Source organism: Burkholderia arboris, from assembly GCF_038723655.1.
Classification (GTDB): Bacteria; Pseudomonadota; Gammaproteobacteria; order Burkholderiales; family Burkholderiaceae; genus Burkholderia; species Burkholderia arboris.
Window position 1 is genome coordinate 282306 of sequence record NZ_CP109821.1, and the last position, 113501, is coordinate 395806.

Annotated in this window: 104 protein-coding genes, 6 tRNA genes and 3 rRNA genes (1 of these 113 only partly in view); 85 read left to right on the forward strand and 28 right to left on the reverse strand. The window is 64.2% G+C overall.

Annotated features, from left to right (window positions below; translation table 11 throughout):
* Positions 1-268, reverse strand: the start of a protein-coding gene (locus OHZ10_RS01320) for a Mut7-C RNAse domain-containing protein (protein ID WP_174994519.1). 503 nt of this gene lie to the left of the window's left edge; 268 of the gene's 771 nt are visible here — the first part of the coding sequence; it begins with the start codon at positions 266-268; the stop codon falls past the left edge of the window.
* 96 nt (positions 269-364) lie between these two features.
* Here OHZ10_RS01320 and OHZ10_RS01325 point away from each other — a divergent pair, with 96 nt between their 5' ends.
* Both OHZ10_RS01325 and OHZ10_RS01330 read left to right on the forward strand, forming a co-directional pair.
* Positions 365-1234, forward strand: coding sequence for an NAD(P)-dependent oxidoreductase (locus OHZ10_RS01325; RefSeq protein ID WP_059232646.1), 870 nt, complete (start codon positions 365-367; stop codon positions 1232-1234).
* Between the two features lie 71 nt (positions 1235-1305).
* Positions 1306-1944, forward strand: coding sequence for a LysE family translocator (locus OHZ10_RS01330; RefSeq protein WP_256085467.1), 639 nt, complete (start codon positions 1306-1308; stop codon positions 1942-1944).
* Positions 1945-2034: 90 nt separating this feature from the next.
* Here OHZ10_RS01330 and OHZ10_RS01335 read toward each other — a convergent pair whose 3' ends face one another.
* Positions 2035-3318 (reverse strand): MFS transporter, encoded by a 1284-nt coding sequence (locus tag OHZ10_RS01335; RefSeq protein WP_342703412.1) that lies wholly within the window; start codon positions 3316-3318, stop codon positions 2035-2037.
* Positions 3319-3415: 97 nt separating this feature from the next.
* Here OHZ10_RS01335 and OHZ10_RS01340 point away from each other — a divergent pair, with 97 nt between their 5' ends.
* Positions 3416-4345, forward strand: a complete 930-nt coding sequence (locus OHZ10_RS01340; protein ID WP_174994518.1) for a LysR family transcriptional regulator — start codon at positions 3416-3418, stop codon at positions 4343-4345.
* Positions 4346-4529: 184 nt separating this feature from the next.
* Here OHZ10_RS01340 and OHZ10_RS01345 read toward each other — a convergent pair whose 3' ends face one another.
* From OHZ10_RS01345 to OHZ10_RS01375, 7 genes are all read right to left on the reverse strand, one after another.
* A complete protein-coding gene (locus OHZ10_RS01345; protein ID WP_059232642.1) occupies positions 4530-5363 on the reverse strand; it encodes an OmpW/AlkL family protein in 834 nt (277 codons plus the stop codon).
* A gap of 18 nt (positions 5364-5381) precedes the next feature.
* Positions 5382-6623: a DUF2957 domain-containing protein gene (locus tag OHZ10_RS01350; RefSeq protein ID WP_059232641.1), complete on the reverse strand. Its 1242-nt coding sequence runs from the start codon at positions 6621-6623 to the stop codon at positions 5382-5384.
* 155 nt (positions 6624-6778) lie between these two features.
* Positions 6779-8194 (reverse strand): DUF2957 domain-containing protein, encoded by a 1416-nt coding sequence (locus OHZ10_RS01355; protein WP_059232640.1) that lies wholly within the window; start codon positions 8192-8194, stop codon positions 6779-6781.
* Between the two features lie 435 nt (positions 8195-8629).
* Positions 8630-9580, reverse strand: coding sequence for an N-acetyl-gamma-glutamyl-phosphate reductase (gene argC / locus OHZ10_RS01360; RefSeq protein WP_174994517.1), 951 nt, complete (start codon positions 9578-9580; stop codon positions 8630-8632).
* Between the two features lie 163 nt (positions 9581-9743).
* Positions 9744-10316, reverse strand: a complete 573-nt coding sequence (locus OHZ10_RS01365; RefSeq protein WP_059232638.1) for a flavodoxin family protein — start codon at positions 10314-10316, stop codon at positions 9744-9746.
* Between the two features lie 220 nt (positions 10317-10536).
* The gene (locus OHZ10_RS01370) at positions 10537-11133 is read right to left on the reverse strand and encodes a YbhB/YbcL family Raf kinase inhibitor-like protein (RefSeq protein ID WP_256085469.1); all 597 of its coding nucleotides are present in this window, start codon (positions 11131-11133) and stop codon (positions 10537-10539) included.
* Between the two features lie 252 nt (positions 11134-11385).
* Positions 11386-12072, reverse strand: coding sequence for an orotate phosphoribosyltransferase (locus tag OHZ10_RS01375; RefSeq protein ID WP_059232636.1), 687 nt, complete (start codon positions 12070-12072; stop codon positions 11386-11388).
* A gap of 460 nt (positions 12073-12532) precedes the next feature.
* On the opposite strand from OHZ10_RS01375, the gene OHZ10_RS01380 reads away from it, so the two are divergent.
* Positions 12533-14803: an NADP-dependent malic enzyme gene (locus tag OHZ10_RS01380; RefSeq protein ID WP_059232635.1), complete on the forward strand. Its 2271-nt coding sequence runs from the start codon at positions 12533-12535 to the stop codon at positions 14801-14803.
* Between the two features lie 148 nt (positions 14804-14951).
* Here OHZ10_RS01380 and OHZ10_RS01385 read toward each other — a convergent pair whose 3' ends face one another.
* Complete coding sequence (locus tag OHZ10_RS01385; protein WP_340623732.1) at positions 14952-18542, reverse strand: indolepyruvate ferredoxin oxidoreductase family protein; 3591 nt, start codon at positions 18540-18542, stop codon at positions 14952-14954.
* A gap of 330 nt (positions 18543-18872) precedes the next feature.
* On the opposite strand from OHZ10_RS01385, the gene OHZ10_RS01390 reads away from it, so the two are divergent.
* Positions 18873-19067 carry a hypothetical protein gene (locus tag OHZ10_RS01390; RefSeq protein ID WP_342703414.1) on the forward strand — a complete coding sequence of 65 codons (195 nt, stop codon included), beginning with the start codon at positions 18873-18875 and terminating at the stop codon, positions 19065-19067.
* Positions 19068-19200: 133 nt separating this feature from the next.
* Here the strand turns inward: OHZ10_RS01390 and hppD are convergent, their stop codons facing one another.
* On the reverse strand, positions 19201-20298 hold the full coding sequence (hppD, locus tag OHZ10_RS01395) for a 4-hydroxyphenylpyruvate dioxygenase (protein WP_059232632.1): 1098 nt from the start codon (positions 20296-20298) through the stop codon (positions 19201-19203).
* 203 nt (positions 20299-20501) lie between these two features.
* On the opposite strand from hppD, the gene OHZ10_RS01400 reads away from it, so the two are divergent.
* Positions 20502-21026 carry an Lrp/AsnC family transcriptional regulator gene (locus tag OHZ10_RS01400; RefSeq protein WP_059528294.1) on the forward strand — a complete coding sequence of 175 codons (525 nt, stop codon included), beginning with the start codon at positions 20502-20504 and terminating at the stop codon, positions 21024-21026.
* Between the two features lie 56 nt (positions 21027-21082).
* On the opposite strand, the gene OHZ10_RS01405 is transcribed toward OHZ10_RS01400, so the two are convergent.
* From OHZ10_RS01405 to paaA, 8 genes are all read right to left on the reverse strand, one after another.
* The gene (locus tag OHZ10_RS01405; protein WP_059232630.1) at positions 21083-21730 is read right to left on the reverse strand and encodes a GNAT family N-acetyltransferase; all 648 of its coding nucleotides are present in this window, start codon (positions 21728-21730) and stop codon (positions 21083-21085) included.
* Positions 21731-21964: 234 nt separating this feature from the next.
* Positions 21965-22570 carry a TetR/AcrR family transcriptional regulator gene (locus tag OHZ10_RS01410; RefSeq protein WP_006482923.1) on the reverse strand — a complete coding sequence of 202 codons (606 nt, stop codon included), beginning with the start codon at positions 22568-22570 and terminating at the stop codon, positions 21965-21967.
* Positions 22571-22586: 16 nt separating this feature from the next.
* The gene (locus OHZ10_RS01415) at positions 22587-23411 is read right to left on the reverse strand and encodes a DUF1835 domain-containing protein (RefSeq protein ID WP_059232629.1); all 825 of its coding nucleotides are present in this window, start codon (positions 23409-23411) and stop codon (positions 22587-22589) included.
* Positions 23412-23539: 128 nt separating this feature from the next.
* Complete coding sequence (paaE, locus tag OHZ10_RS01420; RefSeq protein ID WP_059232628.1) at positions 23540-24628, reverse strand: 1,2-phenylacetyl-CoA epoxidase subunit PaaE; 1089 nt, start codon at positions 24626-24628, stop codon at positions 23540-23542.
* Between the two features lie 2 nt (positions 24629-24630).
* On the reverse strand, positions 24631-25194 hold the full coding sequence (gene paaD, locus OHZ10_RS01425; protein ID WP_174994513.1) for a 1,2-phenylacetyl-CoA epoxidase subunit PaaD: 564 nt from the start codon (positions 25192-25194) through the stop codon (positions 24631-24633).
* Positions 25195-25219: 25 nt separating this feature from the next.
* Entirely contained in the window at positions 25220-26023 is an 804-nt protein-coding gene (paaC, locus tag OHZ10_RS01430) for a 1,2-phenylacetyl-CoA epoxidase subunit PaaC (protein ID WP_059232626.1), read from the reverse strand.
* Between the two features lie 10 nt (positions 26024-26033).
* Positions 26034-26318, reverse strand: coding sequence for a 1,2-phenylacetyl-CoA epoxidase subunit PaaB (gene paaB / locus OHZ10_RS01435; protein WP_034188015.1), 285 nt, complete (start codon positions 26316-26318; stop codon positions 26034-26036).
* Positions 26319-26354: 36 nt separating this feature from the next.
* Complete coding sequence (gene paaA / locus OHZ10_RS01440; protein ID WP_059232625.1) at positions 26355-27353, reverse strand: 1,2-phenylacetyl-CoA epoxidase subunit PaaA; 999 nt, start codon at positions 27351-27353, stop codon at positions 26355-26357.
* A 199-nt stretch (positions 27354-27552) separates the two neighbouring features.
* Between paaA and OHZ10_RS01445 the strand changes: the two genes are divergently transcribed.
* The 6 genes from OHZ10_RS01445 to rrf all read left to right on the forward strand — a co-directional run bounded on the left by OHZ10_RS01445 (position 27553) and on the right by rrf (position 34608).
* Positions 27553-28818, forward strand: a complete 1266-nt coding sequence (locus OHZ10_RS01445) for an SGNH/GDSL hydrolase family protein (RefSeq protein WP_342703424.1) — start codon at positions 27553-27555, stop codon at positions 28816-28818.
* Positions 28819-29385: 567 nt separating this feature from the next.
* A 16S ribosomal RNA gene (locus OHZ10_RS01450) occupies positions 29386-30918 on the forward strand.
* Between the two features lie 64 nt (positions 30919-30982).
* A tRNA-Ile gene (locus tag OHZ10_RS01455) sits at positions 30983-31059 on the forward strand.
* A 41-nt stretch (positions 31060-31100) separates the two neighbouring features.
* A tRNA-Ala gene (locus OHZ10_RS01460) sits at positions 31101-31176 on the forward strand.
* A 285-nt stretch (positions 31177-31461) separates the two neighbouring features.
* Positions 31462-34343, forward strand: a 23S ribosomal RNA gene (locus tag OHZ10_RS01465).
* 152 nt (positions 34344-34495) lie between these two features.
* Positions 34496-34608, forward strand: a 5S ribosomal RNA gene (rrf, locus tag OHZ10_RS01470).
* Together the 16S, 23S and 5S rRNA genes with 2 tRNA genes alongside form the textbook arrangement of a ribosomal RNA operon.
* A gap of 741 nt (positions 34609-35349) precedes the next feature.
* Here rrf and OHZ10_RS01475 read toward each other — a convergent pair.
* Positions 35350-36306 carry a hypothetical protein gene (locus tag OHZ10_RS01475; RefSeq protein ID WP_342703426.1) on the reverse strand — a complete coding sequence of 319 codons (957 nt, stop codon included), beginning with the start codon at positions 36304-36306 and terminating at the stop codon, positions 35350-35352.
* 548 nt (positions 36307-36854) lie between these two features.
* Here OHZ10_RS01475 and OHZ10_RS01480 point away from each other — a divergent pair.
* From OHZ10_RS01480 to dsbD, 49 genes are all read left to right on the forward strand, one after another.
* Positions 36855-36940 (forward strand) — tRNA-Tyr (locus tag OHZ10_RS01480).
* A gap of 43 nt (positions 36941-36983) precedes the next feature.
* Positions 36984-37057 (forward strand) — tRNA-Gly (locus OHZ10_RS01485).
* Positions 37058-37081: 24 nt separating this feature from the next.
* A tRNA-Thr gene (locus OHZ10_RS01490) sits at positions 37082-37156 on the forward strand.
* A gap of 66 nt (positions 37157-37222) precedes the next feature.
* Positions 37223-38413 (forward strand): elongation factor Tu, encoded by a 1191-nt coding sequence (gene tuf / locus OHZ10_RS01495; RefSeq protein ID WP_011350666.1) that lies wholly within the window; start codon positions 37223-37225, stop codon positions 38411-38413.
* A 59-nt stretch (positions 38414-38472) separates the two neighbouring features.
* Positions 38473-38548, forward strand: a tRNA-Trp gene (locus tag OHZ10_RS01500).
* A gap of 43 nt (positions 38549-38591) precedes the next feature.
* Positions 38592-38972, forward strand: a complete 381-nt coding sequence (gene secE, locus OHZ10_RS01505; RefSeq protein ID WP_006482892.1) for a preprotein translocase subunit SecE — start codon at positions 38592-38594, stop codon at positions 38970-38972.
* A 1-nt stretch (position 38973) separates the two neighbouring features.
* The gene (nusG, locus tag OHZ10_RS01510; RefSeq protein WP_006400672.1) at positions 38974-39531 is read left to right on the forward strand and encodes a transcription termination/antitermination protein NusG; all 558 of its coding nucleotides are present in this window, start codon (positions 38974-38976) and stop codon (positions 39529-39531) included.
* Positions 39532-39673: 142 nt separating this feature from the next.
* A complete protein-coding gene (rplK, locus tag OHZ10_RS01515; RefSeq protein WP_006477201.1) occupies positions 39674-40105 on the forward strand; it encodes a 50S ribosomal protein L11 in 432 nt (143 codons plus the stop codon).
* Positions 40106-40804: a 50S ribosomal protein L1 gene (gene rplA / locus OHZ10_RS01520; RefSeq protein ID WP_006482906.1), complete on the forward strand. Its 699-nt coding sequence runs from the start codon at positions 40106-40108 to the stop codon at positions 40802-40804.
* A gap of 295 nt (positions 40805-41099) precedes the next feature.
* Entirely contained in the window at positions 41100-41597 is a 498-nt protein-coding gene (rplJ, locus tag OHZ10_RS01525) for a 50S ribosomal protein L10 (protein ID WP_059232621.1), read from the forward strand.
* Between the two features lie 63 nt (positions 41598-41660).
* On the forward strand, positions 41661-42035 hold the full coding sequence (rplL, locus tag OHZ10_RS01530; RefSeq protein ID WP_006477198.1) for a 50S ribosomal protein L7/L12: 375 nt from the start codon (positions 41661-41663) through the stop codon (positions 42033-42035).
* A 381-nt stretch (positions 42036-42416) separates the two neighbouring features.
* Complete coding sequence (rpoB, locus tag OHZ10_RS01535) at positions 42417-46523, forward strand: DNA-directed RNA polymerase subunit beta (RefSeq protein ID WP_174994248.1); 4107 nt, start codon at positions 42417-42419, stop codon at positions 46521-46523.
* Between the two features lie 21 nt (positions 46524-46544).
* The gene (rpoC, locus tag OHZ10_RS01540) at positions 46545-50789 is read left to right on the forward strand and encodes a DNA-directed RNA polymerase subunit beta' (RefSeq protein WP_059232618.1); all 4245 of its coding nucleotides are present in this window, start codon (positions 46545-46547) and stop codon (positions 50787-50789) included.
* Between the two features lie 275 nt (positions 50790-51064).
* Complete coding sequence (recQ, locus tag OHZ10_RS01545; RefSeq protein ID WP_059232617.1) at positions 51065-52912, forward strand: DNA helicase RecQ; 1848 nt, start codon at positions 51065-51067, stop codon at positions 52910-52912.
* Positions 52913-53139: 227 nt separating this feature from the next.
* The gene (gene rpsL, locus OHZ10_RS01550; protein ID WP_006400662.1) at positions 53140-53520 is read left to right on the forward strand and encodes a 30S ribosomal protein S12; all 381 of its coding nucleotides are present in this window, start codon (positions 53140-53142) and stop codon (positions 53518-53520) included.
* A 172-nt stretch (positions 53521-53692) separates the two neighbouring features.
* The gene (gene rpsG, locus OHZ10_RS01555; RefSeq protein WP_006477195.1) at positions 53693-54163 is read left to right on the forward strand and encodes a 30S ribosomal protein S7; all 471 of its coding nucleotides are present in this window, start codon (positions 53693-53695) and stop codon (positions 54161-54163) included.
* A 123-nt stretch (positions 54164-54286) separates the two neighbouring features.
* On the forward strand, positions 54287-56389 hold the full coding sequence (gene fusA, locus OHZ10_RS01560) for an elongation factor G (RefSeq protein ID WP_059232616.1): 2103 nt from the start codon (positions 54287-54289) through the stop codon (positions 56387-56389).
* Between the two features lie 39 nt (positions 56390-56428).
* A complete protein-coding gene (gene tuf, locus OHZ10_RS01565) occupies positions 56429-57619 on the forward strand; it encodes an elongation factor Tu (RefSeq protein ID WP_011350666.1) in 1191 nt (396 codons plus the stop codon).
* 285 nt (positions 57620-57904) lie between these two features.
* On the forward strand, positions 57905-58216 hold the full coding sequence (gene rpsJ, locus OHZ10_RS01570; RefSeq protein ID WP_004199280.1) for a 30S ribosomal protein S10: 312 nt from the start codon (positions 57905-57907) through the stop codon (positions 58214-58216).
* A gap of 177 nt (positions 58217-58393) precedes the next feature.
* A complete protein-coding gene (gene rplC, locus OHZ10_RS01575) occupies positions 58394-59044 on the forward strand; it encodes a 50S ribosomal protein L3 (RefSeq protein WP_006482922.1) in 651 nt (216 codons plus the stop codon).
* The gene (gene rplD / locus OHZ10_RS01580; RefSeq protein ID WP_011350675.1) at positions 59044-59664 is read left to right on the forward strand and encodes a 50S ribosomal protein L4; all 621 of its coding nucleotides are present in this window, start codon (positions 59044-59046) and stop codon (positions 59662-59664) included. Before rplC ends, rplD begins: the two co-directional genes overlap by 1 nt.
* Entirely contained in the window at positions 59661-59975 is a 315-nt protein-coding gene (gene rplW / locus OHZ10_RS01585) for a 50S ribosomal protein L23 (RefSeq protein WP_004199275.1), read from the forward strand. Before rplD ends, rplW begins: the two co-directional genes overlap by 4 nt.
* A 2-nt stretch (positions 59976-59977) precedes the next feature.
* Positions 59978-60805 carry a 50S ribosomal protein L2 gene (gene rplB, locus OHZ10_RS01590; protein ID WP_006482900.1) on the forward strand — a complete coding sequence of 276 codons (828 nt, stop codon included), beginning with the start codon at positions 59978-59980 and terminating at the stop codon, positions 60803-60805.
* Between the two features lie 10 nt (positions 60806-60815).
* Positions 60816-61091, forward strand: a complete 276-nt coding sequence (gene rpsS / locus OHZ10_RS01595) for a 30S ribosomal protein S19 (RefSeq protein WP_004199273.1) — start codon at positions 60816-60818, stop codon at positions 61089-61091.
* A gap of 12 nt (positions 61092-61103) precedes the next feature.
* Complete coding sequence (gene rplV, locus OHZ10_RS01600) at positions 61104-61433, forward strand: 50S ribosomal protein L22 (RefSeq protein WP_004199272.1); 330 nt, start codon at positions 61104-61106, stop codon at positions 61431-61433.
* An 11-nt stretch (positions 61434-61444) separates the two neighbouring features.
* Positions 61445-62245, forward strand: coding sequence for a 30S ribosomal protein S3 (gene rpsC / locus OHZ10_RS01605; protein WP_006482899.1), 801 nt, complete (start codon positions 61445-61447; stop codon positions 62243-62245).
* 2 nt (positions 62246-62247) lie between these two features.
* The gene (rplP, locus tag OHZ10_RS01610; RefSeq protein WP_006752927.1) at positions 62248-62664 is read left to right on the forward strand and encodes a 50S ribosomal protein L16; all 417 of its coding nucleotides are present in this window, start codon (positions 62248-62250) and stop codon (positions 62662-62664) included.
* A 9-nt stretch (positions 62665-62673) separates the two neighbouring features.
* Complete coding sequence (gene rpmC, locus OHZ10_RS01615; protein ID WP_006400652.1) at positions 62674-62868, forward strand: 50S ribosomal protein L29; 195 nt, start codon at positions 62674-62676, stop codon at positions 62866-62868.
* Positions 62865-63137: a 30S ribosomal protein S17 gene (rpsQ, locus tag OHZ10_RS01620; RefSeq protein ID WP_006477189.1), complete on the forward strand. Its 273-nt coding sequence runs from the start codon at positions 62865-62867 to the stop codon at positions 63135-63137. Before rpmC ends, rpsQ begins: the two co-directional genes overlap by 4 nt.
* Before the next feature lie 309 nt (positions 63138-63446).
* Positions 63447-63815, forward strand: coding sequence for a 50S ribosomal protein L14 (gene rplN, locus OHZ10_RS01625; RefSeq protein WP_006482918.1), 369 nt, complete (start codon positions 63447-63449; stop codon positions 63813-63815).
* 9 nt (positions 63816-63824) lie between these two features.
* Entirely contained in the window at positions 63825-64133 is a 309-nt protein-coding gene (rplX, locus tag OHZ10_RS01630; RefSeq protein ID WP_006477187.1) for a 50S ribosomal protein L24, read from the forward strand.
* Between the two features lie 16 nt (positions 64134-64149).
* Entirely contained in the window at positions 64150-64689 is a 540-nt protein-coding gene (rplE, locus tag OHZ10_RS01635; RefSeq protein ID WP_006477186.1) for a 50S ribosomal protein L5, read from the forward strand.
* Between the two features lie 7 nt (positions 64690-64696).
* A complete protein-coding gene (rpsN, locus tag OHZ10_RS01640) occupies positions 64697-65002 on the forward strand; it encodes a 30S ribosomal protein S14 (RefSeq protein WP_059232615.1) in 306 nt (101 codons plus the stop codon).
* Between the two features lie 14 nt (positions 65003-65016).
* The gene (gene rpsH / locus OHZ10_RS01645; protein WP_006477185.1) at positions 65017-65412 is read left to right on the forward strand and encodes a 30S ribosomal protein S8; all 396 of its coding nucleotides are present in this window, start codon (positions 65017-65019) and stop codon (positions 65410-65412) included.
* An 18-nt stretch (positions 65413-65430) separates the two neighbouring features.
* A complete protein-coding gene (gene rplF, locus OHZ10_RS01650) occupies positions 65431-65961 on the forward strand; it encodes a 50S ribosomal protein L6 (protein ID WP_006477184.1) in 531 nt (176 codons plus the stop codon).
* A 12-nt stretch (positions 65962-65973) separates the two neighbouring features.
* Positions 65974-66339, forward strand: coding sequence for a 50S ribosomal protein L18 (rplR, locus tag OHZ10_RS01655; RefSeq protein ID WP_006477183.1), 366 nt, complete (start codon positions 65974-65976; stop codon positions 66337-66339).
* 14 nt (positions 66340-66353) lie between these two features.
* Positions 66354-66872, forward strand: coding sequence for a 30S ribosomal protein S5 (rpsE, locus tag OHZ10_RS01660; protein WP_006752931.1), 519 nt, complete (start codon positions 66354-66356; stop codon positions 66870-66872).
* A 15-nt stretch (positions 66873-66887) separates the two neighbouring features.
* Positions 66888-67070: a 50S ribosomal protein L30 gene (rpmD, locus tag OHZ10_RS01665; protein ID WP_050454145.1), complete on the forward strand. Its 183-nt coding sequence runs from the start codon at positions 66888-66890 to the stop codon at positions 67068-67070.
* 26 nt (positions 67071-67096) lie between these two features.
* Positions 67097-67531, forward strand: a complete 435-nt coding sequence (gene rplO, locus OHZ10_RS01670; RefSeq protein ID WP_006482880.1) for a 50S ribosomal protein L15 — start codon at positions 67097-67099, stop codon at positions 67529-67531.
* 42 nt (positions 67532-67573) lie between these two features.
* A complete protein-coding gene (gene secY / locus OHZ10_RS01675) occupies positions 67574-68923 on the forward strand; it encodes a preprotein translocase subunit SecY (RefSeq protein WP_006482915.1) in 1350 nt (449 codons plus the stop codon).
* Between the two features lie 5 nt (positions 68924-68928).
* On the forward strand, positions 68929-69147 hold the full coding sequence (infA, locus tag OHZ10_RS01680) for a translation initiation factor IF-1 (RefSeq protein WP_004521905.1): 219 nt from the start codon (positions 68929-68931) through the stop codon (positions 69145-69147).
* A gap of 20 nt (positions 69148-69167) precedes the next feature.
* Positions 69168-69284, forward strand: coding sequence for a 50S ribosomal protein L36 (gene rpmJ / locus OHZ10_RS01685; RefSeq protein ID WP_004199844.1), 117 nt, complete (start codon positions 69168-69170; stop codon positions 69282-69284).
* A gap of 38 nt (positions 69285-69322) precedes the next feature.
* Positions 69323-69688, forward strand: a complete 366-nt coding sequence (gene rpsM / locus OHZ10_RS01690) for a 30S ribosomal protein S13 (protein ID WP_006477178.1) — start codon at positions 69323-69325, stop codon at positions 69686-69688.
* 28 nt (positions 69689-69716) lie between these two features.
* Positions 69717-70118, forward strand: a complete 402-nt coding sequence (rpsK, locus tag OHZ10_RS01695) for a 30S ribosomal protein S11 (protein ID WP_004197937.1) — start codon at positions 69717-69719, stop codon at positions 70116-70118.
* Between the two features lie 154 nt (positions 70119-70272).
* Positions 70273-70896, forward strand: coding sequence for a 30S ribosomal protein S4 (rpsD, locus tag OHZ10_RS01700; protein ID WP_047899585.1), 624 nt, complete (start codon positions 70273-70275; stop codon positions 70894-70896).
* A 124-nt stretch (positions 70897-71020) separates the two neighbouring features.
* Positions 71021-71998 (forward strand): DNA-directed RNA polymerase subunit alpha, encoded by a 978-nt coding sequence (locus tag OHZ10_RS01705; protein ID WP_006477176.1) that lies wholly within the window; start codon positions 71021-71023, stop codon positions 71996-71998.
* A 137-nt stretch (positions 71999-72135) separates the two neighbouring features.
* On the forward strand, positions 72136-72531 hold the full coding sequence (gene rplQ / locus OHZ10_RS01710; RefSeq protein ID WP_006477175.1) for a 50S ribosomal protein L17: 396 nt from the start codon (positions 72136-72138) through the stop codon (positions 72529-72531).
* A gap of 201 nt (positions 72532-72732) precedes the next feature.
* Complete coding sequence (cutA, locus tag OHZ10_RS01715; RefSeq protein ID WP_059232614.1) at positions 72733-73059, forward strand: divalent-cation tolerance protein CutA; 327 nt, start codon at positions 72733-72735, stop codon at positions 73057-73059.
* Positions 73052-74902: a protein-disulfide reductase DsbD gene (dsbD, locus tag OHZ10_RS01720; protein ID WP_342703449.1), complete on the forward strand. Its 1851-nt coding sequence runs from the start codon at positions 73052-73054 to the stop codon at positions 74900-74902. The genes cutA and dsbD overlap by 8 nt, the downstream gene beginning before the upstream one ends.
* A 107-nt stretch (positions 74903-75009) precedes the next feature.
* Here the strand turns inward: dsbD and hemB are convergent, their stop codons facing one another.
* Together hemB and yihA are read right to left on the reverse strand one after the other, a co-directional pair.
* Positions 75010-76008 (reverse strand): porphobilinogen synthase, encoded by a 999-nt coding sequence (gene hemB / locus OHZ10_RS01725; protein WP_174994250.1) that lies wholly within the window; start codon positions 76006-76008, stop codon positions 75010-75012.
* A gap of 254 nt (positions 76009-76262) precedes the next feature.
* Positions 76263-76922 carry a ribosome biogenesis GTP-binding protein YihA/YsxC gene (gene yihA / locus OHZ10_RS01730; protein WP_059232611.1) on the reverse strand — a complete coding sequence of 220 codons (660 nt, stop codon included), beginning with the start codon at positions 76920-76922 and terminating at the stop codon, positions 76263-76265.
* 214 nt (positions 76923-77136) lie between these two features.
* Between yihA and OHZ10_RS01735 the strand changes: the two genes are divergently transcribed.
* From OHZ10_RS01735 to msrQ, 5 genes are all read left to right on the forward strand, one after another.
* Positions 77137-77790, forward strand: coding sequence for a c-type cytochrome (locus OHZ10_RS01735; RefSeq protein ID WP_059232610.1), 654 nt, complete (start codon positions 77137-77139; stop codon positions 77788-77790).
* A gap of 202 nt (positions 77791-77992) precedes the next feature.
* Positions 77993-80209 (forward strand): cytochrome c biogenesis protein ResB, encoded by a 2217-nt coding sequence (locus tag OHZ10_RS01740; RefSeq protein WP_174994251.1) that lies wholly within the window; start codon positions 77993-77995, stop codon positions 80207-80209.
* Between the two features lie 4 nt (positions 80210-80213).
* Entirely contained in the window at positions 80214-81404 is a 1191-nt protein-coding gene (ccsB, locus tag OHZ10_RS01745) for a c-type cytochrome biogenesis protein CcsB (protein WP_059232608.1), read from the forward strand.
* 159 nt (positions 81405-81563) lie between these two features.
* Complete coding sequence (msrP, locus tag OHZ10_RS01750; protein ID WP_059232607.1) at positions 81564-82559, forward strand: protein-methionine-sulfoxide reductase catalytic subunit MsrP; 996 nt, start codon at positions 81564-81566, stop codon at positions 82557-82559.
* 20 nt (positions 82560-82579) lie between these two features.
* On the forward strand, positions 82580-83266 hold the full coding sequence (msrQ, locus tag OHZ10_RS01755) for a protein-methionine-sulfoxide reductase heme-binding subunit MsrQ (protein WP_174994253.1): 687 nt from the start codon (positions 82580-82582) through the stop codon (positions 83264-83266).
* An 81-nt stretch (positions 83267-83347) separates the two neighbouring features.
* On the opposite strand, the gene lptM is transcribed toward msrQ, so the two are convergent.
* Positions 83348-83623 (reverse strand): LPS translocon maturation chaperone LptM, encoded by a 276-nt coding sequence (gene lptM, locus OHZ10_RS01760; RefSeq protein WP_059232605.1) that lies wholly within the window; start codon positions 83621-83623, stop codon positions 83348-83350.
* 36 nt (positions 83624-83659) lie between these two features.
* Here lptM and cyaY point away from each other — a divergent pair, with 36 nt between their 5' ends.
* Positions 83660-83986 (forward strand): iron donor protein CyaY, encoded by a 327-nt coding sequence (gene cyaY / locus OHZ10_RS01765; RefSeq protein WP_059232604.1) that lies wholly within the window; start codon positions 83660-83662, stop codon positions 83984-83986.
* A gap of 82 nt (positions 83987-84068) precedes the next feature.
* Here cyaY and OHZ10_RS01770 read toward each other — a convergent pair whose 3' ends face one another.
* Positions 84069-86462 carry a penicillin-binding protein 1A gene (locus OHZ10_RS01770; RefSeq protein ID WP_059232603.1) on the reverse strand — a complete coding sequence of 798 codons (2394 nt, stop codon included), beginning with the start codon at positions 86460-86462 and terminating at the stop codon, positions 84069-84071.
* Between the two features lie 220 nt (positions 86463-86682).
* On the opposite strand from OHZ10_RS01770, the gene OHZ10_RS01775 reads away from it, so the two are divergent.
* From OHZ10_RS01775 to ugpQ, 12 genes are all read left to right on the forward strand, one after another.
* The gene (locus OHZ10_RS01775; RefSeq protein WP_342704357.1) at positions 86683-87606 is read left to right on the forward strand and encodes a competence protein ComA; all 924 of its coding nucleotides are present in this window, start codon (positions 86683-86685) and stop codon (positions 87604-87606) included.
* Positions 87606-88253 carry a fimbrial protein gene (locus OHZ10_RS01780; RefSeq protein WP_342704358.1) on the forward strand — a complete coding sequence of 216 codons (648 nt, stop codon included), beginning with the start codon at positions 87606-87608 and terminating at the stop codon, positions 88251-88253. The genes OHZ10_RS01775 and OHZ10_RS01780 overlap by 1 nt, the downstream gene beginning before the upstream one ends.
* On the forward strand, positions 88250-89116 hold the full coding sequence (locus OHZ10_RS01785) for a pilus assembly protein (protein ID WP_342703452.1): 867 nt from the start codon (positions 88250-88252) through the stop codon (positions 89114-89116). The genes OHZ10_RS01780 and OHZ10_RS01785 overlap by 4 nt, the downstream gene beginning before the upstream one ends.
* Positions 89113-90741, forward strand: coding sequence for a type IV pilus secretin PilQ (locus OHZ10_RS01790; RefSeq protein ID WP_342703453.1), 1629 nt, complete (start codon positions 89113-89115; stop codon positions 90739-90741). Before OHZ10_RS01785 ends, OHZ10_RS01790 begins: the two co-directional genes overlap by 4 nt.
* A gap of 40 nt (positions 90742-90781) precedes the next feature.
* Positions 90782-91336 carry a shikimate kinase AroK gene (gene aroK, locus OHZ10_RS01795; RefSeq protein ID WP_059232598.1) on the forward strand — a complete coding sequence of 185 codons (555 nt, stop codon included), beginning with the start codon at positions 90782-90784 and terminating at the stop codon, positions 91334-91336.
* A complete protein-coding gene (aroB, locus tag OHZ10_RS01800; RefSeq protein ID WP_059232597.1) occupies positions 91333-92412 on the forward strand; it encodes a 3-dehydroquinate synthase in 1080 nt (359 codons plus the stop codon). Before aroK ends, aroB begins: the two co-directional genes overlap by 4 nt.
* 41 nt (positions 92413-92453) lie before the next feature.
* Positions 92454-93662, forward strand: coding sequence for a deoxyguanosinetriphosphate triphosphohydrolase (locus OHZ10_RS01805; protein ID WP_059232596.1), 1209 nt, complete (start codon positions 92454-92456; stop codon positions 93660-93662).
* Between the two features lie 90 nt (positions 93663-93752).
* A complete protein-coding gene (ugpB, locus tag OHZ10_RS01810; protein ID WP_059232595.1) occupies positions 93753-95087 on the forward strand; it encodes a sn-glycerol-3-phosphate ABC transporter substrate-binding protein UgpB in 1335 nt (444 codons plus the stop codon).
* 96 nt (positions 95088-95183) lie between these two features.
* Positions 95184-96068, forward strand: a complete 885-nt coding sequence (gene ugpA / locus OHZ10_RS01815; RefSeq protein WP_059232594.1) for a sn-glycerol-3-phosphate ABC transporter permease UgpA — start codon at positions 95184-95186, stop codon at positions 96066-96068.
* Positions 96065-96910: a sn-glycerol-3-phosphate ABC transporter permease UgpE gene (gene ugpE / locus OHZ10_RS01820; protein ID WP_059232593.1), complete on the forward strand. Its 846-nt coding sequence runs from the start codon at positions 96065-96067 to the stop codon at positions 96908-96910. Before ugpA ends, ugpE begins: the two co-directional genes overlap by 4 nt.
* 32 nt (positions 96911-96942) lie before the next feature.
* Complete coding sequence (locus tag OHZ10_RS01825; protein WP_059232592.1) at positions 96943-98028, forward strand: sn-glycerol-3-phosphate import ATP-binding protein UgpC; 1086 nt, start codon at positions 96943-96945, stop codon at positions 98026-98028.
* 28 nt (positions 98029-98056) lie between these two features.
* Positions 98057-98827, forward strand: a complete 771-nt coding sequence (gene ugpQ, locus OHZ10_RS01830) for a glycerophosphodiester phosphodiesterase (protein ID WP_059232591.1) — start codon at positions 98057-98059, stop codon at positions 98825-98827.
* A gap of 169 nt (positions 98828-98996) precedes the next feature.
* Here ugpQ and OHZ10_RS01835 read toward each other — a convergent pair whose 3' ends face one another.
* Positions 98997-99728 (reverse strand): OmpW/AlkL family protein, encoded by a 732-nt coding sequence (locus OHZ10_RS01835; protein WP_059232590.1) that lies wholly within the window; start codon positions 99726-99728, stop codon positions 98997-98999.
* Positions 99729-99921: 193 nt separating this feature from the next.
* Here OHZ10_RS01835 and OHZ10_RS01840 point away from each other — a divergent pair, with 193 nt between their 5' ends.
* The 4 genes from OHZ10_RS01840 to OHZ10_RS01855 all read left to right on the forward strand — a co-directional run bounded on the left by OHZ10_RS01840 (position 99922) and on the right by OHZ10_RS01855 (position 107884).
* Positions 99922-100635, forward strand: a complete 714-nt coding sequence (locus OHZ10_RS01840) for a transposase (protein WP_034189835.1) — start codon at positions 99922-99924, stop codon at positions 100633-100635.
* Between the two features lie 289 nt (positions 100636-100924).
* Positions 100925-105628: a glutamate synthase-related protein gene (locus OHZ10_RS01845; RefSeq protein WP_059232589.1), complete on the forward strand. Its 4704-nt coding sequence runs from the start codon at positions 100925-100927 to the stop codon at positions 105626-105628.
* Positions 105629-105713: 85 nt separating this feature from the next.
* Positions 105714-107180 carry a glutamate synthase subunit beta gene (locus tag OHZ10_RS01850; protein ID WP_174994257.1) on the forward strand — a complete coding sequence of 489 codons (1467 nt, stop codon included), beginning with the start codon at positions 105714-105716 and terminating at the stop codon, positions 107178-107180.
* Between the two features lie 161 nt (positions 107181-107341).
* The gene (locus OHZ10_RS01855; RefSeq protein ID WP_155627088.1) at positions 107342-107884 is read left to right on the forward strand and encodes a hypothetical protein; all 543 of its coding nucleotides are present in this window, start codon (positions 107342-107344) and stop codon (positions 107882-107884) included.
* Between the two features lie 42 nt (positions 107885-107926).
* Here OHZ10_RS01855 and OHZ10_RS01860 read toward each other — a convergent pair whose 3' ends face one another.
* Positions 107927-108322, reverse strand: a complete 396-nt coding sequence (locus OHZ10_RS01860; protein ID WP_342703457.1) for a hypothetical protein — start codon at positions 108320-108322, stop codon at positions 107927-107929.
* A 446-nt stretch (positions 108323-108768) separates the two neighbouring features.
* Between OHZ10_RS01860 and OHZ10_RS01865 the strand changes: the two genes are divergently transcribed.
* Together OHZ10_RS01865 and thpR are read left to right on the forward strand one after the other, a co-directional pair.
* Positions 108769-110262, forward strand: coding sequence for an alanine/glycine:cation symporter family protein (locus OHZ10_RS01865; RefSeq protein ID WP_174994260.1), 1494 nt, complete (start codon positions 108769-108771; stop codon positions 110260-110262).
* Complete coding sequence (thpR, locus tag OHZ10_RS01870; RefSeq protein WP_342703459.1) at positions 110259-110825, forward strand: RNA 2',3'-cyclic phosphodiesterase; 567 nt, start codon at positions 110259-110261, stop codon at positions 110823-110825. Before OHZ10_RS01865 ends, thpR begins: the two co-directional genes overlap by 4 nt.
* Positions 110826-110909: 84 nt before the next feature.
* On the opposite strand, the gene OHZ10_RS01875 is transcribed toward thpR, so the two are convergent.
* Both OHZ10_RS01875 and OHZ10_RS01880 read right to left on the reverse strand, forming a co-directional pair.
* Positions 110910-112193: a D-amino acid dehydrogenase gene (locus OHZ10_RS01875; protein WP_342703461.1), complete on the reverse strand. Its 1284-nt coding sequence runs from the start codon at positions 112191-112193 to the stop codon at positions 110910-110912.
* A gap of 31 nt (positions 112194-112224) precedes the next feature.
* The gene (locus OHZ10_RS01880; RefSeq protein ID WP_342703462.1) at positions 112225-113487 is read right to left on the reverse strand and encodes an MFS transporter; all 1263 of its coding nucleotides are present in this window, start codon (positions 113485-113487) and stop codon (positions 112225-112227) included.
* Between the last annotated feature and the right edge of the window lie 14 nt (positions 113488-113501).

The following is a 113501-nucleotide window of genomic DNA, read 5'->3' on the forward strand; positions in this document are numbered from 1 at the left end:
GTTGCGGCGCGGCTGCGCCGTTCGCCGCCGGCTGAGAGCGCTCCGGAAACGCTTCGACGCGGTCGCCGTCGCCGAGCGGCCGGTCGAGTGCGGCCGGCGCGTCGTTCACGCAAAGCCGGCCGATTTCGGTATGCGGGACCCCGAGCGCCTCGATCGCATGCTTCACCGTCGCGTCGCGCGCACACGCATGCCCGAACGCGCGGTCACGCTGCGCGCGCGGGAGAAAGGCGTTCAGTTCGCCGTGAAAGCGGAAGGTCGCGGTCGCCATCCGTCCAGTATCGCACCGCGCCCGGCCGGCGGCAGGCGCTGCAGGCGGCCGTCATCTGTGGTTAACTCGCGGCTTCATGGAGCGAAGGAGCAGGCAATGGATCTCGGGTTTATCGGGCTGGGCGAAATGGGGCAGGCGATCGCAACGAACTTGCTGAAGGCGGGCCACTCGGTGCGGGTCTGGAACCGCTCGCGCGAGCGTGCCGAGCCGCTCGCGGCGTTCGGCGCGCAGATCGTCGACACGCCGGCCGATGCGTTTCGCGGTGACGCGGTGTTTTCGATGCTCGGCGACGATGCCGCCGCACGCGCCGTGTTCGACGATGCGCTGCTCGCGCAGGCGCCGCGCGGGTTGATTCACGTGAACATGGCGACGGTGTCGGTCGCGCTCGCCGAATCGCTCGCGCACGCGCATGCGTCGCGCGGCATCGACTATGTCGCCGCGCCGGTGATGGGGCGGCCCGACGTGGCGGCCGCCGCGCGCCTGACGATCATGGCGGGCGGCCCGGCCGAGGCGATCGACCGCGTGCAGCCGCTGTTCGACGCGATCGGCCAGAAGACCTGGCGGTTCGGTTCGCTGCCGCAGCACGCGAACGTTGCGAAGATCGCCGCGAACTTCACGCTCGCGTCGGCAATCGAGACGCTCGGCGAGGCGTCGGCGCTGCTGGGTGCGCACGGCGTCGCGATGCGCGACTTCCTCGACGTGATCACCAACAGCGTGTTTCCGGGGCCCGTCTATGAAGGCTACGGCTCGATGATCGCCGAGCGTCGCTACGAGCCCGCGCGCTTCAAGGCGCGGCTCGGGCTGAAGGACGTCCGGCTCGCGCTGGAAGCCGGCGACGCGACGTCGGTGCCGCTGCCGGTGGCGAGCGTCGTGCGCGACAGCCTGCTCGATGCGCTCGCGCACGGCGGCGGCGACCAGGATTTCGCGGTGCTCGGCGAGGTGGCGCTGCGCCGCGCCGGCCGCTGACGCGCGACAGAAGCGCCGCGCTCACGGCATAATCGGCGTTTGGTTTTCCCGACATTCAGGCAGAGGCGGTCATGAACTTGCATACGTGGTGGCTTTTCGTGGCGACGGTGTTCGTCGTATCGGCGATTCCGGGCCCGAACATGCTGCTCGTGATGACGCACGGCGCGCGGCACGGGTTGCGGCGCTCGTCGTCGACGATGGCCGGCTGCCTGACCGCGATGGTGCTGATGCTGTCGGTGTCGGCGGCAGGCCTCGGCGCGGTGCTCGAAGCGTGGCCGGCGATGTTCAACTCGCTGCGCTTCGCGGGTGCGGCCTATCTGGTCTACCTCGGCGTGAAGGCGTGGCGCTCGGGTGCCGACGAGGTCCCGGCGGGCGACGCCGAGCCGGCCGCACGCCAGGCGGCCGCCACGTCGCGCTGGGCGCTGTACCGCAACGGCTTCCTGGTGTCGGGCAGCAACCCGAAGGCGATCCTGTTCGCGGCCGCGCTGCTGCCGCAGTTCATCAACGCGGCCGAGCCGACGCTGCCGCAGTTCGGCATCCTCGTCGTCACGTTCGCGGTGATCGAGGTGAGCTGGTATCTCGTCTACGCGTCGTTCGGCACGCGCATTGGCGCAACGCTGAAGAGCCAGAGCGTCGCAAAGGTCTTCAACCGGCTGACGGGCGGGCTGTTCGTTGGCTTCGGCGCGATGATGGCGCTGGTCCGTCACTGATTTCACGCTGACTCCGGCGCGCCGAACGCCCCGTCCCTCGCAAGCGGGCGGGGCGTTCGGTTTTGAGCGGCTGCTTCACGACGCGGCCGCTTACGCCCGCGGGCGCGTCAACGCCGCCGCGCCAATCCGGCGTCCGGCCGCCACCCCGAACACGGCGGCCGCACCTGCGAATGCGAAGCCGACGCCGCACACCGCACTCCATCCGCCCCATGCCCATGCGCTGCCCGCGAGCACCGCGCCGAGTGCGCCGCCGACGAAGAACAGTCCGACGAACAGCCCGTTCAGGCGGCCGCGCGCGGCCGGGTTCAGCAGGTTGATCTCGCGGCGGCCGATCGTCTGGTCGACGATGACGCCCGCATCGAGCAGCGCTGCGCCGCCCGCCAGCAGCGCGAGCGCGACACCGCGATGCACATGCGCGTCGAAGCCGAACCAGCCCGCACCGGCGATGCCGAGCACGACGAGCGCGGCGAGCATCGTGCCGTGCGCGATCCGCTGCGCGGCCGGGCCGTGGCCACGGTCGCCGGCGCGGCCGGCGAGCGGCGTGACGATTGCGCCGCTGGCGCCGGCGAAGGCGAACAGCGCGATGCCGTGCAGGTCGAGCCCGAACGGCGGTTGCGCGAGCCGCAGCCCGACGGCGGTCCAGAACGCACTGAACGCAGCCATCGCGAGCGCGGCCGACAGCGCATGCCGGCGCAGCACCGGCTCGTCGGAGATCAGGCGCCCCATTGACGCGAGCAGCGCGCGGTAGCCGGCCGTGATCGACGGCGTACGCGCCGGCAGGCGCAGCGCGAGGACGACGGCAATCGCCGTGTTCGCGACCGCGGCCAGCAGGTAGAACGCGCGCCAGCCGGCCGAGCCCGCGATCAGGCTCGCGAGCGGCCGCGACAGCAGGATGCCGAGCATCAGCCCGCTCATCACGTTGCCGACCGCGCGGCCGCGCTGCGCTTCGGGGGCCATCGACGCGGCCATCGGCACGAGCATCTGGATCACGCTCGACGCGGCGCCGGCGGCCAGCGTCGCCAGCAGGAATACGGTGCCGGATCGCGTGAACGCGGGCAGCGCGAGCGCGGCCGCACATGCGGCGAGCGTCGCGACGATCAGGCGGCGGTTCTCGAGCAGGTCGACCAGCGGCACGAGCAATACGAGCCCGGCGGCGTAGCCGAGCTGCGGCAGCATCGCGACGAGGCCGGCGAGACCGGGCGGCAGGTGCAGGTCCGCGCTGATCGGGCCCGTCAGCGGTTGCGCGGCGAACAGGTCCATCACGATCACGCCGACCGTCGCGGCGAAGAACAGCGTCATCCCGGCGCTCAGCGCGGGCGGCGCGGCGACAGGCGCGGGAACGGAGGCGGGGCAACGGTTGGCAGGGCAGTTCATCGGAAGCCTGGGAGACGGGTCGAAGGAATCCCCATCGTAGGTGCCCGATGTTTATGCGACAATTGAAATATGTCTAACATGATTATGCGAGTTTGTTTTGAATACGCGTGATCTCCTGGCGTTCGTCGCGGTGGTCGACAGCGGGTCGATGGTCGCCGCGGCCACGAAGCTCCACCTGACGCAGCCGGGCCTGACGCGGCGCGTGCAGAACCTCGAAACGTTGCTCGGCGTGCCGCTGCTCGAACGGCAAAGCAAGCCGCTGAAGCCGACCGCCGCCGGGCGCGACGTCTACACGCTTGCGCGCAACGTGCTGGGCGCGGTCGACGAACTGATGGCGGCGGGCGCGCCGGACAGCGAGCCGTCCGGCGAGCTGCGCATCGGCGTCCCGCCGTTCCTGTCCGAGCTGGCGCTCGAGCGGCCGATCGACCGGCTGCGCGACGCGTTCCCGCGCCTCACGCTGCGCGTGACGGCCGGCTGGTCGCCGGCACTGATGCAGGGCATCGAGCGCGGCGCGCTCGACGTCGCGGCCGTGATGGTGCCAGCCAGTTCGGTGCTGCCCGACGCGTTCACCGCGACGCTGCTCGCCACGCAGCCGACGGTGCTCGTCGCCGCGCGCGATTTCCCGCTGCCGGACGGTCCGCTGTCGCTCGACATGCTGTCGGGCTTTCCGTGGGTGCTGAGCCAGGACGGCTGCGGGATGCGTTCGGCGCTGAGCCGTGCGCTCGGCGCGGCCGGGCTGCCGTTCGACGTCGCGGTCGAGGCGTTCGGCTCGGAGTTGCAGTTGTCGCTGGTCGCGCGCGGCGCCGGCATCGGCATCGCCGCGCCGAATGCGCTGGCGCGCAGCGCGCATCGCGAGGCACTGCGGGTGGTGGAAACGGCCGGGCTGGAAACGCGGATCAACGTGTGGATCGTGCACGGCTCGTTGCCGGGCCGGCTGGTGCGGCCCGTCGCGCTGCTGCGCGACGCGCTGGGTGAGGTGCTCGAGCGGGAGAACGGGAGGGGGTCAGATGCGGTAATGGCGAACTAGAGGCAGCATTCGAGGGAAAATCCTTATTTTCTCTACGGAAATGTTGCATTGCGGAAATCGATTCGCTATAGTTGCACCTGTCTCCTCCATGTCTCCTCTGATATGGATTCAGCCCGCCTCTTAGGCGGGCTTTTTTTTGCCTGCGATTTTGTCGTGGCTGTCCATTCGCCTGCGCTCGCCGGCGTCAGAACTTGTACGTCATCCCGACGTAGCTGATGATCGGGTCCGCCTTCAGGTCCGATTTCGACTCGGCGAGCACCGAACCGTCGGCCGCCTTGATCGTTACCGTCGACGTCGTCTTCAGCGGAATGTAGGTTACCGACGCAACCAGCCCGAAGTGCTCCGTCATGTTGTACTGCAGGCCCGCGTTGAACACCGGCTGCCATGACGACGACGCCTTCGCCTCCACCGATGTCGTACCCGGCTTGCCCGCGCCCGCCGCGAGGATCGCGCCGAGGTTGTCCTGCGTCTGCTTGATGAAGTTCGTGTTGAGCTGCAGGTCGCTGAACCAGTTGTACGACACGCCGAGACCGAGGAACGGCCGGAACTTCGCGGTGGCCTGCCCGAAGTAGTACTGCAGGATCACCGCAGGGCTCCACTGCCGCACGCTCTTCACGATCGGGTTGACCGACCCCAGCCCGATGTTCTGCGTGCCGAGCGCGCCGGCAGGGCCTGGCGGCTTGATCGTGCCCTGGCCCGACACCTTGAACACCGGCGGCACGCCGGCCACCGACGTGACCGCGATGTGGTCGGTCAGGAAGTGGCTGACCGTCAGGCCGACGGTATCGGCGCCGCTCGTGCGCAGCCCGGTGCCCGGCGACGTGAATGACGGCGGCAGCCGCAGCGGCGTGTTGATCGGCGTCGGCGCGACGTTGGTCGTCATCGGCGTGCTGCTCTGCTGCGGCATCACGTGAAACCAGCCGAGCGTGACGACGTTGCTGCCGGCGCTCTGTGCGTGCGCCGCGAGCGGCGCCAGCACGGCGGCGCCGGCCGCCGCGCAGAGAAGGGTTTTCTTCATCACGGCTTTCCCCTCCGCTTACTGGACGAATGCGCCGATCGTGAAATACGGCGTCGATCCCGCGTTGTCGAGGAAACCGAACACGCCACCCGTGAAGATGAACTTGCCGGTCGGCGACGTGCTGCCCGAACCCGTGTGGATCGTCGTGACCACGCCCGGCACCTTCTGCGTGTAGTCGAGGTCGAGCGCGGTCGCGAGCGATGCCTGCGACGGCTGGAACGGATCGAGCAGCGTGGCCTGGTTGTTGATCAGCGCGGTGGTCCGGTAATTGAACTGGCTGTCGACGCCCACGTACTCGCCGTTCTGCGAACCGGCCGCGATGGCCGTCTGCGGCGCGAGGATCGAGATGCTCGATTCGTCGTCGGCGGTGAGGCCCGGCACGCCGTTGCTGTCGGGCGTCGGGTTCGGGTTCGCGACACCCGTGCGCACGAGGATCGGCACGAGCTGGTTGCGCAGCTTGCCGACGATCATGAAGCCCTTGCCCTGCGGCGTCGCCGACAGCGTCGGCTTCAGCTGGCTCGTGTAGTTGTTCGACTGGAACGCGCCGCTGCCGTCCGCGGACTGCGCGAAGTTCGAGCCCTGCTGCGTGCACGCGCCGCCGGCGAACTGGCCGGTCGAGTCGCACTTGGTCCACGAGCCGTCCGCGTTGATCGTCACCTTCGCGTCGATCGACGCCGGTGCGAAGTTCTGCGACGGCACTTCGCCGAAGCCGACATGGCTGTACGTACCCGCGACCTTCGTGATGTCGGTTTCGATCGACGAGAAGCCGATGAACGGGTAATACGGGAATTTCGTGTCGGGCACCGCGGCCTGGCCGAGCACGCCGTTGAACTGGATTTCCTTGCCGGGGATCGTGCCGCCCGCGACACCTTCGCCGACGAAGATCCGCGCCGGACGCGACGGATCGAGACTCGCGCCGTTCAGCCGGAATGCGCACTGGTTCAGCTTGTTGGTCGGCAGCAGCGTTTCCTGCGTGAGCGTGCCGCTGTCGACGGTGCCCGCGCGGGTCGGCGTGACGGTGCCGGTCGTGCGCGGCACGGCCGATTCCACGTACGTCACCTGCCAGGTCATCTTGGTCGTGTCGAGCTGCACCTTCGCGAGTTCGCCGCTGCCCGCACCGCCCGTAAACACGGTGCTGTAGTCGAGCGAGGCGGGACAGAGCCGGTCTTCGACGAGCGGAGGTGGGTTGTCGCTGCCGCCGCCGCAAGCGGAAAGAAGGGGGGCGGCAAGGGCCGCCGCCAGAATGAGGTTGCGCTTCATGTTGCTCCTCCAGATTTGTCTTGTGCGGCGGCCAGCTCCCTGTCGGCCGCTTCTGTTCGTTGTGCTCGTGCTGCCCGCGCCGTGCCGGACGCCGTCGTTTCGAGCCTTCCCTGCATGCCGCGGCGGCGCATCGTTCGCCGCCGCGTCCTCGACCGTTACTTGCTGATCTGTGCGCCCACGCCGAAGTACGGTGTCGACGAAGTCGTCGAGTTCGCCGACGTCGACGTGACGCCGCCGTTCACCGTGCCCTGGATCAGCGCCGCATAAAGCCCGCCCGTCGCGATCACTACGCCCGATGCCGCCGTGCCGCTCTTCGGTATCGTCGTCGCGTTCAGCAGGCCCGGCGTCGTCTGGCCGTAGTCGAGCGTGAAGCCGTCTTCCTCGGCCTGCGTGGTCGGGTTGATGAACGACGCGTTGCTGCCGCGGATCAGCGCAGCCGTGTACTTGAAGTTCGAGTCCGCGCCCGCGTAGCCGCCGTCGACCGCACCCGACTGGATCGCCGTCGCCGCGCCGAGCACCGCGATGCCCGATTCGTCGTCGACCTTTGCGTCGGCATGCAGCGGCGCCGTGCCGAGGTTCACGTCGCCCGTGCGCACGATCACCGGCACCGTCGCGCCGTTGAGCTGGCCGATCACCATGTGCGCGGTCGCCGACTTGCCGGTCGTGCCGATGAGCGGCAGCGACGTCTGCGGCAGGATCTGCGGTGCCTGCGTGCTGTTGAGATAGCCGCCCGCGGCATTCACCGTCCACGGATTGCCGGTCGTCTGGCAGCTGCCGGAGGTCGACGTGCACGCACCGTTCGCGTCGAACGTCTCGCTCGAGTTGACGCCCTTCGTCGCATAGTTGCCCGACGGCACGAGGTGATAGAGCAGCGCGTTGTACGTGCCCGGCAGCTTCGTGAGGTCGGTCGTCGTGTTCGCGAAGCCGAGGAACGGGTAGAAATCGAAGTGGCGGTTCGGTACCTGACCGACGTTCTTGTACAGCGTGACCGGGCCGAGGGCGATCGTCAGTCCATCGAACTGAACCGTCGCGCCGGGAATGCCGCCGCCCGCGACGCCCATGCCGACCAGCAGCATCGGCGGGTTCGCCGGGTTGAAGTCGGCGGCGGTCGAATACGTCGAGCCGTTCGGCGCGGTACCCGTGCCCGGCGTGAGCACGAACGCGCAGCGCGTCTGTTCGGCGGTCGGCAGCGTGCCGGTCGGCGGATGCATGACCTTGCCGGCGATCGTCGTGCCGACGCGGCTCGGCGTGACCGTGCCGGTCGCGAGCGGAATCGGCGATTCGAGCCACTTGAGCGTGTACGTCATCGCGACCGCGTCGATGTTGACGCTGACGATCTCGCCGCTACCTGCGCCGCCGAGATACGTGCTCTTCACGATGTCGGCATCGGCCGGGCACAGCGCGCCGTTGACGGGCTGCGACGGCGGCGGCCCTTGCGTGCCGCAACTCGATCCGGAACATTGGGGCGCATTGATCGGCGCGGGTGCGCCGCCGTCCCCTCCACCACATGCAACCAGGAAAGGGGCAATGGCAAAGGCCGTTGCCACCCCCTTCGATAAGGCGTGCGACATGCCGCTGTCTCCAATCGTTTAATTGTGCGAGCTAATGTCGCCGCCTTGATTTTTGCTGTCAATTGATGAACCCGTCTAAAAAAGGCGATTGAAACGGGAATCGTGTTTTGAATCCTTGCCGGATAAGGCATTCGGTAAGAATTTAAACGTACGGCAGGCGGCCGGAAGCTGCCGGAGTGGGGGATGTGCGACGCCCGGCACGCTCTCGGAGCGCCTTCCTGCGTATAACGGCAGCGTTTAAAGCGACGGTATCCGGTTTATCCCTATTCGGGATTCACTGGATAAAGGAGGGGTGGGATTAATTCACTGGTAATCGCGCAATGGAAAGCTTGTAAATAATTGTAAATGCGCGATGCGGCCTTTTTTATATATTGCCTGATACGGGTAAATAAAAAGCCGGCCAGTGGCCGGCTTTGCATTGCATGCGATGCTGAATCAGCGTTTGAGACCTGCGTCCTCGGCCGCGCCGATGCTCAGGTTCATGCACTGGATCGCGGCGCCCGATGCACCCTTGCCGAGGTTGTCGAGGCGCGCGACCGTGACGAAGCGCTCGGCGTTGCCGAACACGAACAGGTCGACACGGTTCGTATCGTTGTTCGCCTGCACGTCGAAAAAGCCGCCGTCGAGGTTCGCGTCCGCGTCGAACGGGGCGACGCGCACGAAGGCTTCGTCCGCGTAGTACTCGGCGAACACGCGCTGCACGTCCTGCGGCGTTGCGCGCTTCGCGAGCTGCTCGGGCGTGAAGTAGGTCGTCACCGCGAGCCCCTTCAGGAACGGGCCGACGATCGGCGTGAAGATCGGTGCGTTCGCGAGGCCCGTGTGTGCGGCCATTTCCGGCAGGTGCTTGTGCGTGAGGCCGAGCGCATACGGACGCGGGCTCGCGAGCTTGCCGCCCGGCGCCGCATTCTCGTAGTCGGCGATCATTGACTTGCCGCCGCCGCTGTAGCCGGTGATCGAGTAGCTGTGCGCGGCGAACGTCGGCGCGACGATGCCGGCATCGACGAGCGGACGCATCGCGAGCACGAACGCCGATGCGTGGCAGCCCGGCACCGCGATGCGCTTCGACGTACGAATCTTCTCGCGTTGTGCGCGGGTCAGCTCCGGCAGGCCGTAGGCCCAGTCGGCGCTCGTGCGGAACGCGGTGCTCGCGTCGATCAGGATCGTGTTCGGGTTCTCGACGAGCGAGGCGGATTCGCGCGACGCGACATCCGGCAGGCACAGGAACGTGACGTCCGACGCGTTGATCAGGCGGCGGCGCTCTTCGACGTCCTTGCGCTTCGCTTCATCGATGCGCAGGATCTCGATGTCGCTGCGTGCCGACAGGTATTCGAAGATCTTGAGGCCGGTCGTGCCTTCCTGGCCGTCGACAAAAACTTTGGTGCTCATTTCGCTCTCACTGAATGAAACGCGGGCCCGCGCCCGGAAACCGCCATTTTAAGACGTCATCCGGCGGGCCTGCACCGCGCGCGGCGAAAAAAAGGACGGCCGGCGGGCCGTCTTGTGTCCCTTTGACGCCCGCCGGTGCGAGCGCGCGGGCGCAGGGGCGGGCTCAGCGGGCGCCGGCGTCCCAGCGTGCGGCTGCTTCGGCCACGCGCCGGCCGAACGCCTTGCCGGTCTCGAGGTCGCCCGGCAGCGGGCCTTCGTCGGGCGTCGCATCGGCCGGCGATTGCGCGAGCAGGCCCGTGGAGCCGCCGAGGTAGTTGATGTCGTTGCGCGTGGCCGCCTTCGAGTTGGCCGGCATCAGGCTCGTGCCGACCCACACCATCCCATGCTGCATCGCGAGCGTGACGAAATATTGAATCGTCGAGAACTTGTCGCCGTTCATCGTCGCGGAGTTCGTGAAGCCCGCGGCGATCTTGTCCTTCCACTTCTGCGTGAACCACGCTTTCGACGTGGCATCGGCGAATTGCTTGAACTGCGCCGACGGGCCGCCCATGTAGGTCGGCGCGCCGAAGACGATCGCGTCGGCCGCGTCGAGCGCGGCCCAGCCTGCGTCGTCGAGGTCGCCGACGGCGATCAGGCGCACGTTCGCGCCGGCGTCCTGCGCGCCGGCATGCACGGCCTCGGCCAGTTTCTGTGTGTGACCGTAGCCGCTGTGATAGACGATGACGATGTTCGACATGAAGCGTTCTCCGGAAAGGGACGGGAACGGCGGACCGCAGGCTCGCCGCGTCACGCGTCGCCGGCGGGCGGCGCGACGGATGCGCGGCGGGGGATGCCGCGACCGGTGACGACGAGTCTAGCAAGCCGAAATGACGGGACAACGTGCGCGTGAGACGCACTGAAATTCGCTGCGGCCGGCAATCGCGGCGGCCCAGCCGCCCGGCGGCGCCCGGCGCCCGCTATTGCCCGTACGTGACCGCGAGTTGCGCGGTGCCGATCGCGAGCGTGCCGATCTCGTGTTCGAACATCGGCGCGGGGCGGCCCTGCGACACGCGCAGGTCGGTGCCTTTCAGCGCGTAGACGGTGATCACGTAGCGGTGCGGCTTGCCGGGTGGCGGGCACGGGCCGCCATAGCCGTCGATTCCGAAGTCGTTGCGCGCCTCGCTCGCGCCGATGCGCCGCAGGAAGCCGGATGCGCTCGCGTCGGCGGGCAGGCTCGTCACGGTGGCCGGGATGCCCGCGACGGCCCAGTGCCACCAGCCGTGCCCGGGCGCGTCGGGATCGAAGAGCGTGACCGCGTAGCCGCGCGTGCCGGGCGGCGGGTTGTGCCAGGTGAGCTGCGGCGAGCGGTTCGCGCCCTTGCAGTCGCCGCGGTCGAATACGTTCGCGGCACGTACGCGAGCGCCGGGCGTCAGGTCGTCGCTCGTCACGGTGAACGGGCCTTCTGCATGCGCGGGCAGCGCCGCGAAGACGGCGGCGCAGAGGAAAACGAAGCGGAGGAACGGAGACGGGCGACCCGATGGCGCAGGCAGAGTGATCCGGCGATCCACTCGCATATGGCGCTTCTCCCGTCACGTGGGCCGGGCCGATGCTCCCGGCGTGGTTGGCGTTGTGCGTTGCCCGTGCCGCTGATGGCGGCGATGGATCAAGTCTAGCATTAGGGTTCGATGAGCGATGCACGCCGCAACCCGCGATTGCGCTCGGTCATCGCGCGGCCGGGCCGAGGCCCGGCGGACGAAAAAAAAGCCGCCTGCGATGAAGCAGGCGGCTTTTTCAGCCAGGACGCCGGCCTGCGGGCCGGCGCGGCGTCAATCCTTCGGGGACGTCGCGCCGCCGTGCGCCGCCGACCACTCGGCCGGTGCGTGCAGGAATTTCTCGACTTCGTCGAGCGTCTTCGTCTCGAAGTAGCCCGAAGCCTTCGCGACGCGCAGCACGTCCCACCACGTCGCCAGTGCATGCAGGTCGACGTCGATGTCCTTCAGGACCGACACGCTTTCCTTGAAGATGTCGTAGTGGAACAGCACGAAGCAGTGATTCACCGTCGCGCCCGCGGTGCGCAGCGCGTTGACGAAGTTGATCTTGCTGCGGCTGTCGGTCGTCAGGTCTTCCACCAGCAGCACGCGCGAGCCTTCTTCCAGATGGCCTTCGATCTGCGCGTTGCGGCCGAAACCCTTCGGCTTTTTGCGCACGTACTGCATCGGCACCATCATCCGGTCCGCGATCCAGGCCGCGAACGGGATGCCGGCCGTCTCGCCACCCGCCACCGCGTCGATCTGCTCGAAGCCGATGTCGCGCGTGATCGTCGTTTCCGCCATTTCCATCAGCGCCCGGCGCACGCGCGGGTACGAGATCAGCTTGCGGCAGTCGATATAGACGGGGCTTGCCCAGCCGGACGTGAAGATGAACGGTTTTTCGGCGTTGAAGTGCACCGCCTGCACTTCGAGCAGGATTTTGGCGGTCGTATCCGAGATCGACTGACGATCGTAGCCTGTCATGGGCATTCCTTGGGTGTTGAGCGAGGAGCGGGCGCGGGCCCGGTGGCGCAGCAAGGGGAACCTGCCCAGAGGGCGGGGGCGCGATCGGAGGGCCAATCGCATCGCTGCGCGCGTAGCCCGATATTTTACCCGATTCAGGCCGGTTTTCGGCGGAATTCGCGCAGGTTCGCCATGCCGCTCACCACTGGCGAAACAAACGGGGCGCGACCAACCCGACGCTGATGCCAAGGATGCGGCGCTGCACCAACGGACGTCATTTAGGGGGTGTACACTAGGCGACCCTTAGAAATCGTTCAGTACTTTGTACTTTCCTCTTGCCACCCGCCAAGGTTCGATGGCGTGCCGACCCGGCGCGTCGCGTGCCGTCTCGCAGTCGACCATCCCCTCGATCCAAGCAGACGCGGCCGAAGGTGCTGTGTACTGAGCCGTCAATATTTCGCATGTCTCTCGCAGGTCAATCATGGACGAACAACTGAAGCAGGCCGCACTCGCTTATCACCTGAACCCGAAACCCGGCAAGATTTCGGTCACCCCGACCAAGCCGCTGTCGAACCAGCTCGATCTGTCGCTTGCGTATTCGCCGGGCGTTGCCGCTGCGTGCGAAGCGATCCACGCCGATCCGCTCGACGCGCAGAAGTACACGTCGCGCGGCAACCTCGTCGGCGTCATCACGAACGGCACGGCCGTGCTGGGCCTCGGCAACATCGGCCCGCTTGCCGCGAAGCCGGTGATGGAAGGCAAGGGCTGCCTCTTCAAGAAATTCGCGGGCATCGACGTGTTCGACATCGAACTGTCGGAGTCCGACCCCGACAAGCTGGTCGAGGCGATCGCGATGCTCGAGCCGACGCTCGGCGGCATCAACCTCGAGGACATCAAGGCGCCGGAGTGCTTCTACATCGAGCAGAAGCTGCGCGAGCGCATGAAGATCCCCGTCTTCCACGATGACCAGCACGGCACCGCGATCATCGCGTCGGCCGCGATCCTGAACGGCCTGAAGGTCGTCGGCAAGCAGCTGTCCGAAGTGAAGCTCGTGTGCTCGGGCGCCGGCGCCGCGGCCATCGCGTGTCTGGACCTGCTGGTGAACCTCGGCCTGACGAAGTCGAACATCCTCGTCGCCGATTCGAAGGGCGTGATCTACGAAGGGCGCGGCAACCTCGATCCGTCGAAGCAGCGCTATGCGGCGACCACCGACGCACGCACGCTTGCCGACGCGATCGTCGGCGCGGACGTGTTCCTCGGCTGCTCGAGCGCGGGCGTGCTGAAGCAGGACATGGTCAAGACGATGGGCGACAAGCCGCTGATCCTGGCGCTCGCGAACCCGGAACCGGAAATCCGCCCGGAAGACGCGAAGGCCGTGCGCCCGGACGCGATCGTCGCGACCGGCCGTTCGGACTACCCGAACCAGGTCAACAACGTGCTGTGCTTCCCGTTCATCTTCCGCGGCGCGCTCGACGTCGGCGCGACGACGATCACGGAAGAAATGAAGCTCGCGTGCGTGCGCGCGATCGCCGAACTGGCCCAGGAAACCGACCAGAGCGAAGAAGTCGCGAAGGCGTATGAAGGCCACTCGCTCGAATTCGGGCCGGACTACCTGATTCCGAAGCCGTTCGATCCGCGCCTGATCATCAAGATCGCGCCGGCCGTCGCGCAAGCCGCGATGGATTCGGGCGTCGCCACGCGCCCGATCCAGGACATGGACGCGTACCGCGAGCAGCTCGGCGCGACCGTCTACCGCACCGGCATGGTGATGCGCCCGGTGTTCGCGACCGCGAAGCAGAAGCAGGCCCGCATCGTGTTCGCCGAGGGCGAGGACGAGCGCGTGCTGCGCGCCGCGCAGTTCGTGCTGCAGGAAAAGATCGCGAAGCCGATCATCGTCGGCCGTCCGTCGGTCGTCGACATGCGCCTGCAGAAGATCGGCTCGAAGCTGAAGGCCGGCACCGATTTCGAAATCGTCGATCCGGAAGACGATGCACGCTACCACCGCTACTGGCAGGCGTATCAGGAGATCGGCGCGCGTGACGGCGTGACGCCGGAAGTCGCGAAGGCCGCGATGCGCAAGTTCAACACGCTGATCGGCGCGATGCTCGTGCACCTGGGCGATGCGGACGGGATGATCTGCGGGATGATCGACACGTTCCACAGCCACCTGAAGTTCATCGAGCAGGTGCTGGGCCGCGCGAAGGGCGCCGAGCACTTCGCCGCGATGAACCTGCTGATGCTGCCGGGCCGCAACCTGTTCGTGTGCGACACGTACGTGAACGAACTGCCGAGCGCCGAACAGCTCGCCGACATGACGATCCAGGCTGCGGCCGAGATCGAGCGCTTCGGCATCGCGCCGAAGGCCGCGCTGCTGTCGAACTCGAACTTCGGCAGCGCGCCGTCGGCGTCGTCGCGCCGGATGGCCGAGGCCCGCAAGCTGATCGTCGAACGTGCGCCGAACCTGGAAGTCGACGGTGAAATGCACGGCGACGCGGCGCTGTCGGAAGTGATCCGCAAGCAGGCGTTCCCGGGCACGACGCTGTCGGGCGAAGCGAACCTGCTGATCATGCCGAACGTCGAAGCGGCGAACATCGCGTACAACCTGCTGAAGATGGTCGGCGGCGAAGGCGTGACGGTCGGCCCGTTCCTGCTCGGCGCAGCGAAGCCGGTCCACATCCTGACGCCGGCTGCGACCGTGCGCCGGATCATCAACATGACGGCCGTTGCCGCCGCGAACGTGAACACGAAGTAAGTCCACGCCCGCGTGCGCCGCGCTCAAGGCGCGGCGCAATGAAAAACGCCACGGAACCTGCGTTCCGTGGCGTTTTTTTTCGCATGAATCGTAACGGGCGGCGCGGGCGGGGCGTCCTGGCCGCGAACGCCTCGCCCGCCGCGTACCGTTACGCGACCTGCTGGTGCGACTGGCCGCCCGCCGGTGAACGCCACTTCGCGAGCAGCGTGTCCCACTTCAGGCGTACCGCGCGCAGGTTGTTCTCCTTCACGTGGCCGTAGCCGCGAATGCCGTCCGGCAGCGCCGCGAGCTCGAGCGCGAGCGGGCGGTTGGCCGCGTTCAGCTTGGCCATCACCTCGCCGATCAGCGCTTCGTACTCGCCGATCAGTGCGCGCTCGGTGCGACGCTCGTCGGTGCGGCCGAACGGGTCGAGCCCGGTGCCGCGCAGGAACTTCGCCTTCGCGAGCAGCCGGAACGCCGACATCATCCACGGGCCGTACGCCTTCTTCACGAGATGGCCGTGGGCGTCCGTCTTCGCGAACAGCGGCGGTGCGAGGTGGAATTTCAGCTTCCAGTCGCCTTCGAACTGCGCGGTCAGGCGCGCGAGGAACGCGGGGTCGGACTGCAGCCGCGCGACCTCGTATTCGTCCTTGTACGCCATCAGCTTGAACAGGTTGCGCGCGACCGCTTCGGTCAGTTGCTCCTGCACCGTATCGCCGTCCGCCAGCGCGCGCTCGGCGGCGCGCACCTTGTCGACGAACGCCGCATAGCGCGATGCGTACGCGGCGTTCTGGTACGCAGTGAGGAATTCCACGCGCTTCGCGATCAACGCGTCGACCGCCTTCTTCGTGTGCAGCGCGATTACCGTCGCGCCTTGCGCGGGGCGTGCGTCGCCGGCCGCGGCCTGCTTCACGCTGGCCAGGTCGTACGCGGCGCGGCGGCCCCAGTCGAACGCCGCGCGGTTCTTCTCGACCGACACCGCATTCAGCTCGATCGCGCGTTCGAGCGACGCGAGCGTGAGCGGCAGCCAGCCTTTCTGCCACGCGTAGCCGAGCACGAACGGGTTCGTGTAGATCGCGTCGCCGAGCAGCGCGACCGCGAATCGGTTCGCGTCGATGAAGTCGACGGCAACGCCCGCTGCCGCGCGGATGTCGTTCTCCGCGGACAGACCCGGGAACGCCCAGTTCGGGTTCTTGATGAACTCGGCGGTCGGCGTCTGCGCGCTGTTGACGACCACGCGCGTCGTGTCGTGCCGCATCCGCGACGTGCACTCGTCGCCTGCCGTAACGAGCGCGTCGCAGCCGATCACGAGGTCGGCTTCGCCCATCGCGATCCGCGTCGCATGGATGTCGGTCGGCGCGTGCGAGATCTGCACGTGGCTCATCACCGCGCCGCCTTTCTGCGCGAGGCCGGTGACGTCGAGCACGGTCACGCCCTTGTTTTCCAGGTGCGCGGCCATCCCGAGCAGCGCGCCGATCGTGACGACGCCCGTGCCGCCGACGCCGGTGACGAGCACGCCGTACGCGCGGTCGATGTCCGGCAGCGTCGGTTCCGGCATCGGCGGCAGCGCGTTGCCGTCGACCGACACGGCCTTCGGCTTCTTCAGCTGGCCGCCCTCGACCGTGACGAAGCTCGGGCAGAAGCCCTTCACGCACGAGAAGTCCTTGTTGCAGCTCGACTGGTTGATCTGGCGCTTCGTGCCGAATTCGGTTTCCAGCGGCTCGACCGACAGGCAGTTCGATTGCACCGAGCAGTCGCCGCAGCCTTCGCACACCGCGTCGTTGATCACGACGCGCTTGGCCGGATCCGGATACGTGCCGCGTTTGCGGCGGCGACGCTTCTCGGTTGCGCAGGTCTGGTCGTAGATCAGGATCGTCGTGCCTTCGATCTCGCGCAGCTCGCGCTGCACGTCGTCGAGCTGGTCGCGGTGATGGATCGTCACGCCCGGCGCGAGCAGCGCTTTCTGGCTGTCGTACTTCTCCGGCTCGTCGGTGACGATCACGATCTTCTTCGCGCCTTCGGACGCGAGCTGGTGCGTGATCTGCGGCACCGTCAGCACGCCGTCGACCGGCTGGCCGCCCGTCATCGCGACGGCGTCGTTGTAGAGAATCTTGTAGGTGATGTTCGCCTTCGACGAAATCGCCGCGCGCACGGCCAGCAGGCCCGAGTGGAAGTAGGTGCCGTCGCCGAGGTTCGCGAACACGTGCTTCTCGTCCGTGAACGGCGCCTGGCCGATCCACGGCACGCCTTCGCCGCCCATCTGGCTGAAGGTGCTCGTGCTGCGGTCCATCCACACGGTCATGTAGTGGCAGCCGATGCCGGCGATCGCGCGCGAGCCTTCCGGTACGTTGGTCGACGTGTTGTGCGGGCAGCCCGAGCAGAACCACGGCTTGCGCTCGGTCTGCACGTGCGGCTTCGCGAGCGCCATTTCCTTCGCGTTGATCACCGCGAGCCGCGCGGCGATGCGCGCGCGCACGTCGGACGGCAGCTCGAACTTCTCGAGGCGCGTCGCGATCGCCTTCGCGATGATCGCGGGCGACAGCTCATAGTGCGCGGGCAGCAGCCAGTTGCCCATCGGCACCGACCATTCGCCGCCGGCGCCGTCTTTCTCGTCGAACTTGCCGAACACGCGCGGCCGCTGGCCGTCCGGCCAGTTGTACAGCTCTTCCTTGATCGCGTATTCGAGGATCTGGCGCTTTTCCTCGACGACCAGGATTTCGTCGAGGCCGCGCGCAAATGCCTGCGCGCCCTGCGCTTCGAGCGGCCACACGCAGCCGACCTTGTAGAGCCGGATGCCGATCCGCGCGCAGGTTTCGTCGTCGAGGCCGAGGTCGGTCAGCGCCTGGCGCACGTCGAGGTACGCCTTGCCGCCCGTCATGATCCCGAAGCGCGCGTTCGGCGAATCGATCTCGATCCGGTCGAGCTTGTTCGCGCGCACATAGGCGAGCGCCGCGTACCACTTGTAGTCGAGCAGCCGCGCTTCCTGCACGAGCGGCGGGTCGGGCCAGCGGATGTTCAGCCCGCCCTCCGGCACGATGAAGTCGGTCGGCAGCACGATCTCGGTGCGATGCGGGTCGATGTCGACCGACGCCGACGATTCGACGACGTCCGTCACGCACTTGAGCGCGACCCACAGGCCCGAATAACGGCTCATCGCCCAGCCGTGCAGGCCGAAATCGAGATATTCCTGCACGTTGGACGGGAACAGCACGGGCAGCCCGCAGGCCTTGAAGATGTGTTCGGACTGGTGCGCGAGGGTCGACGATTTCGCCGCGTGGTCGTCGCCGGCGAGCACCAGCACGCCGCCGTGCTGCGACGAGCCGGCCGAGTTCGCGTGCTTGAAGACGTCGCCGGTGCGGTCGACGCCCGGGCCCTTGCCGTACCACATGCCGAACACGCCGTCGTGCTTCGCGCCGGGATACAGGTTCACCTGCTGCGAGCCCCACACGGCGGTGGCGGCGAGATCTTCGTTGAGACCGGGCTGGAAGACGATCTGGTGGGCGGCCAGGTGCTGCTTGGCCTTCCAGAGCGACAGATCGAGGCCGCCGAGCGGCGAGCCGCGGTAGCCGGAGATGAAACCGGCCGTATTGAGACCGGCGGCGCGGTCGCGTTCCTGCTGGAGCATCGGCAGGCGCACGAGGGCCTGGATGCCGCTCATGTACGCGCGACCGCGTTCCAGTGTGTATTTGTCATCTAGCGTGACGGACTTCAGCGCGGCTTCTAGCGACGCGCGTTGGCCTGCGTCTAGCGGGGCATTCATTAACTGTCTCCTCCACCCAGTTTGGGATCACCAAAACTCGACTGCTTCGGGCGTCTTGTGGACGCGTCGGCAGTGGCCGGCATATTCGCCGGTTTTAAGCGATGGTAGCACTGGGGCAAACCCGCCGCCCATCGGTTGGAATCCGGGTCAAATTGCGGCGGCGCACCAGAAAACAGGGCGTGATGATGCGTTACATCATGTAAAAGCATGTAAAGCCGCGTCCATCTGCGGGCAATTGCCGTTAATCTTGTCGGCCTGCCGGAGGTGCCTGGTCGCGTTGGTTCGTTTCGACGCAATCGGGGAGGCGCCGGCAGTTTTACAGGAGGTGCAATGAACACACGTCATATCCAGAGTTTCCTGATCGTGTCCGCCGCGTTTTTCGCGATGACCGGCCCGGTGCGCGCGCAAGGTGCGAGCGCACTGGCGGCAGCCGGCGCGCAGATGCGTCAGATCGTGCCGGCCCAGGACGCCGTCGCGCAGCCGTCGACCGTGCGGCCCGCCGCGTCGAAGGTGAACGCGCGTTGATCCGGTCGCGCGGCCAGCAGGCCGCGCCGGAATGAAAAAAGGGCGGGAATCCTCGGATTCCCGCCCTTTTTCGTTGTACCGCACGGATCGTGCGGCCGGCCCGGTTGCCCGCGGCGGCCGCTGGCCGGATGCGTCAGGCCTTGTCCTGCACGACGCCGCGGCGGATCTGGTCGAGTTCGATCGATTCGAACAGTGCCTTGAAGTTGCCTTCGCCGAAGCCCTGGTTGCCCTTGCGCTGGATGATCTCGAAGAAGATCGGCCCGATCTGGTTCTCGGTGAAGATCTGCAGCAGCAGGTCGTCCTGCGCGCCGTCGATCAGGATCTTGCGCTTCTTCAGCTCGTCCAGCGATTCGCCGTGGTTCGGCACGCGGCGGTCGACCAGCTCGTAATACGTGTCGATCGTGTCGAGCAGCTTCACTTCCTTGCCGCGCAGGCCGTCGACCGCCCGGTAGATGTCGCTCGCGCCGAGCGCGATGTGCTGGATGCCTTCGCCGTGATACGCGTCGAGGTATTCCTGGATCTGGCCGGCCGTTTCCGAGCCTTCCTCGTTGATCGGGATGCGGATCTTGCCGCACGGCGACGTCATCGCCTTCGACTTCACGCCCGTCACCTTGCCTTCGATGTCGAAGTAGCGCACTTCGCGGAAGTTGAACAGGCGTTCGTAGAACTCGGCCCATTCCTGCATGCGGCCGCGATGCACGTTGTGCGTCAGGTGGTCGATGTACGTCAGGCCGTGGCCGACCGGGTTCGGGTTCGCGCCGGCGATCGGCTCGAAGTCGACGTCATAGATGCTGATGTCGCCGATCGCGCCCGGCTGCGCGCCGTTCTTGCCGCGCCAGCGGTCGACGAAATAGATCAGCGAATCGCCGATGCCCTTGATTGCCGGGATGTTCAGCTCCATCGGGCCCGTCTTGTTGTCGAAGCCCCACGCGCCGAGGTCGAGCGCGCGCCGGTACGCCTTCGCGGCATCCTGCACGCGGAACGCGATCGCGCAGATCGACGGGCCATGCAGGCGCGCGAAGCGTTGCGCGAACGAATCGGGTTCGGCGTTGATGATGAAGTTGATGTCGCCCTGGCGGTACACCGTCACGTCCTTGTGGCGGTGACGTGCGATCGCGGTGAAACCCATCCGTTCGAACAGTTGTCCGAGCGCTTTCGGGTCCGGTGCCGTGTATTCGATGAATTCGAAGCCGTCGGTGCCGACGGGGTTGTCCCAGTTGGGGATCTGCATGTCGTGTCTCCTGTGCGGGGCGATCGGCCGGGGCGACGTGCGCCTGCCTGACCTGGTTCGATGTCGACGGCCGCGCGTGCGCAGCGAGTCGATGCATGCGACAGAGTGTAGCGGGCGGCCGCGAGCGGAAATTTGCGAATTTAATCGCCAGCCCCTACGATGGCGCAATTTCCAGTCTTGAAATAATCATTGGAGGGCAGAAGATGGCGCAAGCCGAATTGGATGCCATCGACCGGCGAATTCTCGCGATTCTTCAGGAGAACGGGCGCCTGTCGAACCAGGAGATCGCCGAGCGCGTGAACCTGTCGCCGAGCCCGTGCCTGCGGCGGATCCGGCGGCTCGAGGAGATCGGCGTGATCACCGGCTATGTCGCGCTGCTGAACCCGCAGAAACTCGGGCTCGACCTGCTCGCGTACGTGAGCGTGCGGCTCGAGAAGCGCGGCGGCCTCGCGCCGGTGCGGGTCGACGAGACGTCGGCGCGCGCGGGCGCGACCCATGCGGAGCTGTTCCGCGCGGCCGTGCAGACCTGGCCGGAAGTGGTCGCGTGTCACGCGATGACGGGGGACATGGATTACCTGCTGCGCGTGCAGGTCGAGGACATGGCGCATTTCTCCCGCTTCGTGCAGGAGCACCTGCTGCATCACCCGTCGGTGATCGACGTGAAGACGAGCTTCTCGCTGGAATGCTTCAAGGAGACGACGGCGCTGCCGATTCGCTCGGTGCGCTAGCGTGGAGGGGAAGGCAGGGGCCGGGCGCGCCACTGGCGCGGCCCGGCTGGCCGATGTTACGCCGTCAGCGCGGCAGGCATCAGCGATTCGATGAACTTCGTCGTGCGGCGCGTCTGGCGCTTCATCGCGTAGTCGAACACCGCGGCCTGTTCCTGCAGCATCTCGGCGATGATCGTCGAGTGGTCGGCCGGTGGCAGCGACAGGTACGCATCGGCTTCGCCGTACGCGTACTCGATCCGCATCCCGGATTTCTTCGCGATGTGCATCATCGTCGCGTTGCGCGACAGGCAATGCATGTACAGCATCGTCACGCGCGTGTTGCGGCTGCGGATCGCCGCGCGCTCGAACAGCTTCGAGCCGACGCCGCGGCCGCGCGCGCTTTCGAGCACCGACACGCCGAATTCGGCCGTACGCTTGTCGCCCTCGGCCGGCAGGTAGGCCAGGTGGCCGACGCCGATCAGTTCGAGGTCGTGGTCGAACACGCCGAACACGGTGTCGCGACCGAAATCGATCGTGCGGACGTAGTTCTCGACCACGTGGTCAGGCACCATCTGGCCGAAGCGCAGCAGGCGGTCCTCTTCGTCGAGCGAGAGAAAGTGGGTGAGCATCTGCTCACGGTCTTTGGAAGCCAGTTCCCTGACGAGAACCGGCGCACTACCGGCGTTGCCGACGACATCGGCAGTGCCGTTGAATTGCGTGTTCATCGTGGGTTCCTCAATGTGTGACCGTACAGCGGGTTGTGCAATGCAACAGCATTTTACCCGACTGCGGCCCCTCGGATTGGGGAAAACCCGTATCTCGCGTTGAGGGTGAATTCTAAACCTGCTTAATTATCAGGCTATCTATTTGATTTTTAACAGATTTAAAATTCATCATATGAAATGCGCGGCGGGCGGTCGCAGTGTGCCCGTCGCGCAACGCATGCTGCTTCGCGGCAATCAGGCTGCCGTCGACAGCCCGCGCTCGATCAGGTCGATCACCTGCTCGGCGAAGTCGCGGTAGCCGAGGCGGCCACCCGGCTTCAGCCACGTGAAGGTCCAGTTGATCATCCCGAACACCATCATCGTCACCGATGTCTGGTTTTCCTTCGAGATGCGGTCCGGGTACGCGCGGGCGAGCTGCCGCGTGAACGCCGCGACGATGTCGCGCTGGCGGTCGAGCACGATTTCGCGCTGAGCATCCTCGAGATACTTCACGTCGTTGAGCAGCGCGACATGACGGCTGTGCGACGTCTCGTACTCGGCGAGGAACGCGCGCACGAGCTCGGCGAACGCGTCGCGCTCGCTGAGGCCGCGCCGCTGGCTCGCGCCTTCGACCTCGGCGATGATCAGCATCAGCCGTTTCGTGTAGCGGTCGAGCAGGTCGAACAGGATCGCTTCCTTGCTCTCGTAGTAGTGATAGAGGCGTGCCTTCGACGTGCCGCTCGCGGTCGCGAGATCGGACATCGACGTGCTCGGGTAGCTCGTCTGCGCGAATTTCTCGGCGGCCAGATCGAGGATCTGTTCGCGTTGGGATTCGTGATCGGGCGCTCGGGTACGGGCCATGGTCGAATGCGGAAGATTAGCGGTGCGTGGTGGCCGCGCGGGCCGCGCGCACCTGCGTGGAGGAAAGGGCGTCGGGGGTGTCGTCCTGCAGCTCGAGCCGGCCGGCGGCCGCGAGTTCGCGGCAGCGCCACCAGGCGATCGAATCGCTGACGAACAGCCCGCCGCGATCGGCGGCGGCCATGATGCTGCCGACGAGGCGCCGCGCGGGCAGCCAGTCGGTTTCCGCGCGCGCGACGATCAGCGCGTCGAGATCGGCGAAGTGGCCGCTCTTGATCGTGTTGCTGACCCAATAACGCAATTCGGCGTTCAGGTGTTTCGCCTCCTGCCATTCGAGCGCGAGGCGGCCGATGCGCAGTACCGAGATCGGCGCGGCCACCGGCCGCTTGCGCGCCAGTTCCGCGGGCGAGAACATCCCGGTCGAGCAGGCCTGGTCGGTGCGCGACAGCGACGCGCGCTGCGCGGTGTCGAGGTCGGCGGCCGACAGCCGCACCTCGTTCAGGCGCTGCGGCACGTTGCGCAGGTGATAGGCGACGCGGCGCAGCAGCAGCTTGTCGCCGACGCTCGGCGCGTGCCACACGACCACCTGGCCCGTATCCATCGCGAGCTGGTCGAGACGCGCGAACTCGCCTTCGATTTCCGCGTTCCAGTCGGGGATCTGGTCGCCGAGCACGTGCTGCCAGAAGGCGGCGCGCGTATCGGGCGTCTCGTCGGCGCCCTTGAGCGGCCCGACGCCGAGATCGTCGAGCAATCCGACGACGTGCTCGTCGCGTCCGGCTTGCGCAAGGGCTTCGCGCAGCGACGCGGCGGCGGTGCCGCCCTGAATCACATGAATGGTACTCATCGGCCTGTCGTCAACAAAAGAAAACCGCCGGCCGGGCGGACGTTGCGACGTCCAGCCGGCCGGCGGCCCCTAGTGTAAGCGAGATGTGTGACGGCGAGAAACCGTCCGGCGCCGCGACGCGATGCCGCTCAACGCTCGTCGTAGCTCACGACGACCTTGTCGCTGATCGGGTGGCACTGGCACGTGAGCACGAAACCGTCCTTCACTTCGTGCTCCTCGAGCGTGTAGTTCTTCTCCATCCGCACTTCGCCTTCGATCACCTTCGCGCGGCACGTGCAGCACACGCCGCCCTTGCACGCGTACGGCAGCGCGAGGCCCGCGCGCAGGCCGACATCGAGCAGGCTCACGCCTTCATACGGCAGGCGCAGCTTGCGCTTCTTGCCGTCGAGCACGATTTCGAGATCCGCGGCCGGTGTCTGGTCGGTGATTTCGACGACCGGCGTGCCGGCTTGCGGCAGCGGCGTGCCGAAACGCTCGACATGCACCTTCGCCGGCGGCACGCCGGCTGCCTTCAGTGCGGCTTCGGCCGCGTCCATCATCGGCGCCGGGCCGCAGATGAACGCTTCGTCGATCGCGTCGGCAGGCGTCAGCGTGTCGAGGAATTCCGCGCATTTCGCCTGGTCGAGCACGCCGTTGAACAACTCGACGTCCTGCAGGTCGTCCGACAGCACGTGATACAGGACGAAGCGGTTCATGTAGCGGTTCTTCAGGTCCTCGAGCTCCTCCGCGAACATGATCGCGTCGACGCTGCGGTTCCCGTAGATCAGCGTGAACGTGCTGCGCGGCTCGAGCTCGAGCGTCGTCTTCACGATCGCGAGCACCGGCGTGATCCCCGAGCCGCCCGAAAACGCGACGTACTGCTTGCCGTGATCGGCGTTCAGGTGTGTGAAGAAGCGGCCGTCCGGCGTCATCACGTCGATCGTGTGGCCGGGCTTCAGCGAGTCGAACGCGAAGTTCGAGAAGCGGCCGCCGCGCACGCGCTTGATGCCGATGCGCAGTTCGCCGTCACGGTCGTAGTCCGTCGTGCCGACGCAGATCGAATACGAGCGGCGCGTTTCCTCGCCGTCGATATGGGTCTTCAGCGTGACGAACTGGCCTTGCGTGAAGCGGTACGCGTCGCGCAGCTCGGGCGGCACGTCGAAGGAGACGGTAACGGCGTCGGCGGTCTCGGGTCGCACGTCGCGGATACGCAGCGGGTGAAATTGCGGGGTCGCCATGATCAATAAGGTTTGAAGTAGTCGAAGGGTTCGCGGCAGTCGACGCAGCGATACAGCGCCTTGCAGGCCGTGGACGCGAATTGCGCGAGACGCTCGGTGCGGGCGGAGCCGCAGCGTGGGCAGGTGGGCGCCGCGACCGGCCGCGGCACGAAACGCACGACGTTTTCCCGCGGCGCGGCGCTGCCGCACTGGCCGACCGGCGGCGCGATACCGTACGCACGCAACTTGTCGCGCGCTTCCTGCGTGATCCAGTCGGTCGTCCACGCGGGTGCGAGCACCGTTTCGATCCGGTGCGGCGGCAGGTCGGCGGCCTGCAGCGCGGCGGCGATGTCCTCCGCGATCTGCGACATGGCCGGGCAGCCGGAGTAGGTCGGCGTGATGACGACTTCGAGCTGGCCGTCGTCCGCGCGGCGGACATCGCGCAGGATGCCGAGCTCGCGGATCGACACGACCGGGATCTCCGGATCGGGCACGGCTTCCAGCACGTCCCACGCGCGGGCGAGCAGCGGATCGTCGTGGCGCACCGCGGATTCGGCGTGGGCAGGGGCAGCGGTCTGGACGGACATCGTCGGGCTCCGTGGCGTGGGCCGGTTACCAGGTCGCGCCGGGATGCTGGCGCGCGAGGCTCTGCATTTCCGCAAGCAGGTAGCCCATGTGCTCCGAGTGCTCGCCCTGCTTGCCGGTCGTCACGTGCTTCACGGGCGCCGGCGGCGTGAGCGTCGCCTCGGCGAGCGCATCGTCCACGTCCGCGCGCCACGCGGCTTCGAGCGCGGCCGGCGCCGGGCCGATGCCCGGCGCGGCGATCGCGTCGTCGATCGCATCGGCCGCGAAGAATTCGCGCGTGTACGGCATCAGGTAGTCGAGCGCGTCCTGCGCACGGCGGTGCGATGCGTCGGTGCCATCGCCGAGGCGCACGAGCCATTCGCGAGCGTGCTGCACGTGATAGCGGGTTTCCTTCACCGACTTCGCGGCGATCGCGGCGAGCTGCGTGTCGGTCGACGTTTCCAGCGCGCTCCACACGTGCAGCATCAGCGCTGCGTACAGGAAGTTGCGCACGATCGTGACCGCGTAGTCCTTGTCGGCGTGCGCGGTGCCGGCGACCGGGCCGTAGTGCGGCAGCTCGGCAAGCGTGAAGTTCGCGAATTCGCGCTCGGTACGGAAGTACGCGTAGTCGTCCTCGGTCTTCGTCGCGCCATTGAGCTGGCGCTCGAGGTCGGCCGCGTGCGTGTACAGCATGCGCGCCTGGCCGATGAGGTCGAGGCTCATGTTGGTGAGCGCGATGTCTTCCTCGAGGATCGGGCCGTGGCCGCACCATTCGGCGTTGCGCTGACCGAGGATCAGCGCGTTGTCCGCGAGGCGCAGCACGTAGGAGAGGTGTTCGGGCGTGATCGTCATGGCGCGGGCATTACATGTGGTTGACTTCGTCGGGCAGCGTGTAGAACGTCGGGTGACGGTAGATCTTGTCGCCCGCCGGTTCGAACAGTTCGGCCTTCTCGTTCGGGTCCGACGCGGTGATCGCCGACGACGGCACCACCCAGATGCTCACGCCTTCCTGGCGGCGCGTGTAGACGTCGCGCGCCATGCGCAGCGCCATCGTCGCGTCGGCGGCGTGCAGGCTGCCGCAATGCTTGTGGTCGAGGCCCTGCTTGCTGCGCACGAACACTTCCCAGATCGGCCATTCCTTGTTCATCACTTTCTCCTGATTCCTGAATTCGAGTCTTGCCGCTCAGGCGGCGTGCTGTTCGGCGCGGGCCTGGCGCTTCGCTTCGTGCGCGAGCGCGGCTTCGCGCACCCATGCGCCGTCGTCGTGCGCTTTCACGCGGGTCGCGAGGCGTTCCTTGTTGCACGGGCCGTCGCCGTTGACCACGCGCCAGAATTCGTCCCAGTCGATCGTGCCGTAGTCGTGATGGCCGCGCGCTTCGTTCCATTTCAGGTCGGGGTCGGGCAGCGTCACGCCGAGCACCTTCGCCTGGTCGACCGTCGCGTCGACGAATTTCTGGCGCAGGTCGTCGTTCGAGATCCGCTTGATGCCCCATTTCGCGGACTGGCTGCTGTGGACCGAATCGGCGTCGCTCGGGCCGAACATCATCAGCACCGGCCACCACCAGCGGTCCACGGCCTGCTGGACCATCGCGCGCTGCGCATCGCTGCCTTTCATCATCGACAGCAGCGCGTCGAAACCCTGGCGCTGGTGGAACGACTCTTCCTTGCACACGCGGATCATCGCGCGTGCGTACGGGCCGTACGTGCAGCGGCACAGCGGAATCTGGTTCATGATCGCGGCGCCGTCGACGAGCCAGCCGATCACGCCGACGTCGGCCCAGGTCGGCGTCGGGTAGTTGAAGATGCTCGAGTATTTCGCCTTGCCGGCATGCAGCGCGTCGATCAGCGAATCGCGCGACACGCCGAGCGTTTCGGCTGCGCTGTACAGATAGAGGCCGTGGCCGGCTTCGTCCTGGACCTTCGCGAGCAGGATCGCCTTGCGCTTCAGGCTCGGCGCGCGCGAGATCCAGTTGCCTTCCGGCAGCATGCCGACGATTTCCGAATGGGCGTGCTGCGAGATCTGGCGCACCAGCGTCTTGCGGTACGCGTCGGGCATCCAGTCCTGCGGTTCGATCTTGCCGTCGGCCGCCATCACCGCGTCGAACCGCGCCTGCTCGGGCGACTCGGCTGCGGCGTCGAGCGGCGCGACGTTGCCGGGGATGTCGAGGGATTGCGTGTACATGGCGAGGTTCTCGTCCGGTTGAATGTGTGCGAAGTATAAACCAACCGACCGGTCGGTTAATAAATTTCTTGCGGATTTGCAGTGAGGCTCGGGTAAACGAGAGATGTCGGGGCGCGATCGAGCGGGGCCAGCGTGGTCCCGCACGTGAGTCTCGCGTCTTCTGCGGCACAATGCCCGCTTTCCGATGAGGATTTTGCCGATGTCATTCCGAAGCAGTTTCGCCGCGGCCGTGCTGGGTGCGGTCGTTTTCGTGTCGCCGCTTGCTGCGTCGGCCGCGCCGGCCGGATGGGTTGCCGCGTGGGCAACGGCGCTGCAGCCGATTCCCGACCTTGCTGCGCCGCCGCCGCTTTACCGCGCACCTGACGTGGCCGGGCGGACGGTGCGCCAGATCGTCTATCCGACGGTGTCGGGCCGCGCCGCGCGGATTCGCGTCAGCAATGCATACGGCCGCGCGCCGCTGGTCGTCGAGGCGGCGAGCCTCGCGCGCGCCGGTGAGGGTGCGGCGCTCGCCGGCGGCGCGGCCGTGCCGGTCCGGTTCGGCGGCAAGTCGTCGGTGACGCTCGCGGCAGGGCAGGAGCTCGAAAGCGATCCGGTGGCCATCGACGTGACGTCCGCGCAGCCGTATGCGATCAGCCTCCAGATGGGGCCGAACCAGCGGATGACGGTCTGGCACCGCGTGTCGAACCAGTTCAACTACGTGTCGGCGCCGGGCGATCACGTGAGCGATCCGGGGCCGGCTGCGTTCCGTACCCGTTTTACCCAATATGCCTGGGTGACCGAGCTGGCGGTCGAGGCGGGCCCCGCGCGCGCCAGTGTCGCCGCGATCGGCGATTCGATCACCGACGGCCTGCGCTCCAGCGTGAACCGGAACCGCCGCTGGCCTGACGCGCTCGCGCGCCGGCTGGCGACGTCGGGCGCCGGTTCGATCGGCGTCGTGAATCTGGGTATCAGCGGGAACCGGCTGCTCAGCGATTCCGCGTGCTACGGCACGTCGCTGGCGTCGCGGTTCGAGCGCGATGCGCTGTCGCGTGCGGGCGTGAAGGCGGCGGTCGTGCTGATCGGGATCAACGACATCAACTTCGCGACGATGCCGCCGCGCGCGGGGCTCGATTGCGACCACCCGCATACGCAAGTCACGGCTGCGTCGCTGATCGACGGCTATCGCCGGTTGATCGAGGCGGCGCACCGCCAGGGCGTGAAGGTCTTCGGTGCGACGCTCACGCCGGCTGCGTTGCCGGCCGGCCGCGAGGCGATCCGGCTCGAGGTGAACCGGTGGATCCGGAGCGGTGGCGGGTTCGATGGTGTGGTCGACTTCGATGCGATGCTGCGCGATCCGGCTCGCCCGAGCGTGCTGCAGCGCCGATACGATAGCGGCGACGGCATTCACCCGAGCGACGCCGGCTACGCGGCGATGGCCGACGCGGTGCCGGTCGAGCAACTGCAGGCTGCCGTGGGCGGCAAGTGACACGCCTCTATATATAGAGGGAAGTGTTGCCGGCGGCGAGGAGGTCAGTGGCGTCACGCGGCCCGCCGAGCCCCAAGCCCCCGTGCGCGGCAGCGCACGGGGGCTTTTTCAAATTTCTTCACAAAGGGGCTTGCGTAGATCGGGGCAGATGCTTAGAATCACGCCTCTTTCGCGCTAACGGAAACGCGGCGCGGGAGGGAAGGGAAGCGGTGCTGTTGAGGTCCGGTTGGTAGCAGCCTCGGCGGTACAGGAAGTTGAGCCCCGCAGTCGCAACGATGTAGTAAAAAAGTTGTTGACGAGCTGCGAAACACGGTTCATAATCTCGCTTCTCTGCTGCTGAAAACGCAGCGCTGCTGAGAAACACGAAGTTCCTCGCAGAAATGCTCTTTAAAAATTAACAGCCGATAAGTGTGGGCGCTTGATGGAAGCGAGCTGATCCTCGGATCAGATAGCGAAAGTATCAAGAGTCTCACACTAAAGTAAGTCAGGTTTATGAAGTGATTCATATTCCTGTCAGCTTTGAGTGAGCGACCGGTTCTTAACTGAACCGAAAACAGTAACAGGTTTAAACTGAAGAGTTTGATCCTGGCTCAGATTGAACGCTGGCGGCATGCCTTACACATGCAAGTCGAACGGCAGCACGGGTGCTTGCACCTGGTGGCGAGTGGCGAACGGGTGAGTAATACATCGGAACATGTCCTGTAGTGGGGGATAGCCCGGCGAAAGCCGGATTAATACCGCATACGATCTATGGATGAAAGCGGGGGACCTTCGGGCCTCGCGCTATAGGGTTGGCCGATGGCTGATTAGCTAGTTGGTGGGGTAAAGGCCTACCAAGGCGACGATCAGTAGCTGGTCTGAGAGGACGACCAGCCACACTGGGACTGAGACACGGCCCAGACTCCTACGGGAGGCAGCAGTGGGGAATTTTGGACAATGGGCGAAAGCCTGATCCAGCAATGCCGCGTGTGTGAAGAAGGCCTTCGGGTTGTAAAGCACTTTTGTCCGGAAAGAAATCCTTGGCCCTAATACGGTCGGGGGATGACGGTACCGGAAGAATAAGCACCGGCTAACTACGTGCCAGCAGCCGCGGTAATACGTAGGGTGCGAGCGTTAATCGGAATTACTGGGCGTAAAGCGTGCGCAGGCGGTTTGCTAAGACCGATGTGAAATCCCCGGGCTCAACCTGGGAACTGCATTGGTGACTGGCAGGCTAGAGTATGGCAGAGGGGGGTAGAATTCCACGTGTAGCAGTGAAATGCGTAGAGATGTGGAGGAATACCGATGGCGAAGGCAGCCCCCTGGGCCAATACTGACGCTCATGCACGAAAGCGTGGGGAGCAAACAGGATTAGATACCCTGGTAGTCCACGCCCTAAACGATGTCAACTAGTTGTTGGGGATTCATTTCCTTAGTAACGTAGCTAACGCGTGAAGTTGACCGCCTGGGGAGTACGGTCGCAAGATTAAAACTCAAAGGAATTGACGGGGACCCGCACAAGCGGTGGATGATGTGGATTAATTCGATGCAACGCGAAAAACCTTACCTACCCTTGACATGGTCGGAATCCTGCTGAGAGGTGGGAGTGCTCGAAAGAGAACCGGCGCACAGGTGCTGCATGGCTGTCGTCAGCTCGTGTCGTGAGATGTTGGGTTAAGTCCCGCAACGAGCGCAACCCTTGTCCTTAGTTGCTACGCAAGAGCACTCTAAGGAGACTGCCGGTGACAAACCGGAGGAAGGTGGGGATGACGTCAAGTCCTCATGGCCCTTATGGGTAGGGCTTCACACGTCATACAATGGTCGGAACAGAGGGTTGCCAACCCGCGAGGGGGAGCTAATCCCAGAAAACCGATCGTAGTCCGGATTGCACTCTGCAACTCGAGTGCATGAAGCTGGAATCGCTAGTAATCGCGGATCAGCATGCCGCGGTGAATACGTTCCCGGGTCTTGTACACACCGCCCGTCACACCATGGGAGTGGGTTTTACCAGAAGTGGCTAGTCTAACCGCAAGGAGGACGGTCACCACGGTAGGATTCATGACTGGGGTGAAGTCGTAACAAGGTAGCCGTATCGGAAGGTGCGGCTGGATCACCTCCTTTCCAGAGCTATCTCGCAAAGTTGAGCGCTCACGCTTATCGGCTGTAAATTTAAAGACAGACTCAGGGGTCTGTAGCTCAGTCGGTTAGAGCACCGTCTTGATAAGGCGGGGGTCGTTGGTTCGAATCCAACCAGACCCACCAATGTCTTGTCTGACTGTAGGTACCTGAGGTCATCTGTACATGGGGGCATAGCTCAGCTGGGAGAGCACCTGCTTTGCAAGCAGGGGGTCGTCGGTTCGATCCCGTCTGCCTCCACCAATCCTCAATGCTAAGAGTTTGCTGAAAATTCAGCGAGCGCTTTGCATTGGCGATTGAGCCAGTCAGAGGATATCAATAGATATCGGCTGTCGTTCTTTAACAATCTGGAAGAAGTAAGTAATTTGGATAGCGGAAGCGTCTTGAGATGGACGTGAAAACTATCCGGGTTGTGATTGTATCGATGTATCTCAAGATGATTCGAACTCTATGTTTGACTCAATTGGAATACGGCACAACGCGAGAACTCAACCTGTAGCGACTGTCGACGAGACAGACTCGTTATAGGGTCAAGCGAACAAGTGCATGTGGTGGATGCCTTGGCGATCACAGGCGATGAAGGACGCGGTAGCCTGCGAAAAGCTACGGGGAGCTGGCAAACGAGCTTTGATCCGTAGATGTCCGAATGGGGAAACCCACTCCTTTTGGAGTATCCATGGCTGAATACATAGGCCATGCGAAGCGAACGCGGTGAACTGAAACATCTAAGTAACCGCAGGAAAAGAAATCAACCGAGATTCCCAAAGTAGTGGCGAGCGAAATGGGATGAGCCTTGCACTCTTTATTTGTATTGTTAGCCGAACGCTCTGGAAAGTGCGGCCATAGCGGGTGATAGCCCCGTAGGCGAAAACAGTATGAAAGAACTAGGTGTGCGACAAGTAGGGCGGGACACGTGAAATCCTGTCTGAAGATGGGGGGACCATCCTCCAAGGCTAAATACTCGTGATCGACCGATAGTGAACCAGTACCGTGAGGGAAAGGCGAAAAGAACCCCGGGAGGGGAGTGAAATAGATCCTGAAACCGCATGCATACAAACAGTCGGAGCCTCGTAAGGGGTGACGGCGTACCTTTTGTATAATGGGTCAGCGACTTACGTTCAGTAGCAAGCTTAACCGTATAGGGCAGGCGTAGCGAAAGCGAGTCCGAATAGGGCGTTCAGTTGCTGGGCGTAGACCCGAAACCAAGTGATCTATCCATGGCCAGGATGAAGGTGCGGTAACACGTACTGGAGGTCCGAACCCACTAACGTTGAAAAGTTAGGGGATGAGCTGTGGATAGGGGTGAAAGGCTAAACAAACTTGGAAATAGCTGGTTCTCTCCGAAAACTATTTAGGTAGTGCCTCGTGTCTCACCTTCGGGGGTAGAGCACTGTCATGGTTGGGGGGTCTATTGCAGATTACCCCGCCATAGCAAACTCCGAATACCGAAGAGTGCAATCACGGGAGACAGACATCGGGTGCTAACGTCCGGTGTCAAGAGGGAAACAACCCAGACCGCCAGCTAAGGTCCCCAAATATAGCTAAGTGGGAAACGAAGTGGGAAGGCTAAAACAGTCAGGAGGTTGGCTTAGAAGCAGCCACCCTTTAAAGAAAGCGTAATAGCTCACTGATCGAGTCGTCCTGCGCGGAAGATGTAACGGGGCTAAGCTATATACCGAAGCTGCGGATGCGTGCTTTGCACGCATGGTAGGAGAGCGTTCCGTAAGCCTGCGAAGGTGCGTTGAAAAGCGTGCTGGAGGTATCGGAAGTGCGAATGCTGACATGAGTAGCGATAAAGGGGGTGAAAGGCCCCCTCGCCGTAAGCCCAAGGTTTCCTACGCAACGTTCATCGGCGTAGGGTGAGTCGGCCCCTAAGGCGAGGCAGAAATGCGTAGCTGATGGGAAGCAGGTCAATATTCCTGCACCATTGTTAGATGCGATGGGGGGACGGATCGCGGAAGGTTGTCCGGGTGTTGGAAGTCCCGGTCGCTGCATTGGAGAAGGCGCTTAGGCAAATCCGGGCGCGGAATTCAAGGGTGTGGCGCGAGCTTCTTAGGAAGCGAAGCAATTGGAAGTGGTTCCAAGAAAAGCCTCTAAGCTTCAGTCTAATGATGACCGTACCGCAAACCGACACAGGTGGGCGAGATGAGTATTCTAAGGCGCTTGAGAGAACTCGGGAGAAGGAACTCGGCAAATTGGTACCGTAACTTCGGGATAAGGTACGCCCTTGTAGCTTGATGCCCCTGCGGGCAAAGGGTGAAGGGGTTGCAATAAACTGGTGGCTGCGACTGTTTAATAAAAACACAGCACTCTGCAAACACGAAAGTGGACGTATAGGGTGTGACGCCTGCCCGGTGCCGGAAGATTAAATGATGGGGTGCAAGCTCTTGATTGAAGTCCCGGTAAACGGCGGCCGTAACTATAACGGTCCTAAGGTAGCGAAATTCCTTGTCGGGTAAGTTCCGACCTGCACGAATGGCGTAACGATGGCCACACTGTCTCCTCCCGAGACTCAGCGAAGTTGAAGTGTTTGTGATGATGCAATCTACCCGCGGCTAGACGGAAAGACCCCATGAACCTTTACTGTAGCTTTGCATTGGACTTTGAACCGATCTGTGTAGGATAGGTGGGAGGCTATGAAACCGGAACGCTAGTTTCGGTGGAGCCGTCCTTGAAATACCACCCTGGTTTGTTTGAGGTTCTAACCTTGGCCCGTGATCCGGGTCGGGGACAGTGCATGGTAGGCAGTTTGACTGGGGCGGTCTCCTCCCAAAGCGTAACGGAGGAGTACGAAGGTACGCTAGGTACGGTCGGAAATCGTGCTGATAGTGCAATGGCATAAGCGTGCTTAACTGCGAGACCGACAAGTCGAGCAGGTGCGAAAGCAGGTCATAGTGATCCGGTGGTTCTGTATGGAAGGGCCATCGCTCAACGGATAAAAGGTACTCTGGGGATAACAGGCTGATACCGCCCAAGAGTTCATATCGACGGCGGTGTTTGGCACCTCGATGTCGGCTCATCTCATCCTGGGGCTGTAGCCGGTCCCAAGGGTATGGCTGTTCGCCATTTAAAGAGGTACGTGAGCTGGGTTTAAAACGTCGTGAGACAGTTTGGTCCCTATCTGCCGTGGGCGTTGGATATTTGAAGGGGGCTGCTCCTAGTACGAGAGGACCGGAGTGGACGAACCTCTGGTGTACCGGTTGTCACGCCAGTGGCATCGCCGGGTAGCTATGTTCGGAAGAGATAACCGCTGAAAGCATCTAAGCGGGAAACTCGCCTTAAGATGAGATATCCCTGGGGACTAGATCCCCTTGAAGGGTCGTTCGAGACCAGGACGTTGATAGGTCAGGTGTGTAAGCGCAGTAATGCGTTCAGCTAACTGATACTAATTGCCCGTAAGGCTTGATCCTATAACAAGTCTGCCTTGTAGATGAGCGCCGTGCGATGCACGTGCAGCCATCCGAGAGACTGGTTGGATTCTCGTGTGTGATACACACAACTCAAAATTACTGCTTCTTCCAAGATTGGTTGTGCTGCGAAGCCAGCACAACAACCCTCTTTGCCTGATGACCATAGCGAGTCGGTCCCACCCCTTCCCATCCCGAACAGGACCGTGAAACGACTCTACGCCGATGATAGTGCGGATTCCCGTGTGAAAGTAGGTAATCGTCAGGCTCCCTAAGCCAGAAACCCCCGCCCGAAAAGGCGGGGGTTTTTGCATTTGAGCGACGGAAATGTGCGTGCCGGCCACGCGAAATGCGGCCGCGCTACGGCGCCGATGGACCTCGATTCGGACCGAGGTCGCTTCCACGCAATCGGCGCAAATTTACTCCGACGACCTGGGTTGGCCGAGCACCAGCAATTGGTGTTGTCGAGGCTGACATCCTCCCGCCGACTGTTCGAAGTGGTGCCGCTCTCGGTCGGCAACCGGTCTGGTCGAGCGCTCGACCGCCTATCCGCTGCAACTTCCCGCCACGGATTTACGCAATGCCATGCGCGGCCCGGCGTTGTGCGTCCTGCCGCCGGCAATTAGCTATCTCTTCCCATCTGCGCGCGTACTGAGCGCTTCTTCTGCGAAAATTGCCGCTTCCATCCTCTGGTAGCTAGGCGCGCTTTGCGTATCTCGCAACGAGGTTCGCTGCCCGCGTGACGCGCATGCTGCGTTTGGTTTGTCTGAGCTTCGACGTCTGTCGTCGAAGGCGCTGAATGATCGCGGCGCAATGAAACCGCGCGTCAGAATTGCGTCGGATAGAGCGAAGTGGCGCTATTAAACGCCGTTCGTCTCGTAATCTACGAGATATCACTCCCAACCGATTCATCCGAGGCGTAGGGCGCCAGGCCAGGTTCGCCGCAAAGGCAAAGGATGCGACCTCGGTGCAAGTTGAAACGTGTGTGCGCGTCGCCGGGCGGGCGCTTTCAGAAATCCGCGCTGTTCTTTTTGACGAGCATGGGTTGGCCGGCTCGTAGCGCATAGATTTCCTCGATGAGCGAATAGGCCGTGCCGCCGAAGCAATCCCTTCCTTCGCCGATCAGAGCAAAGCGCGCGCCGCTTGCGTCGATGCGGATCGATCGCACCGCGCACGCCGTGCTTGAATCGCTCAGTGCGGAATCGTTGGTTGGCGGAAACCGGCGCGTCGTGTTCCGGCCTTGATCCCGGGTCAGCACGAGCATCGCAGGGCAGCGCATGTCGGACGTCGACGCCGCGGCGTCACAGGCCAGCTTTCCAGCGTCTTCGGAGGGATGCGGCGCGGCGAAAGCGCCCGCATCGAACCCCACGCAGATATTCGCGTTCAACTGAACGAGGCGGGCGTCGTACGGGCATGCAGGATGCCGCGTATACGCGGCGGATTCGCTGCGATAAGCCGACCAGATGCTGACGTTGGCCGGTTTGCACGAAGGGGCGAGGCAATGGGCGCTGCACTGCAGGACGTTCGTCGAGATCGCGGCGCCGAGCTTGTGAGGCAAGCCTGCGCGTGGACGCATATCGTCGCCGAGCAAGGGCTGTAACACGTCCAGGCAGGCCGCGCTGTCGGATATGGTTGGCGGGGCGCCGTCGCCGGCGGCGATGAGGTAGGCGGACGCGTCGTTGAGCAGCCACGCGTAGGCGACCGCGTCCTGATTCATCGGCCGTGCTGCAGGCGAGCTGCTATGTGCCGAGCTCAGGCAGCCGGCATCGAGCGCCGGCTTCAACCTGTCATAAGCAGCGAGCGCTGCAGCTGCCCTTGGACGTCCCTCGGTGCGGCTGTCCTCCAGGGCCTGCTGACGCACTTTCGCAATCGTGCTCGAGCGACACCGGGTGTCTGTCGGTTCGGCCGCATGTGCGGTCAGCGCCGTCAAGGTCGTGAAGGTGATCGCAAGAGCAAGCAGGCGCATGAGGGTTCGTGCGGGAAGATAATGGAAGGCTAGGGATGGTATCGCGACGCCTGCGGAAGTCAGCAGGGGGACACGCTATCGGCACTTCTTCGTGCCTGAGCGGCGGCTCCATTGTCGGGTCCAGCCGCCGGGAGGATCGGAAAAGCCCGCTGCGTACGGCCGGTAGCTCGCGTCAGGCCGGCGCGTCATGGGTAGCGAGAAGCCTCGCTTTCCCGCGAGCAGCGCGAGTCTGAAGCCGCCAACAACACCGCGGCCGGGGCCGACGAAGTCGTCCGGCACGAAATTTGCGGAATTTTTGCATCTCCCGCTTGGCATAGTGCGAAAGAGGTCGTATGATGGCGGTCTTTCGTTTTTAGCGCAGATGCAGATCGGCGCTAAGGGCGGAGTCTGACGAAGATGTGGCGCCGGTCGGCAACATTTCGCGCTTGCCTTAGCCGGGCAGGGGCGGGGGATCGGTGGTAAAGCAGGAGTCGGGAAGAAAGTGAAAATAATCTTCCGGATGTGCTTGACACGAGTGCGATGCACCCCCATAATCGTCAGTTCTCTACGGAGGGGTGCCCGAGTGGCTAAAGGGGGCAGACTGTAAATCTGTTGGCTTACGCCTACGTTGGTTCGAATCCAACCTCCTCCACCAAGATATCAGCGCAGTGAGCGGTAAGGAATCGTTAGTGGCCCGTGCGGGTGTAGCTCAATGGTAGAGCAGAAGCCTTCCAAGCTTACGACGAGGGTTCGATTCCCTTCACCCGCTCCAGACCGCTAAGTTGAAGCTTGAAGCGCCCATGTGGCTCAGTGGTAGAGCACTCCCTTGGTAAGGGAGAGGTCGGCAGTTCGATCCTGCCCATGGGCACCAGCAGTAAAAAGTCAGTGTCTTGTTTGCGCGCGGCGCAACCTGTGAAATTCCTTTTGGGAGTCGAAAATGGCCAAGGGTAAATTCGAGCGGACCAAGCCGCACGTGAACGTTGGTACGATTGGTCACGTTGACCACGGCAAGACGACGCTGACGGCAGCGATCACGACGGTTCTGACGAAGAAGTTCGGCGGCGAAGCGAAGGCGTACGACCAGATCGACGCGGCACCGGAAGAAAAGGCGCGCGGCATCACGATCAACACGGCACACGTCGAGTACGAAACGGCTAACCGCCACTACGCACACGTCGACTGCCCGGGCCACGCTGACTATGTGAAGAACATGATCACGGGCGCAGCGCAGATGGACGGCGCGATCCTGGTTTGCTCGGCAGCTGACGGCCCGATGCCGCAGACGCGTGAGCACATCCTGCTGGCCCGTCAGGTTGGCGTTCCGTACATCATCGTGTTCCTGAACAAGTGCGACATGGTGGACGACGCTGAACTGCTCGAGCTGGTCGAGATGGAAGTTCGCGAACTCCTGTCGAAGTACGACTTCCCGGGCGACGACACGCCGATCGTGAAGGGTTCGGCGAAGCTGGCGCTGGAAGGCGACACGGGCGAGCTGGGCGAAGTGGCGATCATGAGCCTGGCCGACGCGCTGGACACGTACATCCCGACGCCGGAGCGTGCAGTTGACGGCGCGTTCCTGATGCCGGTGGAAGACGTGTTCTCGATCTCGGGCCGTGGTACGGTTGTGACGGGTCGTGTCGAGCGCGGCATCGTGAAGGTCGGCGAAGAAATCGAAATCGTCGGTATCAAGCCGACGGTGAAGACGACCTGCACGGGCGTTGAAATGTTCCGCAAGCTGCTGGACCAAGGTCAGGCAGGCGACAACGTGGGTATCCTGCTGCGCGGCACGAAGCGTGAAGACGTGGAGCGTGGCCAGGTTCTGGCGAAGCCGGGTTCGATCACGCCGCACACGCACTTCACGGCTGAAGTGTACGTGCTGAGCAAGGACGAAGGCGGCCGTCACACGCCGTTCTTCAACAACTACCGTCCGCAGTTCTACTTCCGTACGACGGACGTGACGGGCTCGATCGAGCTGCCGAAGGACAAGGAAATGGTGATGCCGGGCGACAACGTGTCGATCACGGTGAAGCTGATCGCTCCGATCGCGATGGAAGAAGGTCTGCGCTTCGCAATCCGCGAAGGCGGCCGTACGGTCGGCGCCGGCGTCGTCGCCAAGATCATCGAGTAAGCCAGTTATTCGTTGATCGACAGTTTTGGGGCTGGCAACAGCCGGCCCCAACATGGTTTAGGGGTATAGCTCAACTGGCAGAGCGTCGGTCTCCAAAACCGAAGGTTGGGGGTTCGATTCCCTCTGCCCCTGCCAAAAAATAGCCACGTGTCCTACGTGGCATTTGTTTTAAGGTGTTATGGCGAATCCATCCGTCGAAACTGTAAATACCTCCGGCGATAAGCTGATGCTGGCCCTGGGCGTATTGTTGGTCTTGGCCGGATTCGTGGGCTTCTTCTGGCTGGCCAATCAGCAGTGGTATGTCCGCGGTGCCGCGTTGGCGGTAGGTATCATCGCCGGCGTGGCCGTCGGGCTGATGTCCGCCCCTGGCAAGAGCCTCATCGCCTTTGCCAAGGATTCGTACAAGGAAGTCCGTAAGGTCGTTTGGCCCACCCGCAAGGAAGCAACGCAAACCACACTCGTCGTGTTCGGTTTCGTGCTCGTGATGGCGATTTTCCTCTGGTTGAGTGACAAATCGATCGAATGGGTGATTTTCTCGGCGATTCTGGGTTGGAAATGATATGAGCGATACTCCGGCATCCCCGAGCGGAAAACGTTGGTACGTCGTGCACGCCTACTCCGGTATGGAGAAGAGCGTGCAACGTGCGCTTCAGGAGCGCATCGAACGTGCTGGCATGCAGGACAAATTCGGTCAGATCCTGGTCCCGACCGAAGAAGTGGTCGAAGTCAAAGGCGGCCACAAGGCTGTGACCGAGCGTCGTTTCTTCCCCGGCTACGTGCTGGTGGAAATGGAAATGACGGACGAAACGTGGCACCTCGTGAAGAACACTGCGAAGGTCACCGGTTTCGTCGGCGGTGCGCGTAACCGCCCGACCCCGATTTCCCCGAAGGAAGTCGAAAAGATCATGTCGCAGATGCAGGAAGGCGTCGAAAAGCCGCGCCCGAAGACCCTGTTCGAAGTCGGCGAGATGGTGCGTGTCAAGGAAGGCCCGTTCACGGACTTCAACGGCACCGTCGAAGAAGTCAACTACGAAAAATCGCGCGTGCGTGTATCGGTCACCATCTTTGGCCGATCCACCCCGGTCGAACTCGAATTCGGCCAGGTCGAAAAAGTTTGATCCCGATTCGGTGGGCAGCCTCGGCTGCCCACCTTCGCGCTTACGGCCCGCGTCATGGCCGTTGAGGAGCGTCAGTAGCCAGCGGCGAACGCGCGTTATTACTCACCGAACGCCTTCTCTGGCGTTCCAATGAGGTTCACAAATGGCAAAGAAGATTATCGGCTTTATCAAGCTGCAGATCCCTGCAGGTAAAGCCAACCCGTCGCCGCCGGTCGGTCCGGCACTGGGCCAGCGCGGCCTGAACATCATGGAGTTCTGCAAGGCGTTCAACGCGCAGACTCAAGGCATGGAGCCGGGTCTGCCGGTGCCGGTGGTCATCACGGCATTCGCTGACAAGAGCTTCACGTTCGTGATGAAGACGCCGCCGGCAACCGTCCTGATCAAGAAGGCGGCGAAGGTGGACAAGGGCTCGAGCAAGCCGCACACCGACAAGGTCGGTTCGATCACGCGCGCTCAAGCCGAAGAAATCGCAAAGACCAAGATGCCGGACCTTACGGCAGCTGATCTGGACGCAGCCGTTCGCACCATCGCTGGTAGCGCACGCTCGATGGGCATCACTGTGGAGGGCGTGTAAATGGCTAAGATCTCCAAGCGCCGTCAGGCATTTGCCGCCAAGGTTGATCGTCAGAAGCTGTACGCGATCGAAGACGCACTGAGCCTCGTGAAGGAATGCGCGAGCGCGAAGTTCGACGAATCGATCGACGTCGCAGTCCAGCTCGGCATCGATGCAAAGAAGTCGGACCAGGTCGTTCGTGGTTCGGTCGTTCTGCCGGCCGGTACGGGCAAGTCGGTTCGCGTTGCTGTGTTCGCGCAAGGCGAGAAGGCTGAGCAAGCACGTGCGGCAGGTGCGGAAATCGTCGGTATGGAAGACCTGGCTGAGCAGATCAAGGCTGGCCAGATGGACTTCGACATCGTGATCGCTTCGCCGGACACGATGCGTATCGTCGGTACGCTCGGCCAGATCCTCGGCCCGCGCGGCCTGATGCCGAACCCGAAGGTCGGTACGGTCACGCCGGACGTCGCAACCGCCGTCAAGAACGCGAAGGCCGGTCAGGTGCAATTCCGTGTCGACAAGGCCGGTATCATCCACGCGACCATCGGCCGTGCATCGTTCGAGCCGACCGCGCTGCGTTCGAACCTGTCGGCGCTGATCGAAGCGCTGCAGAAGGCGAAGCCGGCAACGAGCAAGGGCGTCTACCTGCGCAAGATCGCACTGTCGAGCACGATGGGCGTCGGCGTGCGTGTCGACCAGGCTACGCTGGCAGCACAGTAAGCAAGTATTCGGGCCGCTTCGTTCGCGAAGCGGCCTACATGGGCTTTGGGCGGTTGTTCGCGCAGCAAGGCGAACAACCGGTTATCAAAGACCGTTGGTGGGGCGCAGCAGTCAGGTGATCCCTTAATTCAAGCCAACGCAGATGGCGAACCCGAAAAAGTTTTGCAGTGGTGAAGCCGCAGGCCGTGAAGCGATTCGCGGCGTGAGGTGGAAATACTCCTAACGAGGTCGGACGCCGTTGTTGAACGAGGTACGCGAGGTTTCGTGCCGAACGTATCGTTTCTGGAGGCTAACCGTGCCGCTTAATAGAGAAGACAAGCAAGCCGTCGTCGCTGAGGTTTCCGCGCAAGTCGCGAAGGCCCAGACCGTTGTGCTGGCTGAGTATCGTGGAATTGCGGTTGGCGATCTGACCAAGCTGCGCGCGCAAGCGCGTGAGCAAAAGGTTTACCTGCGCGTGTTGAAGAACACGCTGGCGCGTCGCGCTGTTGAAGGTACGCCGTTTGCTCCGCTGGCAGAGCAGATGACTGGTCCGCTGATCTACGGCATCTCGGAAGATGCAATTGCTGCTGCTAAGGTCGTCAACGACTTCGGCAAGAGCAATGACAAGTTGATCATCAAGGCTGGTTCGTTCGATGGCAAGGTGATGGACAAGGCTGGCGTGCAAGCGCTGGCAAGCATCCCGAGCCGCGAAGAACTGCTCTCGAAGCTGCTGTTCGTTATGCAATCGCCTGTTTCGGGCTTCGCGCGTGCTCTCGCCGCGCTGGCCGAGAAGAAGCAAGCGGAAGCTGCGTAAGCGAACGTGCATCAGCGTTACTGATCGCTGGCTGTATCCGAATTCAATTTAGGAGTATTTCAAATGGCAATCGCAAAAGAAGACATCCTGGCAGCAGTCGAAGGGATGACCGTTCTGGAACTGAACGAACTGGTCAAGGCGTTCGAAGAGAAGTTTGGCGTGTCGGCAGCTGCAGTGGCAGTCGCTGGCCCGGCAGGCGGCGGCGCTGCTGCTGCTGCAGAAGAGAAGACCGAATTCACGGTCGTCCTGGCTGAAGCCGGCGCCAACAAGGTTTCGGTCATCAAGGCCGTTCGCGAACTGACGGGCCTGGGCCTGAAGGAAGCGAAGGACCTGGTTGACGGTGCACCGAAGCCGGTCAAGGAAGGCGTCGACAAGGCTGCTGCTGAAGAAGCCAAGAAGAAGCTGGAAGAAGCAGGCGCGAAGGTCGAAGTCAAGTAAGTTTCGACGCGCTGTGCGAGGGCTGGCGGTATTTTCACCGCCAGCCTTTTTGTGCTTTGTGGGGACGTTATTCTGGCACTCATTCGGGAGCCCGAATAATCGGCCCCAGAAGCCAAAGAAAACCGCCTGATCGTTGCGAACGGTCACTCGCGATTGGCGGTTCTCTTTGTCTTCTGAAGCGACTGCAGAAGGCAAGTTTGGTCGGGTAGCGGGCAACACAGGCATCCGCTGCCGTCAGCCAGCGGTTGGTAGCGGCCAACCACCAAGCTTCTCGGCTCGTTCAAGCCGTCGAACGGCCATCGGGTCTCAGTCGGTGAACACTCGGGTTTGAAACGTCCAGGTATTCCGCCTCGATAGCACCCGCCGTGATTCGGAGATCGTATGCAATATTCCTTCACCGAGAAGAAGCGCATTCGCAAGAGTTTCGCGAAGCGCCCCATCGTTCACCAAGTTCCCTTCTTGCTGGCTACCCAGCTTGAATCATTCAGCACGTTTCTGCAAGCCGATGTGCCGGCGACACAACGCAAGCCTGAAGGTTTGCAGGCCGCGTTCACATCGGTATTTCCCATTGTTTCGCACAACGGTTTCGCGCGCCTCGAGTTCGTGAGCTATGCGCTGTCCTCGCCGGCATTCAACATCAAGGAATGCCAGCAGCGAGGCCTGACGTACTGCTCCGCGCTGCGCGCGAAGGTCCGCCTTGTCATCCTCGACAAGGAATCGCCGAACAAGCCGGTCGTCAAGGAAGTGAAAGAGCAGGAAGTGTACATGGGCGAAATGCCGCTCATGACGCCGACGGGCTCGTTCGTCATCAACGGCACCGAGCGTGTCATCGTCTCGCAGCTGCACCGTTCGCCGGGCGTGTTCTTCGAACACGACAAGGGCAAGACGCACAGCTCGGGCAAGCTGCTGTTCTCGGCACGGATCATTCCGTACCGCGGCTCGTGGCTCGACTTCGAATTCGATCCGAAGGACATCCTGTACTTCCGCGTCGACCGTCGCCGCAAGATGCCGGTCACGATCCTGCTGAAGGCCATCGGCCTGACGCCGGAACAGATCCTCGCGAACTTCTTCGTGTTCGACAACTTCACGCTGATGGACGAAGGCGCGCAACTCGAGTTCGTGCCCGAGCGCCTGCGTGGTGAAGTCGCGCGTTTCGACATCACGGATCGTGATGGCAAGGTCATTGTCCAGAAGGACAAGCGGATCAACGCGAAGCACATTCGTGACCTCGAAGCCGCGAAGACCAAGTTCATCTCGGTGCCGGAAGACTATCTGCTCGGCCGCGTGCTGGCGAAGAACGTCGTCGACGGCGACACCGGCGAAGTGATCGCGAGCGCGAACGACGAAGTCACGGAAAGCGTGCTCGAGAAGCTGCGCGAAGCGGGCATCAAGGACATCCAGACGCTCTACACGAACGACCTGGACCAGGGCCCGTACATCTCGTCGACGCTGCGTGTCGACGAAACGACCGATCGTACGGCCGCGCGCATCGCGATCTACCGCATGATGCGTCCGGGCGAGCCGCCGACCGAGGAAGCGGTCGAGGCACTGTTCAACCGTCTGTTCTACAGCGAAGAAGCGTACGACCTGTCGAAGGTCGGCCGTATGAAGTTCAACCGCCGCGTCAGCCGCGATGAAATCACCGGCCCGATGACGCTGCAGGACGACGACATCCTCGCGACGATCAAGATCCTCGTCGAGCTGCGCAACGGCAAGGGCGAAGTGGACGACATCGACCACCTCGGCAACCGTCGTGTGCGTTGCGTCGGCGAACTGGCGGAAAACCAGTTCCGCGCGGGTCTCGTGCGTGTCGAGCGCGCGGTCAAGGAACGCCTCGGCCAGGCCGAAAGCGAAAACCTGATGCCGCACGACCTGATCAACTCGAAGCCGATTTCGTCGGCGATCCGCGAGTTCTTCGGTTCGTCGCAGCTGTCGCAGTTCATGGACCAGACCAACCCGCTGTCGGAAATCACGCACAAGCGCCGTGTTTCCGCACTGGGCCCGGGCGGTCTGACGCGCGAACGCGCAGGCTTCGAAGTTCGCGACGTGCACCCGACCCACTATGGCCGCGTGTGCCCGATCGAAACGCCGGAAGGTCCGAACATCGGCCTGATCAACTCGCTCGCACTGTACGCGCACCTGAACGAGTACGGCTTCCTCGAGACGCCGTACCGCAAGGTTGTGGACAGCAAGGTGACCGACCAGATCGACTACCTGTCGGCGATCGAAGAAGGCCGCTACATGATCGCGCAGGCAAACGCCGCGATCGACGAGAACGGCCAGCTGATCGACGAACTCGTGTCGTCGCGTGAAGCCGGCGAAACGATGATGGTCACGCCGGACCGTATCCAGTACATGGACGTGGCGCCGTCGCAGATCGTGTCGGTTGCAGCCTCGCTGATTCCGTTCCTCGAGCACGATGACGCGAACCGTGCACTGATGGGTTCGAACATGCAGCGTCAGGCCGTGCCGTGTCTGCGTCCGGAAAAGCCGGTCGTCGGTACGGGTATCGAGCGCACCTGCGCGGTCGACTCGGGTACGACGGTTCAGGCGTTCCGTGGCGGCGTCGTCGACTATGTCGACGCAGGCCGTATCGTGATTCGCGTGAACGACGAAGAAGCGGTCGCAGGTGAAGTCGGTGTCGACATCTACAACCTGATCAAGTACACGCGTTCGAACCAGAACACGAACATCAACCAGCGTCCGATCGTGAAGATGGGCGACAAGGTCTCGCGCGGCGACGTGCTGGCCGACGGCGCCTCGACGGACCTGGGCGAGCTCGCGCTCGGCCAGAACATGCTGATCGCGTTCATGCCGTGGAACGGCTACAACTTCGAGGATTCGATCCTGATCTCGGAGAAGGTGGTCGCGGACGATCGCTACACGTCGATCCACATCGAAGAGCTGAACGTCGTTGCACGTGACACGAAGCTCGGGCCGGAAGAAATCACGCGCGACATCTCGAACCTGGCGGAAATCCAGCTCGGCCGTCTCGACGAATCGGGCATCGTGTACATCGGTGCGGAAGTCGAAGCGGGCGACGTGATGGTCGGCAAGGTCACGCCGAAGGGCGAGACCCAGCTGACGCCGGAAGAGAAGCTGCTGCGCGCGATCTTCGGCGAGAAGGCTTCGGACGTGAAGGACACGTCGCTGCGCGTGCCGTCGGGCATGAGCGGCACCGTGATCGACGTCCAGGTGTTCACGCGTGAAGGCATCCAGCGCGACAAGCGTGCGCAACAGATCATCGACGACGAACTGAAGCGCTATCGTCTCGACCTGAACGACCAGCTGCGCATCGTGGAAGGCGACGCGTTCCAGCGTCTCGCACGCATGCTCGTGGGCAAGGTCGCGAACGGCGGTCCGAAGAAGCTCGCGAAGGGTACGAAGATCGACCAGGCTTACCTGGAAGACCTCGACCACTACCACTGGTTCGACATCCGCCTCGCGGACGACGAAGCAGCGGCGCAGCTCGAAGCGATCAAGAACTCGATCGAGGAAAAGCGTCACCAGTTCGACCTCGCGTTCGAAGAGAAGCGCAAGAAGCTCACGCAAGGCGACGAACTGCCGCCGGGCGTGCTGAAGATGGTCAAGGTGTACCTCGCGGTGAAGCGCCGTCTGCAGCCTGGCGACAAGATGGCAGGCCGTCACGGTAACAAGGGTGTCGTGTCGAAGATCGTCCCGATCGAAGACATGCCTTACATGGCCGATGGCCGTCCGGCAGACGTCGTGCTGAACCCGCTCGGCGTGCCGTCGCGGATGAACGTGGGTCAGGTTCTGGAAGTGCACCTCGGCTGGGCCGCGAAGGGCCTCGGCTGGCGTATCGGCGAAATGCTGCAGCGTCAGGCGAAGATCGAGGAAATGCGCGCGTTCCTGACGAAGATCTACAACGATTCGGGCCGCCAGGAAGATCTGGAAAGCTTCACCGACGACGAGATCCTCGAGCTCGCGAAGAACCTGCGCGAAGGCGTGCCGTTCGCAACGCCGGTGTTCGACGGTGCGACCGAGGAAGAAATGGGCAAGATGCTCGACCTCGCGTTCCCGGACGACATCGCTGAACAGCTCGGCATGAACCCGTCGAAGAACCAGGTCCGTCTGTACGACGGCCGCACGGGTGAAATGTTCGAACGTCGCGTGACGCTCGGCTACATGCACTACCTGAAGCTGCACCACTTGGTCGACGACAAGATGCACGCGCGTTCGACCGGCCCGTACTCGCTCGTCACGCAGCAGCCGCTGGGTGGTAAGGCGCAGTTCGGTGGCCAGCGTTTCGGTGAAATGGAAGTGTGGGCACTCGAAGCGTACGGCGCGTCCTACGTGCTGCAGGAAATGCTGACGGTGAAGTCGGACGACGTGAACGGCCGGACCAAGGTCTATGAGAACCTGGTCAAGGGCGATCATGTTATCGATGCAGGCATGCCGGAATCCTTCAACGTGCTCGTGAAGGAAATCCGCTCGCTCGGTATCGACATCGATCTCGACCGCAATTAATCGGACTACGGAGAGAAAGCAATGAAAGCTCTGCTCGATCTATTCAAGCAAGTCCAACAGGAAGAAGTTTTCGACGCGATCAAGATCGGTCTGGCCTCGCCGGACAAGATCCGTTCGTGGTCGTTCGGCGAAGTGAAGAAGCCGGAGACCATCAACTACCGTACGTTCAAGCCGGAACGCGATGGTCTCTTCTGCGCGAAGATCTTCGGGCCGATCAAGGACTACGAGTGCCTGTGCGGCAAGTACAAGCGTCTGAAGCACCGCGGCGTGATCTGCGAGAAGTGCGGCGTCGAAGTGACGCTGGCGAAGGTGCGTCGCGAACGGATGGGCCACATTGAGCTGGCCTCGCCGGTCGCGCACATCTGGTTCCTGAAGTCGCTGCCGTCGCGTCTGGGCATGGTGCTCGACATGACGCTGCGCGACATCGAACGCGTGCTGTACTTCGAAGCGTATGTGGTGATCGAACCGGGCATGACGCCGCTGAAGGCGCGGCAGATCATGACCGAAGAGGATTACTACAACAAGGTCGAGGAATACGGCGACGAATTCCGTGCCGAGATGGGCGCGGAAGGCGTGCGTGAACTGCTGCGCGCGATCAACATCGACGAGCAGGTCGAGACGCTGCGCACCGAGCTGAAGAACACCGGCTCGGAAGCGAAGATCAAGAAGTACGCGAAGCGCCTGAAGGTCCTCGAGGCATTCCAGCGTTCGGGCATCAAGCCCGAGTGGATGATCCTCGAAGTGCTGCCGGTGCTGCCGCCGGAACTGCGTCCGCTGGTGCCGCTGGACGGCGGCCGTTTCGCGACGTCGGACCTGAACGACCTGTATCGCCGCGTGATCAACCGTAACAACCGGTTGAAGCGTCTGCTCGAGCTGAAGGCGCCTGAAATCATCGTCCGCAACGAAAAGCGGATGCTGCAGGAAGCCGTCGACTCGCTGCTCGACAACGGTCGTCGCGGCAAGGCGATGACGGGCGCGAACAAGCGTCCGCTGAAGTCGCTCGCCGACATGATCAAGGGTAAGGGCGGTCGTTTCCGTCAGAACCTGCTGGGCAAGCGCGTCGACTACTCGGGCCGTTCGGTCATCGTGGTCGGCCCGACGCTGAAGCTGCACCAGTGCGGTCTGCCGAAGCTGATGGCGCTCGAGCTGTTCAAGCCGTTCATCTTCAACAAGCTGGAAGTGATGGGCGTCGCGACGACCATCAAGGCTGCGAAGAAGGAAGTCGAGAACCAGACTCCGGTGGTGTGGGACATCCTCGAAGAGGTGATCCGCGAGCACCCGGTGATGCTGAACCGTGCGCCGACGCTGCACCGTCTCGGTATCCAGGCGTTCGAGCCGGTCCTGATCGAAGGCAAGGCAATTCAGCTGCACCCGCTCGTTTGCGCGGCGTTCAACGCCGACTTCGACGGTGACCAGATGGCCGTTCACGTGCCGCTGTCGCTCGAAGCGCAGATGGAAGCGCGTACGCTGATGCTGGCGTCGAACAACGTGCTGTTCCCGGCCAACGGCGATCCGTCGATCGTGCCGTCGCAGGATATCGTGCTGGGTCTGTACTATGCGACCCGCGAAGCCGTCAACGGCAAGGGCGAAGGCCTGTCGTTCACGGGCGTGTCGGAAGCGATCCGCGCGTACGAGAACAAGGAAGTCGAGCTGGCCTCGCGCGTCAACGTGCGGATCACCGAAATGGTCCGCAACGAGGACACGTCGGAAGGCGCGCCGGAATTCGTGCCGAAGATCTCGCTGTACGCGACGACCGTCGGCCGCGCGATCCTGTCGGAGATCCTGCCGCACGGCCTGCCGTTCTCGGTGCTGAACAAGCCGCTGAAGAAGAAGGAAATCTCGCGCCTGATCAACACGGCGTTCCGCAAGTGCGGTCTGCGCGCGACGGTGGTGTTCGCCGATCAGCTGATGCAGTCGGGTTTCCGTCTCGCGACGCGTGCCGGCATTTCGATCTGCGTGGACGACATGCTCGTGCCGCCGCAGAAGGAAACGATCGTCGGCGACGCCGCGAAGAAGGTGAAGGAGTACGACCGCCAGTACATGTCGGGTCTCGTCACCGCGCAGGAACGCTACAACAACGTAGTCGACATCTGGTCGGCAACGTCGGAAGCGGTCGGCAAGGCGATGATGGAGCAGCTGTCGACGGAGCCGGTGACGGACCGCGACGGCAAGGAAACGCGCCAGGAATCGTTCAACTCGATCTACATGATGGCCGACTCGGGCGCCCGGGGTTCGGCGGTTCAGATTCGTCAGCTGGCCGGTATGCGAGGCCTGATGGCGAAGCCGGACGGCTCGATTATCGAGACGCCGATTACCGCGAACTTCCGCGAAGGTCTGAACGTGTTGCAGTACTTCATCTCGACCCACGGTGCACGTAAGGGTCTGGCTGATACGGCACTGAAGACCGCGAACTCGGGTTACCTGACGCGTCGTCTCGTCGACGTCACGCAGGATCTGGTCGTGGTGGAAGACGATTGCGGCACGTCGAACGGCGTCGCGATGAAGGCGTTGGTCGAAGGCGGTGAAGTCGTCGAAGCGTTGCGCGACCGTATCCTCGGCCGCGTCGCGGTCGCGGACGTCGTGAACCCGGAAACGCAGGAAACGGTGTACGAATCGGGCATGCTGCTCGACGAAACGGCGGTCGAGGAAATCGAACGCCTCGGCATCGACGAAGTGCGCGTGCGCACGCCGCTGACCTGCGAAACGCGTTACGGCCTGTGCGCGGCCTGCTACGGCCGTGACCTCGGCCGCGGCTCGCTGGTGAACGTCGGCGAAGCAGTCGGCGTGATCGCGGCACAGTCGATCGGTGAACCGGGCACGCAGCTGACGATGCGTACGTTCCACATCGGTGGTGCGGCATCGCGTGCGGCGGTGGCTTCGTCGGTCGAAGCGAAGAGCAACGGTATCGTGCGCTTCACGGCGACGATGCGCTACGTCACGAACGCGAAGGGCGAGCAGATCGTCATTTCCCGTTCGGGCGAAGCGATGATCACCGACGACTTCGGTCGCGAGCGCGAGCGTCACAAAGTGCCGTACGGCGCGACGCTGCTGCAGCTCGACGGCGTGACGATCAAGGCAGGCACGCAGCTCGCCACGTGGGATCCGCTGACGCGTCCGATCATCACCGAGTACGGTGGTACGGTGAAGTTCGAGAACGTCGAGGAGGGCGTGACCGTCGCGAAGCAGATCGACGACGTGACCGGCCTGTCGACGCTGGTCGTGATCGACGTGAAGCGTCGCGGTTCGCAGGCTTCGAAGAGCGTGCGCCCGCAGGTGAAGCTGCTCGACGCGAACGGCGAAGAAGTGAAGATTCCGGGCACGGAGCACGCAGTGCAGATCGGCTTCCAGGTCGGCGCACTGATCACCGTGAAGGATGGCCAGCAGGTGCAGGTCGGTGAAGTGCTCGCACGTATCCCGACCGAAGCGCAGAAGACGCGTGACATTACCGGCGGTCTGCCGCGGGTGGCGGAACTGTTCGAAGCGCGTTCGCCGAAGGATGCCGGCATTCTCGCGGAAGTCACCGGTACGACGTCGTTCGGTAAGGACACGAAGGGCAAGCAGCGTCTCGTCATCACGGACCTCGAGGGCAACCAGCACGAGTTCCTGATCGCGAAGGAAAAGCAGGTTCTGGTTCACGATGCACAGGTCGTCAACAAGGGCGAAATGATCGTGGACGGTCCGGCCGATCCGCACGACATCCTGCGTCTGCAGGGTATCGAGGCGCTGTCGCGCTACATCGTCGACGAAGTGCAGGACGTGTATCGTCTGCAGGGCGTGAAGATCAACGACAAGCACATCGAGGTGATCGTTCGCCAGATGCTGCGTCGTGTGCAGATCACCGACAACGGTGATACGCGCTTCATCCCGGGCGAACAGGTCGAGCGTTCCGACATGCTGGACGAGAACGATCGCATGATCGCCGAGGGCAAGCGTCCGGCTTCGTACGACAACGTGCTGCTCGGTATCACGAAGGCATCGCTGTCGACCGACTCGTTCATCTCCGCGGCATCGTTCCAGGAAACGACCCGCGTGCTGACCGAAGCGGCGATCATGGGCAAGCGCGACGATCTGCGTGGCCTGAAGGAAAACGTGATCGTCGGCCGTCTGATTCCGGCCGGTACGGGTCTCGCGTTCCACAAGGCACGCAAGGCGAAGGAATCGTCGGATCGCGAGCGTTTCGACCAGATCGCAGCGGAAGAGGCATTCGACTTCGGCACGCCGAGCGCGCCGGCAGAAGAGCCGCAACAACACCCGGCAGCCGAGTAACGGCAGGCGGCGCAAGCCGCCTTGCGTTGCCGACATCGCTGTCACCGAAACCGCCCGGTCCTGCCGGGCGGTTTTTTTTATCCGTCGTTCACGTGCATGACGTGCCTGCACCGCACCGGCGCATGCCCCGCGATCGCTTGCGGAGCGGCCGCGGCAGGCCCGTGATGCACGCGAACGAACCCTGGCCGAACGGCCAACAATGCACGATTGGCCACGCGCCGCGCGAGCGGGTTGTTAAAATCGCGGTCATCGTTTAGCCGTCCCTGTCCTCATTCATGTCCCGCGCCCTCGAAATTCTCGACGAAGTCTTTGGTTATTCCGCTTTTCGCGGCCAGCAGGGCGAGATTGTCGAACACGTCGCCGGCGGCGGCGATTGCCTCGTGCTGATGCCGACGGGCGGCGGCAAGTCGCTGTGTTACCAGATCCCCGCGCTGCTGCGCCGCGAGGCCGGGCAGGGCGCCGGCATCGTCGTGTCGCCGCTGATTGCGCTGATGCAGGACCAGGTCGCCGCGCTGCGTGAAGTCGGCGTGCGTGCGGCCTACCTGAATTCGACGCTGTCGGGCGCCGAGGCCGCGGCAACCGAGCGCGCGCTGCGCGAAGGCGAAATCGACCTGCTGTACGTCGCGCCGGAGCGCCTGATGACGGGGCGTTTCCTCGACCTGCTCGAGCGCGCGAAGATCGGCCTGTTCGCGATCGACGAAGCGCACTGCGTGTCGCAATGGGGGCACGATTTCCGTCCGGAATACATTCAGCTGTCGGTGCTGCACGAGCGCTTCCCGGCGGTGCCGCGCATCGCGCTGACGGCCACGGCCGATGCGATCACGCGCGACGAGATCATCCACCGTCTCGCGCTCGACGACGCACGCGTGTTCGTGTCGAGCTTCGACCGCCCGAACATCCGCTACCGGATCGTCGAGAAGGACAACGCGCGCTCGCAGCTGCTCGACTTCATTCGCGCCGAACATACGAATGCCGACGGCACGACCGACGCAGGCGTCGTCTACTGCCTGTCGCGCCGCAAGGTCGAGGAAACCGCCGAGTGGCTGAAGGCGCAGGGCGTGCGCGCGCTGCCGTATCACGCGGGGATGGAGTTCGAGGTGCGGCAGAAGCACCAGGAGATGTTCCAGCGCGAAGAGGGCATCGTGATGTGCGCGACGATCGCGTTCGGCATGGGCATCGACAAGCCCGACGTGCGCTTCGTCGCGCACCTCGATTTGCCGAAGAGCGTCGAAGGCTACTACCAGGAAACCGGCCGTGCGGGCCGCGACGGGATGCCCGCGAATGCATGGATGGCGTACGGCCTCGGCGACGTCGTCCAGCAGCGCAAGATGATCGACGAGTCCGATGCGGACGACGCGCACAAGCGCGTGCAGACCTCGAAGCTCGACGCGCTGCTCGGGCTGTGCGAGACGATCTCGTGCCGCCGCGTGCGGCTGCTGAACTACTTCGGCGAAGAGAGCCGCCCGTGCGGCAACTGCGATACGTGCCTCGAGCCGCCTGATTCGTGGGACGCGACGCGCGAGGCGCAGATGGCGCTGTCGTGCGTGTTCCGCGCGCAGCGCGCGAGCGGCTTCAATTTCGGCTCGAGCCACCTGATCGAGATCCTGCGCGGCGGGCGCACCGAGAAGGTGTTGCAGCGCGGCCACGACCAGCTCACGACGTTCGGGATCGGCGCGTCGCTGTCCGAGCCCGAATGGCGCGCGATTTTCCGGCAGCTCGTCGCGTACGGCTACCTGGCCGTCGATCATGGCGGCTTCGGCGCGCTCGTGCTGACCGAGGCCGCGAAGCCCGTGCTGAAGAACGAGGAGAAGGTCACGCTGCGCCGCTACGTGAAGCCGCAGCGCACGCGTCAGTCGTCGAGCCGCAGCGGCACGCGCGTCGACCCGACGGCCGGCATGGGCACACGCGAGCGCGCACGCTGGGATGCGCTGCGCGCATGGCGCGCGGAAACCGCCAAGACCGACGGCGTGCCGGCCTACGTGATCTTCCACGACGCGACGCTCGCGGAAATCGCGCGCAACGCGCCGGAGTCGATCGACGACCTGCGCCACATCCCCGGCATGGGCGTACGCAAGCTCGAACGCTTCGGCGACGAGATCATCGACGTCGTCGAATCGGCCTGACACGGACGTTCCGACCCTTCCTGTAAACCACGCAGTCGACTGGGAAATCACGCAAGCCGTTGACTTAGTTGGCATTTCCGGAATATGATGCTGGGTTCCGGTATTCGGTGGGCCGTGTCGCGTTCGAAAGCTCGCACCCGATTCGCCGGTTCGGAAGTCAACTGTGCGCCGATTCTCGCTTTGCCCGAAATCGATGCGCAGATTTTGTTCAATTTCAGGAATAAACAATGCCAACCATCAACCAACTGGTTCGCAAAGGCCGTCAGTCGGAAACGACGAAGAGCAAGAGCCCGGCCCTGCAGGACTGCCCCCAGCGTCGCGGCGTGTGCACCCGTGTGTACACGACGACGCCGAAGAAGCCGAACTCGGCACTCCGTAAGGTCGCCAAGGTTCGTCTGACGAACGGCTTCGAAGTGATTTCGTACATCGGCGGTGAAGGCCACAACCTGCAGGAACACTCGGTTGTGCTGATCCGCGGCGGCCGTGTGAAGGACTTGCCGGGTGTGCGTTACCACATGGTTCGCGGCTCGCTGGATACCCAGGGCGTCAAGGACCGTAAGCAAGCGCGCTCGAAGTACGGCGCGAAGCGTGCAAAGGCTGCCAAGTAAGCAGTTTTTGATCAGGGATCGCCGCAGGGCGGTCAAGGCGGGAGTGCCGGATTGCCGGTGCTGTCGAGTAAGTGGTCACCCGGCCAAGCTGGTTAGTCGTGAAGATGTGATCGGGTTTGTTGGTGGCCGCGGAGCTGGAACCAGCTCCAACTGAACAAGTAAAGGAAGAATCATGCCGCGTCGTCGCGAAGTCCCCAAGCGGGAAGTGTTGCCGGATCCGAAGTTCGGTAACGTTGATGTTGCCAAGTTCATGAACATGCTGATGCTGTCCGGCAAGAAGTCGGTCGCAGAGCGCATCGTTTATGGCGCATTCGAACAAATCCAGACCAAGGGTGGCAAGGACCCGCTGGAAGTGTTCACGGTTGCGCTCAACAACGTGAAGCCGGTGGTCGAAGTGAAGAGCCGTCGCGTTGGTGGTGCCAACTATCAAGTTCCGGTCGAAGTGCGCCCGTCGCGTCGTATGGCATTGGCGATGCGCTGGCTGCGTGAGGCTGCGAAGAAGCGTAGCGAGAAGTCGATGGCCCTGCGCCTGGCAGGTGAACTCTCCGAAGCGGCCGAAGGCCGTGGCGGCGCGATGAAGAAGCGCGACGAAGTTCACCGCATGGCAGAAGCCAACCGCGCGTTCTCGCATTTCCGTTTCTAAGCGCCTGGCTGGGCTGTTAGCGGAAATAAATTCCGGGCGGGTGCGCTTTTCAGGCGCCTCGCCCGTTTGTGTTGAAGCGTGATGCAGCCGGGCTGCATCACGTCATCCCAGTAGAGGATCAAAGTGGCTCGCAAGACTCCTATCGAGCGCTACCGCAATATCGGTATTAGCGCTCACATCGACGCCGGCAAAACGACGACGACCGAGCGCATTCTGTTTTACACCGGTGTGAACCACAAGATCGGTGAAGTCCACGACGGCGCAGCCACGATGGACTGGATGGAGCAGGAACAGGAGCGTGGCATCACGATCACGTCCGCTGCTACCACGGCCTTCTGGAAGGGCATGGGCGGCAACTATCCGGAACACCGCATCAACATCATCGACACCCCGGGCCACGTCGACTTCACGATTGAAGTCGAGCGCTCGATGCGCGTGCTCGACGGCGCGTGCATGGTGTACTGCGCAGTGGGCGGCGTGCAGCCGCAGTCGGAAACGGTGTGGCGCCAGGCGAACAAGTACAAGGTGCCGCGTCTCGCGTTCGTCAACAAGATGGACCGTACCGGCGCGAACTTCTTCAAGGTCTACGACCAGCTCCGTCTGCGCCTGAAGGCGAACCCGGTTCCGGTCGTGGTGCCGATCGGTGCGGAAGAAGGCTTCAAGGGCGTCGTCGATCTGATCAAGATGAAGGCGATCATTTGGGACGAAGCGTCGCAAGGTACCAAGTTCGACTACGTCGACATCCCGGCGGAACTCGTCGACACGTGCAACGAATGGCGTGAAAAGATGGTCGAGGCGGCTGCAGAGTCGAACGAAGACCTGATGAACAAGTACCTGGAAGCAGGCGAGCTGTCGGAAGCCGAGATCGTGAAGGGTCTGCGCGACCGTACGATCGCGTGCGAAATCCAGCCGATGCTGTGCGGCACTGCGTTCAAGAACAAGGGCGTGCAGCGTATGCTCGACGCCGTGATCGATTTCCTGCCGTCGCCGGTCGATATTCCGCCGGTTACGGGTGAACTCGAAAATGGCGAGAAGACGGAGCGCCGCGCTGCCGACGACGAGAAGTTCGCGGCACTGGCATTCAAGATCATGACCGACCCGTTCGTCGGCCAGCTGATCTTCTTCCGCGTCTACTCGGGCGTCGTCAATTCGGGCGACACGCTGCTCAATGCGACCAAGGACAAGAAGGAACGTCTCGGCCGTATTCTGCAGATGCACGCGAACCAGCGTGAAGAAATCAAGGAAGTTCGCGCTGGCGACATCGCGGCTGCGGTCGGCCTGAAGGAAGCGACCACGGGCGACACGCTGTGCGATCCGGCTCACCCGATCGTGCTCGAACGCATGATTTTCCCGGAGCCGGTGATTTCGCAGGCCGTCGAGCCGAAGACGAAGGCTGACCAGGAAAAGATGGGCCTGGCGCTCAACCGTCTGGCTCAGGAAGATCCGTCGTTCCGCGTGCAGACCGACGAAGAATCGGGTCAAACGATCATTTCGGGTATGGGCGAGCTCCACCTCGAAATTCTGGTTGACCGGATGAAGCGTGAATTCGGCGTGGAAGCGACCGTCGGCAAGCCGCAGGTTGCGTACCGCGAAACCATTCGCAAGTCGGCCGCGGACGTCGAAGGCAAGTTCGTCAAGCAGTCGGGTGGTCGTGGTCAGTATGGCCATGCGGTCATTACGCTCGAGCGCAGCGAACTGGGCAAGGGCTACGAGTTCATCGACGCGATCAAGGGCGGCGTGATTCCGCGCGAATACATCCCGTCGGTTGACAAGGGTATCCAGGAAACGCTGAAGAGCGGCGTGCTGGCAGGCTTCCCGGTCGTCGACGTGAAGGTCACGCTGACGTTCGGTTCGTACCACGACGTTGACTCGAACGAAAATGCGTTCCGCATGGCTGGTTCGATGGCGTTCAAGGAAGCGATGCGCCGTGCCGATCCGGTTCTGCTCGAGCCGATGATGGCCGTGGAAGTGGAAACGCCGGAAGACTTCATGGGTAACGTCATGGGCGACCTGTCGGGTCGTCGCGGCATTATCCAGGGCATGGACGACATGGTGGGCGGCGGCAAGATCGTGCGCGCCGAAGTGCCGCTGTCGGAAATGTTCGGCTACTCGACGTCGCTGCGTTCGCTGACGCAGGGTCGCGCAACGTACACGATGGAGTTCAAGCACTACGCTGAAGCTCCGAAGAACGTTGCAGAAGCGATCATCAGCGCGAAGACGAAGTAATTCGTTATCACAATCGACTATTTTTGAAAGAAGAGAATCATGGCAAAAGGTAAATTCGAGCGGACCAAGCCGCACGTGAACGTTGGTACGATTGGTCACGTTGACCACGGCAAGACGACGCTGACGGCAGCGATCACGACGGTTCTGACGAAGAAGTTCGGCGGCGAAGCGAAGGCGTACGACCAGATCGACGCGGCACCGGAAGAAAAGGCGCGCGGCATCACGATCAACACGGCACACGTCGAGTACGAAACGGCTAACCGCCACTACGCACACGTCGACTGCCCGGGCCACGCTGACTATGTGAAGAACATGATCACGGGCGCAGCGCAGATGGACGGCGCGATCCTGGTTTGCTCGGCAGCTGACGGCCCGATGCCGCAGACGCGTGAGCACATCCTGCTGGCCCGTCAGGTTGGCGTTCCGTACATCATCGTGTTCCTGAACAAGTGCGACATGGTGGACGACGCTGAACTGCTCGAGCTGGTCGAGATGGAAGTTCGCGAACTCCTGTCGAAGTACGACTTCCCGGGCGACGACACGCCGATCGTGAAGGGTTCGGCGAAGCTGGCGCTGGAAGGCGACACGGGCGAGCTGGGCGAAGTGGCGATCATGAGCCTGGCCGACGCGCTGGACACGTACATCCCGACGCCGGAGCGTGCAGTTGACGGCGCGTTCCTGATGCCGGTGGAAGACGTGTTCTCGATCTCGGGCCGTGGTACGGTTGTGACGGGTCGTGTCGAGCGCGGCATCGTGAAGGTCGGCGAAGAAATCGAAATCGTCGGTATCAAGCCGACGGTGAAGACGACCTGCACGGGCGTTGAAATGTTCCGCAAGCTGCTGGACCAAGGTCAGGCAGGCGACAACGTGGGTATCCTGCTGCGCGGCACGAAGCGTGAAGACGTGGAGCGTGGCCAGGTTCTGGCGAAGCCGGGCTCGATCACGCCGCACACGCACTTCACGGCTGAAGTGTACGTGCTGAGCAAGGACGAAGGCGGCCGTCACACGCCGTTCTTCAACAACTACCGTCCGCAGTTCTACTTCCGTACGACGGACGTGACGGGCTCGATCGAGCTGCCGAAGGACAAGGAAATGGTGATGCCGGGCGACAACGTGTCGATCACGGTGAAGCTGATCGCTCCGATCGCGATGGAAGAAGGTCTGCGCTTCGCAATCCGCGAAGGCGGCCGTACGGTCGGCGCCGGCGTCGTCGCCAAGATCATCGAGTAACATCGACGATCCGCGGATCCCGACGGGGTCCGCGATTCCGCGGTACGCAGTTGTACCGTCTGAACCGGGTGTCCAGCTTGCGCTGGCACCCGGTTTTGTTTTTCGGCGGCGCGTTGTGTGGCCCGAGAAACTCGCACCACCATGTCAGAATTTCGTGTAGAATCGCGGGCTTAGCAGTGGAAGTACCGTCAGGAACGTGATGTCTCGCTCCCCGCAGGCGTCATGTTTCACGTTCTTTTAGTGTCCGGCGATGCAAGATCGCCTCGCTCTTTTCAAGGAATTGTCATGCAGCAACAGAAAATCCGCATTCGCCTGAAGGCTTTCGACTATCGTCTGATCGATCAATCGGCTGCCGAAATCGTCGATACCGCGAAGCGGACTGGCGCAATCGTCCGTGGCCCGGTGCCGCTGCCGACGCGCATTCAGCGTTTTGACATCCTGCGTTCGCCGCACGTCAACAAGACGTCGCGCGATCAGCTCGAAATCCGCACCCACCAGCGCCTGATGGACATCGTCGACCCGACGGACAAGACCGTTGACGCGCTGATGAAGCTCGACCTGCCGGCTGGCGTCGACGTGGAAATCAAGCTGCAGTAAGGCTTCCAGCGCCGATCGGCTTGCCGGGCGGCGCTAAGTCTTTGATTGCTTGCAGAAAACGTGAGGTCGGGCTATAATGCTTGGCTTTTCGCGTATTCGCGTAAAAAAGTTGGGCCTTGCGTGCCTGGCATTTTGTAAATCAGCCCCGACCAATCGCAGTCGGGAATGGAGAAAATGATGAGCCTTGGACTCGTAGGTCGCAAGGTTGGCATGACCCGTATCTTCACGGCTGAAGGGGATTCGATTCCCGTCACCGTGCTGGACGTGTCGGACAACCGCGTGACGCAGATCAAGACTGTTGAAACCGACGGCTACACGGCCGTGCAGGTTGCATTCGGCTCCCGTCGTGCATCGCGCGTGACGAAGCCGCTGGCAGGTCATCTCGCCAAAGCCGGTGTCGAAGCCGGTGAAATCCTCAAGGAATTCCGCATTGACGCGGCCAAGGCAGCTGAGCTGTCGAATGGCGCCGTGGTCGGTGCTGATCTTTTCGAAGTGGGCCAGAAGGTCGACGTGCAAGGCGTGTCGATCGGTAAGGGCTACGCCGGTACGATCAAGCGTTACAACTTCTCCTCCGGCCGTGCCACGCACGGTAACTCGCGCTCGCACAACGTGCCGGGCTCGATCGGTATGGCGCAGGATCCGGGTCGTGTTTTCCCGGGTAAACGCATGACGGGTCACATGGGTGACGTGACGGTGACGGTGCAGAACCTCGAAATCGCTCGTATCGACGCAGAGCGCAAGCTGCTGCTCGTGAAGGGTGCGATTCCGGGCGCGAAGGGCGGCAAAGTCTTCGTGACGCCGGCCGTCAAGACCAAGGGGGCGAAATAATGGAACTCAAGCTCCTGAACGAAAATGGTCAGGAAGGTGCAGTGGTCAACGCATCGGACGTCGTGTTCGGTCGTGACTACAACGAAGCGCTGATCCACCAGGTCGTCGTCGCTTACCAGGCGAATGCTCGCCAGGGTAACCGCGCACAGAAGGACCGTGAGCAAGTCAAGCACACGACGAAGAAGCCGTGGCGCCAGAAGGGTACGGGCCGCGCTCGTGCCGGTATGTCGTCGAGCCCGTTGTGGCGTGGCGGTGGTCGTATCTTCCCGAATTCGCCGGAAGAAAACTTCTCGCACAAGGTCAACAAGAAGATGCATCGCGCAGGTCTCTGCTCGATCTTCTCGCAGCTGGCCCGTGAAGGCCGTCTGTCGGTCGTCGAGGACATCATCCTCGAAGCGCCGAAGACCAAGCTGCTGGCCGAAAAATTCAAGACCATGGGTCTCGACTCCGTGCTGATCATCACCGACACGGTTGACGAAAACCTGTACCTGGCATCGCGCAACCTGCCGCACGTGGCAATTGTCGAGCCGCGCTACGCTGACCCGCTGTCGCTGATCTACTTCAAGAAAGTGCTGGTCACGAAGGCTGCGGTCGCCCAGATCGAGGAGTTGCTGTCATGAGCGAGATTCGCAAGAACGATCATCGTTTGATGCAGGTCCTGCTCGCACCGGTGATCTCGGAAAAGGCGACGCTGGTTGCCGACAAAAACGAGCAAGTCGTGTTCGAAGTCGCACCGGATGCCACGAAGCAGGAAGTGAAGGCGGCCGTTGAGCTGCTGTTCAAGGTTGAAGTTGATTCCGTCAACGTGCTGGTTCAGAAGGGCAAGCAAAAGCGCTTTGGCCGTTCGATGGGCCGCCGCAAGGACGTGAAGAAGGCGTACGTTTGCCTGAAGCCCGGCCAGGAAATCAACTTTGAAGCGGAGGCCAAGTAATCATGGCAATCGTTAAAGTTAAGCCGACATCGCCGGGTCGCCGCGCGATGGTCAAGGTGGTCAACAAGAACCTGCACCAGGGCAAGCCGTTCGCGGCACTGCTCGACTCGCAGAGCTCGACCGCCGGCCGTAACAACAACGGTCGTATCACCACGCGTCACAAGGGTGGTGGTCACAAGCAGCACTACCGTATCGTCGATTTCCGTCGCACGAAGGACGGCATCCCGGCAAAGGTCGAACGTCTCGAGTACGACCCGAACCGTAGCGCGAACATCGCGCTGGTGCTCTACGCAGACGGCGAGCGTCGCTACATCATCGCCCCGAAGGGCCTGACCGTCGGCCAACAGCTGATGTCGGGTTCGGAAGCGCCGATCCGTGCAGGCAACACGCTGCCGATCCGCAACATTCCGGTCGGTACGACGATCCACTGCATCGAGATGCTGCCGGGCAAGGGCGCGCAAATGGCGCGTTCGGCTGGCACGTCGGCCATGCTGCTGGCACGTGAAGGCGTCTACGCGCAGGTTCGTCTGCGTTCGGGCGAAATCCGCCGCGTGCACATCGAGTGCCGTGCAACGATCGGTGAAGTCGGTAACGAAGAGCATAGCCTGCGCCAGATCGGCAAGGCTGGCGCGAACCGCTGGCGCGGTATCCGCCCGACGGTGCGTGGCGTTGCGATGAACCCGGTTGATCACCCGCACGGTGGTGGTGAGGGCAAGACGGCTGCAGGTCGCGATCCGGTGAGCCCGTGGGGTACGCCGGCTAAGGGTTATCGCACCCGTAGCAACAAGCGCACGACGACGATGATCGTCCAGCGCCGTCACAAGCGTTAAGGAGTAGGCAATGGCACGTTCTGTTAAAAAAGGTCCGTTCTGCGACGCCCATTTGCTGAAGAAAGTTGAGGCGGCTGCAGCTTCGCGCGACAAAAAGCCGATCAAGACCTGGTCGCGTCGCTCGACGATTCTGCCGGATTTCATCGGCCTGACGATCGCTGTTCACAACGGCCGTCAACACGTTCCGGTGTACATCTCGGAAAACATGGTCGGCCACAAGCTTGGCGAGTTCGCACTGACCCGTACGTTCAAGGGTCACGCAGCCGACAAGAAGGCCAAGAAATAAGGGGCAATCAAGATGGAAGTGAAAGCAATTCATCGCGGTGCCCGCATCTCGGCGCAAAAAACGCGCCTTGTGGCTGACCAGATCCGCGGTTTGCCGGTCGACAAGGCGCTGAACGTTCTGACGTTCTCGCCGAAGAAAGCGGCTGGCATCGTGAAGAAGGTTGTGCTGTCGGCAATCGCGAATGCGGAGCACAACGAAGGCGCCGATATCGACGAGCTCAAGATCAAGAGCATCTACGTCGACAAGGCTGCATCGCTCAAGCGTTTCACCGCGCGCGCCAAGGGCCGCGGTAACCGCATCGAGAAGCAATCCTGTCACATCACTGTGACGGTCGGGAATTAAGGAGCCATACGATGGGACAGAAAATTCATCCGACTGGCTTCCGCCTGGCTGTCAGCCGCAATTGGGCTTCGCGTTGGTACGCGAACAACAACAATTTCGCGGCGATGCTGCAGGAAGACATCGGTGTTCGTGAATACCTGAAGAAGAAGCTGAAGAACGCTTCGGTCGGTCGGGTCGTCATCGAGCGTCCGGCGAAGAACGCGCGCATCACGATTTACAGCTCGCGTCCGGGTGTGGTCATCGGCAAGAAGGGCGAGGATATCGAACAGCTGAAGACGGAACTGCAACGCCGCATGGGCGTGCCGGTTCACGTCAACATCGAAGAAATCCGCAAGCCGGAAACCGATGCTCAGCTGATCGCCGACTCGATCACGCAACAGCTCGAGCGCCGGATCATGTTCCGTCGCGCGATGAAGCGTGCGATGCAGAACGCGATGCGTCTGGGTGCTCAAGGCATCAAGATCATGAGCGCGGGCCGTCTGAACGGTATCGAAATCGCTCGTACGGAGTGGTATCGCGAAGGTCGCGTGCCGCTTCATACGCTGCGTGCCGATATCGACTACGCGACCTCGGAAGCGAAGACGACTTACGGGATCATCGGCGTCAAGGTGTGGGTCTACAAGGGCGATACGCTCGGCCGCAACGACGCACCGGTGGTGGAAGAAGTAGCCGAAGACAAGCGTCCGCGTCGCAATGCGCGTCCGGGCGACCGTCGTCCGCGCCGTGACGGCGAAGGCGGCGCTCCGGGTGCTCGTCGTGGCGCACCGCGCCGTGGCGCCGGCAAGCCCGAAGACGGCAAGACTGGAGAATAACGATGCTGCAACCGAAACGCAGGAAGTATCGTAAAGAGCAGAAGGGTCGTAACACCGGCAAGGCGACGCGCGGCAACGCAGTGTCGTTCGGTGATTTCGGCCTGAAGGCGATCGGTCGCGGTCGTTTGACCGCACGCCAGATTGAAGCGGCGCGTCGTGCAATGACGCGTCACATCAAGCGTGGCGGCCGCATCTGGATCCGGATCTTCCCGGACAAGCCGATTTCGCAGAAGCCGGCGGAAGTGCGTATGGGTAACGGTAAGGGTAACCCGGAGTACTACGTCGCCGAGATTCAGCCGGGCAAGATGCTCTATGAAATGGACGGCGTAACCGAAGAACTGGCACGCGAAGCGTTCCGTCTGGCTGCAGCCAAGCTGCCGCTGAAGACGGCGTTCATCGTGCGCCAGCTCGGCGCCTAAGGAGAAAATATGAAGGCTTCCGAACTTCTCCAGAAAGACCAGGCCGCGCTCAACAAGGAGCTGGCGGACCTGCTGAAGGCGCAATTCGGCCTGCGCATGCAACTCGCGACCCAGCAGCTCACGAACACGAGCCAGCTGAAGAAGGTTCGTCGCGACATCGCACGTGTGCGGACCGTCATGACTCAGAAGGCGAACCAGAAATGAACGATAGCGTGAAAACCTCGCTGAAGCGGACGCTGGTCGGTCGGGTCGTCAGCAACAAGATGGACAAGACCGTCACCGTGCTGATCGAGCACCGCGTCAAGCATCCGATCTACGGCAAGTATGTCGTGCGTTCGAAGAAGTACCACGCGCACGATGAAGCGAACACCTACAACGAAGGCGATCTCGTCGAAATCCAGGAAACGCGTCCTGTTTCGAAGACGAAGGCCTGGACGGTGTCGCGCCTCGTCGAAGCCGCTCGCGTCATCTAAGCGGGCAGCGCAGTAGGCAGTAACAGGCACTTCTCCACGAAGTGCTTGAAATCGCAAAGTTTTTGCTTGCGGGACCAGGATTATTTGTTATAATCCTGGTCTTCCCTCTTTATGGGAGCCCCGTCGCGGGCGAAGTTGGTGGGGGAAGCGGACTGGCGCCAGCCTGTCCGAAAGATTCACCGAATTGCGATGGCGGGTTTCGTTTGCCGTCGCTGCTGTTCCAACCCAAGCAGCCGATTGGCTGACGGGACCAAGACTGACCGAGTGCATCATGGTGGTGCATCCGGATTAAGTTGGGAAAGACAAACCATGATCCAGACCGAATCTCGGCTCGAAGTAGCCGACAACACGGGTGCACGTGAAGTCCTGTGCATCAAGGTGCTCGGCGGCTCGAAGCGTCGTTATGCCGGCATTGGCGACATCATCAAGGTGAGCGTCAAAGAGGCAACGCCGCGCGGGCGCGTGAAGAAAGGCGAAATTTACAACGCCGTGGTGGTCCGCACCGCCAAGGGCGTGCGCCGTCAAGACGGCTCGCTGATCAAGTTCGACGGCAACGCCGCTGTGCTTTTGAATAACAAGCTCGAGCCGATCGGCACCCGTATCTTCGGGCCGGTGACGCGTGAGCTGCGTAGCGAACGATTCATGAAGATCGTTTCGCTGGCGCCGGAAGTGCTGTAAGGAGTCGCGATGAACAAGATTCGCAAAGGTGACGAAGTCATCGTCGTCACTGGCAAGGACAAGGGCAAGCGCGGCGTCGTGCTGGCTGTCGGTGCTGAACATGTGACGGTTGAAGGTATCAACCTCGTCAAGAAGCATGTGAAGCCGAACCCGATGAAGGGTACGACGGGCGGCGTGGAAGCGAAGACGATGCCCCTGCATATTTCGAACGTCGCACTGGTCGACGCGAATGGCAAGGCGTCGCGTGTTGGCATCAAGGTCGAGGAAGGCAAGAAGGTTCGCTTCCTGAAGACGACCGGTGCCGTACTGAGCGCCTGACGCAGCGGAGTAAAAAATGGCTCGTTTTCAAGAGTTTTACAAAGAAAAGGTTGTGCCCGGCCTGATCGAGAAGTTCGGTTACAAGTCGGTCATGGAAGTGCCGCGCATCACCAAGATCACGCTGAACATGGGTCTTGGCGAAGCGATCGCTGACAAGAAGATCATCGAGAACGCCGTTGGCGACCTCACGAAGATCGCCGGCCAGAAGCCGGTCGTCACGAAGGCTCGCAAGGCAATCGCAGGCTTCAAGATCCGCCAGGGTTACCCGATCGGCGCGATGGTGACGCTGCGTGGCCAAGCAATGTACGAATTCCTCGACCGTTTCGTGACGGTTGCCCTGCCCCGCGTGCGAGATTTCCGCGGCGTGTCGGGTCGTGCTTTCGATGGCCGTGGCAACTACAACATCGGTGTGAAAGAGCAGATCATTTTCCCCGAAATCGACTACGACAAGATCGACGCACTGCGTGGGCTGAACATCAGCATCACGACGACTGCGAAGACCGACGACGAAGCAAAGGCTCTGCTCGCCAGCTTCAAGTTCCCGTTCAGAAACTGAGGTTACCGTGGCTAAACTGGCACTGATCGAACGTGAAAAGAAGCGCGCCCGCCTGGTCGCGAAGTTCGCAGCAAAGCGTGAAACGCTGAAGGCGATCGTCGAAGACCAAAGCAAGTCGGAAGAAGAGCGCTACGAAGCACGCCTGGAGCTGCAGCAACTGCCCCGCAACGCAAACCCGACCCGCCAGCGTAACCGCTGCGCGATCACGGGCCGTCCGCGTGGCACGTTCCGTAAATTCGGCCTCGCGCGTAACAAGATTCGTGAAATCGCATTCCGTGGCGAGATTCCTGGCCTGACCAAGGCGAGCTGGTAATAGGAGAAACGTAAATGAGCATGAGTGATCCTATCGCCGATATGCTGACTCGCATCCGCAACGCGCAGATGGTCGAGAAGGTATCGGTAGCGATGCCCTCGTCGAAGGTCAAGGTTGCAATCGCGCAAGTCCTCAAGGACGAAGGTTATATCGACGATTTCGCCGTCAAGGCGGAAGGTGCGAAGTCCGAACTGAATATCGCGCTGAAGTACTACGCAGGTCGCCCGGTCATCGAACGCCTCGAGCGCGTGTCGAAGCCTGGTCTGCGCGTGTACCGCGGCCGTAACGACATTCCGCAGGTCATGAACGGCCTCGGCGTGGCTATCGTGTCGACGCCGAAGGGCGTGATGACTGATCGCAAGGCGCGCGCTACCGGCGTCGGCGGCGAAGTCATCTGCTACGTCGCTTAAAGCCGAGGAGAGAGAAACATGTCTCGAGTAGGTAAGAGCCCGATCGCGCTGCAAGGCGCGGAAGTCAAGCTGGCCGACGGTGCAATCACCGTCAAGGGCCCGCTGGGCACCATCACGCAAGCGATCAATCCGCTCGTGAACGTGGCGAACAACGACGGCACGCTGAATCTGTCGCCGGTCGACGAAAGCCGCGAAGCAAATGCACTGTCGGGCACGATGCGCGCGATCATCGCGAATGCCGTGCACGGCGTGACCAAGGGTTTCGAGCGCAAGCTGACGCTGGTTGGCGTCGGTTACCGTGCGCAAGCGCAAGGCGACAAGCTGAACCTGTCGCTGGGTTTCTCGCACCCGGTGGTGCACCAGATGCCGGAAGGCGTCAAGGCTGAAACCCCGACGCAAACCGAAATCGTGATCAAGGGGATCAACAAGCAACAAGTCGGTCAAGTGGCTGCGGAAGTCCGCGGTTACCGTCCGCCGGAGCCCTACAAGGGCAAGGGCGTGCGTTATGCCGACGAGGTTGTGATCCTCAAAGAAACGAAGAAGAAGTAAGGGTGCGCAATCATGGATAAGACTCAATCTCGCCTGCGCCGCGCTCGCCAGACGCGTATCAAGATCGCTGAGCTGCAGGTCGCGCGTCTCGCCGTGCATCGCACGAACACGCACATCTACGCTCAAGTGTTCTCGCCCTGCGGCACCAAGGTGCTCGCCAGCGCGTCGACGCTCGAAGCTGAAGTGCGCGCCGAGCTCGCCGACAAGTCGGGCAAGGGCGGCAACGTTAATGCTGCGACGCTGATCGGCAAGCGTATTGCCGAGAAGGCAAAGGCCGCCGGCATCGAATCCGTCGCCTTCGACCGCTCGGGCTTCCGCTACCATGGCCGCGTCAAGGCGCTGGCTGAGGCAGCTCGCGAAGCTGGGCTCAAGTTCTAAGGAAGGAATTCGTCATGGCAAAGATGCAAGCGAAAGTTCAGGCTGACGAGCGCGACGACGGCCTTCGTGAAAAGATGATTTCGGTCAATCGCGTGACCAAGGTCGTGAAGGGTGGCCGTATTCTCGGCTTCGCCGCACTGACCGTGGTTGGCGACGGTGATGGCCGCATCGGTATGGGCAAGGGCAAGGCGAAGGAAGTGCCGGTCGCTGTCCAGAAGGCAATGGAACAAGCTCGCCGCAACATGTTCAAGGTGCCGCTCAAGAACGGCACGCTGCAGCACGAAGTGCACGGCAAGCACGGCGCTTCGGCCGTCCTCCTCGCTCCGGCGAAGGCAGGTACGGGCGTGATCGCCGGCGGCCCGATGCGCGCAGTGTTCGACGTGATGGGCGTTCAGAACGTTGTGGCGAAGAGCCACGGTTCGACGAACCCGTACAACCTCGTTCGCGCCACGCTGGACGGCCTGCGCAAGCAGTCCACCCCGGCAGACATCGCGGCGAAGCGCGGCAAGTCCGTCGAAGATATTTTGGGCTAAGCCCGGGTGGTCACCATGTCTGAAAAAACTGTCAAGGTTCAGCTCGTCAAGAGCCTGATCGGGACCCGCGAAACGCACCGCGCAACCGTGCGTGGCCTGGGCCTGCGCCGACTCAATTCGGTCAGCGAGCTGCAGGACACGCCGGCGGTCCGCGGCATGATCAACAAGGTTTCGTACCTCGTTAAGGTCATCGCGTAAGCGGCCCTACGGATCAAGGAGTTGATATGGAATTGAATAACCTGAAGCCGGCCGCTGGCGCCAAGCACGCCAAGCGTCGCGTCGGTCGTGGCATCGGTTCGGGCCTCGGCAAGACGGCTGGCCGTGGTCACAAGGGTCAGAAATCGCGTTCGGGCGGCTTCCACAAAGTCGGTTTCGAAGGCGGTCAGATGCCGCTGCAACGTCGTCTGCCGAAGCGCGGCTTCACGTCGCTGACGAAGGAATTCGTCGGTGAAGTGCGCCTGGGCGACCTCGAGAAGCTGCCGGTCGACGAGATCGATCTGCTCGCACTGAAGCAAGCCGGCCTGGTCGGCGAGCTGACGAAGAGCGCAAAGATCATCGCGACGGGTGAACTGAAGCGCAAGATCGTCGTGAAGGGTCTCGGTGCCACCAAGGGTGCGCGCGCTGCGATCGAAGCGGCTGGCGGTTCGTTCGCCGAGTGACACGCGTAGCGCGTCGTCACTTGCATTCATCGGAGAAGGTACTTGGCTAACAGCCCGAGTCTTGCAAAACCCGGTCGAAGCACGGCGAAATTCGGCGATCTGCGCCGGCGAGCGATGTTCCTGCTCCTGGCGCTGATCGTCTATCGCATCGGCGCGCACATTCCCGTGCCGGGCATCGATCCGGATCAACTGGCTAAGCTGTTCCAGAGCCAGGCGGGCGGCATCCTGGGCATGTTCAACATGTTCTCGGGTGGCGCGCTTTCCCGCTTCACGATCTTTGCGCTGGGGATCATGCCGTACATCTCGGCGTCGATCATCATGCAGTTGCTGGCGATCGTTTCGCCGCAGCTCGAGGCGCTGAAGAAGGAAGGGCAGGCAGGGCAACGGAAGATCACGCAGTACACGCGGTATTTCACCGTGGTGCTCGCGACCTTCCAGGCGTTCGGTATCGCGGCTGCGCTGGAAAACCAGCCGGGCCTCGTCACCGATCCCGGCATGCTGTTCCGTCTGACGACGGTCGTGACGCTGGTTACCGGTACGATGTTCCTGATGTGGCTCGGCGAGCAGATTACCGAGCGTGGTCTGGGCAACGGTATCTCGATCATCATCTTCGGCGGGATCGCAGCAGGGTTCCCGAATGCCGTGGGTGGGTTGTTCGAGCTGGTGCGTACGGGTTCGATGAGCATCATTTCGGCGATCATCATCGTCGTTCTGATTGCCGCGGTGACTTACCTGGTCGTGTTCATCGAACGCGGTCAGCGCAAGATCCTCGTGAACTACGCGAAGCGCCAGGTCGGCAACAAGATCTACGGCGGGCAGTCGTCCCATCTGCCGCTGAAGTTGAACATGTCGGGCGTGATTCCGCCGATCTTTGCATCGTCGATCATTCTGTTCCCGGCAACGATTCTCGGCTGGTTCAGTACCGGTCAGCCGACGGGAAGCTGGATTTCCAATACGTTGCATAACGTAGCGGAAGCGCTTAAGCCGGGCCAGCCGGTCTATGTGCTGCTGTACACGCTGGCAATCGTGTTTTTCTGCTTCTTCTACACCGCACTGGTGTTCAACAGCAGGGAAACCGCGGACAACCTGAAGAAGAGCGGCGCGTTTGTTCCGGGCATCCGTCCGGGCGATCAGACCGCACGATATATCGACCGCATCCTCACGCGTCTGACGCTGGCCGGTGCGATCTACATCGTCTTCGTGTGTCTACTGCCAGAGTTTCTGGTGCTGCGCTGGAACGTGCCGTTTTATTTTGGTGGAACGTCGCTGCTGATCATTGTCGTCGTCACGATGGACTTTATGGCGCAGGTGCAGTCGTACGTTATGTCGCAACAGTATGAGTCACTGCTCAAGAAGGCGAACTTCAAGGGCGGCAACATCCCGATGCGTTAAGGACTATGGCCAAAGACGATGTAATCCAGATGCAGGGTGAGGTGATTGAAAACCTCCCGAATGCGACCTTCCGTGTGAAGCTGGAAAACGGCCATGTCGTGTTGGGACATATTTCCGGAAAGATGCGGATGCACTACATCCGCATCCTGCCGGGCGACAAGGTGACGGTTGAGTTGACGCCTTACGATCTGTCTCGTGCGCGGATCGTGTTCCGGGCGAAGTGATTTGAAAAAAGGGTATTATCATGAAAGTGATGGCATCGGTTAAGCGCATTTGCCGCAATTGCAAGATCATCAAGCGCAAAGGCGTCGTTCGCGTGATCTGCAGCTCGGATCCGCGCCACAAGCAGCGCCAAGGCTGACCGCGCGTTTGTTTGCGCTTTTTGTTTGAGGAAAAACAATGGCTCGTATCGCAGGGGTTAACATCCCGAATCACCAGCACACCGAGATTGGCCTGACGGCTATCTTTGGTGTCGGCCGCACCCGTTCGCGCAGCATCTGCGTGGCAGCTGGCGTCGATTTTTCGAAGAAGGTCAAGGATCTGACCGACGCAGACCTGGAAAAGCTGCGTGAAGAAGTGGGCAAGTTTGTCGTCGAAGGCGATCTGCGCCGTGAAGTGACGATGAACATCAAGCGCCTGATGGACCTCGGTTGCTACCGTGGCGTCCGTCATCGCAAGGGCCTGCCGATGCGCGGTCAGCGTACGCGTACGAACGCACGTACCCGTAAGGGTCCGCGTCGTGCAGCGCAAGCGCTGAAGAAGTAAGCGGAACTGACAGTTACAGGAAAACGTAATGGCTAAGGCTTCGAATACCGCGGCGCAACGCGTTCGCAAAAAGGTTAAGAAGAACGTCGCTGAAGGCGTGGTTCACGTTCACGCGTCGTTCAACAACACGATCATCACGATCACCGATCGCCAAGGCAACGCTCTGGCATGGGCGACGTCGGGCGGTCAGGGCTTCAAGGGCTCGCGCAAATCGACGCCGTTCGCTGCTCAGGTCGCAGCCGAGTCGGCTGGCCGCGTCGCGATGGAATACGGCGTGAAGAATCTGGAAGTGCGGATCAAGGGCCCGGGCCCGGGTCGTGAGTCGGCAGTGCGCGCGCTGCATGGCCTCGGCATCAAGATCACCGCGATTTCGGACGTCACCCCGATTCCGCACAACGGCTGCCGCCCGCCGAAGCGTCGTCGTATCTAAGGATGTGCTGGCACGTTCGTGCTAGCGCATTGCCTGTCGCCGCTCAGCGTCGACGGGCGTTGCTTTTTTGATTGACTAAGCCCACCGTTCGCCCCAAAGGGAGCGGACTAGCGCGGATTTCGATCCGCGTGACTGATTGATAAAGGAATGCAAAGTGGCACGTTATATCGGCCCCAAAGCCAAGCTGTCCCGCCGTGAAGGCACCGACCTGTTCCTGAAGAGCGCACGCCGCTCGCTCGCCGACAAGTGCAAGCTCGACAGCAAGCCGGGTCAGCACGGCCGTACCTCGGGCGCACGTACGTCCGACTACGGTACGCAGCTGCGTGAAAAGCAGAAGGTCAAGCGCATCTACGGCGTGCTGGAGCGTCAGTTCCGCCGCTACTTCGCTGAAGCCGACCGCCGCAAGGGCAACACGGGTGAAAACCTGCTGCAACTGCTCGAGTCGCGCCTCGACAACGTCGTGTATCGCATGGGCTTCGGCTCGACCCGCGCTGAAGCGCGTCAGCTGGTGAGCCACAAGTCGATCACCGTGAACGGCGTCGTCGCAAACGTCCCGTCGCAGCAAGTGAAGGCAGGCGACGTCGTCGCGATCCGCGAAAAGGCGAAGAAGCAGGCGCGTATCGTCGAAGCGCTGTCGCTGGCCGAGCAAGGCGGCATGCCGAGCTGGGTTGCAGTCGATGCGAAGAAGTTCGAAGGCACGTTCAAGCAAATGCCGGAACGCGTTGAGATCGCAGGCGACATCAACGAAAGCCTGATCGTCGAATTGTATTCGCGTTAATCCGATTGACGGCCGAGGTACCCCGATTGCGATACGCAAGGAGGGGCCTCGGCTGTTTATTTTCTGGTTGTTACCGGTCAGCCTTATCGGTGTAACGAGCCGAGGGTATTGAAAAGGAAAGCCCATGCAAACCAGTTTGCTGAAACCCAAGATCATCGCCGTGGAATCGCTTGGCGAGAACCACGCGAGGGTGGTCATGGAACCGTTCGAACGCGGTTACGGCCATACCTTGGGCAATGCGCTGCGTCGCGTGCTGCTGTCGTCGATGGTTGGCTACGCGCCGACCGAAGTCACGATCGCAGGCGTGGTGCACGAGTACTCGACGCTGGATGGCGTGCAGGAAGACGTCGTCAACCTGCTGCTGAACCTGAAGGGCGTGGTGTTCAAGCTGCATAACCGTGACGAAGTGACGGTTACGCTGCGCAAGGAAGGTGAAGGCGTTGTCACGGCCGGCGATATCGAGCTGGCCCACGATTGCGAAGTCATCAACCCGAATCACGTGATTGCGCACCTGTCGAAGGGCGGCAAGCTCGACGTTCAGATCAAGATCGAAAAGGGTCGCGGCTATGTGCCCGGCAACGTCCGTCGCTACGGCGAAGACACGGCCAAGATCATCGGCCGCATCGTCCTCGACGCATCGTTCTCGCCGGTTCGCCGCGTGAGCTACGCTGTCGAAAGCGCACGTGTCGAGCAGCGTACCGACCTCGACAAGCTCGTGATGAACATCGAGACGAGCGGCGTGATCACGCCGGAAGAAGCGATCCGCCAATCGGCCCGCATCCTGGTTGACCAGCTGTCCGTGTTCGCGGCGCTGGAAGGCACGGAAACGGCAGCCGAAGCGCCGTCGCGTGCACCGCAGATCGATCCGATCCTGCTGCGTCCGGTGGACGATCTCGAGCTGACGGTTCGTTCGGCGAACTGCCTGAAGGCCGAGAACATCTACTACATCGGCGACCTGATCCAGCGCACGGAAAACGAGCTGCTGAAGACGCCGAACCTCGGTCGCAAGTCGCTCAACGAGATCAAGGAAGTGCTCGCTTCGCGCGGTCTCACGCTGGGCATGAAGCTCGAGAACTGGCCGCCGGCTGGTCTCGACAAGTAAGCCCGGTTGTAGCTGTAGTTGGCAAAGATGCGGATTTTCCTTTAAAATCCGCATCTTGCTTTTTTCACTACCGGCCCGTGCACCCGTCGAGGTGCGATAGAAGAGCTGGATCAAAACTTTGAATCAAGGAAACTGAAATGCGCCATCGTCATGGTCTGCGGAAACTGAACCGCACGAGCAGCCACCGTCTGGCTATGCTCCGTAACATGTCCAACTCGCTGATCGAGCACGAAGTCATCAAGACGACGCTGCCGAAGGCGAAGGAACTCCGTAAAGTCGTCGAGCCGCTGATCACGCTCGGCAAGAAGCCGTCGCTGGCAAACCGTCGCCTGGCGTTCAACCGCCTGCGCGATCGTGACTCGGTGGCGAAGCTGTTCGACGTGCTCGGTCCGCGTTTCGCGAACCGTCCGGGCGGCTACCTGCGCGTGCTGAAGTTCGGCTTCCGCGTGGGCGACAACGCACCGATGGCACTGGTCGAACTGCTCGACCGTCCGGAAGTCGACGAAACGGAAAACGTGCAAGAAGCTGAGTAAGCTTCCGGTACGCTGCAGTATCTGAAAGGGGCCGAGCAATTGCTTGGCCCTTTTTGTTTTTGACGCGCCGGCTGCGATCGATTGTCGCAGGCCGGCGCCGGCAGTGTTGCGCGGGCTGCGCTACGATACGGGCAACCGGCGTGATCGGAGGATAGGCAATTCGCGCCGGCAGGAGCCGTTAGACCAGCCAGGAGGGCTCGGATGATAGTGGTGCTGATGCTGACGACGGTGCCGGATGCGGCGACGGCCACGGCCCTCACCGACGGCGCGCTCGATGCGCGGCTGGCCGCGTGCGTGTCGGAGCTCGGTGCGATCAAGTCGCGCTATCACTGGCAGGGCAAGGTCGAAACGGCCGACGAGATCCAGTTGCTGTTCAAGACGAGCCCCGTGCGGGCGCTCGAACTGGAGCGATTTATTCTCGCGCATCATCCTTACGAGACGCCCGAAATCGTCTCGTGGCAGACGACGGCATCGGCCGCGTATGGCCAGTGGGTGACCAGCGAAACTCAACGTCTATTTCATGTTTAACGGTATGGCGCTTTTCGTGCGCGTGCGTGCGCTGCGGTTCCTTGCAGTCCTGTTGTCGTTCGTGTTCGTGCTGGGCGGCCTGTCCGTTGCGCGCGCGGCTGACGATTTCCTCGATCCGTCGGTTGCGTTCAAGTTCAGCGCGAGCGAATCGCCGGGACAGGTGGACGTCCGCTTCAAGATCGCCAACGGCTATTACATGTACCGCGAGCGGTTCGCGTTCGCGGTGAAGAGCGGGCAGGCGACCCTCGGCGAGCCGCAATTCCCGGCCGGTCACGTGAAGTTCGACCAGACGTTCCAGAAGAACGTCGAGACCTATCGCGACGAAGTCGTCGTTCACGTGCCCGTGAAGCAGGCGGCAGGGCCGTTCGAGCTCGCGGTCACGTCGCAGGGGTGTGCGGACGAAGGGATCTGCTATCCGCCGGCCGAGCACGTCATGAAGGTCGATGGCGCCGCGCTCGGTGCAGCATCGTCGTCCGGCGGCGACACCGCCGCCGCGGGCAGCTGGTTCGACAAGGTCACGAGCGCCGATTTCGCGCAGTCGCTGCTCGAAGGGCACGGCTTCTTCACGATCGTCGCGCTGTACTTCGTCGCGGGTGTCGTGCTGAGCCTCCTGCCGTGTTCGTACCCGATGATTCCGATCGTGTCCGCGATCATCATCGGCCAGGGCACGCGTGCAACGCACGCACGCGGCTTTGCACTGTCGCTGACCTATGTGGTCGGCATGGCGCTGGTCTACACGGTGCTCGGCATCGCCGCCGCGCTGGTCGGCCAGAGTCTCGGCGCGTGGCTGCAGAACCCGTGGGTGCTCGGCGCGTTCGGCGTGCTGCTGACCGCGTTCGCGGTGTCGCTGATCTCGGGCAAGGACTTCGCGCTGCCGGCGCGCTGGCAGAACGGCGCGGCGGAGGCTTCGAGCGCACGTCAGGGCGGCCACTTCGCTGCGGTCGCGGCGATGGGCGCGTTGTCGGCGCTGGTTGTCGGCGCATGCATGACGGCGCCGCTGTTCGCGGTGCTCGCCTTCATCGCGCACACCGGCAATGCGTTGCTCGGTGGGGCGGCGCTGTTCGCCATGGGCCTGGGGCTCGGCGTGCCGCTGCTGGTCGTCGGCGTCGGTGCAGGGACGGTGCTGCCGCGCGCAGGTGCGTGGATGGACGGGGTGAAGGTGTTCTTCGGCATCGTGCTGCTCGCGGCCGCGCTGTGGATCGTGTGGCCGGTGCTGGCGGGCGGCCTGAAGATGGTGCTCGCCGCGTTGTGGCTGCTGATCGCGGCCGCGGCGCTCGGCCTGTTCACGCCGAATGCCGGCGCCGCATCGATCTGGCGCCGCCTGGGCCGTGGCGTGGGCGCCGCGCTCGCGATCTGGGCTGCGACGCTGCTCGTCGGCCTCGCCGCGGGCTCCACCGATCCCGTGAAGCCGCTGGCCGTGCTGGCGGCGCGCACGGTGGCATCCGGCGGGGCCGCGACGGCCGGCGCGGCCGCCGCGCAGGACGGTCCCGCGTTCGCATCGGTGCGTTCCAGCGGCGAGCTCGACGCGCTGCTGAAGACGTCGGGCCAGCCCGTGATGCTCGACTTCTACGCCGACTGGTGCGTGAGCTGCAAGGAGATGGAGCATCTGACGTTCACCGACGCGCGCGTGCAGGCGCGGCTCGCACAGCTCCACCTCGTGCGCGCGGACGTCACCGCGAACAACCCGGACGATCAGGCGCTGCTCAAGCGCTTCAACCTGTTCGGGCCGCCGGGCATCATCTTCTTCGATCGCAGCGGTAACGAGATCGGGCGCGTGGTCGGTTATCAGGCGGCCGAGACGTTCCTGCGCAGCCTCGATCGGGCCGCTGTCCCGACGGTATGACGAACCGGGACGCTCGATACGGCTGCCGCCTCGATCGGCGGTAAGCAAAAAAAACGGCGGAACACCGAAGTGTCCCGCCGTTTTGCATCGTGCCAGCCGGCGCGCGCTCAGCGCTGCGCTTTCAGCAGGCGCGCAGCATCGAGCGCGAAGTACGTGAGCACGCCGTCGGCGCCCGCACGCTTGAACGCAAGCAGCGATTCCAGCACGACCTTGTCGTGGTCGAGCCAGCCGTTCATTGCGGCCGCCTTCAGCATCGCGTATTCGCCGCTTACCTGGTACACGTAGGTCGGGAAGCGGAACTCGTCCTTCACGCGGCGCACGATGTCGAGATACGGCATGCCGGGCTTGACCATCACCATGTCGGCGCCTTCGTCGATGTCGAGGCGCACTTCGCGCAGCGCTTCGTCGCTGTTCGCCGGATCCATCTGGTAGGTCATCTTGTTGCCCTTGCCCAGGTTGGATGCCGAGCCGACCGCGTCGCGGAACGGGCCGTAGAACGCCGATGCGAACTTCGCCGAATAGGCCATGATCCGCGTGTGGATGTGACCGTCGCTTTCCAGCATTTCACGGATCGCGCCGATGCGGCCGTCCATCATGTCCGACGGCGCGACGATGTCGACGCCGGCTTCAGCTTGCGCGCGCGCCTGATCGATCAGGATCTCGATCGTGTCGTCGTTGATCACGTAGCCGTTTTCGTCGAGCACGCCGTCCTGGCCGTGGCTCGTGTACGGGTCGAGCGCGACGTCGGTCAGCACGCCGAGCTCGGGGAAGCGCTTCTTCAGCTCGCGCACCGCGCGCGGAATCAGGCCGTCCGGGTTGGCTGCCTCGCGGCCGTCGGGCGTCTTCACCGACGGATCGATGGCCGGGAACAGCGACAGCACGGGCACGCCGAGTTCGACGCATTGTTCGGCGACGTGCATCAGCAGATCGACGGATACGCGCTCGACGCCGGGCATCGACGGCACCGGCTGCCGTTCGTTGGTGCCTTCGACGACGAACACCGGGTAGATCAGGTCGTCGGTGGTCAGGCGGTTTTCGCGCATCAGGCGGCGGGAGAAGTCGTCGCGGCGCATCCGGCGCGGACGATGAAGCGGATGGAAGCTCATGGGCGATTGGGCAGAAATCAGGGCGGTAAGGACCTTACGGAACCCTTAGGTGATTTTTGGGAGCGTTGGTATATGATAGCGATCGAGCGGCACGCGTAGCGTGCAGCTCCCCGCTTCTCCTCCCTGAGCGGGTGCCTGTCGTTTTTCGATTAGGCTGTTTGACCCGCCGTTTAACGGCGGGTTTTTTTATGAGCCGGCCGAATCCGCAGGCGCCGTCAGGAGCGCGCCGCCGATCCCGGCCGCGCGTTGCCCGATCATTGTGCTACAGGCTCGCTTTTTTCGTCGGCGACCGACGGCCGCAGCCAGCTCTCGATCAGCGCGTGCGCTTCGTCGAGCCCCGTGCGCTTCAGCGCGGAGAACAGCTGGACCGTCAGCTTGCCCTGGACGCCCTGGTCGCGATACGCATCGAGCCCCTTTTGCGTGGTCCGCAGCGCATTGATGCTTTCCTGGCGCGTCAATTTGTCGCACTTGGTCAGCAGCGTGTGGATCGGCTTGCCGGTCGGCGCGAACCACTCGATCATGCGGCGATCGAGGTCGGTCAGCGGACGGCGCGAATCCATCATCAGGATCAGGCCGCAGAGCTGCGAGCGTGTCGCGAGGTAGGACGACAGCAGCATCTCCCAGTGCGCCTTGGCGGCACCGGGCACTTCCGCGTAGCCGTAGCCGGGCAGGTCGACGAGGTTCGCGACGGGCTCGGCGGCCGGGCCGACGGAGAAGTAGTTGATATGCTGCGTGCGGCCGGGCGTCTTCGACGCGAAGGCCAGCCGCTTCTGGTTGCACAGCACGTTGATCGCCGTCGACTTGCCGGCATTCGAGCGGCCCGCGAACGCGATTTCCGGCTGGACCGTCGGCGGCAGGTCGCGCAGATGGTTGACGGTCGTGTAGAAGCGGGCTTGATGGAGCAAAAAGGCCATGGGAACCGGAAGGACGGGCGGCGCGAGCCGCTTGGTGGAGGCGGGGTAGCCCCGATAGGCGCGGGAGCTTTCAACACGATATTGTACAATACGGCGGTTTTACCAAAGGCCACCTGGCGCCTGCCTCGCGCTTTTATGTGGCTTCTGCGGTAGACTGGTCGCCGTCGTTTTTTGCAGAACCTCAAATTCCCACAAGACGAAACAGGGTGTGCGAATGAATCGACTGTGCAAGTCTCTGATGGTGCTTCAGGTTGCAGCAGGGTTCGTAGGTTTCGTAGCGGAGGCAAACGCGGCAGATGCGGCCAAGCCGGATCTCGACCGCGGCAAGGCGATTGCCGGGCAGGTCTGCGCGTCGTGTCACGGCGCCGACGGCAATAGTGCGTCGGGCAGTTTCCCGAAGCTTGCCGGCCAGCATCCCGAATATCTGGTCAAGCAGTTGAACGACTTCAAGGCGCAGCCGGGCGCGAAGGGGCCGGTGCGTAACAACGCGGTGATGGTCGGCTTCGCGAGCGCGTTGAGCGCGGACGACATGCGCAACGTCGCCGCGTACTACGGGTCGCAGACGACGAAGCTCGGTACCGCACGCGATGCGGCGACCGTGCCGGTCGGCCAGAAGATCTATCGCGGCGGCATCGCGGAGAAGGGCGTACCTGCCTGCGCGAGCTGCCACGGGCCGACGGGCCAGGGGATGCCGATCCAGTATCCGCGCCTGTCGGGGCAGTGGGCCGATTACACGGTCGCGCAGTTGACCGCGTTCCAGCAGGGTGCCGGCGCGCGTAACAACAACGAGGCGATGCATCAGATCGCCACGCGCCTGTCGGACAACGAGATCAAGGCCGTCGCGGATTACATCGCGGGCCTGCGTTGACCGGCCGGTCGCGAATGGAATGACCGGTCGCCCGAAGGGCGGCCGGAGTCAAAACAAGAAAAGGGTGGGGCGCCGCACCGTTGCGGCCGCCTTGCCCTTTTTTGTTGGCACTCGCCGGGCCGTCCCGAGCGTGCCGATCGCCCCCTTGGGGGCAGCAAACATAGTGAACGTGGGGGGCTGTTTCCCCTGAGTCGGAGTTTGAATGAGCGTTACCACGTCGGGGTTGCAGTCGAAGTCGGGTCAGGGTGCGTCGAAACGCGCGGTCGAGCTGTTGAGCTCGATGCGCTTCGCGATTGCGCTGCTGGTGGTGTTGTCGATCGCAAGCATCATCGGCACGGTCCTGACCCAGGACGATCCGTATCCGAACTACGTGAACCAGTTCGGGCCGTTCTGGGCGGACATCTTCCGCTCGCTCGGCCTGTACAACGTGTACAGCGCGTGGTGGTTCATGCTGATCCTGATCTTCCTCGTCACGTCCATCTCGCTGTGCGTGATCCGCAACGCGCCGAAGATGCTCGCCGACGCGAAGAGCTGGAAGGACAAGGTCCGCGAAGGCAGCCTGCGCGCGTTCCATCACAAGGCCGAGTACACGGCATCCGGTACGCGCCCGACCGTCGCGGCCACGCTCGCCACGTTCGTCACCAAGGCCGGCTACAAGCACGTCGTGCGTGAAACCGACGGCGCGACGCTGATCTCCGCGAAACGCGGCGCGATGACCAAGTGGGGCTATATCTCTGCGCACCTCGCGATCGTCGTGATCTGTATCGGCGGCCTGCTCGACAGCAACCTGCCGATCAAATTCCAGATGTGGATGTTCGGCAAGAGCCCGGTCAACACGAGCGCGACGATCAGCGAGATCTCGCCCGACCATCGCCTGTCCGCGTCGAACCCGACGTTCCGCGGCTACGCGTGGGTGCCCGAGGGCCAGTTCGTGTCGACCGCGATCCTGAACCAGCCGAGCGGCTCGCTGATTCAGGACCTGCCGTTCTCGATCCAGCTCAACAAGTTCATCGTCGACTACTACACGACGGGCATGCCGAAGCTGTTCGCGAGCGACATCGTCGTGATCGATCGCGAGACCGGCCAGAAGATTCCGGCGCGCGTCGAGGTCAACAAGCCGTTCACGTACAAGGGGGTGTCGATCTACCAGTCGAGCTTCCAGGACGGCGGCTCGCAGATGCAGATGACGGCCTACCCGATGACGGGCGGCAATGCGACGACCGTCCCCGTGAAGGGCACGATCGGCAGTTCGGCGCCGCTGCAGGTGCCGGGCGCCGACGGCGACACGATCGAGTTCTCCGATTTCCGCGCGATCAACGTCGAGAACATGGCCGACGCGAGCGGCAAGCTGGACGTGCGCGGCGTCGCGACGACGAGCTCGCTGAAGGAAGTGTTCGACGAGCGGCTCGGCTCGGGCGCGAAGACGTCGAAGCCGACGCAGCTCCACAACATCGGCCCGTCGGTGCAGTACAAGATCCGCGGCAAGGACGGCCAGGCGCGCGAGTTCAACAACTACATGCTGCCCGTCGACATGAACGGCGAGCGCGTGTTCCTCGCCGGCGTGCGCGCGAGCCCGAACGATCCGTTCCGCTACATGCGGATCCCGGCCGACAGCCAGGATTCGATCGGCGAATGGATGCGCCTGCGCGCCGCGCTGGAGGATCCGGCCGTGCGTGCCGAGGCCGCCGCGCGCTTCGCACAGCGTTCGCTGCCGGGCACCGACGCATCGCTGCGCGGCCGCCTGCAGGACAGCGCATCGAAGGTGCTGACCCTTTTCGCCGCGAGCGACGACAGCGTCGGCCGCGGCGCCGACGGCCAGCCGGTCGGCGGCTTCCAGGCGGTGGCGACGTTCATCGACCGCTCGGTGCCGAAGGCCGAGCAGGAGAAGGCGGCAAGCCTGCTGCTGCGCATGCTCGAAGGCTCGATGTGGGAGGTCTGGCAGATCGCGCGCGAGCGCGCCGGCGAGCCGGCCGCCCAGCAGGGCACCGAGACGATCCGCTTCGTGCAGAACGCGATCAACGCGCTATCCGACAGCTTTTTGTATGGATCGCCGGTCTATTTGCAGCTTGATTCATTCAAGCAGGTGCAAGCTTCGGTATTTCAGTTGACGCGCGCACCCGGCAAGAATCTGGTGTATCTTGGCAGCCTGCTGCTGGTCGCCGGCATCTTCTCGATGTTCTACGTGCGCGAGCGGCGCCTCTGGTTCTGGCTGAAGGATGCCGGTTCGGGCGTCGATGTGGTGATGGCAATGTCCACGGCCCGCAAGACCTTCGATTTCGAGAAAGAATTCGTGCAGACGCGCGACGCGGCCGGTGTCGCCTTGCGCGCCGCACCTCGCGACGCCGCGCCCACCGGTGCGGCTTCGACGGCCCGCCCGCCTGCCGGCAGCGGTTCCGATTCCGAGAATTCCACCCGGTAACATCATGGATCTCACGCAAGTTTCCTCTTCCCGTGCGGCGTCGGCCCAGGCGCCGGTTTCGTCGCCGCTGTTCGACGAACGTCCGTTCTTCGCGCGCCTGTCGCTGTTCGACTGGCTGTTCGCACTGGCGCTCGTGGTAGGCGCGGGCTATGCGCTCGTGCACTACAACGCGCACATGGATTACTACGACAAGGCGGTGATGGTCGGCACCGTGCCGGCGCTGATCGCGCTCGGCTGGCGCTGGAAGCCCGCGCGGCTAATGATGGCGTCGATCGCCGTGCTGTCGCTGCTGTCGATCCAGATCTACCAGGGCGATCTCGCGCGCGCCGATTCGGCGTTCTTCCTCAAGTACTTCCTGTCGAGCCAGTCGGCGATCCTGTGGATGAGCGCGCTGTTCGTGCTCGCGACGATCTTCTACTGGATCGGCCTGCTCGCGCGCTCGGAAACGGGCGCCGCGATCGGCCAGAAGCTTACGTGGGTCGCCGTGCTGATGGGCTTCACGGGGCTGATGGTGCGCTGGTACGAGTCCTACCTGATCGGGGCGGACGTCGGCCATATCCCCGTGTCGAACCTCTATGAAGTGTTCGTCCTGTTCAGCCTGATCACCGCCCTGCTGTATCTGTATTACGAAGGCCACTACGGCACGCGTTCGCTCGGCGCGTTCGTGCTGCTGGTCATCAGCGCGGCAGTCGGCTTCCTGATGTGGTACTCGGTCGCGCGCGACGCGCAGCAGATCCAGCCGCTCGTGCCGGCGCTGCAAAGCTGGTGGATGAAGATCCACGTGCCGGCGAACTTCATCGGCTACGGCAGCTTCGCGCTGTCGGCGATGGTGTCGGTCGCGTACCTGATGAAGGAGCGCGGCGTGCTCGCCGATCGCCTGCCGACGCTCGAAGTGCTCGACGACGTGATGTACAAGTCGATCGCGGTCGGTTTCGCGTTCTTCACGATCGCGACGATCCTCGGCGCGCTGTGGGCGGCCGAAGCGTGGGGCGGCTACTGGAGCTGGGACCCGAAGGAAACCTGGGCGCTGATCGTGTGGCTGAACTACGCGGCGTGGCTGCACATGCGGCTGATGAAGGGCCTGCGCGGCACGGTCGCGGCATGGTGGGCACTCACGGGCCTGCTGGTCACGACGTTCGCGTTCCTGGGCGTCAACATGTTCCTGTCCGGGCTGCACAGCTACGGCAAGCTGTAAGATTTCCGCCGCTCGTCCGACTATCGAACCGCCGGTGCACTGCGTGCCCGGCGGTTTTGTTTTGTAACGGGCGGGCGAACCGGGCGTCGAACGGCGCATGACGGGCCGGGTCGAACGCTCATGAAGCATGCGCGCCGCGCATGCAGGAGGAGCTGCACGATGTGGATCAAACGCCCTTTGCGGAACGTACTGACGGGCGGTGACATTGCGCCCAGCGAGATCACGCCGCGCGCGGTATTCGAGAACCGGCGGCGCGTATTGCAGGCGGCCGGCCTCGCGGCGGCGGGCGGGCTGCTCGGCGGCAGCGGCGCGGCATTCGCCGCCTATGCGTCGCCCGACGCGCGGGCGGCGAAGCTCGCGGCCAGGACGAACCCGAAGTTCGTTGCCGCCGACAAGGTGACGCCGTTCAAGGACATCACGTCCTACAACAACTTTTACGAATTCGGCACCGACAAGAGCGACCCGGCGCAGAACGCCGGCACGCTGCGGCCGCGCCCGTGGCGCGTGAGCGTCGAGGGCGAGGTGCAGCACCCGAAGGTCTTCGATCTCGACGAACTGCTGAAGCTCGCGCCGCTCGAGGAGCGCGTATACCGGCTGCGCTGCGTCGAGGGATGGTCGATGGTGATCCCGTGGATCGGCGTGCCGCTGTCCGAGCTGATCAAGCGCGTGCAGCCGACCGGCAACGCGAAATACGTGCAGTTCGTCACGCTGGCCGATCCGTCGCAGATGCCGGGCCTGTCGACGCCCGTACTCGACTGGCCGTATTCGGAAGGGCTGCGGATGGACGAGGCGATGAACCCGCTGACGCTGCTGACGATGGGCGTCTACGGGCAGGTGCTGCCGAACCAGAACGGCGCGCCGGTGCGGATCATCGTGCCGTGGAAGTACGGCTTCAAGAGCGCGAAATCGCTCGTGAAGATCCGCTTCGTCGACAAGCAGCCGAAGACGAGCTGGAACACGTATGCGTCGAACGAGTACGGCTTCTACTCGAACGTGAACCCGAACGTCGATCATCCGCGCTGGAGCCAGGCGACCGAGCGGCGCATCGGCGAGGACGGCTTCTTCACGCCGAAGCGCAAGACGCTGATGTTCAACGGCTACGGAGATCTCGTCGCGTCGATGTATCAGGGCATGGACCTGAAAAAGAACTTCTGAGCGCGACAGTGAGAAACGACATGCCTCCTTCGACGCTCACGCCCGCGCGTGCAGCGGGCGCCGGACCGGCAGCACGCACGACGCGGGCCGGTGCGGTCCGCTCCGCTGCGCCGCGCTGGCTCGCGCCGGCCAAGGTGCTGGTGTTCGCGGCCGGCCTCTATCCGCTCGCGCGTCTCGTGCTGTTCGGGCTGACCGACCGGCTCGGCGCGAATCCGATCGAATTCATCACGCGTTCGACCGGCCTCTGGACACTCGTCTTGTTGTGCGTCACGCTTGCCGTCACGCCGCTGCGGCGCATGACGGGCTTCGCCGCGCTGCTGCGTTTTCGCCGAATGATCGGGCTGTTCGCGTTTTTTTACGCGACGCTGCACTTCACGACCTACCTGTGGTTCGACAAATGGTTCGACGCGGTCGCGATCCTGAAGGACGTTGGCAAGCGCCCGTTCATCACGGTCGGCTTCGCGGCGTTCGTGCTGCTGATCCCGCTCGCGGCGACTTCGCCGCGCGCAATGGTGCGCCGGCTTGGCCGTCACTGGGCGACGCTGCACAGCGCGATCTACGCGATCGCACTGTTCGGTGTGCTGCACTTTTGGTGGATGCGGGCCGGCAAGCACAATCTTGCGCAGCCGAAGCTGTACGCGGCGATCGTCGCAATGCTGCTCGGCTGGCGGTTGCTCGCGTGGGGATGGCGGCGCGTGCGCGCGTGACGGCGTGGCCCGGAAAAACGAAAGGCGATGACCGGGAAGTCATCGCCTTGTTTCACCAGCCGCGCGGGCGGCGTGGCGTCGTTACTTCGCGGCCGGGCCCGATGCCGGTGCGGGCATGGTCGACGGGCTGCTCGACAGCTCGGGCGACAGCGTGAGCGGCGAACCCGACGTATCGGGTGTATCGTCGGACGACGCGTTTTCATCGGTCGGTTTCACGTCCGACGGCGGCGTATTCTGCTGCTGGAGTGGCTTGGGCATCGGAGGCACGGTGGGCAGATAGAGCGCGCCGCTTTGACCGCAGCCGGCAAGAATCGCCAAAGCCGCTACAATCGCGCTCATCCGGAAAACGACTCGCATGATCGTCCCTGAACAATTGAACCGATAGAGTTTAGCATGTCCGATACCGATTACCTGACCCGTGCCGAGGCCGTGCTGATGGCCGTCGAGCGTACCGTCGACACCGCCAACGACGGCGATCACGACATCGATCTCGAGCGGAACGGCAGCGTCCTGACGCTGACGTTCGAGAACGGCTCGAAGATCATCGTCAACCTGCAGCCGCCGATGAAGGAAGTGTGGATCGCCGCGAAGGCGGGTGGATTCCACTACCGTTTCATCGACGGCGAATGGCGCGATACGCGCACGGGCACCGAGTTCTTCTCGGCGCTCACCGAATACGCGACCCAGCAGGCCGGCCTGCCGATCACGTTCGGCGCGTGACGCGCCGGGGCCCGGATCCCGAGCATCGCAGCCAAAGAAAAAGCGCCCCGCGGGGCGCTTTTTTCATGCCCGGGGCCGGGTGTCAGTGGCCGCGGAACAGGTTCATGATGTCCTGCTTTTCCTGCTCGTCGACGTGCGGCACGGCCTCGTCGACGTTCTGGGCAGCCGGCGCCTGCGGCACGCCGACCGTCGACACGAAGCCGTGGCCCGGCGTGAACTCGGAGAAGTACAGCTCGCCGCCGAGCGATTCGACGCCGTCCGGCACCGTCGGCTTGAACTCGGGCACGCCCTTCAGCGCCGCGCCCATGTACTCGATCCAGACCGGCAGCGACAGGCCGCCGCCGGTTTCGCGATCGCCGAGGCTGCGTGGATTGTCGTAGCCGATCCACGCGATCGCGGCGAGCGTGTGCTGGTAGCCGGCGAACCACGCGTCGTGCGAGTCGTTCGTCGTGCCGGTCTTGCCCGCGAGGTCGGTGCGCTTCAGGATGTTGGTCCGCGCGCCCGTGCCGCGCTGCGCAACGCTTTGCAGCAGGCTGTTCATCACGTATGCGTTGCGTGCGTCGATCGCACGCGGCGCATTCTGCTCGGCGACGAGCGGCTGCGCGCGCGCGACGATCGCGCCGTTCGGATCGGTGACTTCGGCGATCAGGTACGGATTGACGCGGTAGCCGCCGTTCGCGAACACCGAGTACGCGCCGGCCATCTGCAGCGGCGTGACCTGGCCGGCGCCGAGCGCCATCGGCAGGTAGGCCGGATGGCGCTCGGCGTCGAAGCCGAAGCGCGTGATGTACTGCTGCGCGTACTTCGTGCCGATGTGGTTCAGGATCCGGATCGACACGAGGTTGCGCGAGCGCTGCAGCGCGGTGCGCATCGACATCGGGCCTTCGAAGCCGCCGCCGTAGTTCTTCGGTTCCCACGGCTGGCCGCCCGTTTCCGCGGCGCTGAAATACAGCGGGCCGTCGTTGATCACGGTAGCCGGCCCGAGGCCCTTGTCGAGCGACGCCGAGTAGATGAACGGCTTGAACGACGAACCCGGTTGCCGCCACGCCTGCGTGACGTGGTTGAACTTGTTCTTGTTGTAGTCGAAGCCGCCGACGAGCGAACGGATCGCGCCGTCCTGCGGGATGATCGACAGGAACGCGCCTTCAACCTGCGGCAACTGCGTGATCGACCATTTGCCGGTGTCGTTCTTCACGACGCGCACGATCGCACCGGGGCGGATGCGGCGGTTCGGCTGCGCGTTGGCCGACAGCGCGCCCGACGCGAAGCGCAGGTTGTCGCCCTCGATCGTCGCGTTGCTGCCGTCGATGAACGAGACCGTGATCTGGCGCGGGCTCGCGGCCGTGACGACCGCGGCAATCAGCTCGCCGTTGTCGGGATGCTCGAGCAGCGCGTCGTCGATCGCCTGTTCGCGGTCGTCGGCACCGGCCGGCAGCTCGATGAAGCCTTCCGGCCCGCGATAGCCGTGGCGGCGCTCGTAATCCATGATGCCCTTGCGCAGCGCGGTGTACGCGACCTGCTGGTCGGCGGAATCGATCGTCGTGACGACGTTGAAGCCGCGCGTGTAGGTCTCCTCGCGGTACTGCGCGTACATCATCTGTCTGACCATTTCCGCGACGTACTCGGCGTGCACGCTGAAATCGCGGCCCGGGCCCTTGACGACGAGCGGCTGCGCGACGGCTTCGTCGTACTGTTCGCGCGTGATGAAGTTCAGCTCCAGCATGCGCTGCAGGATGTATTCCTGGCGCACCTTCGCGCGCTTCGGATTGACGACCGGGTTATACGCGGACGGCGCCTTCGGCAGCCCCGCGAGCATCGCCGCTTCCGCGAGCGTGATGTCCTTCAGGTCCTTGCCGAAATAGACCCGCGCGGCGCTCGCGAAACCATACGCGCGCTGGCCGAGATAGATCTGATTCATGTAGACCTCGAGAATCTGATCCTTCGTCAGCGCACGCTCGATCCGGTACGCGAGCAGCATCTCGTAGATCTTGCGCGTGTAGGTCTTTTCGCTCGACAGGAAGAAGTTGCGTGCGACCTGCATCGTGATCGTGCTCGCGCCTTGCGACGCGTGGCCGTTCGTCAGCGCGACGAAGCCGGCGCGGATGATGCCGGTGAGGTCGACGCCGCCGTGATCGTAGAAGCGCGCGTCCTCGATCGCGAGGATCGCCTTCTTCAGCGAGTCGGGCACGTCCTTGAAATGGACGACGTCGCGGCGCTCCTCGCCGAATTCGCCGATCAGCACGTGATCGGACGTATAGATGCGCAGCGGCACCTTCGGGCGGTAGTCGGTCAGCGCGTCGAGCGACGGCATGTTCGGCCAGGCGACGACGAGCGCGTAGCCGAGCACGAGGCCGCCGGCCACGACGAGGGCCACGCACATCGCGGCGAAGCCGAGCAGGACTTTTTGCCACCAGGGCCGCTTCTTCGGCTCCGGGGCGGGAGGCGGGGACGTAGGAGTCGTGGATTGCATAGGCATACCGGAAAACAGTCCCGCGATTATAGCTGCCCGGTAAGACCGGTCCTGACGCGGTGGCCGCCCGCGGGAAAGCCGCGGGTTGGCGTGCTGCCAGCATAACCCTTGCGCGGCCGCCGCAAGCCGATGCTGGCCGTTCGGCCGACTGTCGGCCGCGCGCGCCGCTTTGCAGAATCAGGTCTCGGAAACGCGGCATGGGCCGCGACGATTTCGGGAGGCGGGCATGACGGGACGATGGGTGGCGCGGTTCGCGCAGGGCAGGCACCGGTCGACGGGAATCGACGTCGGGGCGAACGAGGTGAGGGTGGCCGTGCTGAGCCGGCGCGGCAGGGACGCGGAGGTGCGCGTCGAGGGGCTCGAGCGGGAGCCGGTCGGGCTGGCGGGCGGGCCGGAAGACGCGCGCTGGGCAGCGGTCGCGCGGTCGCTGGCGGCAGCGGTGTCGCGGTTGTCGGCGGCGGACGTGCGGTGCGACACGCGCGGCGTGATGGCGTTGCACGATGACGAGATGCGTACCGCGACGCTCGACCTGGCCGGGCGGGACGATATCCCGGACGCCGCGCGGCAGGCGGCCGAACGCATCTCGGGGCTGGCGCCGGACAGTCTCGCGTTCGACTGGCGGCACTACGGCGGCGCGCGGTCCGGCGAGATCGCGGTGGCCGTGGCTCCGCTCGCGCTGCTCGGGCGGCGGATCGACGCGGCCGCGCAGGCCGGTATCGACCTGACGGTGATCGATGGCGAGTCGGCCGCCGTGCTGCGCGCGTTGCGCTATGCCGCGCAGTTCGAACTCGATGCGCAGGGCGCCTACTCCGTGCTCTGGTTCTGCGACTCGGGCGTGCGCGCCTGGCGCGTCGAAGGCTCGCTGGCCGTCCCGGTGCTCACGCTGTCCGGCACGCTGCAGGAGGCGCTTCCCGATGCGTTGCGCCAGCGCCCGTTCGGGGCTGTGCGTTGCGTATTCGTCGCCGGGGACGAGCGGTGTATCGCCCGCTTCGAGACATCCTTCGCCGAGATTGGCGACGTGCTCGGCGCGGCAGTGGTGCCATTCGACTGCACGGGCTGGGACGGGCAGCCGCGCGTGCCTGCCGGCATGCCGGGCGGCCCGGCGTTCGCCGTCGCGTTCGGGCTGGCATTGCGCGGGGTGTGGGAATGATGGCCGGTTGTGCGGCGTCGGCAAGCGTGAGCGACGCGGCTGCGGCCGATCCGGCAGCGCTCGGCGGCTTCAACCTGCTGCCGTACCGCGAGCGGTTGGCGCAGGCGTTGCGGCGTCGCCGGGCCGTGCAGTGCGGCGCGGCGATCCTGCTCGGCGTGCTCGGCACCGGCCTGTGGACGGGCGCTGCCGTGTTGTCGCGGTGGCGGGTGGATGCCGAGCGGTCAAGCGTGGAGGCTCGGCTGCGGCAGTGGCAGCCATTGGTGGCGGCGGCGACGCGTGCCGCCAATGCAGCCGACGCCATCGCGCAGCGCGATGCGCAGGCAACGGCGCTTGCCGCGCCTTACCACCGCGTTGCCGGGCTGTTGGCAACCCTGACGCAGGTGCACACCGATCGTGTCCGGCTTGACGCGCTACGCGTGACATCGACCGGTGCCGTGCTCGATGCGCGCGCCGGGAGTTACCGGGCGGCCGCCCGGTGGCTCGCCGCGGTGGCGCGCGAACAGCGTGGCTGGCGGGTCGATATGGAGGCATTGAAACCTGCTTCGGATACGCCGGCTTCCACGGCCGGGATGCCATTCCGGTTCTCGGTTCAACTGCGCTGGCATGACGCGATGCCGTCGCGGAAGGTGGCGGGAGGTGGCGCATGACGTCGCTGACGCATCAGCCGGCGCTGCGCGGCGACGCCCGGCCGGGCGACAGGCTGCGCGTGTCGCCGGCGGTTGCACATGCCGCCGGTTGCGCACTGGCATTCGCGGCCGTGCTGGCAGGCGGCATTCATCTGGCGAATGCCGCCGACTGGAGCGGGCTGGCGCAGGGTCGCGTGTTGCTGGCCGCCGCGCAGGCGCGTGCGGCCGACGCGCAGCGCGTGCTTGCGTCCGCTGGGCAACGGCGCGACGGACATCGCGCGTCAGCGCGCGACGATCGCTTGCCGCACACGCCGGAGTGGGCCGCGCTGATGCTGGAACTGGCCGATCTCGCCGCGTCGAGCGGGCTGCACGGCGTATCGATCGAGCCGCAGCACACCGATGGCGCGGCGCCGGACGACCGGCGCACCGTGCGCATCGTCGCGGATGGCGGCTTTCGCGCGTTGCTGCATATGGTTGGCGCGCTGCCGCGCTTCCCGGTACTGGCGGTACCGTCGGCGTTGCGTGTCGAGCGTGGCATGCCGGCGGCGCGGGTGGAAATGTCCGTCGACGTGTTTCCGGCGCTGCCGGCGATACCGGCCGCCGATGGCAACGTGCCGGTTCGCGCCGCTGCGCTCGACACCGATCCGTTCGGCGAGGCCGGCCAGGTCGAGGCGGCGGGGCGGGCGGCCCGCCTCGCCGGCACGATTCGCGACGCGCATGCCGGTCTTGCGTTGTTCGACGACGGCGACGGCGCGTTCACGGCGATGGTGCCGGGCGAGGTGCTCGGGGCCGCACGCCTGGTGCGTGTCGACCCGGCGGCCGTGACGCTCGCGACGGCGGACGGATCGCGCCGGCTCGTCCTGGACGACGGAGGTCAGCCATGACGAAGCACGGTTGTTGGGTGCTGGCGATCTGGGCCGGCGTGGCGGCGGCCGGAGCCGAAGCATCGTTGCCGCCGCTGCCGACTGCCTGGCCTGCAGGGTCGACGGAGGGGCCGGGGTTGCCGCTGCCGTCCGACGGCATGGCAACCGGTGCGGAAGACGCGGTATCGGATGAAGCCGGCCCGCCGCCGTTCGACCGGGTCACCCGCGCGGCCCGTCAGGCGGAAGCCGCTGTGCCGGCCCCTGCGCTGGAGGGGCCGCCGATCCCGCTGGCGCCGCCGGCCCGGATGAGCGACGCAGCGGCGCGCCAACCGGGCGATGCGGACGATGCGCGGCGGATCTCGCTGAATCTGCAGGGCGCCGGGCTCGCGGCCGCGTTCGACGCGTTCGCACGGTTCGCGGGGCTCAATATCGTCGTCGGCGAGCAGGTGCGCGGCACGGTGACGTTACGTCTGAACAATGTGCGCTGGCGCGAGGCCTTCGACACGCTGCTCGACACACACGGGCTCGCGATGTCCCGGCGAGGTAACGTGATATGGGTCACACCGGCGGCCGATCTGGCCGCGCGCGAACGCGAGCGCTTCGAAATGCATGCGCGGGCCGCCGATCTGGAGCCGCTCGCGAGCCGGACGTTCGCGCTGCACTATCCGCGCGCGCAGGACGTGCAACGGCTGCTGGCCGGCGCGACCGGCCAGCGCCTGCTGTCGAAACGCGGTGCCGCGGCGGCCGATCCGCGCACGAACCTGCTGTTCGTCACCGATCTTGCGCCGCGCATCGCGCAGATCGCGGGTCTGATCGACGCGATCGACCGGCCGTCCCGGCAGGTCCGGATCGAGGCCCGCATCGTCGAGGGCGAGCAGGGCTTCTCGCGCAACCTCGGCGCTCGTGTCGCGCTGCGTGCGCAGGGGCGGCCGTCGTCGGGCGAGAGCGCCACGTTCACGGCCGACGCGCGCAACGCACTCGACCTGGCCGCGCGTCCGCTCGGCGGCTTCGACGCGGCGACCGCCGGCTTCACGCTGTTCGCCGCGCCGCTCAGCCGGGTACTCGACGTCGAATTGAGCGCGCTGGAGGCGCAGGGGCGGGGCCAGATCGTGTCGCGTCCGCGCGTGGTGACGGCCGACCGCGTCAAGGCCATCGTCGAGCAAGGCTCCGAGCTGCCGTATCAGGCGAAGGTGGGCAACGGCATGAGCGGCGTGCAGTTCCGCCGCGCGACGCTCAAGCTCGAGGTCGAGCCCCAGATCACGCCGGAGGGCCGCGTGGTGCTCGATCTCGACGTGACGAAGGACAGCGTCGGCGAGCCGACCGCGGCCGGCCCCGCCATCCATACGAAGCATGTCCAGACGCGCGTCGAGGTCGAGAATGGCGGGACGGTCGCGATCGGCGGCATCTATGAGCAACTGAACCGGAACGATGTGACGCGCGTGCCGCTCTTGGGCAAAATACCGTTTCTGGGCGCGCTTTTCCGGCACCGCGCGCAGCGCGACCAGCGCAACGAACTGGTCGTGTTCATCACGCCGACCGTCGTCGATGCGCGCTGCGATGCGCGCGGCGCGGGCGACGCGGACGCCGATAAAACGGGGCCGGAAGCCGCCGGCGCAGGCTCGACAAGGCAGCCGCTTTGCCAGTAAGCTGCGCCACACACCAGCAAGATTCAAGCAGAGGAAGCCGTTGCAAGCGCGGGACCCACATGCAAACGTATTTTTCGTCGGCCTTATGGGAGCGGGTAAGACCACCGTGGGCCGTGCGGTCGCGCGTCGTCTCGACAGGACGTTCTTCGACTCCGACCACGAAATCGAGGCCCGCACGGGCGCGCGCATTCCCGTGATCTTCGAGATGGAGGGCGAGGCCGGGTTTCGCGATCGCGAAACGCAGGTGATCGCCGATCTCACGCAGCGCGAGAACATCGTGCTTGCGACGGGCGGTGGCGCGGTGCTGCGCCCGGAAAATCGCGACTGCCTGAAAAGCAACGGCATCGTCGTCTACCTGCGCGCCAATCCGCACGATCTGTGGCTGCGCACGCGCAAGGACAAGAACCGCCCGCTGCTGCAGACCGAAGATCCGAAGGGGCGTCTCGAAGCGCTGTACGAAGTGCGCGACCCGCTGTACCGCGAATGCGCGGATTTCGTCATCGAGACCGGCCGTCCGTCGGTCAACGGTCTCGTCAACATGGTGCTGATGCAACTCGAACTGGCGGGCGTCATCGCCAAGCCTCTACAAGCATGATTACTGTCAACGTCGATCTGGGCGACCGCGCCTATCCGATTCACATTGGTGCCGGCCTGATCGGCCGCACCGAGCTGTTCGCACCTCACATCAAGGGTTCGTCCGTCACGATCGTCACGAACACGACGGTTGATCCGCTCTACGGCGACGCGTTGCGCGCGGCGCTCGCGCCGCTCGGCAAGCGCGTGTCGACGGTCGTGCTGCCGGATGGCGAGGCGTACAAGAACTGGGAAACGCTGAACCTGATCTTCGACGGCCTGCTGACCGATCACGCGGACCGCAAGACGACGCTCGTCGCGCTCGGCGGCGGCGTGGTCGGCGACATGACGGGCTTTGCCGCCGCGTGCTACATGCGCGGCGTGCCGTTCATCCAGGTGCCGACGACGCTGCTGTCGCAGGTCGATTCGTCGGTCGGCGGCAAGACGGGCATCAACCACCCGCTCGGCAAGAACATGATCGGCGCGTTCTACCAGCCGCAAGCCGTGATCGCGGACATCGGCGCGCTGACGACGCTGCCCGATCGCGAACTGGCGGCGGGCGTCGCCGAGATCATCAAGACCGGCGCGATCGCCGATGCGGCGTTCTTCGACTGGATCGAGGCGAACGTCGACGCGCTGAACCGTCGCGAGCCGGCGGCGCTCGCGCACGCGGTGAAGCGTTCGTGCGAGATCAAGGCGAGCGTCGTCGCGGCCGACGAGCGCGAAGGCGGCCTGCGCGCGATCCTGAATTTCGGCCACACGTTCGGCCACGCGATCGAGGCCGGGCTCGGCTACGGCGAGTGGCTGCATGGCGAGGCGGTCGGCTGCGGGATGGTGATGGCCGGCGACCTGTCGGTGCGGCTCGGGCTCTTCGACGAAGCATCGCGGCAGCGTCTCGACGCGGTGATCGCGGCTGCGCACCTGCCGACCCGAGCGCCCGCGCTCGGCGACGCGCGCTACATGGACTTGATGCGCGTCGACAAGAAAGCCGAGGCCGGCGCGATCAAATTCATCCTGTTGAAGCGATTCGGGGATACGCTGATCACGCAGGCGCCGGACGAAGCCGTATTCGCTACACTGGCGCAGACGACCCGCTAACGGCGGCCCGGATGCCCCGGCGCCCCTGACATGGAGGAGACGTGAGCGAGACATCCAGCAGCACACTGCCCGAAGCCAGCCGCGCATCCGCTGCGCCGGTGGCCGAGCCGCCGACGCTGGCGGCGCTGGAAGCCCATCTCGCTCCGTACGCCGCACACGCGTCGCAGTCGCGCGGCCGCCGCCATCCGGAAACCCCGCCGGCGGCGCGCACCGAATTCCAGCGCGACCGCGACCGCATCGTCCATTCGACCGCGTTCCGCCGCCTCGAATACAAGACGCAGGTCTTCGTCAATCACGAAGGCGACCTGTTCCGCACGCGCCTCACGCACAGCCTCGAAGTCGCGCAGATCGCGCGCTCGGTCGCGCGCAACCTGCGGCTGAACGAGGATCTCGTCGAAGCGATCTCGCTCGCGCACGATCTCGGCCACACGCCGTTCGGCCATGCCGGGCAGGACGCGCTGAATGCGTGCATGCGAGACCACGGCGGCTTCGAGCACAACCTGCAGAGCCTGGCGGTCGTCGACGAGCTCGAGGAGCACTACGGCGCGTTCAACGGGCTGAACCTGTGCTTCGAGACGCGCGAAGGCATCCTGAAACATTGCTCGCGCGAGAATGCGCGCAAGCTCGGCGCGCTCGGCGAGCGCTTCCTGCAGGGCCGCCAGCCGTCGCTCGAAGCGCAGCTCGCGAACATCGCCGACGAAATCGCGTACAACAACCACGACGTCGACGACGGCCTGCGTTCCGGCCTGATCACGATCGAGCAGCTCGCGGAAGTCGAGCTGTGGCAGCGTCACTACGAAGCGGCGCTCGCCGAATTCCCGCACCTCGAAGGCCGCCGGCTCGTGCACGAGACGGTGCGGCGCATCATCAACACGCTGATCGTCGACCTGATCGACGAAACCACGCGCCATCTCGCGCGCGTCGCGCCCGCGTCGCTTGACGACGTGCGCGCCGCGCCGCCGCTCGTGTCGCACAGCGAGACGGTCGCCGCACAGGCGGCCGCGCTCAAGCGCTTCCTCTTCAAGAACCTGTATCGCCACTACAAGGTGATGCGCATGGCGAGCAAGGCGCAGCGCGTCGTCACGGGGCTGTTCGACGCGTTCATCGACGATCCGCGCCTGCTGCCGCCGCCGTACCAGTCGGAAGACGCGGCACATCAGCCGCGTCTCGTCGCGCATTACATCGCCGGCATGACCGACCGCTTCGCGCTGAAGGAATATCAGCGCCTGTTCGTCATCAGCGACAACTGACTGTCACAAACGATCACTAGACTTCGCCGGTTCAATGGCGACGGGAATGTTGCACACGCTGTTGGTAACGTTTTCATAGGAGAAGGGTCGATGAAGAAGAAGCCTGCGGGGACACTGGTTCGCTCGATCGCGCTCGGCGGCGCGCTGATGTTCGGGGTGCAGCACGTGGCGCTCGCCGCGACGGAAATTCAGTTCTGGCATGCGATGGAGGCCGCGCTCGGCGAGCGGGTCAATGCGATCGCCGACCAGTTCAACGCGTCGCAAAGCGACTACAAGATCGTGCCGGTCTTCAAGGGCACCTACGACCAGGCGCTCGCGGCCGGCATCGCCGCGTATCGCAGCGGTAACGCGCCGGCGATCCTCCAGGTGTACGAAGTCGGCACGGCCACGATGATGCAGGCGAAGAAGGCCGTCGTGCCGGTCTCCGACGTGTTCAAGCAGGCCGGCGTGCCGCTCGACGAAAAGGCGTTCGTGCCGACCATCGCGAGCTACTACAGCGACGCGAAGACGGGCCATCTCGTATCGATGCCGTTCAACAGCTCGACGCCGGTGCTGTACTACAACAAGGACGCGTTCAAGAAGGCCGGCCTCGATCCGAACCAGCCGCCGAAGACGTGGGCCGACGTGAAGGCCGATGCCGAGAAGCTGCGCAAGTCGGGGATGGCATGCGGCTTCACGACCGGCTGGCAGGGCTGGATCCAGCTCGAGAACTACAGCGCGTGGCACGGGCTGCCGTTCGCGAGCCGCAACAACGGCTTCGACGGCACCGACGCCGTGCTCGAATTCAACAAGCCGCAGCAGATCGCGCACATCGCGTTCCTGCAGCAGATGGCGAAGGACGGCACGTTCACGTATGCGGGCCGCAAGGATGAAGCGTCGGCGAAGTTCTACAGCGGCGACTGCGGGATCATGACGACATCGTCGGGCGCGCTCGCGAACGTGCAGAAGTTCGCGAAGTTCAGCTACGGCACCGGGATGATGCCGTACGACGCGAACGTGAAGGGCGCACCGCAGAACGCGATCATCGGCGGCGCGAGCCTGTGGGTGCTGGCCGGCAAGGATCCGGCGACCTACAAGGGCGTCGCGAAATTCCTCGCGTACCTCGCTTCGCCGGCGGTCGCCGCGAAGTGGCACCAGGACACGGGCTACCTGCCGGTCACGACCGCCGCGTACGACCTGACGCGCCAGCAGGGCTACTACGCGAAGAACCCGAGCGCCGAAACGGCGATCAAGCAGATGCTGAACAAGCCGCCGCTGCCGTACACGAAGGGGCTGCGCCTGGGCAACATGCCGCAGATCCGCACGGTCGTCGACGAAGAGTTCGAACAGGTCTGGGCGCAGAAGAAGTCGCCGAAGGACGCGCTCGACTCGGCCGCGTCGCGCGGCGACGAACTGCTGCGCCGCTTCGAGAAGTCGGGCGGCTGAGCACGCGTCGCTTCGTGCCGCCGGCGGCGCCGCGCGTGAGCGCGTGCCGTCCGGCGGCGCGGTTTCCTTTCCGTTTCGCCTGACCGGATCTCCGCGATGCAATCCCGTTCCCGTTTCGGTACGAGCCTGGTGCCGTACCTGCTGATCGCGCCGCAGCTCGCGATCACGGCCGTGTTTTTCCTGTGGCCGGCCGGCGTTGCGCTGTGGCAGTCGACGCAGATGCAGGACGCGTTCGGCACGTCGAGCGAATTCGTCGGCTTCGCGAACTTCTCGCACCTGTTCGCCGATCCGCTGTATCTCGATTCGTTCCGCACGACGCTCGTGTTCAGTTCGCTCGTCACGGTGAGCGGGCTCGTCGTGTCGTTGCTGCTCGCCGCATGCGCCGATCGCGTGATCCGCGGCGCGCGCGTGTACCGCACGCTGCTGATCTGGCCGTATGCGGTCGCACCGACGATCGCGGCCGTGCTGTGGGCGTTCCTGTTCAACCCCAGCATCGGCCTGATCACCTATGCGCTCGCGAAGAGCGGCATCGTGTGGAACCACGCGCTGAACGGCGGGCAGGCGATGTTCCTGGTCGTGCTGGCGTCGGTGTGGAAGCAGGTGAGCTACAACTTCCTGTTCTTCTACGCGGGCCTGCAGGCGATCCCGCGCTCGCTGATCGAGGCGGCGGCGATCGACGGCGCCGGGCCGGTGCGGCGCTTCTTCAACATCGTGCTGCCGCTGCTGTCGCCGACGAGTTTCTTCCTGCTGGTCGTGAACCTCGTCTACGCGTTCTTCGACACCTTCCCGGTGATCGACGCGGCCACCGGCGGCGGCCCCGCGCAGAGCACGAAGACGCTGATCTACAAGATCTTCGCGGAGGGCTTCCAGGGGCTCGACATCGGCAGTTCGGGCGCGCAGTCGGTCGTGCTGATGATCATCGTCGTCGGGCTCACGGTGATCCAGTTCCGCTTCGTCGAACGCAGGGTGCAATACGCATGATCGAAAATCGCAAGGGCTTCGACCTGTTCTGCCACGCGGTGCTGATCGCGGGCGTCGTGCTGATCGTGTTCCCCGTCTACGTCGCGTTCTGCGCGGCGACGATGAACGCGCAGGAAGTGTTCACGGTGCCGCTGTCGCTCGTGCCGAGCACGCACCTGTTCGAGAACGTCGCGTACATCTGGGGGCACGGCAGCGGCGGTACGACGGCGCCGTTCGGCCGCCTGCTCGTGAACAGCTTCGCGATGGCGCTCGGCATCGCGGTCGGCAAGATCGCGGTGTCGATCCTGTCCGCGTACGCGATCGTCTATTTCCGCTTCCCGTTCCGCAACACGGCGTTCTGGCTGATCTTCATCACGCTGATGCTGCCGGTGGAAGTGCGGATCTTTCCGACCGTGCAGGTCGTGTCGACGCTGCACCTGACGAACACGTACGCCGGGCTCACGATGCCGCTGATCGCGTCGGCGACCGCGACGTTCCTGTTCCGCCAGTTCTTCATGACGCTGCCCGACGAACTGATGGATGCCGCGCGCATCGACGGCGCGGGGCCGCTGCGTTTCTTCTGGGACGTCGTGCTGCCGCTGTCGAAGACGAGCATCGCGGCGCTGTTCGTGATCACGTTCATCTACGGCTGGAACCAGTATCTGTGGCCGATCCTGATCACGACGGAAGCGTCGCTGTCGACGGCGGTGGTGGGCATCAAGACGATGATCGCGAGCGGCGACGCCGCGACCGAATGGCAATACGTGATGGCGGCGACGCTGCTGGCGATGATCCCGCCGCTCGTCGTCGTGCTGGCGATGCAGCGCTGGTTCGTGCGCGGCCTCGTCGATTCCGAGAAATGAACCACGGACGGTAACCGGGAGAAGGACCAGGTATGGCTGCGCTGAGCTTGAAGGGCGTCAGGAAATCCTACGACGGCAAGCAGCACGTGCTGCATGGCATCGACGTGGAGATCGCGGACGGCGAATTCATCGTGCTGGTCGGCCCGTCGGGCTGCGGCAAGTCGACGTTGCTGCGGATGATCGCGGGGCTCGAGTCCGTGACGGACGGCGAGATCGCGATCGGCGAGCGCGTCGTCAATACGCTCGAGCCGAAGGATCGCGACATCGCGATGGTGTTCCAGAACTATGCGTTGTACCCGCACATGACGGTCGCGCAGAACATGGGCTACGGGCTGAAGATCCGCGGAATCGAACGCGCGACGATCGATTCGCGGGTGGCCGCGGCCGCGAAGATCCTCGAACTGGAGCCGCTGCTCGCGCGGCGGCCGCGCGAGCTGTCGGGCGGCCAGCGGCAGCGCGTCGCGATGGGGCGTGCGATCGTGCGCGAGCCGTCGGTGTTCCTGTTCGACGAACCGTTGTCGAACCTCGACGCGAAGCTGCGCGTGCAGATGCGGCTCGAGATCCAGCGGCTGCATGCCCGGCTCGGGACGACGAGCGTCTACGTGACGCACGACCAGATCGAGGCGATGACGCTCGCGCAACGCGTGATCGTGATGAACCGCGGCTACGCGGAGCAGATCGGCGCGCCGGTCGACGTGTACGAGAAGCCGGCGACGGTGTTCGTCGCGGGCTTCATCGGCTCGCCGGCGATGAACCTGATGAACGGCCGGCTGTCGGAAGACGGCACGACCTTCACGGTCGCGGGCGGCGGCCCCGCGCTGCCGGTCGCCGGCGCGCCCGGCATCGGCACGGAGATCGCCACCGGGCGCGACTGGGTGCTCGGCGTGCGTCCCGAGCACATGACGCCGCAGCCGGGCGTCGCGCAGGCGACGCTGCCGGTCGACTCGTGCGAGCTGCTGGGCGCGGACAACCTCGCGCACGGCCGCTGGGGCGATCACGACGTCGCGGTGCGCCTGCCGCACGCGGACCGTCCTGCGCGCGGCACGGGGCTGGCGGCCGCACTGCCCGCGCACCGGCTGCATTTCTTCGATCCCGAAACCGGCAAGCGTGCCGGCTGACCCTGTTGTACTTGCCGAGAGACCGACGATGACCCTCCGCACCGACTGGCCCTATCCGCGCGTCGTCGCCCATCGCGGCGGCGGCACGCTCGCGCCGGAGAACACGCTAGCCGGGCTCGACGAAGGCGCGCGGCGCGGGCACCGGATGGTCGAGTTCGACGCGAAGCTGTCGGCCGACGGCGTGACGTTCCTGCTGCACGACGACACGGTCGACCGCACGTCGAACGGGCAGGGCGCGGCGGCGGGCATGCGTTATGCGGCGCTGGCCGCACTCGACGCGGGCGCATGGCGCGACGCGCGCTTCGCGGGCGAGCGGATGCCGACGCTCGAGGCGGCGGCGGCGCGCTGCATCGCGCACGGGCTGGCCGCGAATGTCGAGATCAAGCCGTGTCCGGGGCGCGAGCGCGAGACCGGGCAGCGCGTGGCGGCCGACGCGGCCACGTACTGGCGCGACGCCGCGGTGCCGCCGCTGCTGTCGTCATTCTCGTTCGATGCGCTGCAGCAGGCGCGCGCGACCGTGCCGGCGCTGCCGCGCGGGATGCTCTACGAAGCCGTGCCGGACGACTGGCATGCGCAGGTCGTCGGCGCGCTTGGCTGCGTATCGTTGCATGCAGACCACAAACGGCTCGACGAACCGCTCGTGCGCGCGATCAAGGCGGCCGGGCTGCGCATCCTGGTGTACACGGTGAACGACCTCGAACGGGCGCGCGAACTCGCGCGCTGGGGCGTCGATGCGGTCTGCACGGACCGGATCGACCTGATCGCTCCCGATGCGCTGGACGACATCGCCGTGGTCTAGCGGCCAAGGCAGCGCCCGGCGCGGCCTTTTCGGGAGCGTGCCTGATGCAAAAAAACAACGCCCCGGTGGAATTTCCGCCGGGGCGTTTTGCATCGTGGAGACGTTACGTCAGGAAAAATCCGCTACAAATTGCAGCAGGATTAACCATTCCCCAAATATTCGACTACGCTTAGAAGCGGTAGCCGACGTTGAGGTACGTCACGATCGGGTTCAGCGAGATGTGGGCCTTCGACGTTTCCGTCAGCGTCCCGACCGGCGTCCGGCGGGCCGTCGTGAAGGTCGCGGTCACACTGACCGGGATGTACGACATCGAGAAGCCGGCGAACCAGTGCTTCGTGAAGTTGTACGTGAAGCCGGCGTTGAACACGGGCGCCCACTGGTTGCTGGTCTGCGCGCTGGTCGGGCCGCCGAGCACGCCGTTCTCGAACGCGCTGTTCGTGATCTTCGCGCCGGTAAACCAGATATACGTTGCGCCGACGCCGACATACGGACGGAACTTCGCATTGGCGTCGTTGAAGTAGTACTTGAGGAGGAGCGCGGGGCTCCACTGGTACGCGCGGCCGAGCGTGCCGAAACTTGAGAACTGGCCCTTGCCGGTGATGTCGAACTTCGGCGGGATGCCGGCGATGAACTCGGTGGCGATGTGGTCGGTCACGAAGTAACCGGTCGCCAGCGCGAGCGTGTCGGCGTCGCTGATGCCGGCACCGGTGTTGGGAACCGACTGGTTGATGGGCGTGCCGCCTACGCCGTACAGGAACAGCGGGTCGCTGCTGTCCTGCGGCGCAAGGTGCAGCCAGCCGGTGCTGACGTAGAAATCACCTGCGGATTGTGCATGTGCCGTACCGCCCGCAAACGTGAATGCGAGCGCTGCGGCCCCCGTAATGGCCAGTTTTCGTTTCATTGTGTCTCCTCCGATCAAAGGCGTGCTCATTATGACGACTGCGTTTAAAACCAAACAAGCTCGTAAGTTAGAGTTTTCTCCCTAGGATTCGTACGACCGTACGCTTTCGCGCCCCGCGAGGACAGGCATTCTACGCAGGTGCGCATTTTCGGACCTCCGGGTATTTCCTAACGCGTTCAAACGGACATTCAGCATGGCACGGTTAGCACGACTCTACGTTCCCGACCAGCCGCAGCACGTGATACTGCGCGGCCTGGATCAGCAACCCGCGTTCGTCGACGACCAGGACTACGAACTCTTCATCGATTGCCTGAAGGCCGCCGCACGCGATCATCACCTGTCGGTGCATGCCTATGTGCTGCTGCCGCGCCAGGTGCAACTCCTCGTGACGCCGAGCGACGAAGCCAGCCTGCCGAAAGCGATGCAGGCCGTCGGTCGCCGCTACGTCGCGCATTTCAACCGGCGCTATTCGCGGCGCGGCACGCTGTGGGAAGGCCGCTATCGCGCGACCGTGATCGAAGGCGAGCGCTATTTCCTGCTCGCGAGCCGGGTAGTGGAGATGAGCCCGGTGCGTTCGCAGCTCGTCGCGACGCCCGAGGCCTATCGCTGGTCGAGCTACCGGCATCACGTCGGGCTCACCGTCGACAGCCTGATCACCGACCATCCGCTCTACTGGGCGCTCGGCAATACGCCGTTCGACCGTCAGCGCGCGTACAAGGAGCTGTGCGAGCAGCCGCTCGACGAGCGGCAGGCCGACCAGCTGCAGCAGGCGACGCTCAAGGGCTGGGTGCTCGGCGGCGAGCATTATCGCGAGTGGGCGGCGCGGACCGCGAACCGGCGCGTCTCGCCGCTGCCGCGCGGACGCCCCAGAAAGGTGCGTGAGAACACGCCGCCGATCCAGCAGTAATCCCGGCAAGGCGAGTCAGGAAGCGGCGCTGCGGGCGCCGCTTCTTTTTGCACCAAATCGATACGGCCCCAATAAAACGGCACCAGATCGATGCATCCGTTTAATTGGGGTTCGATCAAGCGGTTTTTGTTGCTATTCCTTTGATTCGTCGCGTATATTCCGAATTCCGGTGGCCCGGGCGAAGCATGCCCAACCACTGTCGGCCGCGCCGTCTCCCGTCGGGAGCGGGATCGACGGCAACAAGAAAACGGTTCAACGGCCTCCAGGCCCCCTTTACGACGGTGTCCCCATGAACGACCACCAGCAGCCGCTCGCCGCGGTGCCCGCCGCACAAGGTCTGTACGACCCGCAAAACGAACACGACGCCTGCGGCGTCGGCTTTGTCGCTCACATCAAGGGCAAGAAGAGCCACGAGATCATCCAGCAGGGTCTGAAGATCCTCGAGAACCTCGATCACCGTGGCGCGGTCGGTGCCGACCCGCTGATGGGCGACGGCGCGGGCATCCTGATCCAGATTCCGGACGCGTTCTATCGCGAGGAAATGGCCAAGCAGGGCGTGAATCTGCCGCCGGCTGGCGAATATGGGGTCGGGATGATCTTCCTGCCGAAGGAGAACGCATCGCGTCTCGCGTGCGAGCAGGAACTCGAGCGTACGGTGAAGGCCGAGGGCCAGGTTGTGCTCGGCTGGCGCGACGTGCCGGTCGACCATGCGATGCCGATTTCGCCGACCGTGAAGGCGAGCGAGCCGCTGATCCGCCAGATCTTCATCGGCCGCGGCAAGGACATCATGGTGACGGACGCGCTCGAGCGGAAGCTGTACGTGATCCGCAAGACGGCGAGCCACCGCATCCAGGCGCTGAAGCTCAAGCACGGCAAGGAATACTTCGTGCCGTCGATGTCGGCGCGCACGGTCGTCTACAAGGGGCTGCTGCTGGCCGGCCAGGTCGGCGTGTACTACCGCGACCTGCAGGACGCGCGCGTCGTGTCGGCGCTCGCGCTCGTGCACCAGCGCTTCTCGACCAACACGTTCCCGGCGTGGGAACTGGCTCACCCGTACCGGATGATCGCGCACAACGGCGAGATCAACACCGTGAAGGGCAACGTGAACTGGCTGAACGCACGGACCGGCGCGATCGCGTCGCACGTGCTCGCCGACGACCTGCCGAAGCTGTGGCCGCTGATCTACCCGGGCCAGTCGGATACCGCGTCGTTCGACAACTGTCTCGAGCTGCTGGTGATGGCCGGCTACCCGCTCGTGCACGCGGTGATGATGATGATCCCGGAAGCGTGGGAACAGCACACGCTGATGGACGAGAACCGCCGCGCGTTCTACGAATACCACGCCGCGATGATGGAGCCGTGGGACGGCCCGGCCGCGATCGCGTTCACCGACGGCCGCCAGATCGGCGCGACGCTCGACCGTAACGGCCTGCGCCCGGCGCGCTACATCGTGACCGACGACGACCTCGTCATCATGGCGTCGGAAGCCGGCACGCTGCCGATCCCCGAATCGAAGATCGTCAAGAAGTGGCGCCTGCAGCCGGGCAAGATGTTCCTGATCGACATGGAACACGGCCGCATCATCGACGACAAGGAACTGAAGGACAACCTCGCGAACGCGAAGCCGTACAAGAGCTGGATCGATGCCGTGCGCATCAAGCTCGACGAAATCGAGCCGAAGGCCGAGGAAGTCGCGGCCGGCCGTACGCAGGGCGCCGCGCTGCTCGACCGCCAGCAGGCGTTCGGCTATACGCAGGAAGACCTGAAGTTCCTGATGGCGCCGATGGCGCAGCAGGGTGAGGAAGCCGTCGGTTCGATGGGTAACGACTCGCCGCTCGCGGTGATGTCGAACAAGAACAAGACGCTCTATCACTACTTCAAGCAGCTGTTCGCGCAGGTCACGAACCCGCCGATCGACCCGATCCGTGAAAACATGGTCATGTCGCTCGTGTCGTTCATCGGCCCGAAGCCGAACCTGCTCGACACGAACAACATCAACCCGCCGATGCGGCTCGAAGTGTCGCAGCCGGTGCTCGACTTCAAGGACATCGCGAAGATCCGCGCGATCGACCAGTACACCGGCGGCAAGTTCAGCGCATACGAACTGAACATCTGCTACCCGGTTGCCTGGGGCAAGGAAGGCATCGAGGCGCGTCTTGCATCGCTGTGCGCGGAAGCCGTCGACGCGGTGAAGTCGGGCTACAACATGCTGATCGTGTCGGACCGCAAGACGGACGCCGAGCACGTCGCGATTCCCGCGCTGCTCGCCACGTCGGCGATCCACACGCACCTCGTCCAGCAAGGGCTGCGCACGAGCACGGGCCTCGTCGTCGAGACGGGCTCCGCGCGTGAAACGCACCACTTCGCGCTGCTCGCGGGCTACGGCGCGGAAGCCGTGCACCCGTACCTCGCGATGGAAACGCTCGCGAAGATGGCCGAAGGCCTGCCGGGCGACCTGTCGCCGGAGAAGGCTGTCTACAACTTCACGAAGGCGGTCGGCAAGGGCCTGCAGAAGGTGATGTCGAAGATGGGCATCTCGACGTACATGTCGTACACGGGCGCGCAGATCTTCGAAGCGCTCGGCCTGTCGAGCGACCTGGTCGAGAAGTACTTCAAGGGCACGGCGTCGAAGGTCGGCGGCATCGGCCTGTTCGAAGTCGCGGAAGAGGCGATCCGCCTGCACCGCGACGCGTTCGGCGACAGCCCGGTCCTGCGTGACATGCTCGACGCCGGCGGCGAGTACGCGTACCGCGTGCGCGGCGAAGACCACATGTGGACGCCGGATTCGATCGCGAAGCTGCAGCACGCGACGCGCAGCAACTCGTACCAGACGTACAAGGAATACGCGCACCTGATCAACGACCAGACCAAGCGTCACATGACGTTCCGCGGCCTGTTCGAGTTCAAGGTCGAGCCGACCAAGGCGATCCCGATCGACGACGTCGAATCGGCGAAGGACATCGTCAAGCGCTTTGCGACGGGCGCGATGTCGCTCGGTTCGATCAGCACCGAAGCGCACGCGACGCTTGCGATCGCGATGAACCGGATCGGCGGCAAGTCGAACACCGGCGAAGGCGGCGAGGACCAGAAGCGCTACCGCAACGAACTGCGCGGCATTCCGATCAAGTCGGGCGAGACGCTGAAGTCGGTGATCGGCGACGAGATCGTCAGCGACATTCCGCTGAAGGACGGCGATTCGCTGCGCTCGAAGATCAAGCAGGTCGCGTCGGGCCGCTTCGGCGTCACCGCCGAGTACCTCGCGTCGGCCGACCAGATCCAGATCAAGATGGCGCAGGGCGCGAAGCCGGGCGAAGGCGGTCAGCTGCCGGGCCACAAGGTGTCGGAATACATCGGCAAGCTGCGTTATTCGGTGCCGGGCGTCGGCCTGATCTCGCCGCCGCCGCACCACGACATCTACTCGATCGAGGATCTGGCGCAGCTGATCCACGACCTGAAGAACGTGAACCCGAGCTCGAGCATCTCCGTGAAGCTCGTGTCGGAAGTGGGTGTCGGCACGGTCGCGGCCGGTGTGGCGAAGGCGAAGGCCGATCACGTCGTGATCGCCGGCCATGACGGCGGCACGGGCGCATCGCCGCTGTCGTCGGTCAAGCATGCCGGCACGCCGTGGGAACTGGGTCTCGCCGAAACGCAGCAGACGCTGGTGCTGAACCGCCTGCGCGGCCGGATCCGCGTGCAGGCCGACGGCCAGATGAAGACGGGCCGCGACGTCGTGATCGGCGCGCTGCTCGGCGCGGACGAATTCGGCTTCGCGACGGCGCCGCTCGTCGTCGAAGGCTGCATCATGATGCGCAAGTGCCACCTGAACACGTGCCCGGTCGGCGTCGCGACGCAGGATCCGGTGCTGCGTGCGAAGTTCCAGGGCCAGCCCGAGCACGTCGTGAACTACTTCTTCTTCGTTGCCGAGGAAGTGCGCGAGATCATGGCGCAGCTCGGCATCGCGAAGTTCGACGACCTGATCGGCCGCGCCGACCTGCTCGACACGCGCAAGGGCGTCGAGCACTGGAAGGCGAAGGGCCTCGACTTCTCGCGCGTGTTCTACCAGCCGGAAGAATGCGAGGACGTCGCGCCGCGTCACGTCGACGTGCAGGATCACGGCCTCGAGCGCGCGCTCGACCACGTGCTGATCGAGAAGGCGAAGGCCGCGATCGAGAACGGCGAGCATGTGTCGTTCATCCAGCCGGTGCGCAACGTGAACCGGACGGTCGGCGCGATGCTGTCGGGCGTGATCGCGAAGAAGCACGGCCACGACGGCCTGGCCGACGACGCGGTGCACATCCAGCTGAAGGGCACGGCGGGCCAGAGCTTCGGCGCGTTCCTCGCGAAGGGCGTGACGCTCGACCTCGTCGGCGACGGCAACGACTACGTCGGCAAGGGCCTGTCGGGCGGCCGGATCATCATCCGTCCGACCAACGACTTCCGCGGCAAGTCCGAGGAAAACATCATCTGCGGCAACACGGTGATGTACGGCGCGATCGAAGGCGAATCGTTCTTCCGCGGCGTCGCGGGCGAGCGCTTCTGCGTGCGTAACTCGGGCGCGACGGCGGTCGTCGAAGGCACGGGCGACCACGGCTGCGAATACATGACGGGCGGCACGGTCGTCGTGCTCGGCGAGACGGGGCGCAACTTCGCGGCCGGCATGTCGGGCGGCCTCGCGTACATCTACGATCCGGATGGCACGTTCGCGGCGAAGTGCAACAAGTCGATGGTCGCGCTCGAGCCGGTGCTGCAGCAGGCCGAACAGGAGCGTACGGTCGACCGCGCACTCTGGCACGCAGGCACGACGGACGAAGCGCTGCTCAAGGGGCTCGTCGAGCGTCATTTCCAGTTCACGGGTTCGCCGCGCGCGAAGTCGCTGCTGGAAAACTGGGACGCGGCGCGCCGCCAGTTCGTGAAGGTGTTCCCGCACGAATACAAGCGCGCGCTGGGCGAGATCGGTGCGAAGAAGGCGGCGAAGGAAGTGCTGGCCGCCTGAGCGACGAACGACATAGCGAATGCCGCGCGCGCCTGACGGCCGCGCGCGGCTCCCCCACCCGATACACCGAACAGAAGAGCACCTTATGGGCAAGGCAACCGGTTTTCTGGAGTTCGAACGCCGCCACGAGGCGTACGAAGCACCGCTCACGCGCGTGAAGCACTACAAGGAATTCGTCGCGGCACTGACCGACGCGGACGCGAAGGTCCAGGGCGCGCGCTGCATGGATTGCGGCATCCCGTTCTGCAACAACGGCTGCCCGGTCAACAACATCATCCCGGACTTCAACGATCTCGTGTACCGCCAGGACTGGCAGCAGGCGATCGAAGTCCTGCACTCGACCAACAACTTCCCGGAATTCACGGGCCGCATCTGCCCGGCGCCGTGTGAAGCGGCGTGTACGCTCGGGATCAACAACGACCCGGTCGGCATCAAGTCGATCGAGCACGCGATCATCGACAAGGCCTGGGCGGAAGGCTGGGTGAAGCCGCAGCCGGCCGAGCACAAGACGGGCAAGAAGGTTGCCGTCGTCGGTTCGGGCCCCGCGGGCCTCGCCGCCGCGCAGCAGCTCGCGCGTGCCGGCCACGACGTGACGGTGTTCGAGAAGAACGACCGTGTCGGCGGCCTGCTGCGGTACGGGATCCCCGACTTCAAGCTCGAGAAGTGGCTGATCGACCGCCGCATGCGCCAGATGGAAGCGGAGGGCGTGACGTTCCGTACCAGCGTGTTCATCGGCAAGGACCCGCTGCCCGAGTCGATCGGCAGCCTCGCGAAGGAAACCATCTCGCCGGATACGCTGAAGGAAGAATTCGATGCCGTCGTGATCGCCGGCGGCTCGGAAACGCCGCGCGACCTGCCGGTGCCGGGCCGCGAGCTCGCGGGCGTCCATTTCGCGATGGACTTCCTGCCGCAGCAGAACCGCGTGAACGCGGGCGACAAGCTGGTCGACCAGCTGCTCGCGAAGGGCAAGCACGTGATCGTGATCGGTGGCGGCGATACGGGTTCGGACTGCGTCGGCACGTCGAACCGTCACGGCGCGAAGCAGGTCACGCAATTCGAGCTGCTGCCGCAGCCGCCGGAAGAGGAAAACAAGCCGCTCGTGTGGCCGTACTGGCCGATCAAGATGCGCACGTCGTCGTCGCACGATGAAGGTTGCGAACGCGACTGGGCGGTCGCGACGAAGCGCCTCGAAGGCAAGAACGGCAAGGTCGAGAAGCTGGTCGCGGTGCGCGTCGAGTGGAAGGACGGCAAGATGCAGGAAGTGCCGGGTTCCGAGTTCGAGATGAAGGCCGATCTCGTGCTGCTCGCGATGGGCTTCACGCAGCCGGCGGCGCCGGTGCTCGACGCGTTCGGCGTCGCGAAGGACGCACGCGGCAACGCACGCGCGGCGACCGAAGGCGATCGTTCGTACTACACGTCGGTCGACAAGGTGTTCGCGGCAGGCGACATGCGCCGCGGCCAGTCGCTCGTGGTGTGGGCGATCCGCGAAGGCCGCCAGTGCGCGCGCTCGGTCGATGCGTACCTGATGGGCCACACGGAACTGCCGCGCTGAGCTGAATACCGCGAGCGGGTTTCGATGAAAACCGGGCGTCCGACAGGGCGCCCGGTTTTTTTACGTGCACGGCAAGCGGGTTGCCGCTTAGCATGCGCGGAACAAGGCGAAGGGCACGGGCCCGATCGACGGCAGGTTTCTGCGTCGACCACGAGCGCGGCTTGCACACCATGTCTCGAGAAAACGCCCCGGAAGTCACCCGACCGTGCTTTGCGGCCGACGGCCAGCAGGTTCGGCTGGCGGAAATCGTTGCGCTGCTGCTTTCACACGGGCGGGGCCTTCACGTCGAAGACCATGCCTTCGTCGCGCAGCAGCGGCAGATCGACGTCGACGCGCACGTTACCGATTCGATCGGCGCGCGGATGACGCTGGAAGGCTTCGCGCAGTTCACGCCGGCCGACGACGTGCGAAGCACCTTTCCGCTTGCCGCGCTGCGCGACATGGTGACGAGCCTCGTGCAGGCCGGCATTCCGCCGGTGTTCGCTTCCGTGTGCGACGAATTCTGGCTGACCTACTGGCGGCTGCAGAAGCCCGACGTGCTGCCCACGGCCTGCCTGCGGCTTGAGAGGATCGCCAAGCAGATTCTGCAATACGCGCAATTCGCGGCGGTCGACCCCGCCAGGGCGCATTTTGCGCGCGTCCTGCTCGCAAGCGGGTTGTCAGGGCTGGTCTTCGACATCCCGGCCGAGTGGCGGCTTCCCTGACGCGTTGAAGGCGCAGTCACCCGGCGCGCCGATCCGGCGGGATCATCGATAGCCAGCGACGGGATCGGCCGCGCGCGGTTCGATGCCGGCAAACGAATGGCCTCGCGGCATCGGCCCGGCCGGTTCGGGCGGCAGCATTTGAAACTTCCCGAAGCCCGTGACGCGGCGCCCGTAATCGATCGTGGCGACGTAGCGTGCTTCGCCCGACTTCAGGTCGAAGCTCCACCAGCCGAACCTGTCGGCGTGATAACGCGGCATGCCGACGAACCCGATTTCGTCCGGGCGCATGCCGCGCGCTGCGGCGAACGCGAGAATGCTTGCCGCGAGTTCCGCGAGTTCCGCGAGTTCCGCGAGTTCCGCGAGTTCCGCGAGTTCCGCGAGTTCCGCGAGCGGCGCGTCGGGGCAATAGCCTGCGTCGGGCGCGTATCTGGAAATCACAGCGACGGCAAGCAACAGCGGGAAGAGTGCGATGGCTGCCGTGACGACAATCGGCGCGAGACGGCTGGCGAAGCGAATGACGGTTGGGATCGTGAGGGCGTGCGGAAACGTCCCGGGTCGGTGACGTTGCATCCCCTTGCGTCCGGTTCGGGCACGCCGGAAGGTCTCCGGACTGGTGTTGGGCGAGCGGCATTCGCAAGACATGTCGACGCCCGGATTTTCCTGCGGCGCGTGCTTGAACCTGTTTCCCGATCCCCTGGGCCGTCGCGGCAGTGCCTCCGCATTTTCGCGAAGCGTCGTCTAACCTGATGACATCCAGCCACGATTTCTCGCCATCTCAATTCCTTTCGTTTTGTAATAATTCTTGAAAACTGTCATATCATGTCGCCCCTCGGGCCGCATTTGCGGTGGTTGCATGTGACTGACCCTATTTACAAGGACTCTGGATGGAAGCATTCGTGCAAGGGCTGATCGAAGCCGTCAACGGCGTGCTGTGGAACTACGTGCTGATCGCGCTGCTGCTCGGCGCCGGCGCGTGGTTCACGTTGCGGTTCCGGATGATCCAGCTGAAGGCGTTGTTCCTCAGCATGAAGCTGGTCGGCAGCAAGGGCGAGCCGGGCAGCATCTCGTCGTTCCAGGCGTTCGCGACCGGGCTCGCGAGCCGCGTCGGCACCGGCAACATCGCGGGCGTCGCGGTTGCGCTGACGGTCGGCGGGCCGGGCGCGATCTTCTGGATGTGGATGACCGCGCTCGTCGGGATGTCGTCCGCGTTCGTCGAGGCGACGCTCGCGCAGATCTTCAAGGTGTCGCACCCGGACGGCAGCTTCCGCGGCGGCCCCGCGTACTACATCCAGACGGGCCTGCGCTCGCGCGGCTTCGGCGTGCTGTTCTCGCTGTCGCTGATCCTCGCGTTCGGCTTCGTGTTCAACGCGGTGCAGGCCAACGCGATCGCCGATGCGTTCCATACGTCGTTCGGCTGGAGCCGCGAGACGGTCGGCCTCTGTCTCGTGCTGCTGAGCGCACCGATCATCTTTGGCGGCATCCGCCGGATCGCGATGGTCGCGCAGGTGATCGTGCCGCTGATGGCGATCGGCTACCTCGCGCTCGCGGTCTACGCGGTCGCGACGCACATCGCGCTGGTGCCGGGCGTGATCGTATTGATCGTGAAGAGCGCGTTCGGCCTCGAGCAGGCGGCGGGTGGCCTGACGGGCTATGCAGTCAGCCAGGCGATCGCGATCGGCGTGAAGCGCGGGCTGTTCTCGAACGAAGCCGGGATGGGCAGCGCGCCGAACGCGGCCGCGACCGCGAGCACGCGGCACCCGGTCACGCAGGGGCTGATCCAGATGCTCGGCGTGTTCGTCGACACGATCGTGATCTGCAGCGCGACCGCGTTCGTGATCCTGCTGTCGGGCCAGTACGAACTCGGCACCGGGATGGAAGGCGCGGCGCTCACGCAGCGCGCGATTTCGAGTCACGTCGGCGACTGGGGCGGCATCTACATGGCCGTCGCGATCTTCTTCCTCGCGTTTTCGTCGGTGATCGGCAACTACGCGTATGCGGAAGGCAACGTCGAGTTCATCACGAAGCGGCGCGGCGTGCTGCCGTTGTTCCGCGTCGCGGTGCTCGCGATGGTGATGTTCGGCAGCGTCGGGCAACTGCCGCTCGTGTGGGCGATGGCCGATACGAGCATGGGGCTGATGGCGATCATCAACCTGATCGCGATCCTCGCGCTCGGCAAGTACGCGCACGCCGCGTGGGCCGACTATCGCCGCCAGCGCGCGGCAGGCGTTGCCGATCCGGTGTTCACGCGCAATACGATTCCCGAACTTGCGCGCGTGCTGCCGGACGACGTGTGGGGCGAGCACGGCCCGTTGCCGCAGCGTCCCGTGGCTTCGCCCGGCGCGTCCAGCGCGCCGCGCGGCGCGGTGCGCGAGTCATGAACGGCGACCGGCTCCGTGCGTTCGTCGCGCTGATGCCCGATGCGGCGTCGCGCGATGCGCTGCACGCGTTGCCGGTCACCCGTGGCGCGCGGCGCACGCTGCTCGCGCAACTGCACATGACGCTCGCGTTCATCGGCGCGATCGAACGGGAACGTTGCGACGCGCTGGCCGCGCACCTGCCCGCGCTCGCGGCCGTGCATGCGTTGCCGTTGCTGCCGGTCGAGCGGATCGCGTGGTGGCCGAGCCTGCCGCGCGCGAGGCTGATCGTCGCGGAGCTGGCGGCCGATCCGGCGTGCATCGCGCTGAATGCGGGGTTGTCGGCACTGCTTCGCGAACTGGGCGTGCCGGCCGACCGGCGGCCGTTCCGGCCGCATGTGACGCTCGCGCGGCTGCCGCACGATGCAGTCGGCCAGCCCGCACACGGTGGCGCGCCCGGGCGACAGGTCGTGCTGCGCGTTGAAGCGCTGACGCTGTTCGAAAGCCGGCTGTCGCATGAGGGCGTATCGCATCGGCCGATCGTGTCGGCGCCGATCGCCTGGTCGGAAGGCCGGGCAAAGAGTTGAGCGGTTTTCGCGACGCACCGCGATGGCCGCGCACGGTGCACTCGCGCCCGCGCATTGCGTCGACAGCGTTGCCCGGTGCCGAGCCTACCGGCCGTAGCGCGCGAGCGTCAGGCCCGACAGGTCGATATCCGGCTCGCGTCCGGTGACGAGATCCGTGAGCACCTTTCCCGAACCCATCGACATCGCCCAGCCCGTCGAGCCGTGGCCCACATTGAGCCAGAGCCCGTCGATCCCGCTCGCGCCGAGCAGTGGCGGCCCGTCGGGCGTCATCGGCCGGCGGCCGACCCAGAAGCGCGCCGACGCGCGATCGGCCGCGTGCGGGAACCAGTCGTCGAGCACCTTCATCAGCGTATCGAGCGCCTGCTGCCGCAGCGCCGCGTGCCGGTTGCCGAGCTCCGCGGTGCCCGCGACGCGCAGCGTCGGGCCGAAGCGCGTGATCGCCGTCTTCAGCGATTCGTCCATCAGCGCGGCGCGCGGCGCTTTTTCGTCGTCGACGACCGCGAGCGTCGCCGAATAACCCTTCACCGGATACAGCGGCACGTCGATTCCGTAAGGCCGCAGCAGGCCGGCGCTGTCGACGCCGAGCGCGACGACGATCGCGTCGGCGGCGAGCAGGGCGTCACTTCGTGCGGTATCGCCCGCTTCGCGCGAATCGACCCGCACGCCGCGTACCGTGCGGCCCGCGACATCGAGCGCGCGGATCCCGGTGCGAAAGCGGAACGTCACGCCGTGCGCCTCGCACAGCGCACGGAGTTCGCGCGTGAAGCGGGCGCAGTCGCCGGCTTCGTCGTCGGGCAGGTAGATGCCGCCGACGGGGGCCTGCCGCGCCCAGCGCAGGCCCGGTTCGATCGCCGTGCAGCCGGCCGCGTCGAGTTCGCGAAACGCGATGCCGGCATCGCGCAGCACGTGCAGTGCGGGCTGCACCAGCTCGACGTCGAATGGGCCGCGCAGCAGTTGCAGGTAGCCGCGGCTCGCGCCATAGTCGAACGGATAACGCTCGCGAAACGCATGCAGGCACGCGCGGCTGTAATACGCGATGCGCTGCATCCGCTGCTTGTTCACGCGGAACCGCTCGAGCTCGCATTCGCGCAGCCAGCGCGCGATCCAGCGCCACTGCGCGGCATCGAGCGACGGCCGGAAGATCAGCGGCGACGCGGGCTTGAACAGGTACTTGAGGATCTTGCCGGGCATCCCGGGCGCGGCCCACGGCGTCACGTAGCCGGGCGCGATCACGCCCGCGTTGCCGAGGCTCGTCGCCTGTGCGACGTCGGCCTCGCGGTCGATCACGGTGACGTCGCAGCCTGCTTCGCGCAGGTGCCAGGCGGTGGTGACGCCGATCACGCCGGCGCCGAGAACGATCACGTGCATGCGGGTTCCGAAACGAAGCGGTGGCTCACGATCACGACGCGACGGCCGGATCGTCGACGAGCGACTTGCCGCGCGTCTCCGGCAGCACGAGCGCGGCGACGATCACGAGCAGGTAGCCGCCGCCCGCGACGAGGCCGATCGCCTTCACGAGCGACATCGATTGCGACAGCGAGCCGACGAGGATCGGAAAGAACGAGCCGAGCCCGCGGCCGAGGTTGTAGCAGAAGCCCTGGCCCGAGCCGCGGATCGCGCCCGGATACAGCTCCGACAGGTACGCGCCGATACCGGCGAAGATCCCCTGCACGACGATGCCGAGCGGGAAGCCGAGCAGCAGCATCGCGGTATCGGTGATCGGCAGCATCGTGTACGCCATGCCGAGCGCGAACGAGCCGATCGCGAACAGGATGAACGACGCGCGGCGGCCGAGCCGGTCGGACAGGATCGCGCCGACCACGTAGCCGACGAACGAGCCGACGATCAGCACGACGAGATAGCCGCTCGTGTTGAACACCGACAGGTGGCGGACGGTCTTCAGGTAGGTGGGCAGCCACGTCGTGATCGCGTAGTAGCCGCCGAGCATCCCGGTGCACAGCGCGCTGCCGAACAGCGTCGCGCGCAGGTGCGGCGGCGAGAAGATCGCGAGGAAGTGACCGGACACGCGGCCTTCGTCGCGCGCGCGGCGCGTGGCCGTGTAGATGTCGGGATCGCTGACGTTGCGGCGGATGTACAGGATCCACAGCGCGGGCGCGATGCCGATCCAGAAGCACGCGCGCCACGCGACCTGCTCGGGCAGCAGCGCGAAGAACGCCCAGTAGAGGATCGCGGCCGCGGCCCAGCCGAACGACCAGCTGCTCTGCACGGTGCCGACGGCCTTCGCGCGATGCTCGGGCGAGCGGATCGTTTCGGCCATCATGATCGTCACGACCGACCATTCGCCGCCGAAGCCGAAGCCCTGCAGCGTGCGGGTGGCGAGCAACTGCCAGAACGAATGCGTGAAACCGGACAGGCACGTGAACAGCGCGAACGTCGCGATCGTCCACTGCAGCACGCGCACGCGGCCGTAGCGGTCGGCGAGGATGCCGGCGGCCCAGCCGCCGATCGCCGACGAGATCAGCGAACTCGTCGCGATCATCCCGGCCTCGCTCTTCGACATGCCCCACGTGGCGATCAGCGTCGGGATCAGGAACGAATAGATCATGAAGTCGAACGCATCGACCGCGTAGCCGCCGAAGCCGGCGTACAGCGTCCGGCGCTCGCGCGTCGACAGTTCGGTGAACCACTGGAATGCCTGCATGCTTGCCGCCCCCT

Bases quoted from the DNA above. Each gene is read 5' to 3' on its own strand.
- OHZ10_RS01770 (WP_059232603.1), bottom strand. From the start codon at position 86,462: ATGCCTATGCAATCCACGACTCCTACGTCCCCGCCTCCCGCCCCGGAG.
- rpsQ (WP_006477189.1), top strand. From the start codon at position 62,865: ATGAACGATAGCGTGAAAACCTCGCTGAAGCGGACGCTGGTCGGTCGG.
- rpsJ (WP_004199280.1), top strand. From the start codon at position 57,905: ATGCAGCAACAGAAAATCCGCATTCGCCTGAAGGCTTTCGACTATCGT.
- OHZ10_RS01740 (WP_174994251.1), top strand. From the start codon at position 77,993: ATGAGCGTTACCACGTCGGGGTTGCAGTCGAAGTCGGGTCAGGGTGCG.
- ugpQ (WP_059232591.1), top strand. From the start codon at position 98,057: ATGACCCTCCGCACCGACTGGCCCTATCCGCGCGTCGTCGCCCATCGC.
- rpsS (WP_004199273.1), top strand. From the start codon at position 60,816: ATGGCACGTTCTGTTAAAAAAGGTCCGTTCTGCGACGCCCATTTGCTG.
- OHZ10_RS01410 (WP_006482923.1), bottom strand. From the start codon at position 22,570: ATGGCCCGTACCCGAGCGCCCGATCACGAATCCCAACGCGAACAGATC.
- ugpE (WP_059232593.1), top strand. From the start codon at position 96,065: ATGATCGAAAATCGCAAGGGCTTCGACCTGTTCTGCCACGCGGTGCTG.
- rpsK (WP_004197937.1), top strand. From the start codon at position 69,717: ATGGCTAAGGCTTCGAATACCGCGGCGCAACGCGTTCGCAAAAAGGTT.
- OHZ10_RS01350 (WP_059232641.1), bottom strand. From the start codon at position 6,623: ATGAAGCGCAACCTCATTCTGGCGGCGGCCCTTGCCGCCCCCCTTCTT.
- OHZ10_RS01845 (WP_059232589.1), top strand. From the start codon at position 100,925: ATGAACGACCACCAGCAGCCGCTCGCCGCGGTGCCCGCCGCACAAGGT.
- secE (WP_006482892.1), top strand. From the start codon at position 38,592: ATGGCGAATCCATCCGTCGAAACTGTAAATACCTCCGGCGATAAGCTG.
- OHZ10_RS01735 (WP_059232610.1), top strand. From the start codon at position 77,137: ATGAATCGACTGTGCAAGTCTCTGATGGTGCTTCAGGTTGCAGCAGGG.
- rplQ (WP_006477175.1), top strand. From the start codon at position 72,136: ATGCGCCATCGTCATGGTCTGCGGAAACTGAACCGCACGAGCAGCCAC.
- rpmJ (WP_004199844.1), top strand. From the start codon at position 69,168: ATGAAAGTGATGGCATCGGTTAAGCGCATTTGCCGCAATTGCAAGATC.
- rpmD (WP_050454145.1), top strand. From the start codon at position 66,888: ATGTCTGAAAAAACTGTCAAGGTTCAGCTCGTCAAGAGCCTGATCGGG.
- OHZ10_RS01875 (WP_342703461.1), bottom strand. From the start codon at position 112,193: ATGCACGTGATCGTTCTCGGCGCCGGCGTGATCGGCGTCACCACCGCC.
- recQ (WP_059232617.1), top strand. From the start codon at position 51,065: ATGTCCCGCGCCCTCGAAATTCTCGACGAAGTCTTTGGTTATTCCGCT.
- OHZ10_RS01780 (WP_342704358.1), top strand. From the start codon at position 87,606: ATGGCCGGTTGTGCGGCGTCGGCAAGCGTGAGCGACGCGGCTGCGGCC.
- rplL (WP_006477198.1), top strand. From the start codon at position 41,661: ATGGCAATCGCAAAAGAAGACATCCTGGCAGCAGTCGAAGGGATGACC.
- rplF (WP_006477184.1), top strand. From the start codon at position 65,431: ATGTCTCGAGTAGGTAAGAGCCCGATCGCGCTGCAAGGCGCGGAAGTC.
- rplE (WP_006477186.1), top strand. From the start codon at position 64,150: ATGGCTCGTTTTCAAGAGTTTTACAAAGAAAAGGTTGTGCCCGGCCTG.
- OHZ10_RS01345 (WP_059232642.1), bottom strand. From the start codon at position 5,363: ATGAAGAAAACCCTTCTCTGCGCGGCGGCCGGCGCCGCCGTGCTGGCG.
- rpsE (WP_006752931.1), top strand. From the start codon at position 66,354: ATGGCAAAGATGCAAGCGAAAGTTCAGGCTGACGAGCGCGACGACGGC.
- rpsG (WP_006477195.1), top strand. From the start codon at position 53,693: ATGCCGCGTCGTCGCGAAGTCCCCAAGCGGGAAGTGTTGCCGGATCCG.
- rplR (WP_006477183.1), top strand. From the start codon at position 65,974: ATGGATAAGACTCAATCTCGCCTGCGCCGCGCTCGCCAGACGCGTATC.
- ccsB (WP_059232608.1), top strand. From the start codon at position 80,214: ATGGATCTCACGCAAGTTTCCTCTTCCCGTGCGGCGTCGGCCCAGGCG.
- rplD (WP_011350675.1), top strand. From the start codon at position 59,044: ATGGAACTCAAGCTCCTGAACGAAAATGGTCAGGAAGGTGCAGTGGTC.
- rpsC (WP_006482899.1), top strand. From the start codon at position 61,445: ATGGGACAGAAAATTCATCCGACTGGCTTCCGCCTGGCTGTCAGCCGC.
- paaE (WP_059232628.1), bottom strand. From the start codon at position 24,628: ATGGCGACCCCGCAATTTCACCCGCTGCGTATCCGCGACGTGCGACCC.
- rpsH (WP_006477185.1), top strand. From the start codon at position 65,017: ATGAGCATGAGTGATCCTATCGCCGATATGCTGACTCGCATCCGCAAC.
- rplV (WP_004199272.1), top strand. From the start codon at position 61,104: ATGGAAGTGAAAGCAATTCATCGCGGTGCCCGCATCTCGGCGCAAAAA.
- hemB (WP_174994250.1), bottom strand. From the start codon at position 76,008: ATGAGCTTCCATCCGCTTCATCGTCCGCGCCGGATGCGCCGCGACGAC.
- rpsM (WP_006477178.1), top strand. From the start codon at position 69,323: ATGGCTCGTATCGCAGGGGTTAACATCCCGAATCACCAGCACACCGAG.
- OHZ10_RS01475 (WP_342703426.1), bottom strand. From the start codon at position 36,306: ATGCGCCTGCTTGCTCTTGCGATCACCTTCACGACCTTGACGGCGCTG.
- OHZ10_RS01335 (WP_342703412.1), bottom strand. From the start codon at position 3,318: ATGAACTGCCCTGCCAACCGTTGCCCCGCCTCCGTTCCCGCGCCTGTC.
- OHZ10_RS01865 (WP_174994260.1), top strand. From the start codon at position 108,769: ATGGAAGCATTCGTGCAAGGGCTGATCGAAGCCGTCAACGGCGTGCTG.
- rplP (WP_006752927.1), top strand. From the start codon at position 62,248: ATGCTGCAACCGAAACGCAGGAAGTATCGTAAAGAGCAGAAGGGTCGT.
- OHZ10_RS01355 (WP_059232640.1), bottom strand. From the start codon at position 8,194: ATGTCGCACGCCTTATCGAAGGGGGTGGCAACGGCCTTTGCCATTGCC.
- paaC (WP_059232626.1), bottom strand. From the start codon at position 26,023: ATGACGATCACGCCCGAACACCTCTCCTACGTGCTGCGCCTCGCGGAC.
- OHZ10_RS01790 (WP_342703453.1), top strand. From the start codon at position 89,113: ATGACGAAGCACGGTTGTTGGGTGCTGGCGATCTGGGCCGGCGTGGCG.
- OHZ10_RS01880 (WP_342703462.1), bottom strand. From the start codon at position 113,487: ATGCAGGCATTCCAGTGGTTCACCGAACTGTCGACGCGCGAGCGCCGG.
- rplN (WP_006482918.1), top strand. From the start codon at position 63,447: ATGATCCAGACCGAATCTCGGCTCGAAGTAGCCGACAACACGGGTGCA.
- aroB (WP_059232597.1), top strand. From the start codon at position 91,333: ATGATTACTGTCAACGTCGATCTGGGCGACCGCGCCTATCCGATTCAC.
- nusG (WP_006400672.1), top strand. From the start codon at position 38,974: ATGAGCGATACTCCGGCATCCCCGAGCGGAAAACGTTGGTACGTCGTG.
- ugpA (WP_059232594.1), top strand. From the start codon at position 95,184: ATGCAATCCCGTTCCCGTTTCGGTACGAGCCTGGTGCCGTACCTGCTG.
- paaD (WP_174994513.1), bottom strand. From the start codon at position 25,194: ATGTCCGTCCAGACCGCTGCCCCTGCCCACGCCGAATCCGCGGTGCGC.
- thpR (WP_342703459.1), top strand. From the start codon at position 110,259: ATGAACGGCGACCGGCTCCGTGCGTTCGTCGCGCTGATGCCCGATGCG.
- tuf (WP_011350666.1), top strand. From the start codon at position 37,223: ATGGCCAAGGGTAAATTCGAGCGGACCAAGCCGCACGTGAACGTTGGT.
- dsbD (WP_342703449.1), top strand. From the start codon at position 73,052: ATGTTTAACGGTATGGCGCTTTTCGTGCGCGTGCGTGCGCTGCGGTTC.
- rpoB (WP_174994248.1), top strand. From the start codon at position 42,417: ATGCAATATTCCTTCACCGAGAAGAAGCGCATTCGCAAGAGTTTCGCG.
- ugpB (WP_059232595.1), top strand. From the start codon at position 93,753: ATGAAGAAGAAGCCTGCGGGGACACTGGTTCGCTCGATCGCGCTCGGC.
- OHZ10_RS01380 (WP_059232635.1), top strand. From the start codon at position 12,533: ATGGACGAACAACTGAAGCAGGCCGCACTCGCTTATCACCTGAACCCG.
- rplC (WP_006482922.1), top strand. From the start codon at position 58,394: ATGAGCCTTGGACTCGTAGGTCGCAAGGTTGGCATGACCCGTATCTTC.
- OHZ10_RS01375 (WP_059232636.1), bottom strand. From the start codon at position 12,072: ATGACAGGCTACGATCGTCAGTCGATCTCGGATACGACCGCCAAAATC.
- rplA (WP_006482906.1), top strand. From the start codon at position 40,106: ATGGCTAAGATCTCCAAGCGCCGTCAGGCATTTGCCGCCAAGGTTGAT.
- OHZ10_RS01370 (WP_256085469.1), bottom strand. From the start codon at position 11,133: ATGCGAGTGGATCGCCGGATCACTCTGCCTGCGCCATCGGGTCGCCCG.
- rplK (WP_006477201.1), top strand. From the start codon at position 39,674: ATGGCAAAGAAGATTATCGGCTTTATCAAGCTGCAGATCCCTGCAGGT.
- OHZ10_RS01705 (WP_006477176.1), top strand. From the start codon at position 71,021: ATGCAAACCAGTTTGCTGAAACCCAAGATCATCGCCGTGGAATCGCTT.
- OHZ10_RS01850 (WP_174994257.1), top strand. From the start codon at position 105,714: ATGGGCAAGGCAACCGGTTTTCTGGAGTTCGAACGCCGCCACGAGGCG.
- OHZ10_RS01835 (WP_059232590.1), bottom strand. From the start codon at position 99,728: ATGAAACGAAAACTGGCCATTACGGGGGCCGCAGCGCTCGCATTCACG.
- rplW (WP_004199275.1), top strand. From the start codon at position 59,661: ATGAGCGAGATTCGCAAGAACGATCATCGTTTGATGCAGGTCCTGCTC.
- rpmC (WP_006400652.1), top strand. From the start codon at position 62,674: ATGAAGGCTTCCGAACTTCTCCAGAAAGACCAGGCCGCGCTCAACAAG.
- yihA (WP_059232611.1), bottom strand. From the start codon at position 76,922: ATGGCCTTTTTGCTCCATCAAGCCCGCTTCTACACGACCGTCAACCAT.
- rpoC (WP_059232618.1), top strand. From the start codon at position 46,545: ATGAAAGCTCTGCTCGATCTATTCAAGCAAGTCCAACAGGAAGAAGTT.
- rplO (WP_006482880.1), top strand. From the start codon at position 67,097: ATGGAATTGAATAACCTGAAGCCGGCCGCTGGCGCCAAGCACGCCAAG.
- cutA (WP_059232614.1), top strand. From the start codon at position 72,733: ATGATAGTGGTGCTGATGCTGACGACGGTGCCGGATGCGGCGACGGCC.
- tuf (WP_011350666.1), top strand. From the start codon at position 56,429: ATGGCAAAAGGTAAATTCGAGCGGACCAAGCCGCACGTGAACGTTGGT.
- argC (WP_174994517.1), bottom strand. From the start codon at position 9,580: ATGAGCACCAAAGTTTTTGTCGACGGCCAGGAAGGCACGACCGGCCTC.
- cyaY (WP_059232604.1), top strand. From the start codon at position 83,660: ATGTCCGATACCGATTACCTGACCCGTGCCGAGGCCGTGCTGATGGCC.
- infA (WP_004521905.1), top strand. From the start codon at position 68,929: ATGGCCAAAGACGATGTAATCCAGATGCAGGGTGAGGTGATTGAAAAC.
- msrQ (WP_174994253.1), top strand. From the start codon at position 82,580: ATGCCTCCTTCGACGCTCACGCCCGCGCGTGCAGCGGGCGCCGGACCG.
- OHZ10_RS01385 (WP_340623732.1), bottom strand. From the start codon at position 18,542: ATGAATGCCCCGCTAGACGCAGGCCAACGCGCGTCGCTAGAAGCCGCG.
- rplB (WP_006482900.1), top strand. From the start codon at position 59,978: ATGGCAATCGTTAAAGTTAAGCCGACATCGCCGGGTCGCCGCGCGATG.
- OHZ10_RS01330 (WP_256085467.1), top strand. From the start codon at position 1,306: ATGAACTTGCATACGTGGTGGCTTTTCGTGGCGACGGTGTTCGTCGTA.
- paaA (WP_059232625.1), bottom strand. From the start codon at position 27,353: ATGTACACGCAATCCCTCGACATCCCCGGCAACGTCGCGCCGCTCGAC.
- OHZ10_RS01415 (WP_059232629.1), bottom strand. From the start codon at position 23,411: ATGAGTACCATTCATGTGATTCAGGGCGGCACCGCCGCCGCGTCGCTG.
- OHZ10_RS01445 (WP_342703424.1), top strand. From the start codon at position 27,553: ATGTCATTCCGAAGCAGTTTCGCCGCGGCCGTGCTGGGTGCGGTCGTT.
- rpsL (WP_006400662.1), top strand. From the start codon at position 53,140: ATGCCAACCATCAACCAACTGGTTCGCAAAGGCCGTCAGTCGGAAACG.
- OHZ10_RS01400 (WP_059528294.1), top strand. From the start codon at position 20,502: ATGGCGCAAGCCGAATTGGATGCCATCGACCGGCGAATTCTCGCGATT.
- OHZ10_RS01325 (WP_059232646.1), top strand. From the start codon at position 365: ATGGATCTCGGGTTTATCGGGCTGGGCGAAATGGGGCAGGCGATCGCA.
- OHZ10_RS01390 (WP_342703414.1), top strand. From the start codon at position 18,873: ATGAACACACGTCATATCCAGAGTTTCCTGATCGTGTCCGCCGCGTTT.
- paaB (WP_034188015.1), bottom strand. From the start codon at position 26,318: ATGAACAAGGAATGGCCGATCTGGGAAGTGTTCGTGCGCAGCAAGCAG.
- hppD (WP_059232632.1), bottom strand. From the start codon at position 20,298: ATGCAGATCCCCAACTGGGACAACCCCGTCGGCACCGACGGCTTCGAA.
- OHZ10_RS01405 (WP_059232630.1), bottom strand. From the start codon at position 21,730: ATGAACACGCAATTCAACGGCACTGCCGATGTCGTCGGCAACGCCGGT.
- OHZ10_RS01785 (WP_342703452.1), top strand. From the start codon at position 88,250: ATGACGTCGCTGACGCATCAGCCGGCGCTGCGCGGCGACGCCCGGCCG.
- OHZ10_RS01825 (WP_059232592.1), top strand. From the start codon at position 96,943: ATGGCTGCGCTGAGCTTGAAGGGCGTCAGGAAATCCTACGACGGCAAG.
- rplX (WP_006477187.1), top strand. From the start codon at position 63,825: ATGAACAAGATTCGCAAAGGTGACGAAGTCATCGTCGTCACTGGCAAG.
- msrP (WP_059232607.1), top strand. From the start codon at position 81,564: ATGTGGATCAAACGCCCTTTGCGGAACGTACTGACGGGCGGTGACATT.
- lptM (WP_059232605.1), bottom strand. From the start codon at position 83,623: ATGCGAGTCGTTTTCCGGATGAGCGCGATTGTAGCGGCTTTGGCGATT.
- OHZ10_RS01840 (WP_034189835.1), top strand. From the start codon at position 99,922: ATGGCACGGTTAGCACGACTCTACGTTCCCGACCAGCCGCAGCACGTG.
- OHZ10_RS01775 (WP_342704357.1), top strand. From the start codon at position 86,683: ATGACGGGACGATGGGTGGCGCGGTTCGCGCAGGGCAGGCACCGGTCG.
- OHZ10_RS01365 (WP_059232638.1), bottom strand. From the start codon at position 10,316: ATGTCGAACATCGTCATCGTCTATCACAGCGGCTACGGTCACACACAG.